This is a genomic window from Streptomyces sp. GLSS-08 (assembly GCF_056387915.1).
This window is the reverse complement of sequence record NZ_JBWJAQ010000009.1, coordinates 1-114,102: the sequence shown is the minus strand read 5'-3', so window position 1 is coordinate 114,102 and position 114,102 is coordinate 1. Positions and strand designations below refer to the sequence as shown.

The following is a 114,102-nucleotide window of genomic DNA, read 5'->3' as shown; positions in this document are numbered from 1 at the left end:
GAACCCGGAAGTCGCGCAGCGTCGCCGTGCGCACCACCTCGGGTCCCTGACCGGCCCCCTGAGTCATCGACCCCTCCACCATCGCGCCGCAGCTGCACCGCATCGGACTGCCTGGTCGCAGCGGCCCGCGGTGTCGTCCGCCCATCATAGGAATGCGGATCGCGCCATGTGATGACCCAGGGGTGGTGAATCGGAGCAACACTTCGGTTCACCGTGGTTTTCGCCCGAATTGGGAGGTGCTCATCGCCCGGCGCCGGCCCCGTCACGCGTGACTCGGCGCCATCGCCCGGTGACTCAGCCCTCCTCCGGCGACCTGGGCGGGCTGACCGTCGTACGGGGCGGACGGCGCTCGGAGGACGTACGCACGATCAGTTCCGTCGGTATCACCTGCTCGACCGGACGGTCCGACTCGAGGCCCTCGATGGCGTCGATGAGGAGCTGGACCACGGCCGTGCCGATCCGGCGCGGCTTCAGGGAGAGCGTGGTGATGGGCGGTTCGGTGCTGGCGTAGACGGTGGACTCGCTGCAGCAGACGAGCAGGAGGTCCTCCGGGACGCGCAGGCCGTAGCGGCGGGCCGCGGCGAGCAGATCGGTGCCGTTCGGGTCGAAGAGGCCGTAGACGGCGTCGGGGCGGTCGGGCCGGGCGAGCAGCCGGTCGGCGGCGACGGCGCCGGCGCACGGGTCGTGTGCCGGGTAGGCCTCGTACACCGGGTCCTGGCCGACCCGCTCGCACCAGCGCAGATACGCGCTCGTGGAGAGGTGGGTGTAGGTGTCCGTGGTGGTGCCGGTGAGGAGGCCGATCCGGCGGGCGCCGGCGTCGGCCAGGTGGTCGAGGATGCCGAGGACGGCCGCCTCGTGGTCGTTGTCGACCCAGGCGGTCACGGGGAGCGAGCCGGCCGGGCGGCCGTCGGAGACGACGGGTAAGCCCTGGCGGACCAGTTCGCTGACCACCGGGTCGTGGTCGGACGGGTCGATGACCACCGTGCCGTCCAGGGCGACGTTCGACCACACGTCGTGGCGGGAGGTGGCGGGCAGGATGACCAGGGCGTAGCCCCGGGCGAGGGCGGCGGAGGTGGCGGCCCTGGCCATCTCCGCGAAGTAGGCGAACTCGGTGAAGGTGAAAGGTTCATCCCCGTACGTCGTGACGGTCAGGCCGATGAGCCCTGACTTGCCGGTACGGAGCGTTCGGGCCGCGGCGGAGGGGCGATAGCCCAACCGGTCCGCGACCTCTCGGACATGGCGCCGGGTGGCGTCCGGCAGCCGGCCCTTGCCGTTGAGGGCGTCGGAGACGGTCGTGATGGAGACTCCGGCGGCGGCGGCCACGTCTCTGATGCCCGCCCGGCCCGGTCGTCCGCCTCGGCGGGGAGTGTCCGCCCGGCTCACCTGGTGCTTCCCTGCTGCTGTCATGGCGAGCCGATAGTAGGGCTCCTGCGGTGGGGTAGTGCGGACGCATATGCACGCGTTGACAGTCACGTTTCTGCATGATCAAAAGACCCCAACTGCCTTGGAAAGAATGGTCTTTGAACGATCCAATGCCAGTACGTGACTTGTCGGCGCGCATGGGCCTGCCAAGTTGGCCAGGTTTCGAAGAGGTCTCAACTCACCTTCACGAGGGATGCGCGCCACGGCGCGAGCCACCGGCGCGTATCGATGCGGACGATGCGCCCCCTGTTTTGCACCGCTCGTACGGCTTCGGGCGGGGATGACCGTCCGGATGCGGGCGGCTGTCCACAGCCCATTCGCAGCGGGCCCGAATCCTCATAAGGTGAGAAGCATTGGATGCCGGTCGAGGGTCATGAGCCGGTGGTGGTCGCGAGGAGGACTGCGGTGAGCGAGACGAGCCCCAAGCTGCGTGCCGAGCTGGAGGGGATCCCCACCTACAAGCCCGGCAAGGCCGCCGCGGCCGACGGACCGGTGGCCTACAAGCTGTCGTCGAACGAGAACCCCTACCCGCCGCTGCCCGGCGTGATGGAGAGTGTGACCGCCGCTGCCGGGTCCTTCAACCGCTACCCGGACATGGCCTGCACGGGCCTGATGAACGAGCTGTCGAACCGCTTCGGGGTGCCCCTCTCGGACCTGGCCACGGGCACCGGCTCGGTCGGGGTCGCCCAGCAGCTCCTGCAGGCGACCAGCGGACCGGGCGACGAGGTCGTCTACGCCTGGCGGTCCTTCGAGGCGTACCCGATCATCACGCAGATCAGCGGGGCGACCTCGGTGCGGGTGCCGCTGACGCCGGGCGACGTGCACGACCTGGACGCGATGGCGGACGCGATCACCGACCGGACCCGGCTGATCTTCGTCTGCAACCCCAACAACCCCACCGGCACCGTGGTGCGCCGGGCCGAGCTGGAACGGTTCCTCGATCGGGTGCCCAGCGATGTGCTGGTGGTCCTCGACGAGGCGTACCGGGAGTTCATCCGCGACCCCGAGGTGCCGGACGGTGTCGAGATCTACCGGCAGCGGCCCAACGTGTGCGTGCTGCGCACCTTCTCCAAGGCGTACGGCCTCGCGGGCCTGCGGGTCGGCTTCGCGATCGCCCACGAGCCCGTCGCCGCCGCGCTGCGCAAGACGGCCGTGCCCTTCGGAGTGAGCCAGCTCGCCCAGGAGGCGGCCATCGCCTCGCTGCGGGCCGAGGACGAGCTGCTCGGCCGGGTCGGCTCCTTGGTGTGCGAGCGTCAGAGGGTGGTCGAGACGCTGCGTGGTCAGGGCTGGACGGTGCCCGAGACGCAGGCGAACTTCGTCTGGCTGCGGCTGGGGGAGCGCACGCTCGACTTCGCCGCCGCCTGTGAGCAGGCCGGTGTCGTCGTGCGGCCGTTCGCCGGCGAGGGCATGCGGGCGACGATCGGCGAGGCGGAGGCGAACGACATCTTCCTGAAGGTGGCGGAGGGGTTCCGCAAGGACTTCTAGCCACCGCCGATTCCGGGAGAGGCGCCTCGGTGCCCCTCCCGAGCGGCCCCGGCCCCGGGCATCTCGTCCGGGGCCGGTCCCGCGGGGCCTTTCTCCAACGGGGCCCTTCCTGAGCGGTCCCCTCTCCGGGCGTCCCCCCGGGCCGGTCTCCACGGAGCTCCTCGTGGGCCGGCGTTCCTCGTCGCCCGGCGGCTACCGGTCGCCCATGAGCTCCACGCGTACGGAATCGCCGTCGCGGACGGCCGCGAGGACGCGCGGGTCGTCTGACCTGCCTCTTTGTGCCCGAGGGTGACCGGTCCCGCTTACGGACCCCCCACCGGTCAAGCTTCGAACGGGTATGCGTCATAATTGCTTGTGAATGTGAACGCGTTCACAAGCGTGCCCCGTTTGCTCCGTGATGTGCGTGACAAAGAGGGCAAGCGGCCGCCGGGAGCACGGCGGTGACGTAAGGAGACTGACGACGTGGAATTGGCTCTTGCGCCGGAGACCCTGGCGCGCTGGCAGTTCGGCATCACCACCGTCTACCACTTCCTCTTCGTCCCCCTGACGATCTCGCTCGCCGCGCTCACCGCCGGCCTGCAGACCGCCTGGGTGCGCACGGAGAACGAGAAGTACCTCAGGGCCACCAAGTTCTGGGGGAAGCTCTTCCTGATCAACATCGCGATGGGGGTCGTCACCGGCATCGTGCAGGAGTTCCAGTTCGGCATGAACTGGTCCGACTACTCGCGCTTCGTCGGTGATGTCTTCGGTGCCCCGCTGGCGTTCGAGGCCCTGATCGCCTTCTTCTTCGAGTCCACCTTCATCGGGCTGTGGATCTTCGGCTGGGACAAGCTGCCGAAGAAGATCCACCTCGCCTGCATCTGGATGGTCTCGATCGGCACGCTGCTGTCGGCGTACTTCATCCTCGCGGCCAACTCGTGGATGCAGCACCCGGTCGGCTACCGGATGAACGAGGAGAAGGGCCGGGCGGAGCTCACCGATTTCTGGCGGGTCCTGACCCAGAACACCGCGCTCAACCAGGTCTTCCACAGCTTCTCGGCCGCGTTCCTGACGGGCGGCGCCTTCATGGTGGGCATCGCCGCCTTCCACCTGATGCGCAAGAAGCACATACCTGTGATGCGTACCTCACTCCGGCTCGGGCTCGTCACCCTGGCGGTCGGCGGCCTGCTCACCGCCGTCAGCGGAGACACCCTCGGCAAGGTCATGTACGAGCAGCAGCCGATGAAGATGGCCGCTGCCGAGGCACTGTGGGACGGCGAGAAGCCGGCGCCCTTCTCCGTGTTCGCGTACGGGGACGTCGACGAGGGGCACAACAAGGTCGCCCTGGAGATACCCGGCCTGCTGTCCTTCCTGGCCCACAGCGACTTCGAGTCGTACGTGCCCGGCATCAACGACACCAACAAGGACCTGCGGGAGAAGTTCGGCCCCGGCGACTACAAGCCCATCGTTCCCGTCGCCTACTGGGGCTTCCGGTGGATGATCGGCTTCGGGATGGCGTCCTTCGCCCTCGGCCTGCTGGGACTGTGGCTAACGCGGAAGAAGTTCCTGCTGCCGACAGCCCACCGGGCCGGCGAGGACGAGGTGCCGCAGCTGGTGCTGTGGAAGCAACCGCTGGGGTCGAGGCTGACCCGCCTGTACTGGCTCGCGGCGCTCTGGACGATGGCCTTCCCGCTGATCGCCAACTCCTGGGGCTGGATCTTCACCGAGATGGGCCGGCAGCCCTGGGTCGTCTACGGCGTGATGCAGACCCGCGACGCCGTCTCCCCCGGCGTCTCCCAGGGCGAGGTGATCACCTCGATGATCGCCTTCACGGCCCTGTACGCGATCCTCGCCGTCATCGAGGTCAGGCTGCTCGTGAAGTACGTGAAGGCCGGACCGCCCGAACTCACCGAGTCCGACCTCAACCCGCCCACCAGGATCGGCGGCGACTCCCGTGACGCCGACAAGCCGATGGCCTTCTCCTACTAGGCCCAGGGAGCTGCTGAGTCATGGAACTTCACGACGTCTGGTTCGTCCTCATCGCCGTCCTGTGGACCGGCTACTTCTTCCTGGAGGGCTTCGATTTCGGAGTCGGGGTGCTCACCAAGCTGCTGGCCCGCGACCGCACCGAGAAGCGGGTGCTGATCAACACGATCGGTCCCGTCTGGGACGGCAACGAGGTGTGGCTGCTCACCGCGGGCGGTGCGACCTTCGCAGCCTTCCCGGAGTGGTACGCGACACTCTTCTCCGGGTTCTATCTGCCACTGCTGGTCATCCTGCTCTGCCTGATCGTGCGCGGAGTCGCCTTCGAGTACCGGGTCAAGCGGGCCGAGGAGAGCTGGCAGCGCAACTGGGAGACCGCGATCTTCTGGACCTCGCTGATTCCCGCGGTCCTGTGGGGTGTGGCCTTCGGCAACATCGTGCGCGGGGTGAAGATCGACTCCGACATGGAGTACGTCGGCACTCTCGGGGACCTGCTCAACCCCTACGCGCTCCTGGGTGGCCTGCTCACGCTGACGCTGTTCACCTTCCACGGGACGGTCTTCGTCGGTCTCAAGACCGTGGGGGACATCCGCGAGCGGGCGCGCAGGCTGGCGCTCCGCGTCGGCTCGGCGAGTGCCGTGCTGGCGGTGCTGTTCCTGCTCTGGACGCAGGTGGAGAACGGGGACGGCAAGTCCCTGGTCGCGATGGCCGTGGCGGTGGCCGCCCTGGTCGCGGCCCTGGCGGCGGTCAGGGTGGGGCGGGAGGGCTGGGGATTCGCGCTCTCGGGGCTCACCATCGTGGCGTCCGTCGCCATGCTCTTCCTGACGCTGTTCCCGAACGTCATGCCCTCCTCGCTGGACCCGGACTGGAGCCTGACGGTCACCAATGCCTCGTCCAGCCCGTACACCCTGAAGATCATGACCTGGTGTGCGGGGATCGCCACGCCGCTGGTCCTGCTCTACCAGTCGTGGACGTACTGGGTGTTCCGCAAGCGGATCGGCACGCAGCACATCGCGGACGCCGCGCACTGAGTCCGCGTATCGAGGGGCATGTTTCACGTGAAACATGCCGTCTGGACCAAAGGGTGCGGTTCCGCCCGGACCGCACCCGTTGAACCGAGGGTGTGTTTCACGTGAAACCGATCGACCCGCGTCTGATTCGGTACGCCCGCGCCACCCGCCTCTTCCTGGCGGCGGTAGTCGGCCTGGGCGCTGCCGGGGCCGCTCTGGTCATCGCCCAGGCGATGCTCATCGCCGAGATCGTGGTCGGTGCCTTTCAGTACGGTGACTCGGCCGGTGCACTGCGCACCCCGCTGCTGCTGCTGGCGCTCGTCGCGATCGGACGCGCGGTCGTCTCCTGGCTGACGGAACTCGCCGCGCACCGGGCGAGTGCGGCGGTGAAGTCGGAGCTGCGGGGCCGGCTGCTGGAGCGTGCCGCTCAGCTCGGCCCCGGCTGGCTGAGCGGGCAGCGCACCGGCTCGCTGGTCGCCCTGGCCACCCGAGGAGTCGACGCTCTCGACGACTACTTCTCCCGCTATCTGCCGCAGCTCGGGCTCGCGGTGGTCGTGCCGGTGGCGGTGCTCGCCCGGATCGTCACGGAGGACTGGGTGTCCGCGGCGATCATCGTCGCCACCCTGCCGCTGATCCCGCTGTTCATGGTGCTGATCGGCTGGGTCACGCGTTCCCAGATGGACCGTCAGTGGCAGTTGCTCTCGCGGCTGTCCGGCCATTTCCTCGACGTCGTCGCTGGGCTGCCGACGCTCAAGGTGTTCGGGCGCGCCAAGGCGCAGGCCGAGTCGATCCGGCGCATCACCGGGGAGTACCGGCAGGCGACCATGCGGACGCTGCGGATCGCCTTCCTCTCGTCCTTCGCACTGGAACTGCTCGCCACGATCTCCGTCGCCCTGGTCGCGGTGACCATCGGCATGCGGCTGGTGCACGGCGAAATGGATCTGTACACGGGACTGGTCATCCTCGTCCTCGCGCCGGAGGCCTACCTGCCGCTGCGCCAGGTCGGTGCGCAGTACCACGCGGCAGCCGAGGGCGTGGCGGCGGCCGAGGAGATCTTCTCGGTGCTGGAGACCCCGGCACCGGTGTCCGGTCCGCTCGTCGCGCCGGAAGGGCGGATCAGCTTCGAGGACGTGACGGTGCGCTATCCCGGGCGGTCGTCCGAAGCAGTGTCCGAGGTGTCGTTCGCGGTCGAGCGGGGCGAGACGGTGGCCCTCGTCGGACCGAGCGGCGCGGGCAAGTCGACGCTGCTGAACGTGCTCCTGGGGTTCGTGCAGCCGACCGTGGGGCGGGTGCTGGCCGGGGGAGTCGACCTCGCCTCGGCGGATCAAGCCGAGTGGCGCTCGCGGATCGCCTGGGTCCCGCAGCGGCCCCATCTCTTCGCCGGGTCCATCGCCGACAACGTACGGCTGGCCCGTACCGACGCGGACGACGGCGCGGTCCGGCGGGCGCTCGCCGACGCGGGTGCGCTGGAGTTCACCGACGCCCTGCCCGACGGTGTCGACACGCTCCTCGGGGAGGACGGCGCGGGACTCTCCGCCGGTCAGCGCCAGCGGGTCGCCCTGGCCCGGGCGTTCCTCGCCGACCGGCCCGTGCTGCTCCTCGACGAGCCGACGGCCGCCCTGGACGGGGCGACGGAGGCGGAGATCGTGGAGGCGGTGCGGCGGCTCGCGGTGGGACGGACGGTGCTTCTCGTCGTCCACCGGCCCGCGCTGCTGGGCGTGGCCGACCGGGTGGTGCGGCTGGAGCCGTCGCCCCAGGTGGCCGCTCCAGTCTCCCGTCCCGCGTGCACGGACGACCGGGAGGTAGAGGGAACCGGCGACTCGGTGACCGCGCCGACGGCAGGCGGCACGGAATCCGGCCCGACAGCGGAGGACGGAAGCACGTCCGCCGGGCTGAAGAGGCGGGGTGTGCGCGTCCGGCAGGGCCGCGAGGACGCCCTCGCGCGCGTGCGGGCCATGGCGGGGGCACGGCGCGGGCGTCTCGCTCTCGCCCTGCTGCTCGGCAGCCTCGCGCTCGGCAGTGCCGTAGGGCTGATGGCGACCTCCGGGTGGCTCATCTCCAGGGCGTCCCAGCAGCCGCCCGTGCTGTATCTGATGATGGCCGTGACGGCCACCCGAACGTTCGGGATCGGGCGGGCGGTGTTCCGGTACTCGGAGCGGCTGGTGTCACACGAAGCGGTGCTGCGGATGCTGGCCGACACCCGGGTCGCCGTCTACCGGCGGCTCGAACGGCTGGCGCCCGCCGGACTGCGCTCGACCCGGCGTGGTGATCTGCTGTCGCGCCTCGTCGCCGACGTGGACGCCCTCCAGGACTACTGGCTGCGGTGGCTGCTCCCCGCCGGGGCCGCCCTCCTGGTGTCCGCCGCCTCCGTCGGCTTCACCGCGTGGCTGCTGCCCGAGGCCGGCGGCGTCCTCGCCGTCGGGCTGCTCACGGCCGGCGTCGGTGTCCCGCTGCTGACCGGTGCCGTGGCGCGCCGAGCGGAACGCAGACTGGCCCCTGCCCGCGGGGTGCTGGCGACCCGGGTGGCCGACCTGCTCACCGGGACGGCCGAGCTGACGGTCGCGGGTGCCCTCCCGGCGCGTACCGCCGAGGCCCGCCGGGCCGACACCGTCCTCACCCGCATCGCCTCCCGTACCGCCACCGCCACCGCGCTCGGTGACGGCCTCACCGCCCTCGTGTCCGGGCTGACGGTGACGGCCGCAGCCCTCGTCGGCGTCCAGGCCGTCGCCGACGGGCGGCTGGGCGGGGTGACGACGGCCGTCGTCGTCCTCACCCCGCTGGCCGCCTTCGAGGCCGTACTGGGGCTGCCGCTCGCCGTCCAGTACCGGCAGCGGGTGCGCAGGAGCGCCGAGCGCGTGTACGAGGTGCTGGACGCTCCCGAGCCCGTACGGGAACCGGAGCGGCCGCAGCCGGCACCCGCGTCGCCGTTCCCGCTACGGATGCGGGGGCTCGCGGCCCGTCACGCCGGGCAGCCCCGGGACGCGCTCACCGGGCTCGACCTGGACCTGGACCGTGGGCGCAGGGTCGCCGTGGTCGGAACCTCCGGTGCCGGCAAGACGACTCTGGCCCAGGCGCTGCTGCGGTTCCTCGACCCGGCGGCGGGCACGTACACGCTGGGCGGCGTGGACGCCCGCACCATGGACGGGGACGACGTACGGCGGTCCGTCGGGCTGTGCGCGCAGGACGCCCACCTCTTCGACAGTTCTCTGCGCGAGAACCTGCTGCTGGCCCGGAAGGACGCCACCGAGGCCGAACTGCGGGACGCGCTCGCACGGACCCGTCTGCTCGACTGGGCGGACGGCCTGCCCGACGGGCTCGACACGCTGGTTGGCGAGCACGGAGCGCGGTTGTCGGGTGGCCAGCGTCAGCGGCTCGCCCTGGCCAGGGCCCTGCTCGCCGACTTCCCCGTCCTCGTCCTCGACGAGCCCGCCGAACATCTCGACCTCCCGACGGCCGACGCGCTGACCATCGACCTCCTGACCGCGACCGAGGGCCGTACCACCCTGTTGATCACGCACCGGCTGGCCGGGCTCGACGCGGTGGACGAGGTGATCGTGCTCGCCGAAGGACGCGTCGTGCAGCGGGGACCGTACGCCGAACTGGCGGCGGCGGAAGGGCCGCTGCGGGAGATGCGGAAGCGGGAGGCGGATGGCGAGGCCCTCGTCGCGGCGGCAGGACGCTGAGGCGCGACCGGACGGCCCTCCCCGGGGCCGCTCCCGCCCACTCGACACATCTCGACTTTCCCTTGCAAATCGGACTAACTACCCTCTAGGCATGTCAGCAGCCACCGCCTCGCCCGACCCGCTCGGTGAACCGGGCGCGGCGGCCCGGACGCCACGTGGACTCCGAGGTCTCTCCGCGGAGCTGACGGCACGCGTGCCACACCTCCTGAAGGCGATGCGGGCCGTCGGCACGGGCCTCGAGCTGCATTCCACGCTGGACCGGATCTGCGAGACCGCGGCCGCGCTGACGGACGCCCGGTACGCGGCCATCGGGGTCGTCGCCGAGGATGGCGGGGGTCTCGCCGACTTCGTCCATCACGGGGTGGACGCGGAGACCGCCCGGCGCATCGGCCGACTGCCCGACGGGCACCGGGGGCTGCTCGGCGCGCTCATCCACGAGCCGGAGTCCGTACGGCTCGCCGACCTGGCGGACGATCCGCGCTGCTGCGGGTTCCCGGAACACCATCCCCCGATGCGCGGCTTCCTCGGCGTTCCGATCCGCGTGCGGGGAGAGATCTTCGGGAATCTGTACGTGACCGAGAAGCACGGCGGCGGTCCGTTCGGCGAGGACGACGTCCATGTGCTGCGGGTGCTGGCCACGGAGGCGGGCATCGCCGTCGGCAACGCCCGCCTGTACGAGGCCGCCAAGCAGCGCGAGCGCTGGATCGACGGTTCGGTGGCCGTCACCACCGCACTGCTGTCCGGCGGCGACGGGGAGGACCCTCTCCAGGTCGTCGCCGAGCAGGCCCGGCGGCTGTCCGGCGCCGCGGCCGGGATCGTGCTGCTGCCCGCGGACGAGGGAGGCCTGCGAATCGTCGCCGTGGCCTCGGACCATCCGTCGCGGGCCCTCGGCGTCGTCGTCCCGCCGGAGAGCGAGATCGTCGCCGACGTCCTCGGAGGCGAGCCCGTGTTCGTCGAGGACGCGGCCACCGATCCGCGCATGCTCACCGGCCTCGCCCGCGAGTACGGGCCGGCCATGATGTTGCCCCTGCAGAGCGGCGGACGGGTCCTCGGAGCCCTCGTCACACCCCGCGGGCCGGGTGCCCGCCCCTTCACGGAGAGCGAGCGCACGCTGGCCGCACAGTTCGCCTCGCAGGCCGCGCTCGCGCTGATGATGGCGGAGGCGCAGCGCGACCGGGAGCGTCTCGCCGTGTACGAGGACCGTGACCGGATCGCCCGCGACCTGCACGATCTCGTCATCCAGCGGTTGTTCGCCACCGGGATGATGCTGGAGAGCGCACAGCGGCGGTCGGCCGTGCCGGAGGTGCGCCAGGGTGTGGGCAAGGCGGTCGAGGAACTCGACGTCACCATCCAGGAGATCCGCACCGCGGTCTTCGCGCTGCAACGGGGACCGGCCGAGGAGCCCTCCGGGCTGCGGACCCGGGTGCTGCGCGAGATCAACATGGCCGCCGTCCCCCTCGGCTTCAGGCCCGCACACCGCTTCGCCGGCCCCGTCGACACGATGGTCGGCGAGCTCACCGGCAAGAACCTCATCGCCGCCCTGCGCGAGGCGCTCTCCAACGCCTTCCGGCACGCCGGTGCCTGCCGCATCGACGTCACCGTCGACGCGGCGGCCGTCCTGCCGGGCGGGGAGCAGGGCGTGCGGCTCTCGGTCGCCGACGACGGCGTCGGCATTCCCGAGAACGGCCGGCGCAGCGGCCTGCGGAACCTCAAACGGCGCGCCGAGTCGCTGGGCGGGGACAGCTGGTACGGGCCGGGCATCGGCGGGAACGGCGGCGGTACGACGGTGGTGTGGCAGGCGCCGTACTGAACCGCACCGCGCACCGAGCTGTGGAACACGGCTTTGTCGCACACCGGCCCGTCGCGTGTGAAGCCGTGGGACGACGGGTGGGCCGTAGCAGGCCGTCCTGCCGCCTGGGCGCAACACGCCCGAGCAGGCCCCTGTTCGGCCGAGCCGGGTGGTCCTTCCGTGGCGCCGGGTCCCCCATGCGTACGAGGTGAACAGGACCGCGGGCACCGGCACGGGACACGATCGCTGCCATGCGCTCACCCCGTCGTCCGCTGCTCCTCGTGCCGGTCCTGTTGTGCACGCTCGCGGTTCTCGCGGCGCGGCCCCCGGCGGCCGACGGCGGACCCGGCGACGAGGCCGGCGTCAGCGCCCAGGTGGCGCGGCTGTACCAGGACGCCGCCGTGGCGGCACGGCGGTACGAGCAGGGGAGGCGGGAAGCGGACGCCCTGCGAGCCAGGGCGCAGCGGGCTGAGGAGCGGCTCCGGCACGAGCGGCAGGGGGTCGCCGTACTGCACGGGGAACTCGGCCGCATCGCGCGTGCCCAGTACCGCCAGGGCGGCGGGCTGCCGTACACGGTGCAGATGTTGCTCGCGGACAGCCCCGAGGCGCTGATGCGCCGTCACCGGGCCCTGCGCCGGGCGGAACTCAGCGTCGGCAACGCCGTGTCCAGGAGTCGGCGTGCGGAGGCCGGGCTCGCCGCGGACGAGGCGAGGTCGTCCGCGGAGTGGCAGGCGCTGGACAGGTTCACCGGTGAGCTCGCCGAGGTGAAGCGGACCATCACGGCGAAACTGGACGAGGCGCGGGCCACGCTGCAGGGACAGGCCGACGCGTCGGTCGCGGCGGGTTCCTGCCGGGGAGCCGTCCGGCTCGACCAGCCGGAGACCGGCTCCACGGCGTCGTGGCTCGCGCCCCTGGAGACGTACGACCTCTCCGCCGGCTTCGGCAGCGGTGGTGAGCGATGGGCGAACCGGCACACCGGGCAGGACTTCGCGGTGCCCATCGGGACGCCGGTGCGGGCGGTAGCCGCCGGGCGGGTCGAGCGGGTGTCGTGCGGCGGCCCCTTCGGCATCGAGGTCGTGGTCGGGCATCCGGACGGTTACTACACCCAGTACGCGCACCTCGCGGCCGTCACCGTCGACCAGGGAGAGCGGGTGGGGCCCGGCCAGTGGGTCGGACAGTCCGGGACGAGCGGCAACTCGACCGGCCCCCACCTGCACTTCGAGGTGCGGGTCACGCCGGACATGGGCTCGGCGGTCGACCCCGTGGCGTGGCTGGCCGGGCACGGGGTGGAACTGTAGGCGCGGGGACGGCGGCCGGTCTCAGAAGCGATCCGCGAGTATCCGCTCGATCACGACCGCCACCCCGTCCTCGTTGTTGGCGGCCGTGCGCCCGGAGGCCGCGGCGATCGCGGCGGGGTGGGCGTTGCCCATCGCGTACGACTGGCCCGCCCAGGTGAGCATCTCGACGTCGTTCGGCATGTCCCCGAAGGCGACGACCTCCTCGTGGGAGATGCCGCGCTCGGCGCAGCACAACGCGAGCGTGCTGGCCTTGGAGACGCCTGGACCGCTGATCTCGAGCAGGGCGCTCGGGCTGGAGCGGGTGACGTTGGCCCGGTCGCCGACGGCCAGGCGGGCGAGCGTGAGGAAGTCGTCCGGAGCGAGGTCCGGATGGTAGGCGAGCACCTTGAGCACCGGCTGGTCGGCGTCGAGGGCGTCCGCCGCGAGCAGCTTCTCCGCGGGCGCGATGGTCTCCGGGGGCTCCATGTGCAGCGCGGGGTAGGACGGTTCGAGGTGCAGCCCGTAGGTGCGCTCGACGGCGCACGCGGTGCCGGGGGCGGCGGAGCGCAGCAATTGGACGACGTCGAGGGCGGCCCGGGGTTCGAGCTCGCGGACTTTGACGAAACGGTGGGCGCCGGGACCGCCGTGCAGATCGACCACGGCGGCGCCGTTGCCGCAGATCGCCAGGCCGTGACCGTGGACGTGGTCACTGACGACGTCCATCCAGCGCGCCGGGCGGCCGGTGACGAAGAAGACCTCGATGCCCGCTTCCTCGGCGGCGGCGAGGGCGGCGATCGTGCGCTCGGACACCGTCTTGTCGTCGCGGAGCAGGGTGCCGTCGAGATCCGTGGCGATCAGCCGGGGCAAAAAGGTGGAGGCCGGGATCTCGGGCCGTCGAGTCGCTGAGGTCACGTCGTCATTCTCCCGCATATGCGTGCACGCCCGTGCGGGGGCCCGCACAGGTGAGTGGTCACCGTACCCACCGGGGGAGTCACCTTCCGCTGTCGTCCGGCCGGGGAACGGGGCCCGCGCCGTACCTTCGCCCGGACGAACCCTCGTGGTGACGGGCGGTCACCGCAGCTGCGCAGGGGCTTCCAGGGCGATCCGCTCGAATACCTTCTCGTCGGCCGCGAAGTCCGAGCCCGGGATGGGCCAGTGGATCACGAGGTCGGTGAATCCCAGCTCCCCGTGGCGGCCGGCGAAGTCGACGAAGGCGTCCAGGGATTCCAGCGGGCGGCCGCGGTCCGGGGTGAAACCGGTGAGGAGGACCTTGTCCAGCCCGGCCACGTCGCGGCCGTCCGCCGCACAGGCTGCGCCCAGCCTCTCGACCTGTCCGCGAATGGCTTGAACCGACTGTTCGGACGTGCCCGTCTCGAACAGCTTGGGGTCGCCGGTCGTCACCCACGCCTGTCCGTACCGGGCGGCGAGCTTCAGTCCGCGCGGTCCGGTGGCGGCCACCGCGAAGGGCAGCCGGGGGCGCTGCACACAGCCCGGGATGTTCCGTGCCTCGTGCGCCGAGTAGAAGGTCCCGTCGTACGTCACCCCTTCGGTGCCGTCCTCGGTCAGCAGGCGGTCGAGCAGCGGCACGAACTCGCCGAAGCGGTCGGCACGCTCACGCGGTGTCCAGGGCTCCTGGCCGAGCGCGGTGGCGTCGAAGCCGGTGCCGCCCGCGCCGATGCCCAGGGTGATCCGGCCGTTCGAGATGTCGTCGAGGGAGATCAGTTCCTTGGCGAGCGTGACCGGGTGCCGGAAGTTCGGCGAGGTCACGAGTGTGCCGAGACGGAGGCGGTCGGTGACGGCGGCCGCGGCGGTCAGGGTGGGCACGGCGCCGAACCAGGGGCCGTCGCGGAAGGTCCGCCAGGACAGGTGGTCGTACGTGAACGCGGTGTGGAAGCCGAGCTGCTCCGCGCGCTGCCAGGCCGCCCGCCCGCCCTCGTGCCAGCGGAGATACGGAAGGATCACGGTGCTCAGACGCAGACTCATGCATCGAGCGTAAGCGGAGCCGTGCGGTGGCGGAGTCCGCCGGGTGGTCCGCGGGGCCCTTGGTCAGTGCGCTGCGGGAAAACGGAGGTAGGACGGGGGCACCGCGGCCGTGAGCCAGACGCCGTTCGCGCTGACGCGAAAGACGTGACCGTCACGGTGCATGGCCCCGGCATCGACGGAGAGGACGACCGGGCGGCCCCGGCGGGCGCCGACGCGCGTGGCGGTCTCGCGGTCGGCCGACAGATGTACGTCGTGCCGGTTCATCGGCCGGAGCCCCTCGGCGCGGATCGCGTCCAGGCTCGGCGCGACGGTGCCGTGGTAGAGGTACGCGGGCGGGGTCGCCGGGGGCAGTCCGAGGTCGACGTCGACGGAGTGGCCCTGGCTGGCGCGGATCCGGGTGCCCTCGACCGCGAAGCGCCGCTTGTCGTTCGTGGCGACGACGTGGTCGAGCTCGGCGCGGCTGAAGCGGAAGCCGTGCTCGGCGGCCGCGGCGATCAGCGTCTCGATCTCGACCCAGCCGCCCTCCCCGAGCGTGAGCCCGATCCGCTCGGGCTGGTGCCGCAGGTGCTTCGAGAGGTACTTCGACACCTTCACGGTGCGTCTGTCATCCATCTGTTCACTCATGCCGCCAGGGTGCCTGGTGAGACGCTGATCACGCGATCGATTTCGGGGTGGAGGTTTGGTCCACAACCAAGTGCGGTTATCCACAGGTAAATTGACGATTCTGTGGACAACTCACGTGCACATCATGGGTGTTCGCCAACCGTGTTGTTCTGTGCACCGTTTGCGGTCAGTGCGTCCAAAGTCCTTTTCTTCACCTCGCGTTCGGCCGCCGCCGCGATGAAGGCAGCGGCGTGCTCCGCGCCAACCAGCCTTTCGACCGACCGCATTGTGTCGCCCGGCAGGAGCACCTCCCGCGTCTCCACCCGGGGTTCCACGGGCTGACCCGAACCGAGGTGCCGGCGCAGATGACGAGTGGCGAACAGGCGCATGGCCCGCGCCAGTTCGGCGTCCACGGACTGCTGGGCGAGGGGCCGCAGCCGACGGACGAGCGAGGCCGCTTCGGTCGCCTCGGCGTCGGTCGGCGGATGCTCGCCGAGATAGCGCGCGAAGACGTGCTCGGTCGTGAACTCCAGGAAACGGGAGGCGATGTGCTCGACCTGTCCCCTCAACTCCCGCAGATGGCCGGCGATGGCCGAGAGCGGAACGCCGGCTCCGAACAACTCGGCTGCCACGGCCAGCTCCTGGGGGCTCGGCACGAGAAAGGTCTCGTCCTCCCCCGGGAGGCGTTCCAGTACGCCCAGTTCGACCGCTTCCGCGACGGCCACGTCGTCCGGGTGGCCACCGAACCGCTCGGCCAGCTCGGCCCGGGTGATCCGCACCGCCTCCTCGTCCGTCCACGGCCCGTCGACCTCCGCGACGAGTCCGAGTACCCCGCCGAGTCCCCGGCCCGCGTCCCAGGCCTCCAGGAGCTCCTTGATGGAGGCCAGCGTGTAGCCGCGGTCCAGCAGGTCGGCGATCTGCCTGAGCCGCGCCAGGTGCGCGTCCGAGTAGACGTTGGCGCGGCCCCGGCGCTCAGGGCGGGGGAGCAGGCCCCGGTCCTGGTAGGCGCGGATCGTACGGACCGTGGCGCCGCTGTGGTGCGCCAGGTCCTCGATCCGGTACGCGATGCCGGCCGGCTCGCCGTACACGCTCACGCTCCCTGCCCTTCCGTGCGGCCGCCGCTCCGTGCCGCCGCGCCGCTCCGTGCGCCCGACTCCCGTTCGCTGTCGCCACGTCGCACCCGACCCGGCCGCGGCCGCCGTGTGCGGCGCGGCCGGGGCTAGGGCCTGTGGTTTGGATCAGGCCGCCAGACCCCGCGACGCCGGCCTGATCCAAACGACAGGCCCTAGGCGAGGGCCGCCCGCCCGATCACCCCGCCGCCGAACGCGCCGCGGGTGAGCGTGCCAGGTACTCCACGGCCGCCCGCAACGAGCCCTCCTTGGAGGGATGGTACGACCGCCGCAGGTAGCGGGGTATGGCCGCGCCGAGCTCACGCCAGCCCGGCAGCAGCCCCTTGCGCACGGCCTTGTTGTGGGCGGCGAGCGAGTAGCGCAGCCGGGCCGGCCAGGTGCGGATCCTGCCGGATGAGGTAGGCGGCACCCCACGCCCACAGGTAGACCATCACCGGCGCGGTGACCGCCATGCCGGCCACTCTGCGCGCGTACCTCGGCAGGCCCTCCCCGCCGCAGTGCTGGTACAAGTCGAAGGCGACCGCGCGGTGTTCGACCTCCTCCGCGCCGTGCCAGCGCAGCAGGTCGAGCATGACCTCGTCACAACCGGCACGGTCGAGTCCGTCCGCCGCCAGCACCCAGGTGCCGAGGACCGCCGTGAACTGCTCGATCGCCGCGATCACCGACAGGCGGAAGCGCAGCCACTCCGCGGCAGGGATCGGCGCCCCCAGCGGCGGGCGCTCGCCGAGCAGCTTCTCGAAGAGGAAGTCGACGTACCTGGTGTAGGCAGCGGTGTCGAGGCGCTGCGCCGCCAGATGATCCAGCACGTACGCGTGCTGCACGCTGTGTGTCGCCTCCTGGCCCATGAACCCCTTGACGTCCTTGAGCAGTTGCGGGTCGCCGACCAGGGGGAGGGCCTCCTTGAAGACCCGCACGAACCACCGCTCCCCCGCCGGCAGCAGCAGGTGCAGCACATTGATGACGTGCGTCGCGGTCGGCTCGCCGGGTATCCAGTGCAGCGGAGTCCGCTCCCAGTCGAAGGAGACCCGGCGCGGCACGATCGCGTGGTGTCCGTCGCTCACGGAGGCGGTCACGGCGTCGCTCACGGCGTCGCTCACGGCGTCGCCCACGGTGTCGGCTGCGGAGTCGCTCGCGGAGTCGTTCGTGAAGTCGTTCACAGCGGCGGCTCCAGCCGGGCGATCGCGCGCAGCGCCCGCGGGGCGAAACGCGACATGAGGTGGGCGCCGCGCGCCTCGGGAGTGACCGGGACGACCGCCTCGTTGCGCACGACCGCGCGCAGGATCGCGTCGGCCACCTTCTCCGGCGGGTAGTTGCGCAGCCCGTAGAGCCGCGCCGACCGCTTCTGGCGCCGCTTCTCCTCGGCCGCGTCGACCCCGGTGAAGCGCGCGGTCGAGGTGATGTTGGTGTTCACGAAACCGGGGCAGATCGCCGAGACGCCGATGTCCCGGCCCGCGAGCTCCGCCCGCAGGCACTCGCTGAGCATCAGCACCGCCGCCTTGGAGGTGCTGTAGGCGGGCAGGGCCTTCGAGGGCTGGTAGGCGGCCGCCGACGCGGTGTTGACGATGTGACCGCCCTGGCCGCGCTCGGCCATCTGCTTCCCGAAGAGCCGGCAGCCGTGGATCACGCCCCACAGATTGACGTCGAGGACCTTCTTCCAGTCGTCGGCGGTCGTGTCGAGGAAGGCGCCGGAGAGGCCGATACCGGCGTTGTTCACCAGGACGTCCACCACGCCGTACTCGGTGGCGACCTTCTCGGCGAGCTTCTCCATGGCCTGCTCGTCGGAGACGTCGACCGTCTCGGCCCAGGCTTCGGGGGCGCCGATCAGCCGGGCCATCTCCGCCGTGCGCGCCGCGGCCTCGGCGTCCCGGTCGACGGCCACCAGACGGGCGCCGGACTCGGCGAACGCGTAGGCGGTGGCCCTGCCGATGCCACTGCCGGCGCCCGTGACCAGCACGAGCTGTCCGCCGAACCGGTCCGCGTACCTGCCGGTGGCGACGGTGTCGCGCGCGGGCACTCCGTCCTCGTGGGCCTGGACGAACTCCGTGATCCAGGCGGCCAGCTGGTCCGGACGGGTGCGCGGGATCCAGTGCCTGGCCGGGAGCGTACGGCGCACGAGCCGCGGGGCCCACTTCTCCAGCCCGTCGTAGAGCCGCTCGGAGAGGAACGCGTCCCCGAGGGGCGTGATGAGCTGCACGGGCGCGTGTGCGTACGCGTCCTCACGCGGCCTGCTCAGCCGTGCCCGTACGTTGTCCCGGTACAGCCAGGCGCCGTGCGCCGCGTCCACCGGGAGCGACGGGGTCGGATAGCCGTCGGCGGGGACCTTCTCGGCGCGCTGGAGGATCTTCGGCCACCGCTTGCCGAGCGGACCGCGCCAGGCGAGCTCGGGCAGGACGGGCGTGTGCAGCAGATACACGTACCAGGACTTGGCGCCCTGGCCGAGCAGCTGGCCGACCCCACGCGGGGTCGGCCGCCTCGTGCGCTGCTTGATCCAGTGCCCGAAGTGATCGAGCGAGGGTCCGGACATCGAGGTGAAGGACGCGATCCTGCCCTCGGTGCGCGCCACCGTGACGAACTCCCACGACTGCACCGAACCCCAGTCGTGGCCGACCAGGTGCACCGGCCTGCCGGGGCTCACCGCGTCCACGACGGCCAGGAAGTCGTCCGTCAGTTTCTCCAGCGTGAAGCCGCCGCGCAGCGGCTGCGGAGCCGTCGACCCGCCGTGTCCGCGCACGTCGTACAGCACCACGTGGAAACGCTCCGCGAGGCGGGCCGCGACCTTCGACCACACCTCCTTGGAGTCGGGATAGCCGTGCACCAGCACCACCGTGGGCCGGTTCTCGTCACCCAGCTCGGCGACGCACAGCTCGATGCCGCCCGTCCGCACCCGGCGCTCGCGCGCGCCCTCCAGCCCCGTCATCGAAAGCTCCCTGTCCGGCGCGGCCATCACGCGCCCTCCGCCCAGCGCCGCACGTGCGGCAGGTCGTCGTCCAGCCAGAACGCGCTCTGCTCGGGATCCCCGGAGTCGGTGACGACCAGGATCTCCTCGAACTTCGCGCCCGTCCCCCGGAAACCGAGATGCGGCTCGACCGCCCACAGCCCCGGTCGCGGCGGGTGGTCGGAGAAGCGGTACGGCGACCACAGCGGCGACCAGCCGTCGCGGTGGCCGCGCAGCGCGTCGCCCGCCAGTCCCTTCAGGGCCTGTGCCCCGAAACCGAACAGCGTCGGTGACCAGGGCCGTTCCTCGACCCGGTCCACCTTGTGCGCGATCACGCCGAAGGGGTAGGCGCGATGCCGGTTCGCATACCCCTGGCGCACCATGAGCCGGTCCACGTCCTCGTAGATCTCGCGCAGCGGGCGGCGCTCGCGCACCTCGCGCAGGATCAGCTCGCGGTGGGCCTCCAGGTCGGCCATCAGCTTGTCCTGCACGGGATTCAGCCCGAGCGAGCCCGAGTAGCCGATGTCCGCCGTGCAGCCCCTGTACACCGGGGCCATGTCGAGGATGAACGGCATGCCCGCTTCCAGCCGCCGGCCGGTGGGGAAGAACTGGAGCGGGATCCGGAAGTTCACGAATGCCGTGCGGTCGCCGAACCAGGCGAAGGGGAGGTGGAACCAGTCCCGCACCCCCCGCTCGTGCAGCCAGTCGCGCTGCATGCGCGCCGCCTCGCGCTCCGTCACGCCGGGCTTCAACTGCGCCGCGACCGCCTCCGCGCAGTCGTACGCGAGGCGCTGCACCTCTTTGAACCCCCGCAACCGCGCGGAGAGTCCGGCCGACCCTGATGGGGCCACTGCAGAGCTCATGCCACCGTCCGTCCCGTGTCCGGCTGTGCGCTGTGCCCGTAACTTGACACTGATGAATGTGACAATTGTTGGAGGCTGCGTCAATAGGCGGGTGCGTGGCCTGTGGACAAGCGCGCCGGTGTGGACCACCCGGTGCCCCGGGCGGCGGCCGTGTTCGACTTCAGGGGGACCCCTACGGGCCCGTACGACTGGAGGCTGACACCGATCCAGCTCCGTGGTCTGACGACCCGTGTGGCGTGCGCCACTACCGTCGAGGACGTGACTGTGATCGTGACCGAAAGCCTGAGCAAGCGGTTCCCCCGGGTGACCGCGCTTGACCGGCTCTCCGTGGACGTCGGGCCCGGTGTGACCGGACTCGTCGGAGCCAATGGAGCCGGCAAGTCCACACTGATCAAGATCCTGCTGGGTCTGTCCCCCGCCACCGAGGGCCGAGCCGAGGTGCTCGGGCTCGACGTCGTCGCCAAGGGCGCCGAGATCCGCGAGCGCGTCGGGTACATGCCCGAGCACGACTGCCTGCCGCCCGACGTCTCGGCCACCGAGTTCGTCGTGCACATGGCCCGCATGTCCGGCCTCCCACCCACCGCCGCCCGTGAGCGCACCGCGGACACGCTGCGCCACGTCGGCCTCTACGAAGAGCGGTACCGCCCCATCGGGGGCTACTCGACCGGCATGAAGCAGCGCGTGAAGCTCGCCCAGGCCCTCGTCCACGACCCGCAGCTCGTCTTCCTGGACGAGCCGACCAACGGGCTCGACCCGGTCGGCCGGGACGAGATGCTCGGCCTGATCCGCCGCATCCACACGGACTTCGGCATCTCCGTCCTGGTCACCTCGCACCTGCTCGGAGAGCTGGAGCGCACCTGCGACCACGTCGTCGTGATCGACGGCGGCGCGCTCCTGCGGTCCAGCTCGACCACCGACTTCACCCAGATCACGACGACCCTCGCCGTCGAGGTCACCGACACCGACGCGCACCCGGACGGCACCCGCACGCTGCGCGACGCGCTCCACGCGCGCGGGGTGGACACCCACGAGGGCGGCGGGCTGCCCGGCGCCGGACACGTCCTGCTGCTCACCGCCGAGGGCGAGGAGACGTACGACCTGGTGCGCGACGTCGTCGCCGACCTGGGCCTCGGTCTGGTCCGCATGGAGCAGCGCAGGCACCACATCGCGGAGGTCTTCCACGACGAGCAGACGCAGGCGCGCGGCGACGCGCACGGAGCGCGGAAGGAGGCGGTCGGCCATGGCGGTTGAGCAGCCCCTCGCCCAGCAGGGCGAGCAGACCCGGATCCACAACATCGGCTACCGGAACTACGACGGTCCGCGCCTGGGCCGCGCCTACGCCCGCCGCTCGCTGTACTCGCAGTCCCTGCGCGGCGCCTACGGACTCGGCCGCTCGGTCAAGTCCAAGGTCCTGCCGATGCTGCTGTTCGTGGTGATGTGCGTGCCCGCGCTCATCATGGTCGCGGTCGCCGTCGCCACGAAGGCGAAGGACCTGCCGCTCGACTACACGCGCTACGCCATCGTGATGCAGGCCGTCATCGGCCTGTACGTGGCCTCCCAGGCACCGCAGTCCGTCTCACGCGACCTGCGCTTCAAGACCGTGCCGCTCTACTTCTCGCGTCCCATCGAGACCGCCGACTACGTACGCGCCAAGTACGCGGCCCTCGCCTCGGCGTTGTTCGTGCTCACGGCCGCGCCGCTGCTGGTGCTCTACGCGGGCGCCCTGCTGGCCAAGCTCGACTTCGCCGACCAGACGAAGGGATTCGCCCAGGGGCTGGTATCCGTGGTCCTGCTCTCCCTGCTCTTCGCCGGCATCGGTCTGGTCGTCTCGGCGGTGACCCCCCGCCGCGGCTTCGGCATCGCGGCCGTCATCGCCGTCCTGACCATCTCCTACGGCGCCGTCTCCACCCTCCAGGCCATCGCGGACTCGCAGTCCAGCACCTCGGCCGTGCCCTGGATCGGCCTCTTCTCACCCATCACGCTCATCGACGGCGTCCAGACCGCCTTCCTCGGCGCGACCTCCTCCTTCCCCGGCGGAGAAGGACCCTCGTCCGGGCAGGGCGTCGTCTTCCTCGTCGTCGTCCTGGGCCTCATCGCCGGCTGCTACGGCCTGCTGATGCGCCGCTACCGAAAGGTCGGACTGTGACCACGCTGAACATCGACCACGTCTCGCGCTGGTTCGGCAACGTGGTGGCGGTCAACGACATCACGATGACGATCGGCCCCGGCGTCACCGGCCTGCTCGGCCCCAACGGCGCCGGAAAGTCCACCCTCATCAACATGATGGGCGGCTTCCTGGCCCCCTCCACCGGAACCGTCACCCTCGACGGCGAGGAGGTCTGGCGCAACGAGGAGATCTACCGGCACATCGGCATCGTCCCCGAGCGCGAGGCGATGTACGACTTCCTCACCGGCCGCGAGTTCGTCGTCGCCAACGCCGAGTTGCACGGCCTCGGCAAGAAGGCCGCCGAACGGGCCCTCGCCACCGTGGAGATGGAGTACGCGCAGGACCGGAAGATCTCCACCTACTCCAAGGGCATGCGGCAACGGGTGAAGATGGCGTCCGCGCTCGTCCACAACCCCTCCCTGCTGCTGCTCGACGAGCCCTTCAACGGCATGGACCCGCGCCAGCGCATGCAGCTCATGGACCTGCTGCGGCGCATGGGGGACGAGGGCCGCACGGTGCTGTTCTCGTCCCACATCCTCGAAGAGGTCGAGCAGCTCGCCGCGCACATCGAGGTGATCGTCGCCGGACGGCACGCGGCGAGCGGCGACTTCCGGCGCATCCGCCGGCTGATGACCGACCGCCCGCACCGCTACCTCGTGCGGTCGAGCGACGACCGCGCCCTGGCCGCCGCGCTGATCGCCGATCCCTCGACGTCCGGCATCGAGGTGGACCTCGCGGAGGGCGCGCTGCGCGTCCAGGCGGTCGACTTCGGCCGGTTCACCGTGCTGCTGCCCAAGGTGGCCCGTGAGCACGGCATCCGGCTGCTGACGGTCTCGCCGTCCGACGAGTCCCTCGAATCCGTCTTCTCGTATCTCGTCGCGGCGTAGGAGGCCAAGATGTACGACCCCACAGTCGCCCGGCTCACGTACCGGGCCCTGCTCGGCCGCCGCCGGGCCCTCATCCTGGCCGCCCTGCCCGTCCTGCTGCTCGTGATCGCCACGGTGGTACGGGCCCTGACCGGCGCCGACGACCAGGTCGCGGCCGACGTCCTCGGCGGGTTCGCCCTCGCCACGATGGTGCCGATCATCGGCGTGATCGCCGGCACGGGCGCGATCGGGCCCGAGATCGACGACGGTTCCGTGGTCTATCTGCTCGCCAAGCCGGTGAAGCGCCCGACGATCATCTTCACCAAGCTGATCGTCGCCGTCGCGGTCACCATGGTGTTCTCCGCGGTCCCGACCTTCGTCGCGGGCCTGATCCTGAACGGCAACGGCCAGCAGATCGCCGTCGCCTACACCGTGGCCGCGCTGGTCGCCTCGATCGCGTACGCGGCGCTGTTCCTGCTCCTGGGAACGGTGACCCGGCACGCGGTGGTGTTCGGACTGGTCTACGCGCTCGTCTGGGAGGCCCTGTTCGGGACGCTCGTCGCCGGCGCGCGCACCCTCAGCGTCCAGCAGTGGTCGCTCGCGGTGGCCCACAAGGTCACCGGCGGGGACCTCGTCACCTCCGACGTGGGACTGCCCACCGCGACGGTGCTGCTGGTCGGCGTCACGGTGCTGGCCACCTGGTACGCGGGACAGAAGCTGCGGACGCTGAAACTGGCCGGGGAAGAGTGAGAGAGGGGGCTCCACGCACGCGTGGAGCCCCCTTTCTGTCTGGCCCCGGTTTCACGCGGGCCGGGGCTCCCTGGGCGAGGACGCTCCGCCGGCAGCGGGCTCCGGCCGGTCCGTTATTCGGTGGCGCCCCGAGTCCCCTCCCGGGCACAGTGGTCCTGTCCACGCCGCCGGACCGTACCGGCGCCAGGTTCTGGGAGAGGAGCGCGACGATGCCCTTCAGGAGCAGTCCGTCGAGTTCCCCGCAGGGCAGCCCGCGGCGGTCTCCGGAGTAGTCACCTCCGTCGAGTCCGCTCCGCACGTGGACTGCCCGGGGCGGCCGCTTCGAGCGCGCGATCTCCGCGCGGGCCGCCCACCCGGAGGATTGGCCGAGAGGCAAGGCACCGGCTTGCTAAGCCGTGGTCGGGGTCAGCCCCGCGCGCGTTCGATCCGCGCATCCTCCGCACCACGCACGACGCACGACGCACGACGCACCACGCCGACATACGACGCATTACCTGCCACTGCCTGCGCACCCGGAGTTCACAACCGGAGTTCACACACCCGGAGGCGGCCAGGCTCTAGCCCAGCAACCGCTCCAGCACGACCGCGATCCCGTCCTCCTCGTTCGAGGACGTCACCTCGTCGGCCACGGCCTTGAGTTCGGCGTGGGCGTTCTCCATGGCCACGCCGTAGGAGGACCAGGCGAACATGGGGACGTCGTTCGGCATGTCGCCGAAGGCGATCGTGTCCGCGGCCTTCATGCCCAGCCGGCGCGCCGCCAGGGACAGCCCCGTCGCCTTGGACAGGCCGAGCGGGAGGAGCTCCACGATGCCCGCGCCCGCCATGGTGACCCCGACCAGACCGCCGGCGACCCGGGCGGCCACCTCGGCGAGCTCGTCGTCGGAGAGGGTCGGGTGCTGGACGTACACCTTGTTCAGCGGCGCCGACCAGAGGTCCCCGGCGTCCTTGATGGGGAGGTAGGGCAGCGGGCCCTCGTGCACCCGGTAGCCGGGGCCGACCAGCACCTCGCCGTCGAGACCGTCGCGGCTCGCCGCCAGCAGCAGCGGCCCGACCTCGGCCTCGATCTTGGCGAGGGCGAGACCGGCCAGCTGCCGGTCCAGGGTCACCGAGGTGAGCAGCCGGTGCTCCCCGGCGTGGTAGACCTGCGCTCCCTGCCCGCACACCGCGAGCCCGTCGTAATCGAGTTCGTCCAGGATGTGGCGCGTCCAGGGCACCGCCCGTCCGGTCACGACGATGTGCGCCGCGCCCGCCGCGGTGACCGCGGCGAGCGCCTCGCGCGTACGCGCCGAGACGGTGTCATCGGGCCGCAGCAGCGTCCCGTCGAGGTCGGTCGCGACGAGCTTGTACGGGAACGGCCCGGCGGCGGCGCTCACTTGGAGATCGGCTCCAGGACCTCACGGCCGCCCAGGTACGGGCGCAGCACCTCGGGCACCCGCACGGAGCCGTCGGCCAGCTGGTGGTTCTCCAGGATCGCCACGATCGTGCGCGGTACGGCGCACAGCGTGCCGTTCAGCGTGGCCAGGGGCTGGACCTTCTTGCCGTCGCGCATCCGCACGGACAGGCGGCGCGCCTGGAAGCCGTCGCAGTTCGACGCCGAGGTCAGCTCGCGGTACTTGCCCTGGGTCGGGATCCACGCCTCGCAGTCGAACTTGCGCGAGGCCGAGGCACCGAGGTCACCGGACGCGACGTCGATCACCTGGAAGGGCAGTTCGAGGCCGGTCAGCCACTGCTTCTCCCAGTCCAGGAGCCGCTGGTGCTCGCTCTGGGCGTCCTCGGGAGCGACGTACGAGAACATCTCGACCTTGTCGAACTGGTGCACCCGGAAGATGCCCCGGGTGTCCTTGCCGTAGGTGCCGGCCTCGCGGCGGAAGCACGGCGAGAAGCCTGCGTACCGCAGGGGCAGCTTGTCGGCGTCGATGATCTCGTCCATGTGGTACGCGGCGAGCGGGACCTCGGAGGTGCCGACCAGGTAGTAGTCGTCCTTCTCCAGGTGGTACACGTTCTCCGCGGCCTGGCCGAGGAAGCCGGTGCCCTCCATGGCGCGCGGGCGGACCAGCGCCGGAGTCAGCATCGGGACGAAGCCGGCCTCGGTGGCCTGCGCGATCGCCGCGTTGACCAGGGCGAGCTCCAGCAGCGCGCCGACACCAGTCAGGTAGTAGAAGCGCGAGCCGGACACCTTGGCGCCCCGCTCGACGTCGATGGCGCCGAGTGCCTCGCCGAGCTCCAGGTGGTCCTTGGGCTCGAAGCCCTCGGCGCCGAAGTCGCGGATCGTGCCGTGCGTCTCCAGGACGACGAAGTCCTCCTCGCCGCCGACCGGGACGTCGGGGTGCACGAGGTTGCCGAGCTGGAGCAGGAGGCGCTTGGTCTCCTCGTCGGCCTCGTGCTGTTCGGCGTCGGCGGTCTTGACGCCCGCGGCCAGCAGGCCGGCCCGCTGCAGCAGCTCGGCCTTCTCGTCGTCGGAGGCCTTGGGGATCAGCTTGCCGAGCGCCTTCTGCTCGGAACGCAGCTCGTCGAAGCGGACGCCGGACGACCTGCGCCGCTCGTCGGCGGAGAGGAGGGCGTCGACGAGCGCGACGTCCTCTCCACGGGCGCGCTGCGACGCACGCACACGGTCGGGGTCCTCACGGAGCAGGCGAAGGTCAATCACCCCTCAAGGCTACCGGTGTGCCGTGACGGCTCACGACTCCATATTCCCGTCAGCCGGTTATGCGGCGATATGGGCGAAATGCCGCATGAAATATACGAGGCAGTCGCATGATCTCCAGGGCGGCCCTCAAGATCGCCCGGCACCGTCAATGAAGGCGGACGTACTCCCCGAAACAGGGCAGTGGGTTGTGGTGGAGTTGACCGGATTTCCGTGCGGGAACGGGGACTTGAGGCCCGCGTTGTCCACAGGAATCCTGGGCGCGAAAAGTTATCCACAGGCTGTGTGGAAGTTCTGTGGACTTTGGGAACGATCTTTCTCCAGGGCTCGCGCCGGACGCCGAATTCCCTGGTGAAACCGTCTTGGCATCCACTTTCGAGTGGAAATGGTTCGCCCTAAGGGATTGATCAATGGAAACGGATGGACGAAGGGTGACCTGCGGGGCTGTGGACACCCTTGCGGGCTGTAGGCCGATTTGTCGACCCTGTCATGTTTCGTTGTCGACTTGTCCCCAGGTCGAGAGGCCAGCCTGTGGATAACTTCTGTGGACGAAGCAAATCTGCTGGTAGGACCAGGCACAGTCGTCCCCGGGAAGCGGCCGACGGGACCCTAGAAGCGGCCGTCCTGGCAGCGCGCCAGCCAGTCGGACGCCGCGGCGAACTCGCCGTCGGACGTACCGGCCCGGGGGGCGCGGACGTCCTGGGGGTCGACCTCCGCGCGCGGGTACGAGCCGAGGAAGCGCACCTGCGGGCAGACACGCTTGAGGCCCATGAGCGCCTCGCCGACCCGGCTGTCGGAGACATGGCCCTCGGCGTCGATGGCGAAGCAGTAGTTGCCGATGCCCTCGCCGGTGGGGCGGGACTGCAGAAGCATCAGGTTGACGCCGCGCACCGCGAACTCCTGGAGCAGCTCAAGCAGGGCGCCGGGATGGTCGTCGCGCTGCCAGATGACCACCGACGTCTTGTCCGCGCCGGTCGGCGCCGCGGGGCGGGCGGGCCTGCCCACCAGGACGAAGCGCGTCTGCGCGTTCTCCGCGTCGTGGATACCGGTCTCCAGTGCTTCGAGGCCGTACGTGGCCGCGGCGAACTCGCCCGCGAAAGCGGCGTCGTACCGGCCTTCCTGCACGAGGCGCGCGCCGTCCGCGTTCGAGGCGGCGGACTCCCAGAGCACGTCCGGGAGGTGTGCCCTCATCCAGTTGCGCACCTGCGGCTGTGCGGCGGGGTGCGCCGTCACCGTCTTGATCTCCGACAGCTTCGTGCCCGGCCTCACCAGCAGCGCGAAGGTGATCGACAGGAGCACCTCGCGGTAGATCATCAGCGGCGTACCCGCGACCAGTTCGTCGAGGGTCGTGGTGATGCCGCCCTCCACCGAGTTCTCGATCGGTACGAACGCGGCTTCCGCCTCGCCGTTGCGGACCGCGTCGAGGGCGGCCGGGACCGAGACCATCGGGACGAGCTCCCGGGTGGCGGCCTCCGGAAGCGTGCGCAGGGCGACTTCGGTGAAGGTGCCTTCGGGACCGAGATACGCGTAACTGGCTGGCATGACCTCACCCTAATGGGCCCGGCCCGGCCCGGCTCGCGCCTGCGGGAAGGGCCGCCCGGCACCCCGGCTCATGGGGTGGGGTGACCGGCGTCGCGCCGGGGACGGCTCACGCCTCCAGCAGCCGCTGCCCCACGTACTCCCCCTCCGCCGCCCCGCCGGGCACCGCGAACAGCCCGCTCGACTCGTGCCGGACGAACGCCGACAGCGCGTCGCCCCGGTCGAGCTTGCGCTGCACCGGGACGAAGCCGCGCAGGGGGTCGGCCTGCCAGCAGACGAAGAGCAGACCCGCGTCGGGCACCCCGTCCGCGTCGAAGCCGTCGTGGAAGGAGAACGGCCTGCGCAGCATCGCCGCGCCGCCGTTCTGGTCGGGCCGGGTGATCCGGGAGTGCGCGTCGAGGGGGATGACCAGCTTGCCGTCCGCGCCGGTGCGCTCCAGGTCCGGCTCCGTCGTCTCGGTGCCGCCGGTCAGCGGCGCCCCGTCCGACTTGCGGCGCCCGATGACGCCCTCCTGGGCCTTGCCCGACAGCTTCTCCCAGTCGTCGAGGAGCATGCGGATACGGCGTACGACGGCGTACGAGCCGTTCGCCATCCACGCCGGTTCGCCGGCGGCGGGCACGAAGACACGCCGGTCGAAGTCGGACTCGGACGGCTTCGGATTGCGGGTGCCGTCGATCTGACCCATCAGGTTGCGCGCGGTCAGCCCCTCCTGGGCGGTGGCGCCCGGGGTGCGGTTGAAGCCGTTCATCTGCCAGCGCACGCGGGCCGCACCGCCCGCGTCCTTCTGAAGCGCGCGCAGGGCGTGGAAGGCGACCAGGGCGTCGTTCGCGCCGACCTGCATCCACAGGTCGCCGTTGCTGCGCGCCTTGTCGAGCCGGTCGGAGGAGAAGTCGGGCAGCGGGTCGAGCGCGACCGGGCGCTGCTTCTCCAGGTCCGTCCGCGCGAAGAAGCTGTGCCCGAAACCGAAGGTGACCGTCAGGGACGAGGGGCCGGAGTCACGGGCGACATCCGTGTCGTCGTGCGCGGCGGCCTCGCCCGCCATCAGTCGGCGTGCCGTCCGCGACCAGCGGCGCAGCAGCGCGGCGGCCTCCCTGCGGCCCGCTCCGGCGGCCAGGTCGAAGGCGACGAGGTGTCCGCGCGCCTGGAGGGGCGTGGTGATGCCGGGCTGATGTTTCCCGTGAAACATCACCACGCCCGCGCCGAGCGAGGTCAGGGGCGTGGCCCTGGCGTCCGTGGACGCCGCCGCGTACCCGGCGGCGCCGCCGGCCGCACCGAGCGTGAGACCGGTGGCACCGGCCGTACCGAGCAGCCGGCGCCGCGAGAGGGACCCCTGGCGGGAGCCGTGCGCCGTGCCCTCCTCGCGGGAAGGTGCCTCGGGATGGGACTGGTCAGCCATGATGGTTCAGCCGATCTTCGCGTTCTTCTTGACGGTCGTCTGGTCGATGTCGGAGGTCCGGACGGACACCGCGATCTCCCAGTCTCCCGCCATGGGGATCTGCACTCCGGTCGCCGTCCAGTGTCCGGTGGCGATCCGGTCGGGGACCACGGGCAGCGGGCCGACGTCCTTCGCGCCGAGCGTGAAGGCGACCTTCACCTCGGGCACGTCGAAGGCCTTGCCGTTCGGGCGCTCCACGAACAGGTGCATGTCGTTGCCGCCGACGCGGGCCGGGTCGAGGGTCAGCCGCACGCTGCCCCTGCCGTCCTCGCCGCCGGTGTCGAACGGAATCGTCACGGTCAGCGGCCCGGAGCGCTGCGCACTGTACGCGGTGGCCGCCCTGGCCCCCTCCTCCGTACGGCCCGGTTCGGTGGAGGTCAGCACGGTGGTGACGGCGAGCAGTACCACGGCGACACCGGCCTCGGCGAGGACCGAGCGGCGCAGCCCCGAGCGGTGCGGGTCGGCGTCGCGGATGCGCTTCTCGCGCACGGCGGCCACGGCGGCGCGCTGGCGGGCCAGCTGGGCGGCGCGCACGGAGTCCGCGGCGCCGGCGCGGGTGCCGGCTGCGGCTGCGGCTGCGGCGGGAAGTGTGACGGGCTCCGTCTCGGCCGGGGGTTCCGCCTCCGCCGCGAGTACCGGGGACGCCTCCGGCAGCCGAGCCGTCCAGCGCCGGGAGAGGAACGCGATGCCGACGAGAACGGCCACCAGGCCGATCTTGACGAGCAGCAGTTGCCCGTACCCCGTGCCGGTGAGCGCCGACCAGGAACCGACCTGGCGCCACGACTGGTAGAGCCCGGTCGCGGTCAGCACGACGACACTGCCGAACGCGACGCGCGAGAACCGGCGGACGGCCGGCGCGTCGATCGGGGTGCTGGAGGGCGCCCGGTGGAGCGCCACGAGCAGCGTCGCCAGGCCGCCCAGCCAGGTGGCGGCGGCGAGCAGGTGCAGGACGTCGACGGGCATCGCGATGCCCGGCTGGACGCCGGTCGAGGCGTGCTCGGCCATCGCCCAGGACGCGGCCAGGCCCGCCGCGACGACACCGCCGCCGATCCCGAGCCCGAAGGTCAGGTCCCGCTTCTCGGCGGCGGCAGCGGCGGCGTCGGCTTCCGCGTCGGCTTCCGCGTCGGCCCGGTCCGCCTCGTCGGCTCCCTGGCCGCCCGCGGACTCCTCGCCCGTCGGGCCGCCGGTCTCCGGGCTCCCGGCGCTCCCCGCGTCGGCCTCGCCGCCGGTCTCCCGGGCTCCTTCGGTCACCGCGTCGGCCTCGCCGGTCTCCGCTGCCGCGTCGCGTGTCACGTACGTCCCGAAGAGCACCGCGAGGAACAGGGCCGCCGCCGCCAGCAGCAGCAGGCGTGAGACGAGCGCCGCACCCGTCTTGGTCTGGAGCACCTGCCCGAGCAGGTTCAGGTCGAAGATGTCGGCGACTTTCCCGGAGCCGGTGTACGAGCCGCGCAGCAGCAGGAGCCCGAGGGTGGCCGCGGTGAGCGCTAGCCACCCGCCGACCACGAGCCGCTGCACCGGCCGCACGCCCGCGCCCCGCTGCCAGCAGGCCAGCACGAAGGCGGCCCCGCCGGCCAGCAGGATGAAGCCCGCGTACGAGACATAGCGTGCGAGTCCGTAGAGCCCGCCGACCACCCCGCCGCCCGCCGACCGGTCGGAGACGGTGACGGAGGTCTGCGAGGGCGCGCCGATGGAGAAGGTGAAGGCACCCGAGACGGGATGGCTGTCCGCCGACACCACCTGGTAGGTGACGGTGAACGTGCCGTCGGGCAAACCCGAGTGCAGCTTGACGGCGTACATGGCACTGCCCAGGTCGACGGGGTCGCCGGTGTCGACGCGCTTGCCCTCGGGGTCGAGGACGCGCACCGAGCCGCCGGACATGGCGACCTTCTCGGAGAAGGTGAGCGTGACCTGGGTGGGTGCCTGCTCGACCACCGCCCCCTGCCTCGGGTCGCTGCCGGTCAGCGCGGCGTGCGCGGAGACCGGCCCGGCGCCCGCCAGCAGCGCGCCGCCGACGGCGAGGAGCAGCAGCAACAGCGTCCGCAGCCGCCCGGCCGCGTGGCGGCCGGCACGGGGAGCGATGGCCTGCGTCAAGGTGGATCCCTCCCTCAGTGTCCGGTCTTCGGGTTGTACGTCGCGGGCTCGACCGGCATGGACACCTTCACCGTGCCGGACTTGGCGAAGTGCAGTTCGACCGCCACCTTCTCGCCCTGCGCGGGCTTGCGGGCGAGCTTTTCGAACATGACGTGGTTGCCGCCGCTGGCGAAGTCGAGCTCGCCGTGCGCGGGCACCGGGAAGGACGTCCGCTCCTCCATCGTGCCGCCGTCGGTGGCGTGCAGGGTGACGTCGTCGGAGAGGTCGCTGGTGACCGAGGTCAGGGTGTCGGTGCCGCCGGAGTTGGTGACGGTGAAGAATCCGGCCGCCATGTCCGCCATGGCGGGGACGGGCATGTAGGCGCCGGTGACCCTCAGTTCGGGCCCGGCGGAGGCGGGATCGCCGGAGCCGCCGCAGCCCGCGAGTGCCAGCGCCGCCGCCAGGGCCGTGACGGACCCCGCGAGGCGTCTCACGGGTTCTCCCCCTTGATGAGCTTCGGGAGGTCCCGGGTGTAGTCGTCCACGGTGGCGTCCTCGCCGTAGAGGACGTAACCGCCGTCGGTCTTCGGCGAGAACGCGATGACCTGGGTGCCGTGCACCGAGACGACCTTGCCGTCCTTGTCCTTCTTCGACGGCTCGACGGAGATGCCGAGGGTGCGGGCGCCGGCCCGGATCGTGTCGAAGTCGCCGGTCAGACCGACGGCGGCGGGGTCGATTCCCTTGAGCCACTTGCCGAGCGCGGCCGGGGTGTCCCGCTCCGGGTCCGTGGTCACGAACACGATGCGGAGCCTGTCCTGGTCGGCCTTCGGCAGCTGCTTCTTGGCGACGGCGAGGTTGTTCATCGTCAGCGGGCAGACGTCGGGGCAGTGGGTGTAGCCGAAGTAGACCAGCGTCGGCCTGCCCTTGGTCTCGGCGCGCAGGTCGTACTTCTCGCCGTGCGTGTCCGTCAGGACGAGGTCCGGCTTCTCGAACGGCTTGTCGAGGACCGTCGCGGCCTTGGCGGAGCCGGCCTCGGCGGACACCTCGGCCACCGGCTTGCCGCCGTCGTCACCGCCGCAGGCGGAGAGGGTCAGAGCGGCCGCGGCGACCAGGGCGGCCGCGGCATACGTCTTCTTGCGCATAGAGAAATGTCCCAGATGTGAGTGCGCCGGCGCGCACCGGGGTCGTACGCCGCCGCGGACGGCGACGGCGTACGGCTCCCCGGCACGCACCGAACGAGGGTGGGCCTCAGGCGTGGGTGCGCCGACGGCCGGCCAGAACGCCGAACGCCACGCCCGCCGCGCCGACGACGATGCCCACGACGCCGAGGACGCGGGCGGTGGTGTCGCTGCTGTCGGAGGACGCGGCGGCCTCGGTCTCTCCGTGCTCCGCCTTCTCGTCGTCGGAGGCCTTCTCGGCACTCGGCGTGCCGTGGTGGCCGTCCTCGGACGCGGCGGACAGCGCGAGCACCGGCGCCGGGTTCTCCGGCTCCTCCGCGCCGTCCTCCTGCGGCTCGATCCAGCGCACGACCTCCTTGTTGGAGTACGTCTGGATCGCCTTGAAGACGAGCTCGTCGGCGTCCTCCGGGAGCTGGCCGACGGACAGCGGGAACTTCTGGAAGAAGCCGGGCCGGACACCCTTGCCGGTGGCCGTCCAGGTGACCTTCGAGACGGCCTCGTCGATCTTCTTGCCGTGCAGCTCCATCGGCTTGTCCAGCTTGGACGTGGTGACCTTCACGTCCCAGCCGTCGAGGGGCTGGGGCATCACCGAGGCGAGCGGGTGGTCGGCCGGGAAGTTCACCTCGAGCTTGGTGGTCGAGGCGTTGTCGCGCTCGTTGGGGACCTTGAAGTCGATCGTCGCGTAACCGCCCTTGGCGGCCACGCCCTCCGGCTGCACGCTGACGTGCGCGAAGGCCGGGGCGGACAGGACGACGACGGCCGAGGCGGCGAGGGCGCCGGAGGCGGCGATACGGGAAACCTTCATGGCAGAGAACACTCCACTGTGCGTGATGTCCGGTGAGGTAAGGGGCGCGCGTACGAAGAGGTGCCCGGGACCGGACCCGTTGCGGAGAACCGGAAAGGCACTCCCGGGGCGGTCCCGGAGGCGGACCTCCGGGTGGTCCCGCCCGTGGGCGGGCACGCGCGCGTGCCGCACGGCGGCAGCCCTCCGGACGGAGTGGTTCTCCGAGGGGAGCGGTGCGCCGTGTCAGGCGGCGAGAACGAGCACGGCGGCCTGGGGCGGCCCGCGCCTGATCACCGAGTGCTGGAGTGCGGTGGTACGGGGGGTGGGTGGTTCGGGCGGCGCGGTGCGCGGCGCCCGGGGTGCCGTGCGTCCGGTGCCGGGGAGCCCCGTCCGCAGGGCGCGGACCAGCGCGAGTGCCGCGCGCAGCGACCGGACGAGGGCCGTTTCCGCGACGCCGTGCGCGGAGAGCCGGATGAGCCGCAGGACCGCCAGGTCACCGCGGCGCAGCAGCCATCCGGTGGCGACCGCGGCGAGCACGTGGACGAGCACCATGGGCAGGGACGGCAGCATGGACATCGACGGTCCGGCCGCGGCCGACACGGCGTCCGCGGAGTGGTGCAGGGACGGTGTCGTGACGGAGTGCGCCGTGTCCGGGGCGAGCCGGGCGTCGGTGAGGATCCGCTGGGCCTGCGCGGGGCTGATCGCCGCCGCGGACGCACCGCACACCACCCGCGCCGCCCGCTCGACGAGCGAGGCGTCGGACAGGGCGTGGCCCGGCATGCCCGACGTCATGGACGCGGACATCCCGGTGCCGCCCGGCGCCGGGGCCATCGAGGTGCCCTGCTGCCCGAGCCCGAAGAGCGTGTGCAGCGCGGTCTGGCCGACCGCGAGCACGGTGGCGATGCCCGGCAGTGCCCGTTCGCGCCCGGCCAGCGGGGCGGCGACGGCGAACACGGCGAGGAAGGCGGTGCCCACGGTCCACAGGGGCACCGCGGTGCAGGAGGCGATGCCATGACCGGCCGCGGCCAGCGCGACGCAGACCGCGGCGAACACCGCGGCCCGCAGGAGCCGGACGTCACGTCCGGAGCGCGCCGTGCGCTGGTGGGGGGCACTCATGGCGGGCTCATCATCGCACTGGCCCGAAACGCGTTTCACGGCAGGTCCACAAGATGACGTACGGCGGCAAAGGACCCGCTTCGGGGGGAGTCGCCGGCGCATATGCGCTTTCCGGTGTCCCCACATACACCGATCTGGGCGTGCTCGCATCCGCCGTATGGGCGGGTTCATACGGTGTGGGCGATTGCACACCGGTCCTGGCGGCAATAGGTAACGGTATGTCGAGCCGCGGCCTGGAGGCTTCAGCATGAGCATCTGGTGGTCACTCCACTTGCGGCGCGAAGCCGCGAGCGTTCCGCTCGCACGGCGCCTGCTGCTCGGCACGATGGAGACGGCGGGGGTCGATCCGGACGTCTCGTACGACGTCTCCCTCGCGCTCAGCGAGGCCTGTGCCAACGCCGTCGAGCACGGCGGGGGCACCGCACCCGACGGCCCCTCGGAGGCGTACCGGGTCACGGCCTACCTCGACGGCGAGAAGTGCCGCATCGAGGTGGCCGACTCGGGGCCCGGTTTCCCGGCGGGTCCGCCGCACGCGCCGCGACCCCTGGTCCGCGCCGCCCGCAGCGACGCCGAGAACGGCCGCGGGCTGTGTCTCATCCAGGAGCTCGCCGACCACGTCCACATCGGCAACAAGCCGGGCCGGGGCGGCGCGGTGGTCAGCTTCGACAAGATCCTCAAGTGGCGTGAGGGCACTCCGCTGCTGGCGGTCTAGCGCGGATCCGGCCTCCGACGCGGCACCCCCGCGGGGCGGATCCGGCCTTCGGCGCAGTGCCCCGCGCGGGGCGGATCCGGCGTCCGAAGCGGTGCACCCCCGGTGCTGAGCCGGCGTCCGGGCGGCCCGCCGCAGAGCCGGCGGGGACCCGGCGCGAGGTCCAACTGCCTTGAAAACAGCGGCCGAACGCGGTCTGGGCGAGGCAGGGGTCCGTCTGCATACTGGCCTGATGCGGGAGTCGGCGCATGCGTCCGGCCACCGGTGAGGGACCGGCAAGGGCCCTCCCCGAACCGCCGGCCGCCCCTGCCGATGCCCCGCACGCGTGTGTGCCGCCCGCCCCGGCCCGTGGTCCGGAACCCCGGGCGCCCAGGAGTCCCCGGGGTTCCGGAGGCACACCGCACGGCCGCGTGTCCTGCCGACCGGACGCGCGGCGCGGGGGCGAGCCGGGGCGGGACCCGTAGGCCGAGAGCGACAGGGGGAGTGCCAGTGCTGCGCATGGTGCGTGCCGGGGACGGCAGGCGACTGTCGGTGGAACAGCGTGGTGACCCCGACGGCAGGCCGGTGTTCCTGCTGCACGGCACGCCCGGCAGCCGGCTGGGCCCCGCGCCGCGTCCCTCCGTGCTCTACCGGATGGGAATCCGCCTGATCACCTTCGACCGTCCGGGGTACGGCGACTCGGACCGCAAACCGGGCCGCACCGTCAGCGCCGTCGCGGCCGACGTGGCGGACATCGCCGACGCCCTCGGGATCGACCGCTTCGCGGTGGTCGGCCGCTCCGGCGGCGCACCCCACGCACTGGCCTGTGCCTCGCTGCTGCCGGACCGCACGACACGGACGGGGGCCCTGGTCAGCCTCGCCCCGCGGGACGCCCCCGACCTGGACTGGTTCGAGGGCATGACGGAGTCGAACGTGCGCGAGTACGTCAACGCCGCGATCAGCCGGGGCCGGGTCACCACGACGCTGGGCCGCCGGTCCCTGTCGATCGTCGCCGACCCCGCGGCCTCCATCGCCGAGATGCGCAGCAAGCTCCCCGAGTCCGACCGCTGGATCGTCGCGGACGCCGGCATCCAGGACATGCTGGAGCGCAACTTCGCCGAGGGCCTGCGGGACTCGGCGGACGGCTGGATCGACGACGTGATGGCGTTCAGCACGAACTGGGGCTTCGACCTGACGCGGATCGCCTCCCCGGTCCTGCTGTGGCACGGGGAGGACGACATCTTCGCGCCGGCCCAGCACACGCGCTGGCTGGCCCGGCACATCCCCGGCGCCCGGGTCGAGGTCGAGCCGGGCGCCGCGCACTTCGGGGCGCTGCGGGTGATGACGCGCATCCTGAGCTGGGCCGTCCGGACGGTCCCGGACGACCGCCCGGGACCGTCCGTCACACCTGCTGCGGTTCCAGATCCCGGTTGATCCGGCGCCAGGAGCGGACCGACTCGACGAGCGGGTGCGGGTCTCCCAGCAGCCGCGCGAGGCCGGTCTCCGCCTTCTCCTGGAGCTGTGCGGCCTCCGAACGCCGCCCCAGGGCGCGCACGGTGACGGCGAGGTTGGCCGTGCTCACCAGGACGTCCGGGTGGCCAGGACCGAACCGCTTGCGCAGACCGTTCACGGCGAGCCGTTCCCAGTGCTCGGCCTCCTCGTAACGGCCCAGTTCGCCGTAGGCGTTGGCGAGGTTCAGCCCGGCGCACAGGGCGGAGGGGTGCTCGTCGCCCAGGGCCCTCGTCAGGGTGGAACGGGCCCGCTCGGCCAGTTCGGCGGCCTGTTCCAGGTTGCCGAGGGCGCGCTCGTAGATGGACAGGTTGTTGATGCACTGCATGGTGAACGGGTGCTCGGCGCCGAAGGAGCTCTCGTAGCCCTGCAGCACCTCGGTGACCAGCTGGACGGCCCGCTGGGCGCCGCTGCCGGGGTCGGCGCCGAAGTAGTCGGCCGCGAGGTTCAGACCGCAGGCCAGAGCCTCGGGAATGGTGCTTCCGTAGCGTTCGCGGTAGCGCGTGTACGTCTCCCAGGTCTGTTCGGTGATGCTCAGGGCCTCGGCCTGGTGGCCCGCCTTGCGCAGGGACACCGCGAGGCTCTTGTCGACCCGCAGCACCTCGGGCACGTCCGGGTTGAGGACCTGCTCGAAGCCCTCGCGCACCTCGCGCAGGATCTGTACCGAGCCCGCGTAGTCGCCGAGTTCGCGCAGGTCGCGGGCGTGGTGGCCCTTGGTGGTCAGGGTGTAGGGGTGCAGCGGGCCGAGCAGCGCGGTACGGCGGCGGACCGTGTCGTCGTCGAGCCGGCGGGCGGCCTCGCTGTCGCCGGTCAGGCGGTAGTCGATGGCGAGGTTGTTGGCGGAGCTCAGGGAGCGCGGGTGGTCCTCGCCGAATATCTCGCGGAACCCACGGTAGATCCGCAGGTCCAGATCGAGCGCCTCCTTGAAGCGGCCCAGCGCCCGCAGGTCGGCGGCCACGCTTCCGGACGTGATCAGAATGCTGGGGTGGCCCTCGGGGAGCAGCTCCCGCTGGCGGGCCAGGGTGTCCTCGTCCATGGTCCGCGCGGCCTGGTACTCGCCCTGCGAGCGCAGCACGTTGGCCAGCTCGAAGCGGAGGTTGAGGATCTGCTCGTCGTCGGCGTCCGGGAACTCGGTGGTCCAGAACTCGTTGAGCTGGGTGCCGAGCGTACGGGCCGCGTGCAGTTCGCCGCGCTTCCACAGGTAGCGGATGCGGTCGACCATCAGCTGCCGCGGTTCCTCCTCCGCGCACTCGCGGACGTTGGAGGGCACCAGATGCGGCCAGATCGCCTCGAAGCCGGGCCATTGCGCGGGGTTGTCGACGGCGCCCTCGGGCGGGCGGGCGGAGGCGAGGATCCGGTGCACCTCGTGGATCGTGTCGTCGAAGTCCTGCTCGCCCAGGCTGTCGCGCACCGCGGCCTGCACCAGCCGGTGCACCTGGATGGAGTTGTCCGTCGAGTCGACCTTGGCCAGCGCGAACCGGTTCAGCGCCTGGGTGACCTTGCCCAGCATGTAGCGGGCCCGCAGGTCCTTGTCGAAGGGCAGCAGCGCCTTGATCATCGCGTCGCTGCCCACCAGGCTCATCGAGATGGGCTCGGCGGCGAAGAAGCTGCACAGTTCGAGCAGGCGGGCGGCGGCGGGGGATTCCTCGCGCAGCCGGTTGATGGAGATGTTCCAGGTGGCGCCCACGGACGAGGGGTACTCGACGGCCTCGACGGCGGCCTTGACCGACAGCACCTTGGTGCTCTGCTCGCGCAGCTGCTCGATGTACTCCTCGACGGGGGTGGCCGTCGCCTCCAGCCAGGCCGCCGCCACCTCGATGGCCAGCGGCAGGTCGCCGACGGCGTCCGCGACGCGTCCCGCGTCCTCCTCGCCGAGTCCCGGCACCCGGCGGCACAGGTGCTCGATGCTCTCGTTGCGGGTGAAGACCTCGACCTCCACGGGCTGGACCCGGGTCGAGGTGGGCTTGGCGCGGCAGGTGACGAGCAGGTGCCCGTAGACGTTGTCCGGGATGGGCGCCGTCTGGTCCGGGAAGACCTCCAGCACCTTGTCCAGGTCCTCGACGTTGTCGAATATCAGCAGCCAGCGCGAGTACGGCACTCCGTCGCGCAGGGCCTGCAGGGCCGCCTCGGCCGCCTCGGCGACGTCGTCACCGACGCCGGGCAGGTCGAGCATCCGGGCGAGCGCCGCCAGCTTGGGCAGGACCAGGTCCGGCTGCTCGGCGTCGACCCACCACACGAGGTCGTAGTCCGCCTTGAACCGGTGGGCGTACTCGCGGGCCAGCTGGGTCTTGCCGACGCCGCCGAGGCCGTGCAGCACCTGGGGCAGCCGCGGTCCGGAGATGCCGCTGCCGAGCTGTTCGCGCAGCCGGTCCAGGATGGAGGCGCGGCCGGTGAACCAGGGATAGCGGGGCTGGATGTTGGACACCCGCGTGCCGGTGTTGGGGAACCGCACACCGCCGCCCCGGGAGACCCCGACGGCGTCCGGGCGGTCCAGGCCGGTCAGCAGCACCGCGGCGGCCGCGCCCTCGTCCAGCCGGGCCAGGTCGATCGCGCCCCGGCCGGCGTAGGGCATGCTGAGCTGCACGTCGCCGACCCGCACCGAGACCGCCTGGTGCCGTTCCTCGGAGCCGGCGCCCGAGTGGACGGCGGCCTCCCACGCGGCTCTGGCCCGCTGGGAGCCGTTGAAGGCCTGCGAGACCACGGCGACCACCCGGTGCCCGCCGCTCGGCACGGCCTCGGCGCCGATCTCCGTGACGGACATCGTCCGCACGTCCTTGGGCAGCACCTCGAAACCGGCGCCGCGCAGCACCGCCTCCAGCCAGTCCACCCACATCCGGTCCTCGGAGACGTAGTACAGCACCAGCTTCGACGGCGGAACGGGCCGCCGCCGGGTGTACGCGGCCGCGTACCGGGTGCGCTTCACCTCGCTGATCGGAGGCAGCGAGGTCACCCGTCCCTCGGTGACGACGGAGGCGAGCCGTTCACAGGCGGTCAGCATGGAGCTGGCGACCTTCGGGGGGTCCCCGAAGGCGGCGAGGATCTCCTCGTACGCGTAGTAGGGGCGGTAGGGCACCTCCACCGAGCCCCAGTACTCGGCCAGTTGCTCGGAGTCCATGCCGCTCGGCAGTCCGGCGAAGCGCTCCCGGGCGAGGGCGCGGCCGGCGTCGACCTTGTCCTTCTCGCCGTCGTCGATGCGCATCGCGACCGGCAGAATGCGGATGTTCTTGTCGCCGTACCGGTCCGCGATGCCCTGGGCGACGGCGGCGGCGCCCTCGATGCTCTGGTCGCTGAGGGTGTAGCAGACCACGAGCGTGCTGGGCATCTGGACGGTGCAGATGTCGGCGAGGTCGGACAGGCCGGTGCGGCTGTCGATCAGGGTGTAGTCGTAGTAGCGCTGCATGTCGGCGCGCATCGCGTCGAAGAACTGGCCGCCGCCGTAACTGGCGTAGAAGCGGTCCCAGTCCATGTTGCCGACGATCGGGTAGTCCCGGTGGCGCATGCCGGCGGACAGGAAGTCCAGGCTGCCGGGCTTGGGGAACGGCCAGTCGAGGGAGATCGCGTGCGGCCGGACCCGGGCGTAGGCGCGGTGCCAGTCCGGCGCGCGCTCCGGCAGGTCGCGCAGGGCCTCCCGGCGGTAGTCGTCGATGAGGTTGATCAGGCCGGGGGTGGCCCGCAGCAGGGAGGGGTTGAGGAAGGGGTGGAAGAAGCGGTGCAGTCCGGGCGCTTCGAGGTCCCAGTCGACGGTGAGCACCCGGTGGCCGTTGGCGGCGAGGATCCAGGCCACGTTCGCGAGCGCCATCGTCCGCCCCGTGCCGCCCTTGTACGAGTAGAAGGTGATCACGGTGCCCTTGCGGTTCTCGGTCATTCAAAACCCTCCGCCTTGTCGGCCCTGCTCTTCCCGCGCTCGGTCCCGGCCGTGCCGGGGGACTCAGGGCGGGGCGCCACGGCCGAGGTCCTCCGGCCCGGTCAGCCGCGGGGGCGGGGCCGACTCCCCCTGCGGTGGATAGGTGCGGGCGTGCGCCTCGAAGAAGGAGACGGCCTGCCTGACGGCCATCTGGAGCTCGGTCCCGAAGGCGTCCAGTGTGCGGATGCCGCCGTTCAGCGACCGGTGCCCCGCGCCCTCGACCAGGCGTGAGGCGAGCGCCTCGTTGGTGAGCTGGTGCAACCTCGCCTCCCACTCGGCGGGGATCGGGTCGTCCTTGTGCTGCGGGATCATCACGCTGATCCAGGGGCGCCGTTCGCGGCACAGCCGCTCCATCAGCGCCTTGCGGCGGGGGGAGTCCAGCGCCCACCGGTCGAGCAGCAGCAGGCCGGGCGAGTCGGGCGGCCACGAGCCGAGCAGCCGGTCCGCCTCGTTCTCGAAGTCCCCCACGTGCACCCGGTAGTCCATGGTGCGGACGAGGTCGGCGGCGTGCTCGCTGAGCGGCCGGGTCGACACCGGGTGGTACGGATTCCAGTCCCCGGGGGTCTCTCCGTAGCAGTCCGGTGCGCGGCCGGGCGGCAGGTCCGACCGGGAGCACGCGAGCACGGATATGTCGAACGTCGGGGGGTGGCCGGCGGAGCCGAACGCGCTGGGCAGCGACTCGTAGTCCTTGTAGACGAGCCCCTCGGCCAGTTCGGTCGCCTCGGCCACCTTCACGATGTGCTTGGCCAGTTGGTAGACGGCCCGCTCGTACTCGTCCTTCAGGTAGTTGAGCTTGGTCAGGCCGTAGAAGCCCTCGTCTGCGTAGTCCTCGCCGAAGGCCGCGTGGTTGAACTGCAGATCCCGTGCCGCCTGCGGCAGTTGCACCGGTTCCACCGGCACCCATAACGCGGGGATGATCGCGTTCTCCGGGGTGTCCCGGTGCCGGGCCCGCTGGTTCACCTCCCGCTGGGAGAACGCCCACCACTCCCGGCCGCACTGCTCACTGAGGAAGTAGCGGCGCGAGTACAGCGGCACGAACACCTGGCAGCGGGCCAGGTTCTGCGCCAGCTCGTCCGTCCACTTCGTGCCCACCGTCATGCCCTGGTCCAGGAAGCCGGCCTTGGCGCCCGGCGGCAGCGAGGTCATCTGCATGATGTGCGCGCACAGTCCGTCGTACAGCTTCTTCACCCAGGCGTTGGGGTCGGCGTCGCCGGAATCGTGCTTCGGCGTGTGGGCATAGCTCAGGAAGAAGTACGGATTCCCGCCTCTGGCGCTACCCGCGTCCCCTCGCACCAATGCCCCCCGGTGTGCTGCGGCCGGCCCCCAGTGTAGGAAGCGCGGTGTCCCGCGCGGAACAGGACGAACAAGGCCGTCTCGCGCCGGAGTCCGGCGTTTCCCCGGCCGGGCGGGCGCCACACGCGGGCATGCGTCGAGTTTCCGTCAACTCGGCGTCCGGGCTGGCCGGTTCGCGCCCGCCCGGCCCGGCCCGGGCGGTTGTGCGTCAGCCCGCCCGCCACCGGGCCCGGTGCGCCGCCGCCGCCCGGCGCGCCGACTCCAGGGCGTCGTCCCGGATCCGGTCGGCCAGCCGTGCCCGCACGGTCTCCCGCATGCCGGCGACGAACCGCTCCCCGAGCGGGGTGAGCGCGCCGGACGAGCCGAGGGTCTCGACCGCCTCGGCCGTCTGGTCGCGCCAGCGGGAGAACCGCGCCTCGGCCTCGCGCGCCCGCTCCCCCGTGGTGCCCCGCCACCGGGCCCGCCAGAAGTCGATCACCGCGATGTGCGCGTACGTCCCCTGCAGCAGGCCCTCCAGCGGGCGGGGATCCGGCCGCCACGGCGCGTAGAACAGCCGCTCACAGGACGGGTCGTGAAGGTCCGTCAGGTCCAGCACGGCGCCGAGCTTCACGTGCTGGAACTCGTGCACGATCAGCTGGGCCAGCAGTTCCGGTTCGGCGGGCCTCGCGATGGCGACGGCGCCGAAGGCGTCCCGGGCCGCCGAGCTGATGTCGGCGCCCTCCGGGGAGGGCAGCAGGGGGGTGATCACCCGTAGTCCGGCGGCGACTCCCGGCGCGTACGCGGGAAGTTCCCGGCGGATCCAGGCCCAGGCGGCGGTGAGGTCGGCGTGCCACGCCTGCGCCTCGGCGTCGCCGAGCCGAGGGTGCGCCGCGTGTCCGTGGCAGTCCCGCCAGGGGTCGGTGTCCTCCAGGGCGACCGTCCAGCCGTCCAGGGCGAACTCGCGCCGCGCCCGCCAGCCGGGAGCCGCGGGTCCGTTCCGGTCCACCGTGTGCGTACGTCCGTCCGCGGCCCGGACGCTGAATCCGCCGGGGTCACCGGTCACCCGTACCTCGAGGGCATCGCCGACGGCCAGGGTGCCCAGCGTCGGCAGCCGCAGCACCCCCTGCGGAGCCGGAACGGTGACGGTGACGGGACTCCCCGCCCGTACGGCGGCCGCCGCGGCGATCTCGGCCACGCCCCGCATCGCCGTGTCGGCCGCGTCGCGTCCGCCCCGCAGGGACCGGACGGCCCACGGGCGCACGTACGGGTGGGCCAGCACCGCGTCCACAGCGTCCGGTGCCCCGGTGTCCAGGGCCGCCAGCACCTCCCAGGCCGCGCCGGCCGGGCCGCCGTCCCGGTCACCGAGCCGGTTCTCGCGCCACACCGCCGCCAGCAGCTCACGGTTGAGACCCAGTTGGTGCCGGGCCAGGAGACCGACGGTCGCGGCGCCGCCGAAGCCGGCGGCCAGTTCCGCCAGGTGCGCCTCGCCGAGCGGCTGCCGGTCGGTCATGTCGCGGTCCTGGATGCCGGTGACGAGGCGCAGCAGGTCGCCGCAGTAGACGGAGGGGTTCATGAATCCGCTGCCGGTGCGGTACCGGTGGGCGTAGAGCCCGCCGCCGCAGGACTCCACGACCGGACACGCGCGGCAGGTCCCGCACAGCCCGTCGAGCCCCTGCTGGCGCGCCACGACTCCGGGATGCGCGGCGACCTCGTCGAGCGAGTTGGCCATCACGTCCATCCCGGTGACGGGCGCTCCGTCGTAGGCCGTCTTCAACGAGTCCGCCTGCTCGAACGTGCCGTCGGTCTCGATCACGGCCAGGTCCGCGGGCCCCAGCCCGAGCGACTCGGTCAGGCTGCTCCCGCCGCGCAGCGTACGCAGCACCGAGTCGAAGATCCGTACGTCCATCGGGCGGCCGTTCGCGTCCCAGCGGTCCCACACCCTCAGCAGCCAGTCCGCGTACGGCGTGGCGGTCGGGTCGCCGGAGGGGCGCAGCGGGGGGTCGTCCCAGGTGGCGTGCGGCAGGAGGAAGTCGACGCGGGGCGGGTCGAGCGCGGCCAGGGCGTCGTAGACGGCGGCCGGGTCGTTGCGCACGTCGATCGTGCAGAGGAGGCCCGCGAAGAGGTGGCGGTAGCGCGGGCGGGCGAGCAGGGCGACGGCGCGCAGGACCTTGTCGTGACTGCTGCGGCCGTCGCGGTAGACGCGGTGCAGGTCGTTGGCGGCCCGGTCGCCGTCGAGGGAGATGCCGACCTTGATGCCGAACTCCGCGAAGAGTTCGCAGAACTGCTCGTCGAGCGTTACGCCGTTGGTGTGGATGCGGAGGTCGAGGGCGCACACGCCACGGAGGGCCGCCCGTAATTCCTCGGCCGCCCGGCGCAGCCGGGCCCGGCCGGCGAGGAGCGGCTCGCCGCCGTGCAGGACGACGTGGACGGTGTCGAGACCGTGGGCCGCGGCGTGCTCGGCGATGCGTTCGGCGCTGATCTCCAGGACCTTGTCGGAGATCACCACGGGCCGACCGCGCCAGCTCTGGTCGGCGTGCTCGAAGACGTAGCAGTGGTCGCAGGCGAGATCGCAGCGAGCGTGCATCTTCAGGACGAACTGGCGTAGGGGTTGTGGCGGCCGGCCCATGAGTGTGCTGTCGGTCCTCGGTCTTGTGGTTCAGGCGTGGATGCGGACCAGGGAGGCGGACCCGGACGTCAGACGGACGACTGGAAGGCCGCGACCGCGACCCTGCCCGGTCCCTGCGGTGCGCCGCCGTTCGACACGACCCGGGTCAGTGCGGCCGACAGTGCGCGGTCGTGCTGCGCGGCGAGGCGCGTCAGCGTCACCCGCTCCGGACCGATCGCGGCCGCCGCTTTCCCCGGTTCTTGGGCCGCTGCGTCGAGGGAGGCGTTCATTCGGAACCTCATCTTCTGTGCGTACGCACTGACGGGAGGCAGGGCGGAGCCTGCTCAGCAAGAAAACCACTGGTCGGAGGGCGCCGCCCGTCGTGTCCCGGCGCCGACCGGGGCACAGACGCGGCCGACGCAGCGGACATACAGGTGCCCCACCGGCCACTGGTCGCGAGCAGCGTAGCCAAGACCGGCGCGCACTTGGCTCGTTCGCTGCTCGGGCCACGCCAGCGCGGAGCAATCGGACCTCTCGCGTCCCACACGTCTGTCATATGCCCTCACGTCCCTCATCGGCCAAAAGCCGAGCCACCGGGGCGGCACCCGGTCGGCCTCCCAGAGCAAGGCAGGAGTCCCTCAACCGCAAGGCCGAGAAAGTTTGACCCAAATTTTACCTCAGATTACCCGGTTCGGCCGCTTTGTCCAGGGCTCTCTTCGGCCAAGTGAGGAGCCTACGGCCCGGCCGGACATGCCGACCGATGCTTTCGCGCCGAACTCGGCCTTCCTCGGCATCCTCAGGCTGCGCACAGCCTCTGCCGATGTCCCTGACGGGCGCCGCTCCTAGCCTTCGGGGATGACCGGAACCCACAGAGACCCCGCCGGGAGCGAGGACGGGCCCACCGCCGACGACAGGACCCGCCTGCGCGGATACCAGGTCTCCGACGCCAACGGGGCCGTGAGGTTCCGGACGGTCTTCCCCGGCCGGTACACCCCGCGCACCACCCACATGCACGTCAAGGTGCCGTACTCCCGGCACACCGGGAGCTGCACCGAGCTCGCCGACGACATGGTCTACGAGGACAACGGCGCGGCCGGCGGCCTGCTCCGGCCAAGGGCTGCAAGGGCTGCAAGGGGTGCATCACGCTGGGCCTCGACGCCCACACACGGGGTCCTTCCTGTGGACCGGCTTCGGGGCGGCGGTGGCGGCACACCGCCGAGCGGTGCACCCGGCGACGCCCCGACCGGTAGGCCGCCGAGCGGTGCCCCGGGCGGGAGCGCCTTCCCGTCGGCCCCGGCGGCCTCGTAGGGTACGCCGATGCGCAGCCGCGAGGACGAGACGCTGGCGCGGGCCGCGGTGGCCGCGCTCATCCGGCAGCTCGAGCTGACCCCCAAGCCCGGCCTGCCCGATCCGCGGGACCTCGGTGCCCGGACCACCCGGCAGGACCTCTGCGCCCTGCGCTGGTCCGCCAAGGCGCTGGAGCCCGGCCTCGCGGCCATGGCGGCAGCCGCCCGCCGCACCGGCGGACCCACGCCCGGGCTCCGGACGGAACTGGGCGCCATCGGCCGGTGCGCCGAGCACACGGTGGCGCGGGCGGGCGGCGGACACCGCGGGGCCCTGTGGACCCTCGGGTTCCTGGTCGCCGCGGCGGCCCTGGATCCCCGCGCCACCGGCGCCGCACTGGCCGCCACCGCCAAGGGGATCGCCGCGCACCCCGACCGGCGGGCGCCGCGCCGCCCCTCCCGCGGATCGACCGTCTCGGCGACCTACGGCGCCGCCGGGGCACGGGGCGAGGCGCGCGCCGGATTCCCGCACGTACGGCGGGCGTTGGAGGCGCTGGCCGCCGCGCGCGCCGCCGGCGCGCCCGAGCCCTGCGCCCGGCTCGACGCCCTGCTCACCGTCATGTCCACCCTCCAGGACACCGAGGTGCTCCACACCGCGGGACCGCTGGGGCTCCGACACGTCCAGGCGGGCGCCCGCGGGGTGCTGGAGGCCGGCGGTACGGCGACGGCGGCCGGACGCGCCGCCCTGTCCGCCTTCGACACGGACCTCCGGTCCCGGGGCTGGAGCCCGCGCGGCAGCGGCGGCCTCCTCGCGGGCGCGCTGTTCGCCGACTCCCTCCCGGTGCCGGTCGGTTCACCGGCCGCGGCTCCCTGACACGTCGTCCCGCGCCTCACCCCCGCGTCCCGCACCCCGCGTCCCGCGCCTCACCCCCGAGCCGCACCCCCGCGTCCCGCGCCTCACCCCCGCGCCGCACCCCCGCGTCCCGCGCCTCACCCCCGCGCCTCACCCCCGCGCCGCACCCCCGCGTCCCGCGCCTCACCCCCGCGTCCCGCACTTCGCCTCCGCACCCGGCGCCGAGGGTGTCCCGCCGCCGGCCGGTGACATCGCGTGCCGGCCCTCCGCCCACCGGGCCGCGGGGCCCATCCCGTACGACGCCGCCAGCGTCACCCCGCCGAGGAGCAGCCAGCCCGGTGTTCCCCATCCCACGAGCAGCGCCGTCAGGACCAGTGGGCCAAGGGTCCGGGCCACGGTCACGCCGGTGCCGAAGAAGCCCTGGTACTCGCCGGTGCGGCCGGCCGGGGCCAGGTCGAAGGCCAGCTGCCAGGAGCCCGCGGACTGCTGCATCTCGGCGGCCACCTGGAGGAGTGCGCCCGCCACCAGGATCCCCGACGCCGGCCACGGCGCCGCCCCGGCGGAGAGGGCGAACACCGCGCACGACGCCAGCATCAAGAACCCGGACCGCCGTATCGCGCGCGCGGCGGACGCGACGCCCCGCACCCCGCGGGCCATCCGCACCTGGAAGACCATCACCGCGGCCGTGTTCAGCACGAACAGCGCCGAGACCAGCCAGGCGGGCGCGTCGGTCCGCTCGGTGATCCACAGCGGGATGCCGAGGCTGAGCAGGGGCATCCGCAGCAGGAGCACGGTGTTGAGCAGCGTGACCACCGCGTAGGGGCGGTCGCGCAGGACGCCGGGTCCGCGCACGTGCCCGACCCCGGCGGGCGCGACGGACGGCAGCCGCAGCAGCAGCGCCGCGCACAGCAGGAAACTCACCGCGTCCAGCGCGAAGACCCCGAGATACGCGGCCCGGGTCCCGGCGTGCAGCGCGAGCCCGCCGAGCCCGGCGCCCACCGCGAGACCGGCGTTGAGCGTCGACTGGAGGTGGGCGAGCAGTCCGGTCCGCTCCCCGGCGGGCACCAGCCCGGCCAGCAGCGCCTGCCGGGCCGCGGCGAGCCCCGACTGCGCGGAGGTGTACACGCACGCCGCGAGCAGGAAGGGCAGGAACCCCCGGACGACGAGGAAGGAGGCCACCGCCGCCGCGGTCACCACGGCCAGCAGCACCGCCGTGCCCCGTGCGCCCCGCCGGTCGGCGAGCCGGCCAAGCGGGACGCCGACCAGCGAACCGATGCCCCATGCGACGGTGAGCCCCAGGCCCACCCGCCCGGCCGGCAGCCCGACGACCTGCGTGAAATACAGGGCCGAGGTCACGTAATAGGCGCCGTCCCCCACGGAGTTGCTCAGCTGCGCGACGGCCAGCACCCGCCGGGGGCCCGCGGGCGGGACGAGACGACCGTCCGTCGCGGGGCCGGGTGCCGGGTGCGCGGGGTGTGCCGCGGAGTTCGTCATGCCCTCGACGCTAGGGGCGGGCCGGACCGTTCGACAGGCCCATTTCCCGGCCGCTTCACTGGTCCAATCCACATGGCGGGCATCCCCGGTTCACCCCGTGGACGCGCGCCCCCGCCGCACCTCCCCGAGCACCCTCCCCAGCACCTCCAGCGCCTCGGGGTACACCCGCTCCCGGGGAGTCCCGTACCCGACGACCAGGCCCTGCGGCCGGCCATCGGCCGCCGCGTGCCAGTGGTCCCCGAGACGGCCGACCGCGAGCCCCTCGGGCGCCGCCCGCTCCAGCACCTCCGCCTCGTCCGGGACCTCCACCAGGGCGTGCAGCCCGACCGCGATCCCGCGCACTCTCCAGCGCGCCCCCAACAGCGAGACGAGCTGGTCCCTGCGCCGCCGGTAGCGCAGCCGGCAGGCACGCACATGACGGTCGTACGCGTGACCGGTCAGCAGCTCGGCGAGCGCCAACTGACCGATGGACTCGGTGTGATGGTCGCTGTGCAGCTTGACGTCGGCCACCGCGTCGACCAGGTCCGGCGGCAGCACCATCCAGCCCAGCCGCAGCGCGGGGCCGAGCGTCTTGGAAGCCGTGCCGAGATACACCACGTGGCCGGGCGCCATTCCCTGGAGCGCGCCGACCGGCTGCCGGTCGTAGCGGAACTCCCCGTCGTAGTCGTCCTCGACGATCAGACGGCCACGCGCGCGTGCCCAGTCGACGAGCGCCCGCCGCCGCCCGGGATGCAGGGTCACACCGGTCGGGTACTGGTGGGCGGGCGTCACGACCACGGCGTCCTCGTCACCCAGATCCCCCGCGCGGACGCCGAGTTCGTCGACCGCCAGCGGCACCACCCGGCCGCCGCCCCGCAGCACCACGTCCCGGTGGAACGGCAGCCCCGGGTCCTCCATGGCGACCACGCCGCCGTCCAGGACCCGGGTGAGGAGCGCGAGCCCCTGCACGTACCCCGAGGTGATCACGATCCGCTCGGGCGGCGCGATGACGCCCCGGGCCCGGCCGAGGTACTCGGAGAGCGCCGTGCGCAGTTCGGCCCGGCCGCGCGGATCCCCGTAGTCGTACGCCGTGGAGGGCGCCGTCGCGATCGCGCGCCGCAGCGCCCGCAGCCAGGCCGCCGCCGGGAACGTGCCGACGTCCGGGCTGCCCGGCCGCAGGTCGAGACGCGGCGCCCGCGCGGCCGCGGCCCCCGCGGCGGCCGGCACACGGCCGGCGGGCGGCGCCGCAACCTCGGTGCCCGATCCCTGCCGGGCCCGCAGATAGCCCTCGGCGACCAACTGGTCGTAGGCGGCCTTCGCCGTGCCCCGGGACATGCCCAGCTCGGCGGCGAGCCGCCGGGTCGCGGGCAGCCGGGTGCCGGGGGCGAGCCGTCCGTCGCGCACGGCGTCCCGCAGCGCCCGTTCGAGTCCCGCCCGGCGTCCCCCCGCCGAGTCGGGATCCAGATGCAGGTCCACTCCGACGCCGGACCAGAAATCCCCCATGGAAGAACCGCCCCCCTGGACACACGTGGACACACGAACGGCCGGGCACCCCCTCGGTACCCGGCCGCCCTCGTACCAGCCCTCGACTCGGACCGGCTCAGCTCGTCAGGGCCGCCATCCAGGCCTCGACCTCGTCCGAGCGGCGCGGCAGCGCGGCCGACAGGTTCCGGTTGCCGTCCTCGGTGACCAGGAGGTCGTCCTCGATGCGCACGCCGATGCCGCGGTACTCCTCCGGCACCGTCAGGTCGTCCGCCTGGAAGTACAGGCCCGGCTCGACGGTCAGGCACATGCCCGGCTCCAGCGTGCCGTCCACGTACGTCTCGGTGCGGGCCGCCGCGCAGTCGTGCACGTCCATGCCGAGCATGTGACCGGTGCCGTGCAGGGTCCAGCGGCGCTGCAGGCCGAGCTCCAGGACGCGCTCGACCGGGCCCTCGACGAGCCCCCACTCGACGAGCTTCTCCGTCAGCACGCGCTGCGCGGCGTCGTGGAAGTCGCGGTACTTGGCACCCGGCCGGACGGCCGCGATACCGGCCTCCTGGGCCTCGTACACCGCGTCGTAGATCTTCTTCTGGATCTCGCTGTAGCGGCCGTTGACCGGCAGCGTGCGCGTCACGTCGGCGGTGTACAGCGTGTGCGTCTCGACGCCCGCGTCCAGCAGCAGCAGGTCACCGGAGCGCACTGGGCCGTCGTTGCGCACCCAGTGCAGCGTGCACGCGTGCGGACCGGCGGCGCAGATGGAGCCGTAGCCGATGTCGTTCCCCTCGACCCGCGCGCGCAGGAAGAAGGTGCCCTCGATGTACCGCTCGCTGGTGGCCTCGGCCTTGTCCAGGACCCGGACGACGTCCTCGAAGCCGCGCACGGTCGAGTCGACGGCCTTCTGCAGCTCGCCGGCCTCGAACTCGTCCTTGACCAGCCGCGCCTCGGAGAGGAAGACCCGCAGCTCCTCGTCCCGCTCGGCGGTGACCTTGTCCGTCAGGGCGGCCTCGATGCCCGCGTCGTAGCCGCGCACGACCCGGACGGGGCCGGTGGCCTCCCGCAGCCGGCCGGCCAGCTCGCGCACGTCCGAGGCGGGGATGCCGTACAGCTGCTCGGCCTCGGTCAGCGAGTGGCGGCGGCCGACCCACAGCTCGCCCTGCCCGGACAGCCAGAACTCACCGTTCTCGCGGTCGGAGCGGGGCAGCAGGTAGATCGTCGCCCGGTGCCCGTCCGTGGTGGGCTCCAGCACCAGGACGCCGTCCTCGGTGAGGTTGCCGGTGAGGTACGCGTACTCGACCGAGGCACGGAAGGCGTACTCCGTGTCGTTCGAGCGGGTCTTCAGGTTGCCCGCGGGGACGACCAGGCGCTCCCCCGGGAAACGCGCGGACAGCGCGGCGCGGCGCGCGGCCGTGTACGCGGCCTGGGCGATCGGCTCGAGATCCCGCAGCTCCGTGTCGGCCCAGCCGGACTGCATGTTCTCGGCGAGCTCGTCGGACACGCCCGGGTACAGGCCGTTCTTCCGCTGCTTGATCGGTTCTTCTTCGCCCGCTTCGTCAGCGGCATCGTCAAGCACGGCTTCCGGGGTCTCCGGTGTGAGCGCCTCCGACACGGTCTGCCTCCTCGTTACGACTCTGGACCGTCCCCCATCGTACGGTCGTACGGAAGGGGGCCCAGGGCCGAAGGACCCGTTACCGGAGGGTCACGTGAGGCGGGCTCCGGCGGCCTTCCCGGACGGGTCCCCGGAGCTCACTCGAACCGGGCGGCCAGCAGGACGACGTCCTCCTCGCTGTCGGCCTCGTCGAGGCCGTCCGGCAGCACGGTCCGCAGGACGTGGTCGGCGATCGCGCCCGGATCGGCGCGCAGTGCCCGCGGCACCCCGGCGGCGGCCGCGTGCAGCCGGGCGAAGGCGCGGTCCATGGAGTCGCCGGTGCGGTGCAGCAGGCCGTCGGTGTAGAGAAGCACCGTTTCGCCGGGCCGGGCGTACAGCTCGACGCTCGGCGCCTCCCAGCAGGCGAGCATCCCCAGCGGCGCCGACAGGGAGGTCTCCACGAACTCCGTGCGCCGCTCGCCGACGACCAGCGGCGGGCTGTGCCCCGCTCCGGCCAGCGTGATCCTGCGCGGCGCGGGCTCGCAGTAGGCGAAGAGGGCGGTGGCGGAGCGGGCGGGCTCGGTGAGCCGCAGCAGCAGTTCGAGGTCGGACAGGACGGCGACGGGGTCCTCGCCCTCCATCACGGCGTACGCCCTGAGCGAGGCTCTCAGCCGGCCCATCGCGGCGACCGCGCTGGGCCCCGAGCCGGTGACCGACCCGACGGCGAGCCCGAGCGCGGCGTCCGGCAGCGGCAGCGCGTCGTACCAGTCGCCGCCGCCGCGCGGCCCGGTGCGGCGGCGGGCGGCGAGCTGGACACCGGCGACCCGGGGCAGCCGCGTCGGGAGCAGCTCCTCGGAGATCGTCGCCATGCACGCGCGCGTGCGCTCCAGTTCCACCAGCCGGGCCAGGTGCTCCGTCGCGTGGCGGGCGTACAGGCCGACGAGGTGGCGCTGCCGCTCGACGGGTTCCGCGGGTTCGTCGTAGAGCCACACCGCGGCGCCCAGCCGGCCGCCGGCCCCGGTGGACAGGGGCAGCGCGTAGCTCGCGGCATAGCCGAGCCGGGCGGCCACCTCGCGGTGGCGGGGGTCGAGGCCGTCCTCGGAGAACAGGTCCGGCTGGGCGATCTCGCCCTCGCCGCCGGGCAGTCCGTCCAGGATCCTGCCGTACGACATGGAGCTGCGCGGGACCGTCTCGATGTGCCCGAGGTCCGCGCGGGCCAGGCCAAGCCCCACCGTCGTGTCCGGACCGAGCCCGTCGCGCGGCTCCAGCACGACCAGGCCGCGGCGGGCGCCGACGAGGGTGGCCCCGGCGTGCAGCAGTTCCTCGAGGGCGTCGTACAGGGAGGCCGTGCGCGAGAGCCGCTCGGTGAGTTCGTGGAGTGTCGTGAGATCGGAGACCCAGCCCGCGAGGCGGTCCTGGAGGACTGCTCCGGGGCCGGTGGGGGAGAGGGCCGAGGGGGCGTCCGTGGCTGCGGGCGCGGGCGCGACAGTGTGTGCGGGCGCGGGAACCGTGGAATCGATTCCGGCCACTTTCGGGAGGTGAGGGGTGGTCATGGCAGTCGGCTTTCCGACCGGTGCGTATTGCTCGATAGCATCGCAAACCCCCATGTCATTCTGCGCCGCTGGCAGTGTCTCCACATGTACACGCACTCGTGAGGGGATGTCCAGCATTGTCCTGCCGGGATTCCTGGTGTCCGTGAGACACTTGCGGAAAAACGAAGTTGGCTTAAAACTGCTTCGGGTAACGGGTTATTGAGGTCGACTGGCCTTGCTCGACGGAGCGTCACAGCGGTCGTGATGGGTACGTACTCGGTGAAGGTCAGGGGTGGAGGAGATCCACCCGGAACCTGGCAGCGGACCCGGGCGTCTTAACCACCGACGACCGTGCCCCATCCTCCCGTGGCGGAGGCGGCTCGATACACGCGTGACGGCAAAACGCCAGGCGCCGCCACCCCACGCCATGCCCATGCTCTTGCCAGACGCAGTATGGACGCGGATGCAGCCAATGATCGGCCCACGGGGGTTCCCCTTGCCCGGTGCCGGGGTGTGATGCGCCAGCAGGTACGCACAGTGAAGTGATCGACACATGGTGTGATGTGATCCACGGTGTTGCCAGGCGTGCAACGGAAAGGAACGAGCGCTCATGCGCGAGATCCTCGGAAGGCGACGCGGGCTCCTGTCCAGGCGGAACAACCGGAGCCCTGAGATGCTCAGCGCGGCCCTGACCTTCGCGACGGGATGGCAGTGGCCTGTGCTCCCGGGTGTGGCGCCGGACCCGCGGGGGCGGGCCGGCTGCGGATGTCCCGACCCGGAATGCACGGTGCCAGGTGCCCACCCCTTCGACCCCGGCCTCCTCGCGGCCACCACCGACGAGCGCATGGTGCGCTGGTGGTGGGGCAACCGGCCGTCGGCACCCATCGTGCTGGCCACCGGAGGCACGGCTCCCTGCGCGGTGAGCCTGCCCGCCCTGGCGGCGGCCCGCGCCCTTGTGGCACTCGACCGCACGGGCATGCGCCTCGGCCCGGTCGTCGCCTCCCCCTCGCGCTGGGCGATCCTCGTCGCGCCGTACTCCCTGGAGCAGCTCGGTGAGCTGCTGTACGCCAAGGACCACGTCCCCGGCTCCCTCCGCTTCCACGGGGACGGCGGCTACATCGCCCTGCCCCCCTCCGAGACCGGGCAGGGCGAGGTCCGCTGGGAGCGGGCTCCGCTGCCGGGTTCGGCCGCGCCCTGGGTCCCCGGTGTGGAGGCCGTCGTGGACGCGGTGGTGGAGGCCCTCACTCGTACGGGTGTGAGCGCACCCGAGTCGTAGGGGTGTCGGGCGCGCGGCGGACCGGGCGCCCCCTCCCGGCCGTTATGTTCCCTCGTATGCTGCGTCACTCCGGCGGACGGCCCGCGGACCCCCGAAGAGTCCGCCTCTTCGCGCTCCTCGGCGCCGTCGCGGCCGTGATCGCCCTTCCGCTCGCCGTGGCGTCCGCGGGACCCGCCGGTGACGGCGCTCCCGCGGGCGTCCCCGCTCCCGGCCCCGACGACGGCCGGGCGGCGGCCCCCGAGCCCGCGCGTTCGCCCCTGCGGCTCGGTGTGGGCCTCGCCACCGCGGCCCGCTGCGGACCGGAGCTCTCCTCCCCCGACGGCATCGAGGCGCAGACCTGTGTCCTGACGCAGGGGCGGGAGACCTGGGCGCGCACCTACTACCGCAATGCGACCGGCGACGAGCTGAGCGCCGCGCTGACGCTCCTCGCGCCCGGTGGCCGCACCGTGCGGATGCACTGCGCGGTGGACGCGGGGGACGAGCCGGGAGTGTGCGAGACACCCAGGGGACGCACGGCGGGCGAGGCGGCGGCTTACACGGCGGTCACGGAGTTCGCGAGGAGTGCCGGGCGCGGACCGCTTCTGTTGCGCTCCGGGAGCAACTCGACGCAGCCGTAGGGCTGTTGGCGTCGAGGCCGGTGCGGTGCCGAGATGCGGACCCGTACGCGCTCATGAAAAGACCCGGTTGCTGGCGACGGGGGATGCACCAGCAACCGGGCTACGGGAACGGTAACAAGAGATCGGCGGTTCGCAAATTCGAACTCGGCTATTCAGACACCGATTTCCCTGCCGGGACCGGGAGTTGTGACAGGAGTCACCCCTCCCGGCGGTCCTGACCAGCTGACCGGCCGGTCAGTCCCCGGCTGTGCGTCAGCTGAGCGTGACCTGTCGGTTCGTGAGGCCGCCGCGGGCCCGGCGCTCGTCCGCGGTCAGCGGCGCGTCCGCTGCCAGGGCCGGCGCGAGCCGTTCTGCGAATTCGGCCGCGGGCTTCTCGATGTCGTCGGCCGTGACCCCGCTCGGCAGGTCCCAGACCGGCACCGTCAGGCCGTGCGCACGGAAGGAGCCCACCAGTCGCGTGCCCTCGCCGAGGCTGGAACCGCCCGCCGCGTGCAGTCGCGCCAGCGCGTCCAGAAGCTGCTCCTCGGGATACGGCATGACCCAGCGCAGGGGGTTCTTGTCCGGCGTCTCGCACCAGTACGCGGCATCGACCCCGGAGAGCTTGACGGTCGGGATGGCGGCCGCGTTTGCCCGCTCGAGGGAGGCGGTCACCTCCGGCGTCGCGTTCTCCGCGTCCGGGACCCAGAACTCGAAGCCCGCGTGCACAACTGGCTCGAAGGCGCCTTCGGGGTCGAGCACGTCCTGAAGCCGCGGACCGTCGGCGGGGGCGCGGCGGCCCTCGACCGGCGTGCCGGGCTGCGCCGTGAGCGCCCGCCGGAGGGTGTCGGCGAGGTCGCGGCTGATGTCTCCGGACGCCGTGTCGTTCTGCAGGCCGAGGAGGACCGAGCCGTCGTCGCGACGCAGCGCGGGCCAGGCCATCGGCAGGACGGTGGCGAGCGTGACCGACGGGACGCCCTCGGGCAGGCCCTCCTTGAGCGTCAGCTCGACGGTCGCCGCGGGCACCAGCTCGCGCAGCGCGACCCAGTCGCCCTCGCCGGGCAGCCCCTCGAAGGGGCGCTGCACCAGCTCGGTCGCCGCGTGCGCGGCCGCCCGGCCGTGACAGGCCTTGTAGCGCCGGCCACTGCCGCAGGGGCAGGGTTCGCGCGCGCCGACCACCGGGACGTCTCCCCCAGCGCCTGCGGCGCGGGCCCCGTCCTTGAGCTGCGGCTGCCTGGCCTTCGTCTGGGGTCGCTTCTTGGCCATTGTGGGTGTCTCCCGGTTACGGCTCGTCTGGTACGGGCGCGAGCCTAGCCGTTCCTGCGACGGGGGAACGGGACCCTGTGGACAACGCACCCGCCCGTCACGGATCCGTTGCCCGGGTCCGCCCGCGTCCCGGCTCCCCCGCGACCTTGCGACCGGTGACCGGGCCGCGGGCTCCCCGGCGCTCAGTCCCGTTCGTCGAACGCGTCCGCGAAGTCCAGCTCCGGGACGCAGGACACAGCCGGTGACGCCACGCGCGTAGCGAAGTCGTCGCGCCGGTGCGCTCCGATGACGTCGTCCTGGACGACGACCCACACCGTGACCTCTCCCCGTGCGTCGTCCCGTACGCCCCAGTCCTTGGCGAGCGCCGTGATGATGTTCAGCCCACGGCCGCCGCGTGCGGTGACCGAGGGTGTGGCCGGGACCGGGCGGGTCGGACCGCCGCCGTCCGTCACCTCGACCGTGAGCCGCCCCGCCGAGTCGACGCGCCAGGCGGCGCGCACGTCGCCTTCGCCCGTCAGCGCGTCACCCAGCGGTCTGCCGTGCCGGCACGCGTTGCTCAGCAGTTCGGAAAGGATCAGAACGGCGTCGTCGACGACCGAATCCGCGACGCCACCGGACCGCAGCTGGTCCCGCATCCGGTGTCTCGCCTGCCCCACGCCCGCAGGGCCATGGGGAACGGCCATGCTCGACGACGTGGGCACCTCCTGTGCCACCACCAACGCCACCCCCGAGACCTCCTTTGCCCCACGCCACGGTGTGGATGCCCTTTTGGACTGGACCGGAAACCGGCCAACACACGTCCGCTGACGCACTCGTAACGATCGAATACGGAACGAACGCGCCGGTGCACTCCCCGTGACGGCGTGGCTGGTTCTCGATGGCGTGTTCTCGGGGTCCCGGCCGCTGCGTCAGCGGCCCAGCCGGTCCAGGACCGCACGCGGCCGGTTGGTGATGATGGCGTCCACGCCCAGGTCGGCGCAGAGATCGACGTCCTCCGGAGTGTTCACGGTCCACACGTGCACCTGGTGCCCGGCCTTCTTGAGGCGCTCGACGTAACCGGGGTTGCCGCGCACGATCCGCAGGGAGGGGCCCGCGATCCGGACACCGGCGGGCAGCCGGCCGTCGCGCAGCCGGGGCGAGACGAACTGCAGCAGATAGACCGTCGGCACATTCGGGGACGCGGCCCGGACGCGCTGGAGCGAGCGCGCGGAGAAACTCATGACGCGCACGGGCGACTCGGCGGGGGACTCCGGGGCGTCCAGGCCGAAACGCTTCAGCAGGAGCAGCAGCCGCTCCTCGACCTGACCGGCCCAGCGGGTGGGATGTTTCGTCTCGATGGCGAGCTCCACCCGGCGGCCCGCGTCGGCGACGAGTTCGAGCAGCCGCTTTAGGGTGAGGACGGAGGTGGCCTCCGGGTCTCCGGGGCCGTGCTCCCAGTCCGGGGCCTCGTCGCCGTTCTTCCAGGAGCCGAAGTCCAGGGCGGCGAGATCGGCCAGCTCCAGCGCGGAGACCGCACCGCGTCCGTTGGACGTACGGTTGACGCGACGGTCGTGAACGCAGACGAGGTGGCCGTCCGCGGTCAGCCGTACATCGCATTCGAGGGCGTCGGCGCCGTCCTCGATCGCCTTCTTGTACGCGGCCAGCGTGTGCTCCGGCGCCTCTTCGGAGGCGCCCCGGTGGGCGACGACCTGGATCGGGTGCTGTCGTGCGTGGGTCACCGCGTCATGGTGCCACCGCGAGAGGGTAGGCGTGCAGACGGAGACGTCAGGAATACATTCGTTTTGTCTTAAGGGTCCGATATAAAGGATGGTCTCGGACCCACAGCCACCGCTTATGGTGCTCTGACGGCCGGTGAGAAAAGCTGACGGCATACAAAAGCACATGCACAGCTGAATCGCGCCGGTTCGCCGGCACGTGTGAGCGAGCGTGACCGAGTGCGACCGAGAACAACAGCCGTGGACCGAGGAGAAGAGCTGTGAGCACCGAGAACGAGGGCACTGCGGTACCCCCGGCCCCGTCTGCGCCTCCCGTGCCGGTGGACACTCCCGCTGCTTTCGCGCAGGGCGCCGCGCCCGGGGGAGGCGCGACGACCGCACCGCTGCCGCCCGTGCCCCACGGCGACCCCGGTGCGCCGGTGCAGCACCCGGCGCCCGCCGCGCCGTACGAGTCCGCGGGTGCCGCGCCGGGTGCCGGTGCGTTCGCCGCGTCCGCGGCCGGGCACGACGGGCAGACGCAGAGCTTCGGTGCCCCCGGCCAGGCGCAGAGCTTTGGTGCCCCCGGTCAGGCGCAGGGTTTCGGTGAGCACGGGCAGGGTGCCCACGGGCAGGCCCCGAGCTCCGGTGAACACGGGCAGGGGGGCGCCGGGCAGCACGGGCCGGAGCAGGGCGCGCCCGGTACCCGGTCCGCCGCCGAGGCCGGCTGGCCGCCCCCGCCCGCCACACCGTCGTACGCCGACGGCGGTGGTTCGGGACCGGGCGGCTGGGGCTCCTCCTATCAGCAGCCCGCGCCCGGGCCGAAGTCCGGACGGGGCGGCCTGGTCGCCGCGATCCTGGCCGCCGCGCTGGTCGCCGGCGGCGTCGGCGGCGGGCTCGGCTACACCCTGGCCAAGGACGACGACGGCGCCACCGACTCGACGACCGTGTCCGCGGCCGACGGCGGCGGCGACTTCAAGCGGGACGCCGGCACGGTCGCGGGCGTGGCCAACGCGGCGCTGCCGAGCACGGTCACCATCGAGGCCGAGAGCAGCAGCGGCGAGGGCGGCACGGGCACCGGCTTCGTCTTCGACAAGCAGGGCCACATCCTGACCAACAACCACGTGGTGGCCGAGGCCGTCGACGGGGGCAAGCTCAGCGCCACCTTCCCGAACGGCAAGAAGTACAACGCCGAGGTGGTCGGGCACGCGCAGGGGTACGACGTCGCGGTCATCAAGCTGAGGAACGCGCCCTCGGACCTGAAGCCGCTGGCCCTCGGCAACTCCGACAAGGTGGCCGTCGGCGACTCGACGATCGCGATCGGCGCGCCCTTCGGCCTGTCGAACACGGTGACCACGGGCATCATCAGCGCCAAGAACCGCCCGGTGGCCTCCAGCGACGGCAGCTCCGGCAGCAAGGCCTCCTACATGAGTGCCCTGCAGACCGACGCCTCCATCAACCCCGGCAACTCCGGCGGCCCGCTCCTGGACGCCAAGGGCGCGGTCATCGGCATCAACTCGGCGATCCAGTCCACGGGCGGCGGCGGCCTCGGCGGCACCAGCCAGTCCGGCTCGATCGGCCTGGGCTTCGCGATCCCGGTCAACCAGGCCAAGTTCGTCGCCCAGCAGCTCATCAGGACCGGCAAGCCGGTGTACGCGAAGATCGGCGCGTCGGTCACCCTGGAGGAGGGGACGGGCGGCGCGAAGATCTCCGAGAAGGGCGCGAGCAACTCCGAGGCGGTCGAGGCGGGCGGTCCCGCGGACAAGGCGGGCCTCAAGCCCGGCGACGTCATCACCAAGCTCGACGACCTGGTGATCGACAGCGGCCCCACCCTCATCGGCGAGATCTGGACCCACAAGCCGGGCGACACCGTCAAGCTCACGTACACCCGCGACGGCAAGACCCGCACGGCGGACGTCACCCTCGGCGAACGCCGGGGCGACAGCTGATCCGAGCCGCGGGGGCGCCGCCCGACCGGTTAGTCTTGTCCCCGCGCGGCCGGTGATCGCCGCCCGCGCGGGGTGGGTTGCCCGAGCGGCCTAAGGGAACGGTCTTGAAAACCGTCGTGGCAGCGATGTCACCGTGGGTTCAAATCCCACACCCACCGCAGCAGGTGAACGGCCCCCGACCAGGAAAACGGTCGGGGGCCGTCGCGCTGCGCGCTGTCCGCGAGTAGCTGCCGTTCCCCTTTGTTTCCCGCTCGATCGGGCACGGCAGGGGCACGTCTGCTTCCAGCCTGGACGCCGTCACAGGTCCACTGCCAGTGCCTCTTGCTAGCTTGCTCGTCGAGACCGGTCAGAGAACCCTTGAGGTCCGCGGTTGAGGGGGGTGGGCACAAAGGTCCCCGGGTTCGCCTCGGGACTGTGAGCTTGAGGCCGTGGCATCCACCCCCCTCCTCAAGCCTCGCGCACAACCTTCACCCACCACTCACCCCAGCTCCCATCCCGTCCGCCGTCGACCCACACACCGTGGAGCGGGCGTGGTTCATGGCGTCCAGGTGGAGCGCGCCACTGTACGAACGACCTGGATGCCATGGGCCGCGTCTGCTCGGCTCTGCGTCGCGGATCAGGCAGGCGTACCGGGACCTGTCGCAGATCATGCGGTCGGCCGTTGACAACGACATGATCCCGCAGACGCCGTGCCGGGGCGTGAAGCTGACTCGGATGCCGCAGACGGAGCCGCACATCCGCACCCCGCGGGATCCGCGAGCCCCATGAGTTCAGCCACGTCGCGCAACAGGACAGGAACGGCATGGACGACGCGCTGTCCGACCTCGTCCTGCACGGGCTGCTCCCGCCCCCGCGCTGACGCGTTCCCGGGCGTGAACGCCCAAGGATCCGGGCGGCTCTACGCCCCCCGGCGACCCGTCATGCGCGCCGCCGAGGCGATCGTCGACCGGGCCTCGCGGTACGTGAGGCCCGTGCGGACCGCCGCGTCGGTGAGGGCGTCCGCGAGGTCGGTGCCGAATCCGTTCTCGTAGGCGCGGCAGGCGGCCCAGAAGAGGCGGGTGTTGCGCTGGCCCGCGTGGGCGGTCAGGACGAACTGGACCAGGCCCTGGCCGTGCTGCTCCGCGGCCCCGGCCGCCGCTCCGGGTGCGGCCCGGCGGGTGCGGGGCGGGGGCGTGAGCAGATGCAGCAGGGCGGGCGGACAGGGCGCGGGCGCCAGGTGGGCGGTGCCCGGGGCCGTGCCGTACACGCCGTGTTCGGTACGTGAGCCGGGGCCGACCAGGTAGCCGCCGGCCCCTCTGATGTCGATGCCGGGGGCGAGCCGGCCGGCCGAGTTGGGGACGACCGCGTCGGCCGGGCCGCGCAGCCAGAGGTGGCGGCCGCCGCTGGGGGTCAGGACGACCACCGTCTCGGGGATCGTGAACAGGTGGCGCAGGGCCAGTTCGCGCAGGGCCGCCGTGGAGTCCGTACCGGACTTGGTGTCGAGGTCCACGCCGATGAGGTGGTGGGGAGGCAGTCCGCAGGCGATGCCGTAACCGCTGGCCCAGGGGGCGGCGGCGAAGAGTGCGCGGATGCGGCGGGGGTCGGTGGAGGCGTCGTACACCCCGTGTCCGAAACGGCCGCATTCGCCGTGGCAGCCGGGCGTCGCGGAGTCCGGGGCGATGCGGTGGGGGGAGCGCAGGGCCGGGAGCTTGTTCCGGGACAGCGGAATGACCGCCAGCCCGCGCTCGGCTGCGGACAGGGCGTGTGCCAGGGCCAGGGTGGTGACCTGCCGGTCGATGGTGGCCATGCCTCCATGTTCGTACAGGCGTTCGAAAAAGGGAAGAGGGCTTCGGTCGGAGGTGGCGCGGGTGTGCACTCAGGGCTGGCTCGGGCGGTGGCCGGGGGGAGTGCCCGGGAATGTGACGAAACACGCTCCCTGCGGCGCCTGCGATCCGAGGCTTTCGTTGCGTCCCGAACCGGGACTTCGTGTGCCGCGGGTGCCGGAAGGGTCCTGAAGCTGCGCGGCGGCACTGGGATGCCGTCGCGCAGACGCGTTCCCGCGGTGCGGAGTCGAGAGGGCCGGGAAGGGGTGGGCCGGGAACGCCGGCGGCCTTGACAGTCCGAGGTACCTGACGGACAGTCAGAAATCCTCGTCCGCACGAGATCCCGGAGGGCCGCGGCCGTGCACCTCGCCCCCATGGAGCGCCGGCGACGCCTGCGCGCCGACCCCCGTACGTACGTAAACGACCGGATGGCTGAGAGCCCGCTGTCCGCCGGAGATACCTACGGGCAGGGGGCGCTGCCGCGCCGCGTCGGCGCCGGGGTGTACCGGGTCGGTGCGCCGGGGGTGTGCGGGGGCGGGGTGAGCGAGGTGCGGCGGGTGATCATGGCGACGACGCGGCTCGGGACGCGCGGGGGGCGGCGGTGAGCGACGCGTTCACGGCGCGCCTCAAGGCGTACGAGGGGCGGGCGGCCGCCGTCGGGGGCGTGGGCAAGGACCCGGTGAACGGGCCGATGATCCGGCACTGGTGCGAGGCGACGGGCGACGAGCACCCGGCCTACGCGGGGCCGGAGGCCGTTGCGCCGCCGACGATGCTCCAGGTGTGGACGATGGGCGGCCTGTCCGGACACGCGGGACGCGCCGGCGCGTACGACGAACTGCTGGGACTGCTCGACGACGCCGGGTGCACGTCGGTCGTCGCCACCGACTGCGAGCAGGAGTATCTGCGCCCGCTTCGGCCGGGCGACGAGATCACCTTCGACGCCGTGATCGAGTCCGTCTCGGAGCGCAAGGACACCAGACTGGGCGCGGGCCACTTCGTCACGACGCGCATGAACGTCCGGACGCGCGGCGAGCTCGCGGGGACGCACCGCTTCCGCATCCTCAAGTACGCGCCCGCGCCGCCAAGGCCCGACGCGCGGCGGCCTCGACCGGTGATCAACCGGGACAACGCCGGCTTCTGGGAGGGCGTCGGACGCCGCCGACTGCTCATCCAGCGGTGCGCGGGCTGCGGAACCCCGCGCTTCCCCTGGCTGCCTGGGTGCAACGCGTGCGGCTCCCCGGAGTGGGACCCGGTGGAGGCGAGCGGCGCCGGGACCGTCTATTCGTACGTCGTCATGCACCACCCGCCCTTCCCCGCCTTCGACCCCCCGTACGCGGTCGCCCTGATCGAACTGGCCGAGGGGGTGCGCATGGTCAGCGACGTCGTGGGGGTGCCGTACGACAAGGTGCGGATCGGGATGCCCGTACGGCTGAGGTTCGAGCGGTACGACGAGGAGCTGGTGCTGCCGGTCTTCGGCGCCGACACCCACCCCGAAGCGCTGGAACCGGGGGAGCTGATCGCACCTGGGGAGGAGCAGGCATGAGGGCCGGTGAACAGGTGCCGCCGCTGGAGATCGCGGTCACCCGCACGCTGATCGTCGCCGGGGCCATCGCCTCCCGTGACTACCAGGACGTGCACCACGACGCCGAGGCGGCCCGGGCCAAGGGTTCGCCGGACGTCTTCATGAACATCCTGACCACCAACGGGCTGGTCGGCAGGTACGTCACCGACCACTTCGGTCCGGGCGCGGTGCTGCGCAGGGTCGCCATCCGGCTCGGCGCGCCCAACCACCCCGGGGACACGATGGTGCTGACCGGCACCATCGAGGCCGTGGACGGCGACGCGGTCACCGTGCGGGTCGTCGGCGCCAACAGTCTCGGCAGACACGTGACCGGCACGGTCACGGTGACGGTCGCGCCCCCGGTCCCGGACCCTGCTCCCGGGGCGGGCGCCGACCGGGCGGCGGGCGGTGCGCCATGAGCGTACGGACGAGGGACCGCCTCGGTGGCCGGGCGGCGATCGTCGGGATCGGGGCCACCGAGTTCTCGAAGGACTCGGGGCGCAGCGAGCTGCGGCTGGCCGTGGAGGCGGTGCGGGCCGCGCTGGACGACGCGGGACTGACACCGGCCGACGTGGACGGTCTCGTCACCTTCAGCATGGACACCAGTCCGGAGATCACCGTCGCCCAGGCGGCCGGGATGGGTGAGCTGTCCTTCTTCTCCCGCGTCCACTACGGGGGTGGCGCGGCCTGCGCGACCGTTCAGCAGGCCGCGCTCGCGGTGGCGGCCGGGGTCGCCGAAGTGGTCGTCTGCTACCGGGCGTTCAACGAACGGTCTGGACGCCGGTTCGGTTCCGGGGTGCAGCACCGGGAGCCCTCCGCGGAAGGCGCGGCGCTCGGCTGGACGCTGCCGTTCGGGCTGCTCACGCCCGCCTCCTGGGTGGCGATGGCGGCCCAGCGGTACCTGCACGCCCACGGGCTGTCCCCGGAGGCGTTCGGCCGGGTGGCCGTGCTCGGCCGGCGGTACGCGGCGACGAACCCGGCGGCGTACTTCCACGGCCGGCCGATCACCCTCGCCGAGCACGCCGCGTCCCGCTGGATCGTGGAGCCGTTGCGGCTGCTGGACTGCTGCCAGGAGACGGACGGCGGCCAGGCGCTGGTGGTGACGTCCGTGGAGAGGTCCCGCGATCTGCCGCGCCGCCCGGCGGTGATCACCGCGGCGGCGCAGGGCGCGGGGCGTGCGCAGGAGCAGATGACCAGCTTCTACCGGGACGAACTGACGGGGCTGCCGGAGATGGGAGTGGTGGCGCGCCAGCTGTGGCGGACCTCCGGGATGAGACCGGCCGACATCGACGTCGGGATCCTGTACGACCACTTCACGCCGTTCGTGCTCATGCAGCTGGAGGAGTTCGGCTTCTGCGGACCGGGGGAGGCCGCGGACCTGGTGGCCGCGGAGCGGCTGCCGCTCAACACCCACGGCGGACAGCTCGGCGAGGGGTACCTGCACGGGATGAACGGCATCGCGGAGGCGGTACGCCAGCTGCGGGGCACGGCGGTGAACCAGGTGCGCGGGGCCGGCCGCGTCCTCGTCACGGCGGGCACCGGAGTCCCCACATCGGGGTTGATTCTGCGGTCGGACGGATGAACGGGGCGTGTGGTTGACGCCCGTGGGCGGGGGTGGGTCGGTTCACTCACCGTATGCATCGTCACGGACGTCATCCGAGTCACAGCGGTCATCAGCGCGGTCCGAGGGCCGCCGTCGCCCTGAGCCTGGCGCTGCTCCTGCTGGCCGGAGCCCCCGCCTTCGCCGCGGAGCCGGCCGGTCCCGGACCGGAACCATCCAGCCAGGGCTCCAGCCTCTCCGGCCCGCGGGCGGAGCCGGCCGACGTCCACTCGTCGCCGCCCGGCCCCGGAACGTACCCCTCCGGCTCCGGACCGTGGGAGGCGGTCCCGTTCGACGCGGCGGTCCGGGCCATTGCGCCGGGAGCTGAGGAGGCCACCTTCCGGGACGACGGCTTCGGGCCGGGCGAGGGACGGGAGCCGGGCCGGGACGATGGCCATGGCTCAGGGCAGGACAAGGGCTCAGGGCGGGGCGAGGGCTCAGCGGAGGACCAGGCCGGTTGGCAGGACCGCGACGAGTGGCGGGACCGGGACGACTTGCAGGAACGCGACGACTGGCAGGACCAGGCCGGCTGGGCAGGCCAGGACGGTTTCGACGGCCGGGGCGAGGGCGAGCGCCGGGGTCAGGAGCCGGCGCGGGAGCCGGTGCCGGAGCCGCGTCAGGAGCGGGAGAACCGGCCGGAGCCGGAGCGGCGGCAGGGCGGGACGCAACCGCAGCGGTCGGCCGCGGCGCCCCGGTTCAAGGGATGGGCCTTCGACACCTGCCACACCCAGTCGACGGACACGATGCGCCGCTGGCGGACCTCCCGCTACCGCGGGGTGGGCGTCTACTTCGGCGGCCGCGGCCGTGCCTGCCCGAACCAGCCCCTGCTCACGCGCGGCTGGCTGAAGACGGTGAAGAAGCAGGGCTGGAAGGTGCTCCCGCTGTACGTGGGATCGCAGTCGCCGTGCGTGTTCGGCAGCTCCAAGCGGCACGTGGCCGTCGGGAGCCGCCCCTGGGAGCAGGGGAAGACCGAGGCCGCCGACGCGGTGCGCCGGGCGGGCGCGCTCGGCATCCGGCAGGGCAGCCCGCTCTACCTGGACGTGGAGGCGTACAACCACCTGAACAAGAAGTGCGCCAAGTCCACGCTGCTCTTCGTGCGCGGCTGGAACCGCGAGGTGCGCAAGCGGGGCTATCTGCCGGGGTTCTACAGCAGTGCCGCTACGGGCGTGCAGCACATGGAGACGGCGCGCCGGGCCGGGGTGAAGGACCTTCCGTCGGTGATGTGGTTCGCGCGCTGGCGGGTGAAGCCGCAACTGGTCAAGGAGCCGGTGCTGGCCCGGGGCGCCTGGCCGAAGGGACGGATCCACCAGTACGCGGGGAACGTGCGGGAACGCCACGGGAGCCGCACCCTGCTCATCGACCGCAACGCGATGGACGCGCCGGTCGCCCGCATCGGCTGACGCCGCGCCGGGAGGGTCCCGCCCTCGCGGCGGGCCCTCCCGGGCTGTTCGCGGTGCTGCCGCGGGAGGCACCCCAGGGGTGAACCCTCAGGGGGCGTGCGCCGCTCGTCCACCTCCAGGAGGTGGAGCTGCCCCCACCTCTACAACCTGAGGCGGACATGCCTTCGGGACCTGCGGCCGATCCGCCGAACCGGGGGTCGCTCCTAGCGTGGAGCCATGACCACACCCGTCTGCACCAGCGCTTCGAAAGCCGTCACGTCGGCGAGGCAGACCCTTCCCTACCCGTCGTTCTCGTCGTACGTGAAGGCCCGTCAGCCGGTGCTGCTGCGCACCGCCCGGTCGCTCACGGCGAACCCGTGCGACGCCGAGGACCTGCTGCAGACAGCGCTGACCAAGACGTATGTGGCCTGGGAGCGGATCGAGGACCACCGGGCGCTCGACGGCTACGTCCGCCGTGCGCTGCTGAACACGCGGACGTCGCAGTGGCGCAAGCGCAAGGTGGACGAGTTCGCGTGCGACGAACTGCCGGAGCCGGCGGGCCTGCCCGCCGGGGACCCCGCCGAGCAGCAGGCGCTGCACGACGCGATGTGGCGGGCGATCACGAAGCTGCCCGCCCGGCAGCGGGCGATGGTCGTCCTGCGGTACTACGAGGACCTGAGCGAGGTGCAGACGGCGGAGGTGCTCGGCGTCTCCGTCGGCACGGTCAAGTCGGCCGTGTCGCGTGCGCTGGGCAAGCTGCGGGAGGACCCCGAGCTGAGCCCGGTCCGGTAGGGACTCGGGCCGGGGCAGCCTCCCGCTCCCGGCCGATGTCCTGGCCGCCGGCGGTGCCGGAGACGGCCGCGGAGAACTGAGGCCTGATCGATCACCCGGAACTAGTGACATACCGAGCGGTATGTGCGCAGAATCGGGCCAGCCTTTTTACCACCGCGTAGGCAATGCCGCCCCGGGAGGACGCCGTGCTGAGCACGATGCAGGACGTACCGCTGCTGATCTCGAGGATCGTGACCCATGGGGCACGTGTCCACGGAACGTCGCAGGTGACCACCTGGACCGGTGAGGGCGCCCCGCAGCGCCGCTCCTACGCGGAGATCGGCGACCGGACCGCACAGCTCGCGCACGCCCTCCGCGAGGACCTGGGGGTCACCGGCGACGAGCGTGTGGCGACCCTGATGTGGAACAACGCGGAGCACGTCGAGGCGTACTTCGCGATCCCGTCCATGGGCGCGGTGCTGCACACGCTGAACCTCCGCCTTCCCGCGGAGCAGCTGGTCTTCATCGTCAACCACGCCGCCGACCGCGTGATCCTCGTCAACGGCTCGCTGCTGCCGCTCCTCGCCCCGCTCCTGTCCCAGCTGCCCACGGTCGAGCACATCGTGGTCTCGGGCCCCGGCGACCGCACGCTGCTGTCGGGTGCGGCGGCCCAGGTGCACGAGTACGAGGACCTGCTCGCGGGCAAGCCGACCGCCTTCGAGTGGCCCGAGCTGGACGAACGCACGGCCGCTGCCATGTGTTACACCTCCGGGACCACCGGAGACCCGAAGGGCGTCGTCTACTCGCACCGCTCGATCTATCTGCACTCGATGCAGGTCTGCATGGCCCAGTCCATGGGGCTCACCGACGAGGACACCTCCCTCGTGGTGGTCCCGCAGTTCCACGTCAACGCCTGGGGCCTGCCGCACGCCACGTTCATGACGGGCGTCAACATGCTGATGCCGGACCGATTCCTCCAGCCGGCCCCCCTCGCCGAGATGATCGAGAGCGAGCGGCCGACACACGCGGCGGCCGTCCCCACCATCTGGCAGGGACTCCTCGCCGAACTGCACGCCAAGCCCCGGGACGTCAGCTCCCTCACCCAGGTCACCATCGGCGGCTCGGCCTGCCCGCCCTCGCTCATGCAGGCGTTCGACGAGCTGGGGATGCGGGTCTGTCACGCCTGGGGCATGACGGAGACCTCCCCGCTCGGCACGGTGGCGCGACCGCCGGCCCATGTAGTGGGCACCGAGGAGGAGTTGGCCTACCGCCTCACGCAGGGCCGTTTCCCGGCCGGTGTCGAGGCGCGGCTGACCGGACCCGGCGGAGAGCGGCTCCCCTGGGACGGGGAGTCCGCGGGCGAGCTGGAGGTGCGCGGTCCGTGGATCGCGGGCGCTTACTACGGCGGCCAGGGCGCCGAGGCGCTGCGTCCCGCCGACAAGTTCAGCGAGGACGGCTGGCTCAAGACCGGTGACGTCGGCACGATCAGCTCCGACGGCTTCCTGACCCTCACGGACCGGGCCAAGGACGTCATCAAGTCGGGCGGCGAATGGATCTCCTCCGTCGACCTGGAGAACGCCCTCATGTCCCACCCGGACGTCACCGAGGCCGCCGTGGTCGCCGTACCGGACGAGAAGTGGGGCGAACGCCCGCTCGCCACCGTCGTGCTGAAGGAGGGCGCCACCGCCGACTTCTCCAGCCTGCGCGCCTTCCTCGCCGACGAGGGCAGGATCGCCAAGTGGCAGCTGCCGGAGCGCTGGACGATCATCGAGTCGGTGCCCAAGACGAGCGTCGGCAAGTTCGACAAGAAGGTGCTCCGCAGGAAGTACGCGGCGGGCGACCTGGACGTCACGCAGCTCTGACGGTCACGAAGGACCCGCCCCGCCGACCGGACACCGGGGCGCGGGCAGACACGGATCGGGGCGCTGTTTCACGTGAAACAGCGCCCCAACCCTGTGGTACGACAACTCAGTTCGTGCCGATGCGCGCCAGCAGGTCGACGATCCGGTCCTGCACCTCGACGCTGGTCGAGCGTTCTGCGAGGAACAGGACCGTCTCCCCCGCCGCCAGGCGCGGAAGCTCCGTCTGATCGACGGCGGCGGTGTAGACGACGAGGGGCGTGCGGTTCAACTGGCCGTTCGCGCGCAGCCAGTCGACGATCCCGGCGCGCCGACGCCGTACCTGCATCAGGTCCATCACCACGAGGTTCGGCCGCAGCTGCGCGGCCAGCGTCACCGCGTCCTCGTCCGACGCCGCCCGGGCGACCTGCATCCCGCGCCGTTCCAGCGAGGCCGTGAGCGCCAGCGCGATCTCCCCGTGCTCCTCGATGAGCAGCACCCGCGGCGGGTGCTGCTCCGAGTCGCGCGGCGCGAGCGCCTTCAGCAGCACGGCGGGGTCAGCTCCGTACGCCGCCTCACGCGTCGCCTGGCCGAGTCCCGCCGTCACGAGGACGGGTACCTCGGCGGCCACCGCGGCCTGGCGCAGCGACTGGAGCGCGGTGCGGGTGATCGGGCCGGTCAGCGGGTCCACGAACAGCGCGGCCGGGAAGGCGGCGATCTGTGCGTCGACCTCCTCGCGCGAGTGCACGACGACGGGCCGGTAGCCGCGGTCGCTGAGCGCCTGCTGGGTCGTCACGTCCGGGGCCGGCCACACGAGCAGGCGCCGCGGGTTGTCGAGCGGCTCCGGGGGAAGCTCGTCGTCCATGGGCCGCGGCTGGGGCTGGTCGGCGACCTCGACGGCGCCGCCGGGACCGTCGAGCGGCTCGGGGCCCTCGTCGGCGTTCCGGTCCGGAGCTCCTATGGCGTACGAGCGTCCGGCGCCCTCCGTGCCGCCTGCGGGACGGGGCTGGCCGCTCTGCGGATGGGGACGGCCCCCGGTCTCCTGGCGCTCGGCGGCGGGCTCGGGACGCGTACCGAGCTTGCGGCGGCGTCCGGAACCGTTGGTCTGGTGCGGGGGAGGCGTGGGGGTCTGCGAACCCGGCAGCGACTGTCCGGGCAGTTGCTGGGGGACCGGCTGCGGCTGGTTCGGCGCGGCGCCGGGGCGGCCGAACGGCACGCCCTGGCCGAGCGTCCGCACGCTGAACGCGCGCCCCTGGGTCGAGTTCGGGTCGACGGGCGCGGCGGCTTCGGCGGGCAGCGGCTGAGCGGCCCGGGGCGGGGCGGGGCGCTCGGGCGGGAGCGGCGTGCCGGAGGCGGGCGTCTGCCCCGCCGGCGCCGGCGCCGGCGCCTGGGCCTGCGCCGGTACCGGGTGACCGGCGCCGGACGTGTCGTCGGCGGCGGGCCAGGGCCCGGTCGGCTCCGGGGCGGCGCCCTGCGCGGGAACACCGCCGGCGGGGGCCGCGGTGCCACCCGGCTGGGCCGGTGGAGTCTCGCCCCGCGCGCCGTCCGGCTCCGCGGAGGCGTTCTCGGCTGCGCCGGGCACACCCTGAGCCGCCGGGGCCCCCTCGGGGGCAGGGGCAGCCGCGGAAGGCGTCTGACCGGGGGCACCACCGTAGGGGGGAACGGGCTGCGCGGGTGCGGCCGGGCCGGGGATGCCTTGTGCGGGTACGGGCCGGCCGGGGTGCGGTGGGTTCGGGGCGCCGTGTCTGGCCACGGTCTGTCCCGGGGCCGGCTGCGCGGGTGCGGCCGGGCTGAGAGCCCTGCGGCCGGCCGGGGCCTGCCCGGCGGCAGCCCGGGACACGGGAGCCTGTCCGCCGGCCGCCTGCTCCGGCCCGACGGGAACGGCCCGACCAGCGGGGGGAGCGGGTACGGGACCGGGCGCGGACTGCGCTGCGGGCTGACCGGCGGCGGGCCGTCCCGTGCCCGGTCCACCCTGCCCGGGCACGGTCTGCGCGGGTACGCCCGGCATCCGGGGCTGCACGCCCTGTCCCGGGACGCCCTGCCCCGGGACGCCCTGCCCCGGGATGCCCGGCATGGGGACGCCCTGCCCGGGTGCGGCGGGTACGGCTGGTGCGGCGGATGCGTCCGCCTCGGCCGGAGCCCGGCGGGCGCGGCGGCGTCCCGTCGGAGCCGGCACCGGATGCGGCTGCGGCGGGGTGTGGTCGTCGGCCTCGTCGTGCGGCATCACGTCGTGCCGGCCGTCGTCCACCGGGACGACGCCGGGAGCGGCACCCGCGTACACCCCGCTCTGTCCGGCCGGGGAGAGCGCCTCGGCACCCGCGTGCCCGGGCGGGCGGTCGGCCTCGGCGGGCGGCAGTGCGAACACCGTACGGGCGCCCGCCTCCTGCGCCGCGGCACGCTCCGCCGCGGCGGCAAGGGCGCGACGCCGGCGGCCGGTCGGCTCCGCGTCGGCGGCCTCGGCACGGGCAGCGGCACCCGGCGTGTTCTGAGCCGCGGGCAGCGCCGGCGGCAGCGCGTGCTGCTCGGTGTCCCGGCGCGCACGCCGGCCCGACGGGGCGGGCACGCCCTGCGGGGGCACGGTGCCGCCGAGCCCCGTACCAGCGGCGGCGGTGGCGGCGGAGTGCTCGCCGGCCATGAGGACCGCGCCCTCGGCGACGCCCCCGGCGTCACCCTCGACGGGGCTCGGCCGTCCGCGCCGCCGTCCGGAACCACCGGGAGCCCCGGTGTTCGTGTCCTCGTCCTCCGACGCCTGCGCGGGGACCGGGGTCCCGGCGGGCGTCGCGGTCTCTCCCGCACGGCGCCTGCGCCGCCCGGTGGGCGCGGCGGCACCCGGGTCCTGGGCGGCCGGTCCGGAATCCGCCGGGATGTCGACACCGGTGTCGGAGTCCGCCGCCGGGCTCTCCAGGAAGGAGTCCACGGAGGACCGCCGGGCCCGCCGCCGTCCGCTCCCCTGCTGCGGCGCGGCCTGCTCGGGGAGCGCCAGCTCGGCGCCGGGCGACTGCCCGGGTACGGGGGCCTCGACCGCGCCCGCGCCGCCGCCGATCGGCACCTCCAGGACGTACGCGCTGCCGCTCATCCCCGGCACCTCGTGCGTCTGCAGCACACCTCCGTGCGCCCGCACGATGCCCCGGACGATCGGCTCGTGCACCGGGTCGCCCCCGGAGTACGGGCCCCGCACCTCGATGCGGACGACCTCGCCGCGCTGCGCCGCCGCCACGACCACCGTGTTGTCCAGATAACCGCCCGCCGACACCGGCGCGTTGCCCGTGGCGTCGACTCCCGCCACGTCGGCGACGAGATGCGCGAGCGCGGTGGCGAGCCGCTCGGGGTCGACCTCGGCCTCGATGGGCGGCGCGTGCACGGCGAACTGCACACGGCCGGGACCGATCAGCTCGACCGCGCCGTCGACCCCGGCCGCGACGACCGCGTCGAGCATGACGTTCGTCCGGGTGATGCCCTCGGTGCCCGCGTCCAGCCGCTGGTAGCTGAGCACGCTGTCGACGAGCGTGGTGATCCGCGAGTAGCCCGCGGCGAGGTGGTGCAGCACCTGGTTGGCCTCGGGCCACAGCTGGCCCGCGTCGTCGGCGGCGAGCTTCGACAGCTCGCCGCGCAGCTGGTCCAGCGGTCCGCGCAGGGAGGTGTCGAGCACGGCGAGCAACTGCTCGTGCCGCGCGGCGAGTGCCTCGAAGCGGTCCTTCTCGCGCTCGGCGAGTGCCGCGTAGCGGTCGTCGCCCGCGCCCAGTTCCTCCGCGTGCTGCTCGCGCAGCGCGGCGAGATCGTCGGTGTGCCGCTCCCGCAGCCGCTCCAGTTCCGCGGTGTGCTCGCCGGTGATCCGGGCGAGCTCCTCCGTGTGGCGGGCGGCCTCGGCCTCCTTCTCCTCGGCCAGCGCGTCGTACGGCCGCCGGTCGGTGAACGTCATCACGGCGCCCACGAGCTGGTCCCCGTCGCGGACCGGCGCGGTCGTGAGGTCGACCGACACCTGGGCACCGGACTTGGACCACACGACCTGCCCGCGCACCCGGTGCTTGCGCCCGGAGCGCAGGGTGTCGGCGAGCGGCGACTCGGCGAACGCGAACGGCTCGCCGTCGGCCCGCGAGTGCAGGATGAGCGCGTGCAGGTTCTGGCCGCCGAGATCGCTGGCGCGGTAGCCGAGTATCTGGGCGGCGGCCGGATTGACGAGGACGACCCGCCCGTCCGTGTCCGTGCCGACGACGCCCTCGGACGCGGCCCGCAGGATCATCTCGGTCTGGCGTTGCGAGCGCGCGAGTTCGGCCTCGGTGTCGACGGTGCCCGACAGATCGCGGACGACGAGCATGAGCAGCTCGTCGCCGGTGTAGCCGTAGCCGTCGTAGGCCTGCTGGCCGTTCTCCAGATTCGCACTGGTGACCTCGACCGGGAACTCGCTGCCGTCGGTCCGCCGGGCGATCATCCGGGTCGGCTTGGTCCGGCCGCTCTGGTCCATGGACTCGGGCCGTCGCATCGAGCCGGGGATCAGCCGGGAGTCGAACTCCGGGAGCAGGTCGAGGAGCCCGCGGCCCACCAGAGCCGTCCCCGGGGCCTCGAAGGCCTCCAGGGCGATGGTGTTGGCGTTGACGACGGTCCCATTGGCGTTGACCAGCACCAACGCATCGGGGAGCGCGTCCAGTATGGCTGCGAGGCGAGCAGCGCCTCGGGATGGCCTGCTGCTCACGAGACGCTTCCTCCCTGTTACCGCACCTTGCTGACCGCGAGGGCCATCTTGCCAACCGTCCCGCAGCGTGTCACGCGGGGAGTCTACGGGCAGAGGTTGCGCTCGCGATGCCGGATGAGAGGGAGGTCGCACGCAGAAGGTACGTAGAAGCTGTGACCGTGCATTTCACCCCCCGGGAGCACGACTTGGACATGTCCGGCCCGGGCCCGGCTGTTGACTCTTTCCCCCCGGAGAGGGTGACTGCTACCGGCCGAGGTCGGGCAGCAGCGGCACGAGCGCGTTCCACCGCCCGATCTCGCAGCCGTCCCCGCGGTCGTACCTCGCGTCGACGGGACGTCCGGCCCACGTGCCGGTGACGTGCGCGGTGGCGGGGCCGCCGTACTGCATGGTGCAGAGCGTGCCCTCCGGGACGGAGGCGAAGGGGTCCTTGCCCCACCGGGTGCCGTTTTCGAGTTTGTCGCAGGCGCCGCGTACGTCGGGGTGGGTGCCGCCGTCCGGGTGGCAGTCCAGCTCGTACCTCCCGTCGGCGGCGCCCGCGTGGTCGACGGTGACGACGAGATGGTCACCGGGGTCCTCACCGCCGGCCGCGGGCGGCGGCATGAGGGGAAGAAGGGACAGGGGATCGGGCACGGGTGCGGCGTGCGCGGCGGGCGCGGCGGACAGGGCGGCGGCGGAGGCGACCGCCGCGAGGGCGAGCCGGCGCAGGGTGACCCGGGACATGACAGGACTCATGACCGGACTAACGCCTCACCGCGCGTGTGGTTGCGCCGCCGGTCGGGGCTTTGCCCTGCGGCCCGCCTGCCTAGTACCGTGGGGGGCGATTGGTGACACCCCGCTCGGCTGTGTCATCATCTGCACGCACCATTCGCGTTCGCGCGGCTGGTTGTGCTGGAGGCGTCGCCTAGTCCGGTCTATGGCGCCGCACTGCTAATGCGGTTTGGGCCTTAAAGCCCATCGAGGGTTCAAATCCCTCCGCCTCCGCGCTCGATCCCGAAGCCCCGGTCGTCACGACCGGGGCTTCGGTCGTTCTCCCGGTCCCGTACGCCTCCGGTCTCGACCCCGGATCACCCCCGATCCGGGTATTTCCGCAGGTCAGGCCGGGTGTGACAAACGGATTTCGCCTCACGGCGCCAGTCATGTAATGTTGTTCCCGCAACGCCGACCAGGCAGAAAAGCCCGGAAGGAAGAGCATCACACAACAGAACACACAGGCACTCGTAGCTTAACGGATAGAGCATCTGACTACGGATCAGAAGGTTGCAGGTTCGAATCCTGCCGAGTGCACACAGGTTGAAGGCCCCCGGAGAGATCCGGGGGCCTTTTGCATGCGTGAGCGCGGGCGGCGGGCGGGCGGATCGGGGGCCGGGGTGTTGTCAGTGGCTCTGGCTACGCTCGGGGGATGGCACGGGTGTGGAGTTGTTCGGGGCTGCGCTGGGGGGCGGACGGGCCCGTGCTGGTGTGGGGCGGGGGGCGGAGCAGCGCGCTGGTCCGGGGGCAGCGCGTCGCCTTCGGCGTGGTGGAGGACGGGGTGCGGACCTGCGTGGGGGCGCGGGGGCACGCCTGTCCTCGGGGCGCCGTCGTGCCGGGGCGCGGCGGCGGGGCGCGCTGCGTGGAGTGCGCTCGGCTGGAGCGGGCCCACTCCGTGGCCGCCGACACCGTCGCCGACGACCCGCGGCCGTACCACGTGTATCTGGCGTGGTTCGGGCCCGGCCTGGTCAAGGTGGGCATCACCGGGGTCGGGCGAGGGCCCGCGCGGCTGCTGGAGCAGGGGGCCGTCACGTTCAGCTGGCTGGGACGCGGGCCGCTGATGGCCGCCCGGCGGGCCGAGGAGTTGCTGCAGGCCGCGCTCGGGGTGCCCGACCGGATTCCGTACGCCGTGAAGCGCGCGGTGCGCAGTGAGCTGCCGGGGACCCGGGCGGGAGCCGGGACACCGGCCGCGGAAACGGTAGGGGCGGACGCCGGGGTCGGGGAGCGGATCGCGGAGATCGCCGAGCTGCACGCCCGGGCCGGCCGGCTCGACGGGTGGCCCGAGTCCCTGGAGCGCGTGGCGTTCCGGCCCGTGGACCACACGGGGGTGTTCGGGCTCGCCGGGCTGCCGCCGGCCGACGGCGTGGTGAGCGAACTGGCCGCCGGGTGTGCCGTGAGTGGTGAGCTGCTCGCCGCCGCGGGTCCCGACCTGCATCTCGCGACCGGGCGCGGGGTCGTCGTCCTCGACACGCGGCTGATGCCCGGCTGGGAGCTGACCGCCGCCGGAGGGGAGGGCCTGCCGCCCTTTCCCGTACGGGAGTCGAGACGGTCCGCGGGAAGCGTGCAGGACGGACTGTTCTGAGGACGCGGCGGACAGGGCTGCGCCGCAGGTCCCCTGCCACGGTGCTGGACGCCGGCGGGCGCCCGGACCGAGAGTGACGGACATGAGCGATCACCGCGCCCCCCGGGAGACGGACGCCATGGCCGACGACACCGGCACCGGCACCGGCACCGGCACCGGCACCGGTATCGACACCGGTACCGGCAGGGTCACCGGCACCGGCACCGGCACCGGCACCGACGAAAACCCCGGCCCCGATGAAGACGCCGGCACCGTAGCCGCCGTAAGCCCTCACGCCCCCGCCCCCGCCCCCGTCCGTCCGGGTACCGACCCCAGCACCGGTAATGGGATGCGCCCCGGTAACGGGACCGACCCCGGCACCGCCGAAGTGCGCAGGTTCTGGGCGCGGCTGGGGCTTCCCGGGCTCGTCGACGTGCACACGCACTTCATGCCCGAGCGCGTCCTGCGCAAGGTCTGGGGCTACTTCGACGCGCTCGGGCCCCTCACGGGCGGCGTCGAATGGCCGATCACCTACCGCGCCGACGAGGAGGAACGCCTCGCAATCCTCCGGGGGTTCGGCGCCCGGGCCTTCACCGCGATGCTCTACCCGCACAAGGCCGGCATGGCCCGGTGGCTCAACGACTGGGCCGTCGGCTTCGCCCGCCGCACCCCCGACTGTCTGCACACGGCGACCCTGTTCCCCGAGCCGGGCGTCGAGACGTACGTGAAGGAGGCCCTCGACGCGGGGGCGCGGGTGTTCAAGGCGCATGTGCAGGTGGGCGCGTACGACCCCGGCGACCCGCTCCTGGACCCCGCGTGGGGACTGCTCGCCGAAGCGGGGGTCCCGGTCGTTGTGCACTGCGGTTCCGGTCCCGCGCCGGGCAGGCACACCGGACCGGGGCCGGTCGCCGGTGTCCTCACCCGGCACCCCCGGCTGCGGCTCGTGGTCGCGCATCTCGGGATGCCGGAGTACGAGGACTTCCTCGGGCTCGCGGAGCGGTACGGCGAGGTGCGGCTGGACACGACCATGGCGCTCACCGACTTCAGCGAGCGACTCGCGCCGTTCCCCCGGGAGGCGCTGCCCCGGCTCGCCGCCCTCGGGGACCGGGTCCTGCTGGGGACGGACTTCCCCAACATCCCGTATCCGTACGTCCATCAGCTGCACGCGCTGGAGCGGCTCGGGCTCGGCGACGACTGGCTGCGGGCGGTCTGCCACGACAACGGCGCCCGCCTCTTCGGGCTCGGCACCGCCTAGGCGCATCGACCCTGCGGGCCGGTACACCTAGGCGCCTCCTGAGAGGCCCCTGTGCGTTTCTCAGGCAAATCACAGGTTCCCGAAAGGACGCTCTCAGCGGCGCCCAGCAGTGTGTCCGCTATGACCACGACCTCGCCCCAGGGGCGCACCGAACTGCTGAGGCCGGACGGGAGCCCCGTCCGAGTGCTGGTGGTGGACGACGAGCTGTCGATCACCGAGCTGCTGTCCATGGCCCTTCGCTACGAAGGGTGGCAGATCCGCAGCGCGGGCGACGGACACGGAGCGGTGCAGGCCGCCCGTGAGTTCAGGCCCGACGCCGTGGTGCTCGACATGATGCTGCCCGACATGGACGGGCTCGCGGTGCTCGGCCGGCTGCGCCGGGACCTGCCCGACGTGCCCGTCCTGTTCCTCACGGCCAAGGACGCCGTGGAGGACCGCATCGCCGGACTCACCGCCGGCGGCGACGACTACGTCACCAAGCCGTTCAGCCTCGAAGAGGTGGTGGCACGGCTGCGCGGGCTGATCCGCCGCTCCGGTGCCGCCGACCGGCGCAGCGACTCCGTCCTCGTCGTCGGGGACCTGACCCTCGACGAGGACAGCCACGAGGTGTCCCGGGGCGGCGACAGCATCCACCTGACGGCCACCGAGTTCGAGCTGCTGCGGTTCCTGATGCGCAATCCGCGCCGGGTGCTCAGCAAGGCGCAGATCCTCGACCGCGTGTGGTCGTACGACTTCGGCGGCCAGGCCAATGTCGTCGAGCTCTACATCTCGTATCTGCGGCGCAAGATCGACGCGGGCCGCGAGCCGATGATCCACACCCGCCGCGGTGCCGGTTACCTGATCAAGCCCGCCGTGTCATGAGCGGACGACGACGGCCGCGCGGGCAGCAGCGAGCATCCCGGCCGCGGACGCTGCGGACGCGGCTCGTCGTCTCGGCGGTCGCCCTCATCGCGGTGGTGTGCGCCGTCATCGGCACGGTGACGACGATCGCGCTGGAAGAGCACCTGTCCGATCAGCTGAACAGCCAGGTCACCGAGGTCGGCATGCGGGCGACGGGTGGCCCGAAGAAGCCCGTCGGGGTCCAGCGGCCGGACACGGGGAACCAGAGCCCGGACGGCCAACTCGATCCGCCCGACGACCCCTTCGGCTTCGCCACGAGGGGCGGGACCCTGCCGGACACCGTCGTCGCCGAGGTCGGCGACGACGGCGGGATCTCGAAGGCGGTCGTCACCAAGGAGAACAAGGCCTCCGCGAGCGAGAGCTTCCGGATGACCACCAAGAAGCTCACCGAGGCGCAGAAGGCGGTGCTCGCCTCCGTTCCGAAGACCGGCCTGCACACCGTGGACCTCCCGGGCCTGGGCCAGTACCGGGTCGCGTACATGCACGGCAATCGCGGCAGCTTCTACGTCGCCCTGCCGACCGAGTCCGTGACGAGCACCATCAACACCCTCATCCTCGTCGAGGTCAGCGTCACCGCGGCCGGCCTCGTGGCCGCCGGTATCGCCGGGTCGGTCCTCGTCGGAGTCGCCCTGCGCCCGCTGCGCCGGGTCGCCTCCACCGCCACCCGCGTCTCCGAACTCACCCTGCACACCGGCGAGGTGACCCTCTACGAGCGGGTCCCGGAGTCCGAGGCGGACCCGCGCACCGAGGTCGGCCAGGTCGGCGCCGCGCTCAACCGCATGCTCGACCACATCCACGGCGCCCTGCACGCCCGCCAGCAGAGCGAGACGCGGGTACGGCAGTTCGTCGCGGACGCCAGCCACGAGCTGCGCACACCGCTGGCCTCGATCCGCGGGTACGCCGAGCTGACCCGGCGCGGCCGGGAGGAGACCGGGCCCGACACCCGGCACGCCCTCGGGCGGATCGAGTCCGAGGCCGGGCGCATGACGCTGCTGGTCGAGGACCTGCTGCTGCTCGCCCGCCTGGACGCGGGGCGGCCGCTCCAGTACGAGCAGACGGACCTGGTGCCGCTCGTCGTGGACGCGGTGAGCGACGCCCGGGCGGCCGGCCGCGACCACAACTGGCGGCTCGAACTGCCCGACGAACCGGCCCTGGTGTCGGCGGACGCCGCGCGGCTCCAGCAGATCCTGGTCAACCTGTTCGCGAACGCGCGCACGCACACCCCGCCGGGGACGACCGTGACCGCGCGCGTGCACCGGCACGGGCCGTGGCTGTGCGTGGACGTCCAGGACGACGGCCCCGGCATCCCGGCGGACCTGCTGCCCCGGGTCTTCGAGCGTTTCGCGCGCGGTGACTCCTCGCGCTCCCGGGTCTCCGGTTCGACCGGTCTGGGGCTGGCCATCGTGCAGGCCGTCGCGTCCGCGCACGGGGGCGCCGTGACCGTCGACAGCATGCCCGGCAGGACCGTGTTCACGGTGCATCTGCCCGCGCTCGCCGTGGAGACGGGCCCGTACCCGTACTCGCACTCACAGGCACAGCACAGCGCCACCACACGGGCGTAACAGGGCGGTTGACGAATGTCGTCGTCATGCGAACCGACTCTTCTCCCGGCAGCCTGCCGGCGCGGGAGCACCTCCCGGCCGGACACGCCGGCACGCCTGTCCTGGACGTAGTGATCCCCGTCTACAACGAGGAGAAGGACCTCCAGCCGTGTGTGCGGCGACTGCACGACCACCTCGCACGCACCTTCCCGTACTCGTTCCGCATCACGATCGCGGACAACGCGTCCACGGACACCACACCGCTGGTGGCCGCGCGGCTGGAGGCGGAGATCGCGGAGGTCAGATCCTTCCGTCTGGAGCAGAAGGGCCGCGGCCGGGCGCTGCGCACCGTCTGGTCCGCCTCGGACGCCCCGGTCCTCGCCTACATGGACGTGGATCTGTCCACCGACCTCAACGCCCTGCTGCCGCTGGTGGCGCCGCTGATCTCCGGTCACTCGGACCTGGCGATCGGCTCGCGGCTCGCCCGCGCGTCGCGCGTGGTGCGCGGCGCGAAGCGGGAGTTCATCAGCCGCACCTACAACCTGATCCTGCGGGGCTCGCTGCAGGCCCGCTTCTCCGACGCGCAGTGCGGATTCAAGGCGATCCGGCGTGATGTCGCCCAGGCGCTGCTGCCGCTGGTGGAGGACACCGGCTGGTTCTTCGACACCGAGATGCTGGTGCTGGCCGAGCGGGCCGGGCTGCGCATCCACGAGGTGCCGGTCGACTGGGTCGACGACCCGGACTCGACCGTGCACATCGTGCGGACGGCGACGGACGACCTGAAGGGCGTGTGGCGCGTGGGCCGGGCCCTCGCGACGGGTTCGCTGCCGCTGGACCGGCTCGCGCGGCCCTTCGGGGACGATCCGCGCGACCGGGACCTGGCCGGGGTGCCCCGCGGCCTCGCGCGTCAGCTGGTCGGCTTCTGCGCGGTGGGCGTCCTGTCGACGCTGTTCTACCTGCTGCTGTACTCCGGCTTCCGGGCCGTCGCGGGGCCGCAGACCGCCAACGCGCTCGCCCTGCTGGTCTCGGCGGTGGCGAACACGGCGGCCAACCGGCGGCTCACGTTCGGCGTCCGCGGCCGGGAGAGCGCCATGCGCCATCAGGCCCAGGGACTGGTGGTGTTCGGCATCGGACTGATCCTCACCAGCGGCTCGCTCGCCGCCCTGGACGCGGCGACGTCCGAGCCCGCGCACTCCACGGAACTCGCGGTCCTCGTCGCCGCCAACCTCGCGGCGACGGTGCTGCGGTTCCTGCTCTTCAGGGCCTGGGTCTTCCCGGACCGCGACGAGCCCGCCTTCACGGCCGTGGCCTCACCCGCCCCGGCCCCGTACGCCACGGCGGCGCACCGGTCCTCGTACGACACCACAGAATTCCGCGCCGGCGACGTCGCGGACCGCACCAGGGGGGACGCGACCGTGCAGCTGCAGACGGTGCGCCCGCACGCTCACGATCCGAGGAACGCACGATGACGACTCAGCCCGGCACGACGTCGCAGGGGGACATCACCCCCTCCTGGGGGCCACCCGCCGCGTCCGCGGCGCACGAACCGGCCGCATCCCACCCGGCGGCACCCGGTTCCGGTGAACCGGAACAGCCCTTCGCGCGCCGGCTGTGGCGCGGCCGGCCCGAGGACCCGCGCTGGGCCCGCCCGGCCCTGCTCGCCCTGCTCCTCGCCACCGGTCTGCTCTACCTGTACGGCCTGAGCGCGTCCGGATACGCCAACTCCTTCTACTCCGCGGCCGTCCAGGCCGGCAGCCAGAGCTGGAAGGCGTTCTTCTTCGGCTCGCTCGACGCCGGCAACGCGATCACCGTCGACAAGCCCCCGGCCGCACTGTGGCCGATGGCGCTGTCGGTACGGATCTTCGGCCTCGGCTCGTGGGCGATCCTCGTCCCCGAGGTGCTGATGGGCGTCGCCACGGTCGGCGTGCTGCACGCGGCCGTGCGGCGCCGCTTCTCCCCGGCGGCCGGCCTGATCGCCGGTGCGGTGCTGGCGCTCACTCCCGTCGCCGCGCTGATGTTCCGGTTCAACAACCCGGACGCGCTGCTCGCGCTGCTGATGACCGTCACGGTGTACTGCGTGATCCGCGCCCTGGAGGACGGGCGCACCAAGTGGCTGGTGTGGGCGGGTGTCGCGGTCGGCCTCGCCTTCCTGACCAAGACCCTTCAGGCCTTCCTGATCCTGCCGCCGCTGGCGATCCTGTACGGGGTCTGCGGGCCGGTGCGGCTGCGGAAGCGTCTCGGGCAGCTCGCCCTCGCCACGGCCGCCCTGGTCGTCTCCGGCGGCTGGTGGGTCGCGATCGTCGAGCTGTGGCCGGCCTCGTCCCGCCCGTACATCGGCGGCTCGCAGAACAACTCCTTCCTGGAGCTGACCTTCGGCTACAACGGTCTGGGCCGGATCAACGGCGAGGAGACCGGCAGCGTCGGCGGCGGGGGCGGCGGCGGTACCGGTCAGTGGGGTGAGACCGGCTGGGACCGGATGTTCAACTCCGAGATCGGCGGGCAGATCTCGTGGCTGCTGCCCACCGCGCTTGTCCTGCTCGTGGCCGGACTCTGGCTGACCAGGAAGGCGCAGCGGACCGACCTGGCCCGCGGCTCGTTCCTCGCGTGGGGCGGCGCGCTGCTGATGACCGTGATCGTCTTCAGCTACATGGCCGGCATCTTCCACCAGTACTACACGGTGGCCCTGGCCCCCTACATCGCGGCCGTGGTCGGCATGGGCGCCACGATGCTGTGGGAGGAGCGGGGCAGGATCTGGGCCGCGCTGACGCTCGCGGCGTCGGTCACCGCGGCGGCGGTCTGGGGCTATGTGCTCCTCAACCGCACCTCCGACTACCTGCCCTGGCTGAAGTGGCTGGTGCTCGTCGGCGGGCTGGTCGGCGCGCTCGGGCTTGTCTTCGTGGCGCGCCTGGGCCGGCACCTGGCCCTCGCGGCGGCCGGGCTGAGCTTCGTGGCGGCGGTCGCGGGTCCGACGGCGTACACGCTGAGCACGGTGGACACCGGTCACACGGGCTCCATCGTCACGGCCGGTCCGGCCGGCGCGAGCATGATGGGCGGCGGTCCCGGTGGTGGTCCCGGCGGCGGGCGGACGGGCGGCAAAATGCCCGGCCGGAACCAGCAGAACGGGGCACCGCAGGGCGGTGGCACGGGTCAGCCCCCGGGCGGCGGCGGCTTCCCCGGCGGCACGAACCCGCAGGGCAACGGCCAGGCCCCGCAGGGCAACGGCCAGGCCCCGCAGAACGGCAACGGCCAGGCCCCGCAGGGCGGCTTGGGCGAGGGCGGCATGGGCGGCGGCGGCGTGGGCGGTCTGCTGAACGGCGCGTCCGTCGGCGCCGAGGCCGAGAAGCTGCTGAAGGCGGACGCCGACCAGTACACCTGGGTGGCCGCGACCATCGGCTCCCAGAACGGCGCCAGCTACCAGCTCGCCACCGGTGACCCGGTGATGGCGATCGGCGGCTTCAACGGCAGCGACCCGTCCCCGACACTCGCCCAGTTCAAGAAGTACGTCGAGGACGGAAAGATCCACTACTTCATCGCGGGCGGCGCCGGCGGCGGGGGCGGCAACTCCGGTTCCGCGTCCTCGATCACCTCGTGGGTCGAGGCCACCTACAAGAAGGTGACGGTCGGTTCCGCCACCTTCTACGACCTGACGAAGCTGAAGAGCGACAGCTGACGGACCTCCTCACCAGGCGGTGGCCCGGGCGCGCATGCCCCGGGCCACCGCTTTCGTGTACCGCCGGAGCGGGCCGGGCCCACCGGGGTCAGTCCTGCTCGGCGAGCCGCGCCGGGAAGCCTCCCGTCGCCACCGGGCCCCACCGCTCGGGCGTGACCCGGATGATCGACTTGCCCTGCTTGCGCATCGCCTCCCGGTACTCGTCCCAGTCCGGGTGCTCCCCCGCGATGGTGCGGTAGTACTCGACGAGCGGCTCGACGGAGTCCGGCGCGTCGATGACCTCGGCGGTCCCGTCGATCTGGACCCAGGGCCCGTTCCACTCGTCGCTCAGCACGATCAGGCTGACCCGCTCGTCCCGCTTGGCGTTCCGCGTCTTGGCGCGCTCCGGGTAGGTGGAGACGACGATGCGGCCCGAGTCGTCGACCCCGCAGGTCAGGGGCGAGCCCTGGGGCCCGCCGCCGGCCCGCCGGGTCAGCAGGACGGCGCGGTGCCGGGGCCGTACGAAGTCCAGCAACTCGTCGAGGGATACGGCGGTGTTCGTCGCGATGTGAGGTGCCATACGGCCAGCCTAGGACCCGATCGCCTCCGCGAGGTCGTCGTACACGGCGACGTCCCGGCGTACTCCGGTCAGCTCCAGGACGCGGCTCACCAGCCCCCCGGGGGCCGCCACCACGCGCACCTCGGTCCGGGGCGGACGGTGTACGAGCGCCCGCACCTCGTTGATGAGGCGTACGCCCTGGGAGTCCATGAAGTCGGTGGTCGTGAGGTCCAGCACGAGCAGGCGCAGGCGGTCCCTGCGCGCGTTCACGACGTCCATGGTCCCGGCGCGCAGGGCGTCGGCGTTGGAGATGTCGATGTCCGCCGGCAGCGCGACGAGCGTGCAGTCCGGCAGGTCACGTGGGGTCGGGGAGAAGATCATGACGGCTCACCTGAGAGACATGTGTCCGGTTCCGATGAGGCCGCTTCCTGACCTGTGATGCCATTCCATCACGCGCGCCGGTCGCGCCGGTAGCCGGGGCACCGAGCCGCAACTCACCCCATCGGAGCAGCTAAAGTGCTGTTCGTCCTGTGCTCGCAGTCGGGAATGTGCTGCGGAGCTCTCCTGCGCATGGCGCCGGGACCTGTCGTCGGACGACGACGGGACCCTGGCCATGCATGCCGAAGAGGTTCGTGGTGGCTGCGTCCGACTTTAGTGAATTGCCCCGTTCTGCTGCGGGTTTCGAGCTGGCCGAAGCGCTGACGGCGGCCGCTCGGCAGCTGCACGAGACATCGACGGCGAACGGCACCCTGCGCACCGCGGCCCAACTCGCCGTCCATCTCCTGCCCGGCGCCGAGCACGCGGGCGTCTCCGTCATCGAGGACACCGCACCGCGGCAGACCCTCGCCTGGACCGACGACGTCGTACGCTCCGCCGACGTGCTCGACGCGGGCCGCGAGCACCGCGCGTACTGGACCGACCTGTGGAGCGCGCCGGTCGCCGGGATCGAGGACAGCGGCGCGGCCGACGACGGCGAACTCACCCTGTCGGGCCTCGGCCTGCGCTCGGTGCTCTCCCTGCGCCTGCGCGCGGACCGCCGTCGGCTCACCGTGCTCACCGTCTACGCGCGAAAGCCGGGCGCCTTCGACGCCTCGGCGAGACGGATCGGCCGGCTGCTGACCGCGCACGTCAGCATCGCGCTGGAGACGGCGACCGTACGGGAGCAGTTGACGGAGGCCATGCGCACCCGCGACCTGATCGGACAGGCCACGGGCATCCTCATGGAGCGCCTGGACATCGACGCGGCGGAGGCCTTCGACAGCCTGGTGCGGACCTCGCAGCGCGAGAACGTGAAGCTGCGCGACCTGGCCGTTCGGATCGTGGACGTGCGGGACCAGGCGTGAGCGGGTGCCGACGGGATACCCGCTCCGTATGAGACCTCCAGCCGATCCGCCCCGGCCGCCACGGGCCGCCGCCGCGCCTGGGGCCCGCACGCTGCACGAGGCACTTGCCCAGAGCGGCGGACTCGACACCCTGCTCAGGGACCTGACGGAGCGGGCGGTGCTCGCCGTGGAAGGGGTGGCGGCGTGCAGCATCACGGTGCGCCGTGACGGGCGGCTGCTCACCCTGGCGGGCACGAGCGGCCTGCCGAGCGGACTCGACCAGCGCCAGTACGAGAACGGTGACGGGCCCTGCGTCCGGGCGGCCGAGGTGGACGCCGAGCAGTACTCCCCTGACCTGGCGCAGGAGACCCGCTGGCCCTCGTACACCCCCTACGCGCTCTCCCAGGGGATCCGCTCGGTGCTGGCCGTCCCGCTCCCGGTCGACGGCGAGACGGACGCGGCGCTGAATCTCTACGCCGTGACGGAGGACGCCTTCCGCGACCGCCGCGAGACCGCCCGCGCGTTCGCGGAGCGCGCCGCGGAGGCGATCAACGCCGCGCTGCGCATCGAGCGTGAGCGGACGTCGGCGGGGGACGTCAGGACCGCCCTGCTCTCGCGCAGTGTGATCGACCAGGCGGTCGGCATCCTCATGGCGAAGGAGCGCTGCGACGCCCGGGTGGCGCTCGACATGCTGCGCCGCGCCTCGCAGGACTCGAACGTCAAGCTCAGGGACCTGTGCGGCGACCTGGTGGCCCGGGTGTCGCGCTCCGCCCCGGCCGCCCGCGACGGCAGGGCCCCGGACGGCTCCCGGGCCGGCGGCTGAAGGACCCCGGCGGCCGAAAGCGTCGGGCGTCCCGCCGTCGGACGGCCGGCAGTGAGCCCCCTGGGCCGTTTGACCTGTCCGACCGTGTCCGTCCGCCCGGGCCGTCAGGCGGCCGGCAGTACGTCCCCCTGGACGGCCTGGATGTCCAGCTCCACCCGCAGGGTCGTGCCGATGGCGGAGATGCCCGCCTGGAGCACCTGGTTGTAGTTCATCGCGAAGTCCTCGCGGCGCAGTTCGGCGCCGGCGCGGAACGCGGCGCGCGTGCCGCCCCAGGGGTCGGCGCCGGTGCCGAGGTAGGCGAGGTCCAGGTCGACGGGGCGTACGACGCCGTGCATGGTCAGCTCGCCGTGCACCGTCCAGCGGTCGGAACCGGCGGGGCTCAGGCCCGTCGAGCGGTAGGTGATCTGCGGGTACGTCTCCACGTCGAGGAAGTCGGACGACTTGAGGTGCCCGTCGCGCATGCCGTTGCCCGTGTCGATGGAGGCCGCGGAGATCACCGCCTCCACCCGGGACCTGGCGACGTCGTCCGGGGCGATCTCGATCAGGCCCGTGAACTCCGTGAACCGGCCGTGCACGCTCGAGATGCCCAGGTGCTGGGCGACCGCGCCCACCGAGGAGTGCGCGGGGTCGATGGTCCACGGGCCCGGCGGGGGCAGCTCGGTGCCGCCCTGACGGGCGAGGAGGACGTTGCCGATCTCGGCCCGTCCGCTCGCCGTGACGATCGCGCTGGACGCGGCGGGCGCGTACCCGACCGCGGTGACGATCACGGTGTACGCGCCTGGTGTCAGGGCGGTCGTGTCCCGTACCGCTCCCTCGTCGTCGGCCTCGGCCCGCAGCACCTGCGTGCCCGTCATGTCGGTCACCGTGACGACGGCGTGCGACACGGCCCATCCGTCCCGCGTGCGAATCCGTGCGGTCAGTCCCATCCCGTTTTCTCCTTGCAGGCCAAGCTGTCCGAAACCGGCGGAGCCGTTCGGACCGGTCGAAAAAGAGACCGGCCCGCGGGACGCACCTCCGCTCGGAGTGCGCCCCGCGGGCCGGAGCCGAACTACTCGCCCGGGTGGGAGAGTTCGATGTCGTGGTGGTCGGCGTCGCGGCCGTTCACGGTCAGCGAGGTGGCCACCGGCGGGTAGCCCGTCGCGATGACGGTGTACTCGCCGCTGTCCAGGTCGGTGAAGGCGTACGCCCCGTCGGCGCCGGTCCTGGCCGTGCCGATCACGTTGCCGGCAGCGTCGACCAGGGTGACCCGGGCGTCGCCGAGCGGGCCGCCCGGTGCCCGGACGACGCCCTGGACCTGGGCGCCGGGGCTGAGCTCGACCTCGACCCGGGTGACCCCGGTACCGCCGACCTCGACGGGCAGGGCCGTCGGCCGGTGCCCGGCCGCGTTCACCGCGACGGTCACGGCACCCGGGACCAGCTCGGCGAAGGTGAACCCGCCCTGCTCACCGGTGACTCCGGTGGCCAGCACGTCACCGCGCACGTCGGTCACGATGACCATGGCGTCCTTGACCGCGGTCCCGGACCCGGCGCCTCGCACCACACCGCTCAGCCCGCTGGTACCGCTCAGCAGGATGTCGTACGCGACCGGTTCGTCGTTGACGACGATCGTCGAGGCCTGTGGCTGGAAGCCGTCGGCGGAGGCGATCAGGACGTACGAGCCGGTGCCGGGGGCGTCCAGCGCGTAGGCGCCGTCGGCCTGCGCGACGGAGCGGCCGAGCTGCCGTCCCGCGAGCGAGATCAGTGTGACCGCGGCCCGCGGCACGGGTGCGCTCTCGTCACCGCGGATGTGTCCGCGTACCGGGATCCCGCCGGAACCCGCGGCGGTTCCGGCCGCCGCCGCGGCGGCGACCGCGCCGAGCCGCTGCGTGCCCTCGGGGCCCGCCTCCGCAGGGCCGGTCTCCTGGAGCGCCCAGCTCGGGGTCTGGTCCTGGACGGCGGCGGGGGCCGCGGGGGCGGCGGGGGCCGTCGCCGCGGTGTCCGCCTTCGCCTCGGCGGCCTGTGCCAGACCGCCCGAGGTGCGCAGCGGGACCTCCTTGATGAAGAGGGTCACGAAGAAGGCGATCAGCGCCGTCGCGGAGGCGATCAGGAAGACGTCCGCGATGCCGTGGCCGTACGCGCTCTCCATCACGGTGCGCAGCGGCGCGGGCAGCGCGTCCATGTCCGGGATGCTGTTGTCGGAGCTCGCACCGGCGGCGGCGGAGGCGTACTTGGGGCCGAGGTCGGTCAGGCCGTCCTTGGCGTAGTCGGTGATCCGGTGGGCCATCACGGCGCCCAGCGCGGAGACGCCGATCGCGCCGCCGAGGGACCGGAAGAACGTCACCGTGGAGCTGGCCGCGCCGAGGTCGGCCGGGGCCACCTGGTTCTGCGTGCACAGCACCAGGTTCTGCATCATCATGCCGATGCCGAGACCCATCAGCGCCATGAAGATCGCGATGTGCCAGTACTCCGTGTCGTACCGGATGGTGCCGAGCAGACCGAGTCCCGCGGTCACCAGGACGCCACCGCTGACCAGCCAGGCCTTCCACTTGCCGGTCTTGGTGATGACCTGGCCGGAGACCGTGGAGGAGACGAACAGGCCGGCGATCATCGGGATGGTCATCACGCCGGACATCGTCGGGGACTTGTCGCGGGCCAGCTGGAAGTACTGGCTGAAGAAGACCGTGCCGGTGAACATGGCGACGCCGACGAACAGCGAGGCGATCGACGACAGCGTGATGGTGCGGTTGCGGAACAGCCGCAGCGGGATGATCGGCTCGCTCGCCCGGGACTCGACGAGCACGAAGAGCAGACCGAGCACGACCGCGCCGGCGAGCATGGTGTAGGTCTGCCAGGAGATCCAGTCGTACTTGTCACCGGCGAAGGTGACCCACAGCAGCAGCAGGGAGACCGCGGCCGAGATGAAGAAGGCGCCGGCCCAGTCGACCTTCACCTCGCGCTTCACGACGGGCAGGTGCAGGGTCTTCTGCAGGACGATCAGCGCGATGACCGCGAAGGGCACACCGACGTAGAAGCACCAGCGCCAGCCGAGCCACGACGTGTCGGTGATGACGCCGCCGAGCAGCGGACCGCCGACGGTCGCGACGGCGAAGGTCGCACCGAGGTAGCCGGAGTAGCGGCCCCGCTCGCGCGGGGAGATCATCGCGGCCATCACGATCTGCGCCAGGGCGGACAGACCACCGACGCCGACGCCCTGGACGACCCGGACGGTGATCAGCATGCCCGCGTTCTGCGAGAGGCCGGCCACCACGGAGCCCAGCACGTAGATGATCAGCGCTATCTGGACGAGCGCCTTCTTGCTGTAGAGGTCGGCGAGCTTGCCCCACAGGGGCGTGGTCGCCGTCATGGCCAGCAGCGAGGCCGTGACGACCCAGGTGTAGGCGGACTGGCCGCCGCCCAGGTCCCCGATGATCTCGGGGAGTGCGTTGGAGACGATCGTCGACGACAGGATCGCGACGAACATGCCGAGCAGCAGCCCGGAGAGCGCCTCCATGATCTGCCGGTGCGTCATCGGAGCGCCGTCGGAGGACCCACCTCCGTGCTTGGCGTGAGCCCGCACACCGGCTGGTGTGGTCGTTGCCATGGGCTTCCTTTTCTTACGTTCTCATGCGGGTGTACGGGTGGTCGGTTCGGTCGCGTACGAGTGCGGGGGCGCCGGCCGGTGCGGTGCGGCGGCACGGCAGTCGCCGAAGCTCTCCCGCAGCCGGGCCATGAGCGCGATGAGCAGGCCGACCTCGTCGTCGGACCAGTGGCTCAGCCGGTCGGCGAGCAGCTGCGACGAGCGCTGGGAGAGTTCGTCGAGCTGCCGCTGTCCCGCGGCGGTGAGGTGCAGGATGCGTGAGCGCTTGTCGGCCGGGTCGGGGGACCTCTCGATCCAGCCCCGGTCCGCGACGTGGGCGACGTGGCGGCTGGTCACCGACATGTCCACGGAGAGCAGCTCGGCGAGCCTGCTCATCCGCATGTCGCCGTGCCGGCCGAGCAGCGTCAGCACGGCGGCGGAACCCGCCGGGCAGTCGTGCGGCAGGATCCGCCCCATGTCCCTCTTCACGGCACCGATGGCGCTGAGCTGACGAGCCAGTTCCTCGTACTGCGCCCGCTCGGCCATCGCACCTCCCGTGTTCGTTGCTTAGGGCAACCATAGAGACAGTTGGTTGCCGCAGGCAAACTAAATGGGGACCAGTCGCCCTAAAAAGTTGGCAAAGGCAAGCATTGACGAATGTAAACCGGCAGGTCAGGGGTTTGCCGGGGGTGTGCCGGTGATCCTTCGGCCCGGCTGGGCAGCCAAGGGCGGGCTCTCCGGCCGGCCGCCGGGAAGCCCGCGAGCAGGGGTGAACCGCCGCGCCCGGGCCGCCCGGCAGGCCTTCAGGCGGAACCCGCGCTTGGGCAGCCCCGGCGCATTCGCTAGGGTCCAGGGCCATGGCACACACCCAGGGCCCCGAGGGCAACTACGACCCCGCGGGTAGCACCCAGATGTTCCGCGCTTTCGTCGACGAGGCCCCCCAGGCCGCGCCCCGGCAGGCGGCCCGCTCCGGCCCCCGCATCGGCCTGATCCTCGGCGTCGTGGCCGCCGTGGTGATCGTCGCCGCCGTGGCCTGGCTGGCACTCGCGTAACCCGTGGCCCGCCTCCAGGGGCGGGCCACCTCCATCGGACCCCCGGCTCCGCCCGATCGGGGCCGCTCGTCGTGCGTGCGGCGGCTCCGGCGCGGGGGACTCGCGCCGGTGCCCCGGTCGCCGTACCGTGCCCCGGAACCGCCGTACGCCGAAACGGAGTTGTCACCCCCATCCGGGGAACCCGGTTTCTGTGCACCACCGTTCCCGCCCGGACGAGGCGACCGTGCCGTCCCCGAGCCCGCTGCGGGTGAGCCAGCCTTCCGCCGGATCTGGACGCACAGTCCTCCTCGTCCAGCGGCATCGGCGTCAACTTGCGTTGGGCCCACCGCGGTCCCGGACGCGCGGGGGTGTCCCGTCGGCCGGACCGTCGGCCACGGCGAATCCCTCGCCCCGCGGCACCCGGACGGACGACGGCCGCCGCGGTGCCCCCTCTCAGGGCACTTCGGCGGCCGCGTGTCGACCTCGACGCGTCGCGTCAGCGGGGCTGACCGACCGTCAATGCGTGGCCATCAGTCGGAGATGAGGCCCTCGCGCAGCTGGGCGAGCGTCCGGGTGAGCAGCCGGGAGACGTGCATCTGCGAGATGCCGACCTCCTCGCCGATCTGCGACTGGGTCATGTTCGCGAAGAAGCGCAGCATGATGATGCGGCGCTCGCGGGGCGGCAGCTTGGCGAGCAGCGGCTTGAGGGACTCGCGGTACTCGACGCCCTCCAGGGACGGGTCCTCGTAGCCGAGGCGGTCGGCGAGGGAGCCCTCGCCACCGTCGTCCTCGGGGGCCGGGGAGTCCAGCGAGGAGGCGGTGTACGCGTTGCCCACGGCGAGGCCGTCGACCACGTCCTCCTCGGACACGCCCAGCACCACGGCGAGTTCGGCGACGGTCGGCGAGCGGTCCAGCTTCTGCGAGAGCTCGTCGCTGGCCTTGGTGAGCGCGAGGCGCAGCTCCTGGAGGCGGCGCGGGACTCTCACCGACCAGGAGGTGTCACGGAAGAACCGTTTGATCTCGCCGACGACCGTCGGCATCGCGAACGTCGGGAACTCGACGCCGCGTTCGCAGTCGAAGCGGTCGATCGCCTTGATCAGGCCGATGGTGCCGACCTGGACGATGTCCTCCATCGGCTCGTTGCGCGAGCGGAAGCGTGCTGCCGCGTACCGGACGAGCGGGAGGTTCAGCTCGATGAGGGTGTCGCGTACGTAGGCGCGCTCGGGGCTGCTCTCGTCGAGTGCGGCCAGCCGCAGGAACAGGGAGCGGGACAGGGTGCGGGTGTCGATGGCTCCCGGGGCGGGAAGCGCCGGGACGGCGGCTTCCTGGTCCGGGAGGGCCGGGACGGCTTCCTGGTCCGGAAGGGCCGGGACGTCGTGAAGCACGTCGGGCGCGGAGTCGCTCTTCGTGAGCGTGAGCACCTTCGAGCTGCCCTGGACTGCGGACATGCCACCCCCTTTGGGTCGCGGACGGTCGCGGCGGACGCTCCCGTCGGAGGAACGCAGCCTCCACCTCAATACCGGCGGCGAGGCCGCGGCAAACGCGCTTCCCGCAGAATGTCACATGTCGGCAACACGCTGTAGTGACATGTCGACATGGGAGGGGTGAATCAGCCCTGGAAAGAAGGGGTCTGACGGTTTATCAGTGGAAAGCTGTCGGAAAAAGTCTCGCCGGGCGATTCGCTCCTGACGGTTACGCCTCGATCCTGTTTGCGGATCGAAGGCGCGCGAAACTGCGTGCGAGAAGCCTTGACACATGCATTTGGGAGACACCCAGTTCGGCGCTGATCTGTGACTGCGTCAGATTGCTGTAATAGCGCAGCAGCAGGATCCGCTGTTCCCGTTCGGGCAGCTGCACGAGAAGGTGGCGCACGAGATCGCGGTGCTCGACCCCGTCGAGCGCCGGGTCCTCGTAGCCGAGCCGGTCGAGCAGCCCGGGGAGTCCGTCGCCCTCCTGGGCGGCCTCGAGCGACGTCGCGTGGTATGAGCGTCCTGCCTCGATGCAGGACAGGACCTCCTCCTCGGAGATCCGCAGCCGCTCGGCGATCTCGGCGGTCGTCGGGGAGCGGCCGAAGGCGGTGGTCAGGTCCTCGGTGGCGCTGTTCACCTGCACCCACAGCTCGTGCAGCCGGCGCGGGACGTGGACCGTGCGCACGTTGTCCCGGAAGTACCGCTTGATCTCCCCGACGACGGTCGGCATGGCGAAGGTCGGGAACTGCACGCCGCGGTCGGGGTCGAAGCGGTCGATGGCGTTGATCAGGCCGATGGTGCCGACCTGGACGACGTCCTCCATCGGCTCGTTGCGGCTGCGGAAGCGGGCGGCGGCGTACCGGACGAGCGGCAGGTTGGCCTCGATGAGCGCGCCGCGCACCCGCCCGTGCTCGGGGCTGCCCGGCTCCAGGTTCTTGAGCTGCCCGAAGAGCACCTGCGTGAGGGCCCGGGTGTCGGCGCCGCGGCGCTTCTCCGGGGCGGGCGCGGGCTGCTCCTCCGCCGTGACCGGCTGGGCCGGGGCGGGCGGCTGGGCAGTGGCGGACTGTCCGGGGGTGGAGGGCTGCGTGGGAGAGGGGGACTGCCCGGGGGCCGCGGGTTGCGCGGGAGCGGCCGGCAGGGTGGGTGCGGTCGGCAGGGTGGGTGCGGTCGGCTGGACGGGGGCGGAGGGCAGGGCCGGGGCGGAGGTCGGGGCCTGGCGGGGCCGCTCCTGGCCCTGGGCCTGGTCGGGGACGTCCTCCTGGGGTGGCGCAGTACTGGCCGACACGGTCAACGCCACCTCTTCGTTCGTCAACGATCCGTCGACGTCTCCGCCAACTCATCCGTCAAAAGCGGTCATAGCATCACAAGACATGTGCACTGTGTGCAAGCACCGCATAACACCGTGTTGATGGTCAGATGAGCCATGCGACGCACAGGGCCCCTCGCCGGTCGCGGCGAGGGGCCCGGGATGAGTGACGCGCACTCAGAACGGATAGTCGGCGATCACCCAGGTGGCGAACTCGCGCCACAGCGCGACGCCGGCCTGGTGCGCGGGGTGCTCCAGGTAGCGCTTCAGCGCGTCCGTGTCCTCCACCGCCGAGTTGATCGCGAAGTCGTACGCGATGGGTCGGTCGGTGATGTTCCAGTCGCACTCCCAGAACGCCAGTTCGGGGATCTGCCCGCCGAGCGCCCGGAAGGCGGCGACGCCCTCGACGACACGGGGGTCGTCGCGCTGGACGCCCTCGTTGAGCTTGAAGAGGACCAGATGGCGGATCACGGGCGCTCCCAGGGATACGGCGGGGGACCGCCCGGCTCCGGCGCCGGGACCCGGCCCGGCGGGACCTAGTCCTTGGCCCCGTTGGCGACCCACGTCATGAAGTCGCCGACGGCCTGGGCGGCATTCGAAATGCCCTCGAACCCTATCTGGACGTAGTCGGCGGCCTTCTCCGGGTCGGTGATGATCACGTAGAGCGCGAAGACCACGAGAACGTAGACGGCGATCTTCTTCGAATGCACCGCCACCGCGGCCTCCCCTGTGCCTGCTGTGCCTGCTGCGCCCCGGTGGGCCCCCTGTTGCCGGCGGTGAGTGTATCCCGGCCAGGTGTTCGGGAAGACGCCGAAGATCACGTATCCGCCGGCTCCTCACCGCACCTCCGGGAAGCCGGGGAAAGCAGGAAGGGCCCCGTCTTTCGACGGGGCCCTTCTCCAGCGGTAGCGGAGGGATTTGAACCCTCGGTGACTTGCGCCACACTCGCTTTCGAGGCGAGCTCCTTCGGCCGCTCGGACACGCTACCGAGGGAGACCCTACCCCAAGGTGGGGCGTGGTCAGAAATCCGATTCGGAGGTCCCCGCGGTCAGCGATCCCGGAAGAACTCGGTGAGCAGACGCGCGCTCTCATCGGCGAGGACGCCCTCGACGACCTCGGGGCGGTGGTTCAGCCGCCGGTCGCGTACGACGTCCCACACGGAGCCCGCCGCACCCGCCTTCTCGTCGCGCGCGCCGTAGACGACCCGGTCCACCCGGGACTGGACCAGCGCGCCCGCGCACATCGTGCAGGGCTCCAGGGTGACGACGAGCGTGCAGCCGGAAAGCCGCCACTCACCGGCCCGCGCCGCGGCCCTGCGAAGCGCGAGGACCTCGGCGTGCGCCGTCGGATCGCCGGTGGCCTCACGCTCGTTGTGCCCGGTCGCGAGCACCGTCGTGCCGTCCGCGGACAGCACGACGGCGCCGACGGGGACGTCCCCGCCCCCGGCGGCTCGCCGGGCCTCGTCCAGGGCGAGCCGCATCGCGGCCCGCCAGGGGTCGCGTACGGGATCGGGCGGTGACGTCTCCTCTGTGCTGCTCACCGGGGGAACCTAACGGACGGTCTCCAGGACCTCCGCGGCCCCCAGCGCCTCGGCGATGGTGTTGAGCGCGTCGCCCGCGTGGAGGGCGAGCAGCTCCTTCTCGCCCACACCCAGGTCGGAGAGGACCTCGCGGTCCCCCACCGGACCGTGCGGCACGGCCTCGCCCGGCGTACCGGGCACTTCGTCGTCGTTGGCGGAGTCCTCTCCCTCACCGTCCTCCGTGCCGTCGAGGTCGAGGGAGTCCAGGTCGGGGACGTCGGGGACCCCGGGCTCCCTTCCGAGAAGTTCGTCCGTGAGCAGGATCTCGCCGTACGAACTGCGGGATGCTGCGGCGGCGTTCGAGACGTAGATACGAGGGTCCTCCTCGCCGTCCACGCGAACGACCCCGAACCATCCGTCCTCCTGCTCGATGAGGAGGAGGACCGTGTCGTCGTCGACCGTGGCCTCGCGGGCCAGGTCGGTGAAATCCGACAGGGTCTCCACATCGTCGAGCTCTGTGTCGCTCGCTTCCCACCCGTCTTCGGTGCGCGCGAGCAGTGCGGCGAAGTACACCGTGACTCTCCCACTGGTCCTAGGCGTGCCGGTTGGGGGTTCCCCCGGCGGAGGCTGTGGGCGGAAGCGCTGCTGTGAGCCCCACCCACTCGGAATCGTGGCAGAAAGAGAGCGTTCAGGGGACGTCTTCGCCCTGCTGTGTCTGCCTCTTTCGATCGCTACCTGCGGGATCGTACGCGGCCGAAGGCCCGCGGGACGCGTGCGCCACCGCCCGTGGCGGCGGGCGGACCGCCGTCGGCCGGGGGCGCGGCCCGTCCGCGACGGGCGCGGCTACCAGCGGAACGTGCGCATGCGCATGGCGTGGCGCAGCCGGGCCGCCTTGGCGCGGCGCGGCTGAACCCGCTCACGCAGCTCGCGCGCCTCGGTCAGTTCCCGCAGGAACTGGGCACGGCGTCTGCGGCGCTCGGCCTCCGTCTCCCGCTGCTCCAGGAAGTCGTCGTCCCGCTCCGGCATAGGCACACCACCCCAGGTCCGTCCCTCCCACTTTCCCTCCGACGGGCGGTTTGATGCCAGTGGGAAGGCGGTGCTTCCGGGTGGTGCTTTCGGCAGGCGTCCGGATCCCGGTCCGGTTCGGGCGGGGTTCGGGTGCGGGTCCGGATTCCGGTTGTGTCTCTGGTGCGGGTTCCGGTTCCGGTTCCGGTTTTCGTCCGGGCGTGGCGGAGGCGGGCGTCGGGGGGAGGCGGGCCGGCGCCCCGGGCCCGCTCACCGGCGGACCAGGGGCGGGCCGGCGCCGTGGGCCGTGTACCGGCGGGCCAGGGGCGGGCCGGCCGTGCGCGGGCGGCTCCCGGGGTGCCGGGCGGGGCGGTGGTGGGCGGGGAAAGCCCGGTTACTGTTGTGGACATGCGTCTCCACGTCGTCGACCACCCCCTGGTCGCCCATAAGCTCACCACGCTGCGCGACCGCCGCACCGACTCCCCGACCTTCCGGCGGCTCGCCGACGAGCTGGTCACCCTGCTCGCCTACGAGGCCACGCGGGACGTGCGCACGGAGCAGGTCGACCTCGAGACCCCGGTCTCCGCCACCACCGGCGTCAAGCTCTCCCACCCGCGTCCGCTGGTCGTGCCGATCCTGCGGGCCGGCCTCGGCATGCTCGACGGCATGGTGCGCCTGCTGCCGACCGCCGAGGTGGGCTTCCTCGGCATGGTGCGCGACGAGCAGACGCTCCAGGCGTCCACGTACGCGACCCGCATGCCGGACGACCTCTCGGGCAGGCAGGTGTACGTCCTCGACCCGATGCTGGCCACCGGCGGCACGCTGGTCGCCGCGATCCAGGAGCTCATCAAGCGGGGCGCCGACGACGTCACGGCCGTGGTCCTGCTCGCCGCCCCCGAGGGTGTCGAGGTCATGGAGCGCGACCTGGCGGGCACGCCGGTCACCGTCGTCACGGCGTCGGTCGACGAGCGGCTCAACGAGCACGGCTACATCGTCCCGGGCCTCGGCGACGCCGGCGACCGGATGTACGGCGCCGCGGAGTAGCTCTTCCTGCTCCCGCCTACCCGTCTCCGCGGAACCGGAGACGGGGCTCCCGCGGGGGTCCGGGCCGGGCTCCCGTGACGGCAGGGGCCGCGCTTCCGCGATGGCCCGGGATCGGGCTCCCCTGACGGCCGGGACCGGACTTCCACGAAAGCCCGGGTCGGCATCAGGTTCCCGCGGGAGCCGCGGGCTTCAGCAGGACTTCTTCGTGGCGGAGGGCGTCGGCTCGGGCCTGGCCAGCACGGCCAGGGCCTTTCCGGCGTCCTCCTTGGCCGTCAGCGACGTGAAGCGGTCGCCAATGACGAGGTCGACCTCGGCGGCCTCGCGGCGGCCGTCCGTCTTCACCTCGGCGCCCGAGAGCTGGGTGTTCAGCACCGGCAGCGCGGCGGTGGTCGCGGCCTGCGCGCCGAGCAGTATCCCGGGACCCTCGACCTTCTTGTCGTACGCCTTCGTCGCGTTGCCCACGTCGCCGATGCGGAAGCCGCGCTTCTTCAGCTCGTCCGCGGTCTCCTTGGCGAGGCCGCTGCGGGACGTGGCGTTGAAGACGTTGACGGTGATCGCGCCCGGCTCGGGCAGGGTGCCCGCCGCGGGCGACGCCTTGGGCGAAGGGTGCTTGCGGGACGCGCACGCCGTCTTGGAACCCACCGCCGAGGCCTTGTCGCCGCCACCCGTGAAGACGTCGATGAGCTGCAGTGTTCCCCAGCCGATCAACCCCAGCGCGGCGACCGAGGCAATGACGAGGAACGCAATCCTGCGGCGGCCCCGTGGTCGGCGCATCCGCGGGTACTTGTCCCCCGTGATGCGGTACTGGCGGCCCATGCCCGGGGGAGTCAGCATGCTCATGGGCGCAGCGTAGTGCGACTTGGCGACGATAACTACTAAATGATCATTGGCTTGGGCGCGGTCCAACCCGAAAGGGTCAACCGGGGGTCCCGCGGAACTCAGTCCAGCTCGAGTACGCGGGCGTGCAGCACCTGGCGCTGCTGGAGCGCGGCGCGGACCGCGCGGTGCAGCCCGTCCTCGAGATACAGGTCGCCCTGCCACTTCACGACATGCGCGAAGAGGTCGCCGTAGAAGGTGGAGTCCTCGGCGAGGAGGGTCTCCAGATCCAGCTGGCCCTTGGTCGTCACGAGCTGATCGAGGCGGACCGGGCGCGGCGCGACGTCCGCCCACTGCCGGGTGCTTTCCCGGCCGTGGTCGGGGTACGGCCGGCCGTTTCCGATGCGCTTGAAGATCACACGGAAAGCCTACCGGTCAAGACCTTCCGGGCGCAGCCATGGTGGCGGAGTACGGTGCTGGAAAAGATCCCGTATAACCGGGCAAACCGGTAACTGTTCGAGCTTCCCCGGAAGGTGCCGGCGACGCCCGGACCGGCGCGGACCGGGGGAGGGCGCCCGGCATGGGCGACCGTGACACCGGGCCGGCGGTCCTTCGGCGGCGACACCCGGGAGGGTGACCGGGGCCCGCACCGGACCCTTGGACGCCGGGCCCGGGCGGCCGCCCGTGGAGAACGGCCGCCCCTCGTTCACCGCCGTCCGTGCTCCTTCGGGGTCGTCCGCTCCCGAGTCCCGTCCGGGCCCGGACGGGACTCGGTCTTCGTCTTGGGCGTGTTGCGTACGGCCTCCGCACGCAGGAGGGCGTGCAGAACCGCGTAGGGATCGTGGGGCATGGCTGTGTCCTTGTTCGTTGGTCTCGTGTGCGCCGGTGAGGGATGCGGAACGGTCCGGGGACCGGGCCTCTCAGCAGCGCAGGACCACACAGCGCAGGACGTGCAGCGCGAGGACGTACGGCGGCGGCGACGGTACGGGGAGAGGGCGGGCGGCGGGGTCCGTGCGCCCGTCCCCGGGGCGGGGTGCGGGCCGCAGCGGGATCACGAGCCGGTGCCCGTGCCGGGCGGGCGGCCGCAGGGCCGTGCCGAGTACGTCCTGTTCGAGGCCGCCGGTCTCGGCGGCGGCGACGGCGGCGGGCGGCGTGACGAGCGACTCGGGGCGGGCGCCGGCCGCGAGCATCGCGACGACGAGGAGGACGAGGATCCGCAGCCAGGTGCGCCGGGCGGCGGCCGCAACTGCCGGCGGGGGAGCGACCGGTACGGCCGTCGTGCCCGCCCGGGCGCCCGTCGTACCCACCCGAGTGCACGACGGGGCGCCCGCGGGAGTTCCGGCGGGAGCCCCCGTACGAGCCCCGCCCCGCGCGCGTGCGCACCGGCGCAGCGGGTGCGGTGGACGCGGGGTGGGGCTCATGAGAGGTGATGTCCCCCGGCTGGACGGTGGTTTCACCGGTCGGGCGGCCGGATACGCCCTTTTGGCGTACGGGAGGCCGTCCACGCCGGCCGCCGGGGTGCTCGTCAGAGGGTGCGGGGGACCAGGCGCGCGCGTCCGCGGATCCGGAACGCCGTGACGATCTCCGTGACGCCGACCGCGATGAGCCGGCAGCCGCCGACGACGGCCAGTACGGCGACCGACTCGAACGGGGAGACGGTCAGCACGATCCCGGCGAGGAAACTGACGATCCCGAGGAAGAGAGGAAGATCTGCCGGCCGCGCGCGGGCACGGCCGGGTCGGACGCGGCGGCCAGGACCTGCCCGGGTGTTTCTCCGGGGCTATGCCCCGGTGCTCTTCGCGGACTTGGCGGCCTTCGCCGCCGCCTTCATCTCCTGCTTGTGCGCCCGCACCTTCGTCAGCGACTCGGGGCCGGTGATGTCGGCGACGGACCGGTAGGCCTTCGGCTCCCCGTACGCACCCGCGGCCTCGCGCCAGCCCTCGGGGCGCACGCCGAGCTGCTTGCCCAGCAGGGCGAGGAAGATCTGGGCCTTCTGGGTCCCGAAGCCCGGGAGTTCCTTCAGCCGCCGCAGGAGTTCACCGCCCGTCCCGACGCCCTCCCACACCGCGCTCGCGTCTCCGTCGTAGTGCTCCACGAGGTACTGGCACAGCTGCTGGATCCGCTGGGCCATGGACCCCGGGTAGCGGTGCACTGCGGGCTTCTCGGAGAGCAGCGCGCCGAACGCCTCGGGGTCGTACGCGGCGATCTCGTGCGCGTCGAGATCGTCCTTCTCCAGCCGCCGGGCGATCGTGTACGGGCCCGCGAACGCCCACTCCATCGGAATCTGCTGGTCCAGCAGCATCCCGACGAGCGCGGCGAGGGCGCTGCGCCCCAGCAGCTCGTCCGCTTCGGGCTGCTGGGCGAGGTGAAGGGTGACGTCCATGCCTCGATGATCGCCCGCACGCGCGCGTGGCGCCTCTCCGGGGCCCAGGGGGAGGGTGCCCCTGCCATGCCCCCGCCCCATGGCGTCCCCGCCCTCGCGCTTCGCGTACGATTCCGCCGCAAATGCAGTTAGGTTAGCCTAACCTCAAGTGACTGGGGATGGACCGTGAGCAGCGAGATCTACCGTGATGCCCTGGGGATCCCCCACCTGCGGGCCGACGGCGCACGCGAACTCGCGCACCTCCAGGGCCGGGTCACCGCCGCTGACCGCGCCTGGCAGCTGGAGGTCGAGCGGCACCGCGCGCAGGGCACCTCGGCCGCGTTCCTCGGTCCCGGCTCCGTCGGCTGGGACCGTTTTGTCCGCCGGGCCCGTGTCGAGGACACCGCCCGGCGCTGCTTCACGGCCCTGGAGGAACAGGACCCGGAGACCGCCGACTGGATCCGGGCGTACGTGGACGGCGTCAACGCCGGCCTGCCGCAAGGCGCCCGCCGGGCCCCGGAGTTCGCGGCCGTGCGCCTCGAACCCGGCCGGTGGGAGCCGTGGACCCCGCTGGGCGTCTGGCTGAGCACCCACATCCTCTTCGTGGGCTTCCCCGCCAAGCTGTGGCGCGAGGAGGTCGTACGCCGGCTCGGCCCCGACGCGGTCGGGCTCTTCGCCACCGACGGCCCGGGCACCGTCGGCAGCAACGGCTGGCTCCTCACCGGCGAGCGCACCGTCACCGGCCGGCCGGTCATCGCGGGCGACCCCCACCGCTTCATCGAGGATCCCGGCGTCTACCAGCAGATCCGCCTCGCCTGCCCGGAGTTCGACGTCGTCGGGCTCGCCGTCCCCGGCATCCCCGGCATCGCGCACTTCGCCCACACCGGCACGGTCGCCTGGGCCATCACCAACGCGATGGCCGACTACCAGGACCTCTACCGCGAACGTCTGCGGCGCACCCCCTCGGGCGTCGAGGCCCTCGACCCGGACGGCGTGTGGCGTCCGGCATCCCGCCACGTCGAGACCGTGGAGGTGGCGGGGGAAGAGCCGGTGGAGGTCGAGGTGGTCGAGACGCGACGGGGGCCGGTGGTCATCGGGGGCCCGGGCGGCCCCGGCCCCGGCCCCGGCCCCGGGACCGGAGAGACGGTCACGGGAGCGGCCTCCGACGCCGACCAGTCGCCCGGCGCCAACGAGGTCTTCGGTGCTGAAGGGTCTCCCGGCGCCCGAGAGTTCGTCGGTGCCGAAGAGCCCCCCGGCGCCGAAGAGTTCGTCGGTGCCGAAGGCGTCGCCGGTTTCGCGGATGCCATCAGCCTCCGTTACCCGCCCCGCGTGACCCACGATCTCGGCTTCGGCGCGCTGCTTCCGCTCCTGCGGGCCCGCCGGGTCGCCGACGTGGACCGCGCCCTCGACCGGTGGGCCGAACCCGTGAACGTCGTGCAGGCCGCCGACACCGAGGGCGGTCTGCTCCACCGGGTCGCCGGAAAGGTGCCGGTGCGCGGCGCGGACAACCGCACACGGGTCGTGCCCGCCTGGGAGCCCGGCCACGAGTGGCGGGGCTGGCACGAGATGCCGCGCGGCACCGTCGACGACGGCCTCGCCGTCATGGCCAACCAGCGCGGCCCGGCGTCCCCGCTGGGCACCGAGTTCGCCGCGCCGCACCGCGCCCGCCGCATCCGCGCCCTGCTGACCGCCCGCAAGGAGTGGTCAGCCCCGGACATGGCGGCCGTCCACACGGACACACACCTCGCCTCCGCGGCCGCGCTGCTGGAGCGCCTCGCCGCGCTCGACGAGGAAGCCCTGAGTCCGCGGGCCGCCGCCGTACGGGCCCGGCTCCTGTGCTGGGACCGGCACATGGACGCCGACAGCACCGGCGCGGCGGCCTACGCGGCGGTGCGCGGTGCGGTCGTACGACGGCTGGCCGCGCACCCCGCCCTCGCGTGCCTGACCGATCCGCCCGCGTACCCGGAGGTCTTCCGCCCCTGGCTCTCCCTCACCGTCCGCGTCGGCTACGCCCTGGAAAGCCTCCTCACCGCAGAAGAGTTGCCCGGCATCGACCGTGCCGCGGTCGTCCGGGAGGCCCTGGAGGAGACCGCCGCCGAAGGAGCCGGCACACCCGGCACCGGCACCGGCACCGGCACCGGCACGGGCACGGGCACCGAAATCGGAGCCGAGATCAAACCCGGACCCGGAGCCGGAGCCGTCACCGGCACCCGGGACACCACCTGGGGTGACACCCACCGCCTGGCCGCGTGGCAGGCGCTCCCCACCGGCCCGAACGACGAACCGGCCTTGTCCGGCGACCACGACTGCGTGCTGTGCACCTCGGCCGTGCCCGGCGTCACGGACCGCGCCGCGCGCGGGCCCGCCGCCCGCTACGTCTGGGACCTCGCGCACCGCGAGGACAGCCTCTGGATCGTCCCACTCGGCGCCTCGGGCGTCCCGGGCACGCCCCACCACCGTGACCAACTCCCCTTGTGGCTCGAGGGAGATCTCGCCCCGGTCGTGACCGACTGGGACCGTCTGACGAAGGAGAACGATGACCACTGAGCCGTACGCGGCCACCCGCGAAGCCGTCCACGAGCAGCGGATCGACGGCTTCGGCACCGTCCGTGTCCTGCCCCTGGACCCGCACGCCGACCTGGACGTCGTGCACGCCTGGGTGACCGAGGAACGGGCCGCGTTCTGGGGCATGACCGGCTTCACCGCGGAGCAGGTCCTGGAGACGTACGTCCATCTGGACTCGCTCGACACCCACCACGCCTTCCTAGCGGTCAAGGACGGCGAACCGGCCGCGCTGCTGCAGACGTACGAGCCGGCCGCCGACCGGGTCGCCGAGTGCTACGACGTCGAACCGGGCGACATCGGCATCCACGTGCTCATCGCCCCCGCAGGCCCGGACGGCGGCCGGGCGGGCTTCTCCGACGGGCTGCTGGCCGTCGTCACCTCGTACGCGCTGACCGGCCTGGACCGCACGCGGATCGTGATCGACCCGGACGAACGCAACGAGAAGGCCATCGGCCGGTTCCTGCGCAACGGCTTCGAGCCCGGACCGCTGGTCGTCCTGCCCGAAATCGACCTCCCCGAGGTCCACTTGCCGCAGAAGCGCGCCCGACTCGCCTTCCTCACCAGGGAGGCGGCCCCCGGCGCGGTCCTGGCTCAGTAGCCTGGCCGCATGACGCCCGAAGACCTCGTCAGGCACTACGGCCTGGAGCCCATTCCCCGCGAGGGCGGTCGCTTCCGGCGGACCTGGGCGGGCCCCGAGCGGCCCGACGGCCGCCCCGAGGGGACCGCGATCGTCGCCCTGTTCACCTCGGCGCCGGACGACTTCTCGGCCCTGCACCGGCTGCCCGCGGACGAGATCTGGCACTTCTACCTCGGCGACCCGCTGGAGATGCTGCTGCTCGCCCCGGACGGCAGCACGCGCACGCCTGTCCTCGGGCCGGACGTGCTCGGCGGCCAGCACCCGCAGTTCACCGTGCCGGCGGGCACCTGGATGGGCGCCCGGGTCGCCGGGAACGGCGCCTCGTCGTTCCTCGGCTGCACGATGGCGCCCGGCTTCACCTACGCGGGCTACGAGCACGGGGACCCGGCCGAACTGACCGCCCGCTATCCCGCCGAGGCGGCGCGGATCACCGCGCTGTGCCGTCCGTGAGCGCGGCGACCGGTGGCGCCGTGCCGCCCGCGCACCCCGCGGCCGACCTGCTCGCGGGCCAGGTGGCCCTCGTGACCGGCGCCGCGGGCGGAATCGGCAGGGGCATCGCGCTGCGGTTCGCCCGGGCCGGGGCGGCGGTCGCGGTGCACCACCTGACGCGGGACGCGGACGAAGTGATTGCCCGCCTGCGGGACTTGGGCGCCGAGGCCATCGCACTGCGGGCCGACCTCACGGACGAGGACGCCTGCCGGCGACTGGTCCGCGCGGCGGCGGAATGGGGCAGGGGCCTGCCGTCCCCCACCGGCACGGCACCCGGCGGACTGACCGCGCTGGTCAACAACGCGGGCGTACAGCCCACCCAGGCACTGCCCGGCATGTCCGCGGCCGACTGGAAGGCCGTCGTCGACACCAACCTGTCCAGCGTCTTCGCGTGCACGCAGGCGGCGGCGGAGCTGATGGGCGCGAGCGGCGGCGGCACGATCACCCACATCGCCTCCATCGAGGCCGCCCGCCCCGCGCCCCTCCACGCCCACTACTCGGCCGCCAAGGCGGCCGTCGTCATGCACGCCCGCTCCGCGGCCCTGGAGTACGGACCGCACGGCATCCGCGTCAACTCGGTCTCGCCCGGCCTCATCGACCGCGACGGTCTGTCCGAGGCCTGGCCCGAGGGAGTACGGCGCTGGCAGCGGGCGGCGCCCACCGGGAGGCTGGGCCGCCCGGAGGACGTCGGCGACGCCTGCGTGTTCCTGGCCTCGCCGCTGGCGTCGTGGATCACGGGCCACGACCTGGTGGTGGACGGCGGGGTGTCCGCCCGCCCCACGTGGTGAACGCGGCCCGCCCCGTTCCCGTACGGGATGAGGGCCCGGATCTCCGTGAACGGTGAGCGCCGGACCGCGCGCGTCCGTATGCAGAGTCGTCGCCGGTGCCCCAGCCAGGAACACCGGCACACCCCGGACACAGGGACATCCGGGCACAGGGGCACGAAAAGGCACAGGGACACAGGGACACACGAAGACATGAACGACCCGGATGCCCGGCCGTCGGACGCCGGACGCCGGACGCCGGATACGGAGACGTGACGTGGGCCTACGGCGAGAAGTGCGGCGAGCGCGAGGACGCGAGGGCGGACGGGACGGAGCGCGGTACGCGGCACGGGGCGACGTGCACGGCGACGAGCGCGGCGGGCGGTCCGCCGCATGGCGGGGACGGGACGGCGGGCGCCGCGGCGGGCGAGTCCTTCGCGGCCTGGTGCTGCTGGGCGCCGTGCTGCTCCTGCTCCTCCTCGGCGGAGCGGGGCCCGCGTCCGCGCACGCCGCCCTCCGCGACGCCGACCCCCGGGACGGAAAGGTCCTCAAAACCGCCCCGCGCCACGTCACCCTGACCTTCACCGAGTCGGTCGGGCTGCTCGACGACTCCTTCCGGGTGCTCGACCCCGACAACCGGCGCGTCCACACCGGCGAGCCGGGGCACGCGGACGGCCGTTCCGACACGGCCCGCGTGAGCCTGCCGCGCGATCTGGGCACCGGCACCTTCACCGTCGCCTGGCGCGTCGTCTCGGCGGACAGTCACCCCGTCTCCGGGGCGTTCACCTTCTCCGTCGGCGCACCCTCGGCGACCAGTGCCGTCCTGCCGTCCGACGGTGCCGGTGACACCGTCGCCGGCACGCTCTACGACGTCTTCCGGTACGTGGCGTACGCCGCGGTCGCCCTGCTCGTCGGGACGGCCGCGTTCACCGCGGTCACCGGCTTCGGGGCGCTGCGGGGGCTGCTCCTGGCCGGCTGGTGGAGCCTCTTCGCCGCCACGGTCGCCCTACTGCTGCTCCGCGGCCCGTACGAGCGCGGGAGCGGCCCGGCGACCGCGTTCGACCCGTCCGTCCTGGCCGCCACGCTGACGAGCCGGCCCGGGGTGGCGCTGCTGGCCCGCCTGGTGCTGCTGGCCGCCGTGGCCCTCCTTCCGCTGCTTCCCCCGCGGACACCCGGCCGGGACGCGCCCGCGGCCGGGCCCGGGAGGGGTCCGCAGGTCGTGGCGGGGCCCGGGAGGGGTCCGCAGGTCGTGGCCGGGCTGCTCGCCGTGGGCCTCGCGTCGACCTGGGCCGCCGCCGAGCACGCCTCCGCGGGCATCCAGGTACCCGTGGCGATGGTCTCGGCCGTCCTGCACCTGCTGGCGATGTCGGTCTGGCTGGGCGGGCTCGCCGCGCTGCTGACCGCCCTCCACCGGTCCCCGGAATCCCTCCCCGCACCGGCCGTGGCCCGCTTCTCCCGCCTGGCCTTCGCGGCGGTGTCCGTCCTGGTCGCCACCGGCGCCTACCAGTCCTGGCGCGGCCTCGGCTCCTGGGACGCCCTCACCACCACGTCGTACGGCAGGATTCTGACGGCCAAGCTGGCGGCGGTCCTGCTGGTGCTGGCGGCGGCGGCCTGGTCGCGCCGCTGGACGGGGCGCCTGGTGACGGCGGGGAGCGGGACCGCGACGGGCGAGTACGCGGCTCCCGCGGGCCGCCGGGCGACGGTGGTCCGGACGCGCGTACCGGAGCCGGTGGGAGCCCGCTCGCACGGCGAAGCCGACGGAGACGGCGGTCCGGGCGATGCGACCGCCCCTGCCAGTGCCGACGCCGGTCCGGGCACTGTCACCGGCGGTACCACTGCCGACTCCGACGGGGACACCGAGCCGAAGTCCGACGAAGGGCCACGTGACCCGGACGACCCCGCTGCCGACCGGGGCCCCACCCCGGACCGGGACCTGAATCCGGGTTCGGACCCCACCCCGGACCCGGCCGGTCCGGCGGCGGCCGGCCGGAGTGCCGCCCCGGCCCAGGCACCGCACCGCCGTGCCCTGCGCCGCTCCGTCCTCGCGGAGGTCACCGTGGGCATCGTGGTCCTGGTGATCACCACGGTGCTCACCGGGACCCAGCCGGGCCGGGCCGAGGCGGAGACGACGCCGTCGGCCGCGGAGACCGCGGCGCAGCCCGCCGACACCAGCACCCTGATCCCGTTCGACGTCGGTACGCCGGGCGGCCACGGCAAGGTCCAGATCGACCTGGGACCGGGCAGAGTGGGCGAGAACACGGTCCAGGCCGTGGTCTTCGGACCCGACGGAGGGATCGCCACCGTCCCCGAACTTCGCCTCAGTTTCACGCTGGCCGAGCAGAAGATCGGCCCACTCGATGCCAAGCTCACCAACCGGGGCGGCTATTGGGGCACGGACAGTGTCAACCTCCCGCTCCCCGGCACCTGGACGATGAAGGTGACGGTCCGCACGACGGACATCGACCAGGTCACGGTGTCGAAAACCGTGCGGATCGGCTAGCGGCCGGAGCCGAGGCCCACCAAGCAGTGTGTGGTGAACCGGGCAGCAAGGAAACCCAGGTTCACCACACACCCACTCACCGCAGGGTGAGCCCCTCCCCGACGAGCAGCTGCCGCATGGCCTCCGCGGCCCGGACGGCGGCGTCGGCACAGCAGTTGTTGAACAGCACGTGGACGTGCTTGGAGTGCTCGGCCATACGGGCCACCCGGGGCGCCCACTCGGCGAGTTCAGCGTCGGTGTACTCGTGGCGGAAGCGGTCCTCCTTGCTGCCGGTTCCCCACGCCTCGTTCCGCCCGTGGAAGCGGACGACGGCCAGCTCGGACGAGGTGACCGGCGTGACGGGCGGGACGGAGGAGCGCAGCGTCTGCACCATGTCCACGGCGACGGCACTCATCCCGAGCCCCGTGAGCAGGTCGGCGGTCCTGCCGTACAGCCCCTCCTGCCACCACCCGGGATGCCGGAACTCCACAGCGAGGGGCCACCCGGCCGTACGCGCCGCGCACTCCCGGAGAAACGCCGCCGACCCTGCCCCGGGCGCGAACCACGGCGGGAACTGGAACAGCACGGTCCCCAACCGGTCCGTACGCCGCAAGGGTTCGAGCGCGGACGCGAACCGCGCCCACACCTCGTCGAGCACCCCGGCGTCCGGCACGCCCCGCCCGATCCGCCCCCGCAGGTCGACGGGGAGCGCGCCGTCCCGCGTCGGATGGCCGGTGAGCAGCGAGAACGCCTTCACATCGAACACGAACCCGTCCGGCGTCCGCTCGCTCCACAGCAGACTGTTCCGCTCACTGGGCAACGCGTAATAGCTGGAGTCGACCTCCACGACGGGAAACTGCCCGGCGTAATGCCGCAGCCGCCCCTCCGCGTCCCGCCACCCCGAGGGATACCAGCCACTGGCCACCAGGGCCCGATCCGTCCACGAACACGCCCCCACCAGAATCTCAGCCATGGAACAGCGGCTACCCACCCGATCCCGCTACGGACACCGAACCGGGCAGCTCACGGCGCGGCAGAATGTGCCTGTCGCCGAGGGAACCGCAGCGGACCGATCCGAACTCCTCCTGACAGGGGTGGAGATGGCCCCGTCTGTGTGAGCGACGGGGCAGGCGGTGCGGATACGCCGCAGGACGACGGGGACGGACGGGGGGGCACATGGCGTGGGAAGAGTGGGAGTGGGTCAAGGCCGCGGCATCGGAGGGCGGGAATGCCCGGATCCAGCTGAACCAGGCTGGGCCGGTGACCGGGGGTGACGAGGATCTCGTCGTGCACCAGGACGACTTGGGTGCAGTCGGCCACGAGGCGTTCATCCTCCACGGCGAACTGAAGAAGAAGGCCGACATCGCGGGTACGGGCGCCGACAAGAGCGGATCAGGTTCCACCATGCAGGCGGCCGTCTCCCTCAAAAACCATCATCTCGCCCTCGGTTCGGAACTGGAGACGACCGTCGAGGTCTGGACCTCGCAGGTGAAACACGTCCTGCAGGCCTGCGCGCACATATCGAACCATCTCGATTACACCAAGAAACTGCATGCACAGGAAGACAGCAGGATCGCGGCCGAAGTCCGGGGCCGTACCGGACCGTTGCCGGTCTCTGCTCTGAACGACTACTTCAAGTAGGAAGCCATGGGATCGCTTTCGTATTCTGACCTCCTGGCCCTGGACCTGACCAAACTGGGCACGGCGGCATCCGACTGGACCACCATGGCCGGTGAACTGGCGAAGCTCGCAACCGACGTACGGGACGGCCTCACCAAAAAGTCCGACGAAGCGCGCTGGAAGGGCGTCAACGCGGGTGTGACCAAGGACTTCGTGCACAAGACGGCCAAGGAGTTCGCGGACCTCCAGGCGGAAGCCCAGAGTGTTGCCTGCGTTCTGTCCGACGCGCATGCGGAGCTGACGCAATACCAGAAGCAGGCCCGGAGCTTGACCGATTCGGCGCGCCGGGGCGACCCGGCCCACACGCCGCCGGACCCCGGGCTCCTGGCTTTCGACGGCCAGGGCGGCACCGTCCGAGTCGCAGAAGCGATGTGCACTCCAGAGGGCCCCGACCAACGGACGAAGGACCGGACCCAGTGGTACGCGGACACCCTTACGGGCATCGTTCAGCACGCTGCCGAGGTGGATGCGGCGGCCGTACGCGCGCTGCGGCAGAGTCACGGAAACGACCCGCAGAACGCGGGCCACGCCAAGTACACGTCCCTCGACGAGGAGCAATTGCCGCGTGCGCAGGAACTGGCCGCCCTCGGCGGGGACGCGGACTCGAAGCAGCGCGCCGAGCTCCGGCGCCTGTGGGAGTCCCTGAGCCCCGGGGCCAGAGCGCAGCTGTGGTCGGCGCAGAAGGACGATCTGATGGCAGCAGGCATTCTGAGCCCCACCATGCCCCAGGTCGCGGCGGACGGCGGTGCGGGCAAACACGGTTCCCAGTCGCCCGGCTTCGACCAATGGGTCACCAAGCAGAAGATGGAACTGCTGACGGAAGGCGCCGACTGGAAGGGCATGACGGACGCGTCCCGGCACATGGCGCACTATCTGGGAAACAGCGGCGGCACCATGACGCTGCCCGTCGACAAGATGATGACGGACGTTCCCGCCTTCAAGTCGTACGTCGACGACACGGTCAGGCTGAACCAGGACGACTGGCGCAGGCAGGCCCTGGAAGAGTTCAAGAAGAACGGCGGGAAACCGGTCGCCCTTCCGGTCGAGGCGAAGCAGCCCGAGGGCTTCTACTTCCGCCAGGAGGACAACGCCAACTGGTTCTACGCCGTGGGCGGTGCCAACACGAACGTGACCGGTGTGGTGACGGCCGTTCCGGATGAGAACGGCAACCCGAAGATCGGTATCGACTATCAGGCCAACGTGTGGGACCGCTACAACTGGGACGAGGGCAAGGGAGTCAACGTGGGCCCTCTGGACATCCCGGACGGGGAGATGGCCAAGCTGCACCGGACGGGACTGGCCCAGGAGTTCGACATGGAGGGCAGCAGCAGTGTCGAGCATCACGATCTGGGCTCCTCGCAGCCCGACGGTGACCCGCTGCCGGGTCCCGACGAGAGCAGGGACGGACGCATGAACCCCGGCCGGGAGCAGCAGCAGGACCGTACGACGGGCAGGTCGCCGGGGAGGGCGAACGCACGATGACCGACCCCTACGCGCACAGGGCGCCGGATGAGGCCCCCGGCAACAAGGGCCGCGGCAGCCGGAGGTGGTGGTTGATCGCTGGAATGAGCGCCGTGCTGACCCTGGCCGCCGCCGTGACCGCGGCGGGGTTGCTCCTCACCGGCCCGGAAGAGGGGCAGGACGACGACCGCGTCATGGAGCGGGCGGCGGACGCGAGGTGGGCCGAGGGGATCACGCCGGAGTGGATGAGCGAGCGGATGGGGCTCGACGTCCCGGACGCGGCCCGGTCCCCGCGAGCGGCGTACGAGGTCACCTCGCGCTTCGACACCGGCCTCCTCACCTTCACCCTGACGAGGTCACAGGCGGAGCAGTACCTGGAGGAGCATCCTCCGCGGGGCACATGGCTGGAGCCCACGTCCGCACAGACCGGCGCCGCTCCCCACGACTTCACCCACCTGGGCCTCCCGGAACCGGAGACCCTCGGGAAGGGCATGCGCTACGGCTACGTCTGCCCCGGGGACCCGGAAGGTCCGCCGAGTCCCTCGGACCCCACGTCCGACGAGCATTGCGTCCGCCTCTACGCGCACGACTACGCCCCGAAGCGCACCCGCATCCACCTCCGAGCCCACTTCCGACCGGGCTCCGGCCCGCACTGAGACGGACGGGAACGTTCTGTGCCAGAACTGAGCGGAACGCCAAGGCGGCCCGTGCTGAATGGCACGGGCCGCCCCTTGTCCCCGTACTGCCTACGGCTTGAGGATCCGGTCCAAGGTCGCGACCGCCATCAACAACTGGCCGTAACTGTTGGGATGGGCCGCCATGGAGCCCGCGCCCGGAGTCAGGGACTCGATGTAGCGGCGCTGGCGAGGCTGGCACATGTCGTACCCGATGGTGGCCTTCTAGGTGTCCGCGTAGGAGACGCCGGTGCCGCCGCCGGCGGCCCTACGGGCCAGAGCGCGGTTGAGCTTCAGTGTCGTGTCCCGCAGGAAGGCGAAGTCCTGCTGGGCAAACGGGACCTCGGCGCAGCCCACGCCGTCGTCGGGGAAGAGGGCCGGGTACCCGACCACGACGATCTTCGCGTCCGGGCTGCGCCGCCTGATGTCGGTGATCACATCGCGGACGCGGCCCTCCATCGTGTTGATGCGCTCACCGAGCACGTCCTGGCCGGTGGTGAAGTACTTCTTGCATGGACTGCCGTTCGGATCCGAGGACTTCACCAGCGCACAGGTGGTGAGCACGCTGGTGAAGCCGACGTCGTTGCCTCCGATGGTCAGGGTGACCAGCTTGGTGTTCGGCGTCAGCGCGTTGATCTGCGGCGGCTTGGACCCCTGGGCGTTCCAGATGCTGCGCGTCGTGGCGCCGCTGCACGTGACGTCCTTGAATGCCCGGTTCTCGCCCGCGGACGAACCAGCGACGATGGAGGGGTAGCTGCTCGTGGTGCGGTCGCACTCGGCGTCCTTCACCACCCGGAGGCCGGCTCCCGAGGCGTATGAATCGCCCATGGCCACGTAGTTCGGTTCGTCAGTGGCCGCCTGGGTCGGCGCCGCGAGTGAGAAGAGGCTCGCTCCTGCCACGGCGGTCACCGCGGCTGCCCGGCACATGCCGGAAAGCCGCCTTGAGTTCTGCGTCATCACGCCCCTGAAAGAATTGGTGGTTGGACGGGCCGGGTGTCGCGGCCGCGGTTACGGCGCAGACGGAAACCGTCAGGGCTCCCGCCTCCGGAGTCCTCGGATCGTCCGGGTGCGTTGCACCGGGCTGTGTGCCCCGGCATCAAAGGTTCCTTCGATGGACCACAACGTGGGTTCCGGTACGCCGGTTCACCCCGACGCGGGTCGGCTCTGCCTGCCACAGAAGGCGACATCGACCAGGGACCAGGTGCGCTTGGCCGACGCGTCGCCCGCGTCGGCCATGCTGGCGGTGCCGTGTTCCGGCCCGTGACGTACTTGCCGAACTGATTGCTCGTGAAGGTCACGGCACGGACACTCACTGAAAGTGCCTCTGGCGTCGCCGTCTGCGACGGAAGCAACTTTCCCCAAGAAGGCTGTGATCTCGTGTCTTCGTAAAATCCTGGCGCCCCCACGGCGTGAGGCTGGCTGAAGGCCCACTCCGCCGCGCGTCCGGCCACTCCACAGCTGCCATGCCCTGGCTGCCGCAGGGGCGGCAGTTGGCTTGGCGGAGCGGATGGGGCCGACGTGTCACGAGCCCCACCGGTACCTCAGGGGCTCCTGCGCCAACTGCAACCACTGACGTCGAAGGGCCCCGCTGCGAGCAGCGGGGCCCTTCGACGTTAGTGCCCGGTGAGGCACTGGCGGAGGATACGAGATTCGAACTCGTGAGGGGTTGCCCCCAACACGCTTTCCAAGCGTGCGCCCTAGGCCTCTAGGCGAATCCTCCGCGGCAAACAATACAAGACGTTGAGGAGTGCTCGCGAACTCGTTCTCCCCGCCAGGATCAGGTAACCTGTGCGGAGCCCCTCACGTGGCGCTATCTGACTGAACTCCCCCAGGGCCGGAAGGCAGCAAGGGTAGGTCGGCTCTGGCGGGTGCGTGGGGGGCGTCTGCGTTCCCGGGGCGGTCGGTCCGGCCGTCGGTGTGGTCGCTGGTCCGGCGGTCGGCCGGGGCGCCGGCCCGGGCGGTGCCGAAGGGGCGGGCGGGTCCGGAGCGAGGCGGCTTCCGGGCGGTCCTCGTTGTCGGTGGGCGCCTATAACCTCGTAGGTGTGTCGTCTCTCGCGCTGTACCGCCGCTATCGCCCGGAGTCGTTCGCCGAGGTCATCGGGCAGGAGCATGTCACCGACCCGTTGCAGCAGGCGCTGCGGAACAACCGGGTCAATCACGCGTACCTGTTCAGCGGTCCGCGCGGGTGCGGGAAGACCACGAGCGCGCGCATCCTCGCCCGCTGCCTGAACTGCGAGCAGGGACCCACGCCGACGCCGTGCGGCGAGTGCCAGTCCTGCCGCGACCTGGCCAGGAACGGGCCGGGTTCCATCGACGTCATCGAGATCGACGCCGCCTCCCACGGAGGCGTCGACGACGCCCGTGACCTGCGCGAGAAGGCATTCTTCGGTCCCGCGAGCAGCCGGTACAAGATCTACATCATCGACGAGGCCCACATGGTCACGCCGGCCGGCTTCAACGCGCTTCTGAAGGTCGTCGAGGAGCCCCCGGAGCACCTCAAGTTCATCTTCGCCACGACCGAGCCCGAGAAGGTCATCGGGACGATCCGGTCGCGGACGCATCACTACCCCTTCCGGCTGGTGCCGCCGGGCACGCTGCGGACGTATCTGGGCGAGGTCTGCGGCAGCGAGGGCATCCCCGTGGAGGACGGAGTGCTGCCGCTGGTCGTGCGGGCGGGGGCCGGTTCCGTGCGTGACTCCATGTCCGTCATGGACCAGCTGCTCGCGGGAGCGGGCGACGCCGGTGTGACATACGCCATGGCGACCTCGCTCCTCGGTTACACGGACGGCTCGCTGCTGGACTCCGTGGTCGAGGCCTTCGCCTCCGGTGACGGGGCCGCGGCCTTCGAGATCGTCGACCGCGTCATCGAGGGGGGCAACGACCCCCGCCGGTTCGTCGCCGACCTGCTGGAGCGGCTGCGGGACCTCGTGATCCTGGCGGCCGTGCCGGACGCCGCGGAGAAGGGACTCATCGACGCCCCCGCCGACGTCGTGGAGCGGATGCAGGCCCAGGCCAGTGTCTTCGGCGCCGCGGAGCTGAGCCGCGCCGCCGACCTGGTCAACGAAGGACTGACGGAGATGCGCGGCGCCACCTCGCCGCGGCTCCAGCTCGAGCTCATCTGCGCGCGCGTGCTGCTTCCCGCCGCCTACCGGGACGAGCGGTCCGTCATGGCCCGGCTCGACCGGATCGAGCGCGGCGTGAACGTGAGCGGGGGCGGCGCGGGACCCGCCATGGGCTACGTGCCGGCACCCGGCCCGGACGCGCACGGCACCGGCGCGCCGCTTCCGCAGGGAGCCGGGTCTCCTCCGGCACCGCCCAGCGGCGCCGCCGTGCCGCCCGGCGGCGGGGCAGCGGCGGTCCGGGCCGCTGTGCGCTCGGCCGGCGCGGCTTCCGCAACCGGCGGACCCGCGGCGGACTCCGGCGCACCGGTACGGCCCCCGGCCCCGGCGGCGCCCGCACCTGCCCCGGCGCCGGCCCAGGCGGACCCCACACCTCCGCCCGCTCCCGCTCCGGCGGCCCCGCAGCCGTCCCCGGCCGCGCCCGCCCAGCCCGCCGCCGGCCCCGCGCCCGGCGCCTGGCCGACCGCGACCGCCGTC

General features: G+C 72.4%; 95 protein-coding genes, 6 tRNA genes, 1 other RNA gene and 2 pseudogenes (1 of these 104 only partly in view). 49 read left to right on the top strand and 55 right to left on the bottom strand.

Annotated elements, in window-relative coordinates; all coding sequences use genetic code 11:
- Together AC0ZLC_RS18000 and AC0ZLC_RS17995 are read right to left on the bottom strand one after the other, a co-directional pair.
- Positions 1–82, bottom strand: the 5' end (the start) of a protein-coding gene (locus AC0ZLC_RS18000; protein ID WP_476753137.1) for a metallophosphoesterase. 1,004 nt of this gene lie to the left of the window's left edge; 82 of the gene's 1,086 nt are visible here — the first part of the coding sequence; the start codon lies at positions 80–82; the stop codon falls past the left edge of the window.
- A 212-nt stretch (positions 83–294) separates the two neighbouring features.
- Positions 295–1,407: a LacI family DNA-binding transcriptional regulator gene (locus AC0ZLC_RS17995; RefSeq protein ID WP_358852280.1), complete on the bottom strand. Its 1,113-nt coding sequence runs from the start codon at positions 1,405–1,407 to the stop codon at positions 295–297.
- Positions 1,408–1,827: 420 nt separating this feature from the next.
- On the opposite strand from AC0ZLC_RS17995, the gene hisC reads away from it, so the two are divergent.
- The 6 genes from hisC to AC0ZLC_RS17965 all read left to right on the top strand — a co-directional run bounded on the left by hisC (position 1,828) and on the right by AC0ZLC_RS17965 (position 12,649).
- The gene (hisC, locus tag AC0ZLC_RS17990; protein WP_476752977.1) at positions 1,828–2,907 is read left to right on the top strand and encodes a histidinol-phosphate transaminase; all 1,080 of its coding nucleotides are present in this window, start codon (positions 1,828–1,830) and stop codon (positions 2,905–2,907) included.
- Between the two features lie 462 nt (positions 2,908–3,369).
- Positions 3,370–4,875 (top strand): cytochrome ubiquinol oxidase subunit I, encoded by a 1,506-nt coding sequence (locus tag AC0ZLC_RS17985; RefSeq protein WP_476752976.1) that lies wholly within the window; start codon positions 3,370–3,372, stop codon positions 4,873–4,875.
- A 20-nt stretch (positions 4,876–4,895) separates the two neighbouring features.
- A complete protein-coding gene (gene cydB / locus AC0ZLC_RS17980; protein ID WP_476752975.1) occupies positions 4,896–5,900 on the top strand; it encodes a cytochrome d ubiquinol oxidase subunit II in 1,005 nt (334 codons plus the stop codon).
- A 101-nt stretch (positions 5,901–6,001) separates the two neighbouring features.
- Complete coding sequence (gene cydD, locus AC0ZLC_RS17975; protein ID WP_476752974.1) at positions 6,002–9,562, top strand: thiol reductant ABC exporter subunit CydD; 3,561 nt, start codon at positions 6,002–6,004, stop codon at positions 9,560–9,562.
- Between the two features lie 91 nt (positions 9,563–9,653).
- The gene (locus AC0ZLC_RS17970; RefSeq protein ID WP_476752973.1) at positions 9,654–11,372 is read left to right on the top strand and encodes a sensor histidine kinase; all 1,719 of its coding nucleotides are present in this window, start codon (positions 9,654–9,656) and stop codon (positions 11,370–11,372) included.
- Positions 11,373–11,602: 230 nt separating this feature from the next.
- Entirely contained in the window at positions 11,603–12,649 is a 1,047-nt protein-coding gene (locus AC0ZLC_RS17965) for a M23 family metallopeptidase (protein WP_476752972.1), read from the top strand.
- A 21-nt stretch (positions 12,650–12,670) separates the two neighbouring features.
- Here the strand turns inward: AC0ZLC_RS17965 and AC0ZLC_RS17960 are convergent, their stop codons facing one another.
- From AC0ZLC_RS17960 to AC0ZLC_RS17930, 7 genes and pseudogenes are all read right to left on the bottom strand, one after another.
- On the bottom strand, positions 12,671–13,558 hold the full coding sequence (locus AC0ZLC_RS17960) for a Cof-type HAD-IIB family hydrolase (RefSeq protein ID WP_476752971.1): 888 nt from the start codon (positions 13,556–13,558) through the stop codon (positions 12,671–12,673).
- Positions 13,559–13,699: 141 nt separating this feature from the next.
- Positions 13,700–14,611: an LLM class flavin-dependent oxidoreductase gene (locus AC0ZLC_RS17955; protein ID WP_476752970.1), complete on the bottom strand. Its 912-nt coding sequence runs from the start codon at positions 14,609–14,611 to the stop codon at positions 13,700–13,702.
- 63 nt (positions 14,612–14,674) lie between these two features.
- A complete protein-coding gene (locus AC0ZLC_RS17950) occupies positions 14,675–15,223 on the bottom strand; it encodes an RNA 2'-phosphotransferase (RefSeq protein WP_476753136.1) in 549 nt (182 codons plus the stop codon).
- A 134-nt stretch (positions 15,224–15,357) separates the two neighbouring features.
- Positions 15,358–16,302 (bottom strand): MerR family transcriptional regulator, encoded by a 945-nt coding sequence (locus AC0ZLC_RS17945; protein ID WP_476752969.1) that lies wholly within the window; start codon positions 16,300–16,302, stop codon positions 15,358–15,360.
- Positions 16,303–16,499: 197 nt separating this feature from the next.
- Positions 16,500–17,417: pseudogene (locus AC0ZLC_RS17940) on the bottom strand (metal-dependent hydrolase).
- An 80-nt stretch (positions 17,418–17,497) separates the two neighbouring features.
- Entirely contained in the window at positions 17,498–19,261 is a 1,764-nt protein-coding gene (locus AC0ZLC_RS17935; RefSeq protein WP_476752968.1) for an SDR family oxidoreductase, read from the bottom strand.
- A 26-nt stretch (positions 19,262–19,287) separates the two neighbouring features.
- Positions 19,288–20,142 (bottom strand): M24 family metallopeptidase, encoded by an 855-nt coding sequence (locus AC0ZLC_RS17930; RefSeq protein ID WP_476752967.1) that lies wholly within the window; start codon positions 20,140–20,142, stop codon positions 19,288–19,290.
- A 264-nt stretch (positions 20,143–20,406) separates the two neighbouring features.
- On the opposite strand from AC0ZLC_RS17930, the gene AC0ZLC_RS17925 reads away from it, so the two are divergent.
- The 5 genes from AC0ZLC_RS17925 to AC0ZLC_RS17905 all read left to right on the top strand — a co-directional run bounded on the left by AC0ZLC_RS17925 (position 20,407) and on the right by AC0ZLC_RS17905 (position 24,365).
- A complete protein-coding gene (locus tag AC0ZLC_RS17925) occupies positions 20,407–21,393 on the top strand; it encodes an ABC transporter ATP-binding protein (RefSeq protein ID WP_476753135.1) in 987 nt (328 codons plus the stop codon).
- Positions 21,383–22,288 (top strand): ABC transporter permease subunit, encoded by a 906-nt coding sequence (locus AC0ZLC_RS17920; RefSeq protein WP_476752966.1) that lies wholly within the window; start codon positions 21,383–21,385, stop codon positions 22,286–22,288. Before AC0ZLC_RS17925 ends, AC0ZLC_RS17920 begins: the two co-directional genes overlap by 11 nt.
- A complete protein-coding gene (locus tag AC0ZLC_RS17915; protein WP_476752965.1) occupies positions 22,285–23,196 on the top strand; it encodes an ABC transporter ATP-binding protein in 912 nt (303 codons plus the stop codon). The genes AC0ZLC_RS17920 and AC0ZLC_RS17915 overlap by 4 nt, the downstream gene beginning before the upstream one ends.
- Before the next feature lie 9 nt (positions 23,197–23,205).
- Positions 23,206–23,925, top strand: coding sequence for an ABC transporter permease (locus tag AC0ZLC_RS17910; protein WP_358852292.1), 720 nt, complete (start codon positions 23,206–23,208; stop codon positions 23,923–23,925).
- A gap of 355 nt (positions 23,926–24,280) precedes the next feature.
- A tRNA-Ser gene (locus tag AC0ZLC_RS17905) sits at positions 24,281–24,365 on the top strand.
- A gap of 117 nt (positions 24,366–24,482) precedes the next feature.
- On the opposite strand, the gene AC0ZLC_RS17900 is transcribed toward AC0ZLC_RS17905, so the two are convergent.
- The 9 genes from AC0ZLC_RS17900 to AC0ZLC_RS17860 form a co-directional block, all read right to left on the bottom strand.
- Positions 24,483–25,298, bottom strand: coding sequence for an HAD family hydrolase (locus tag AC0ZLC_RS17900; RefSeq protein WP_476752964.1), 816 nt, complete (start codon positions 25,296–25,298; stop codon positions 24,483–24,485).
- Positions 25,295–26,572 carry a serine--tRNA ligase gene (gene serS / locus AC0ZLC_RS17895; RefSeq protein WP_476752963.1) on the bottom strand — a complete coding sequence of 426 codons (1,278 nt, stop codon included), beginning with the start codon at positions 26,570–26,572 and terminating at the stop codon, positions 25,295–25,297. Before serS ends, AC0ZLC_RS17900 begins: the two co-directional genes overlap by 4 nt.
- 606 nt (positions 26,573–27,178) lie before the next feature.
- Complete coding sequence (gene pheA, locus AC0ZLC_RS17890; protein WP_476752962.1) at positions 27,179–28,111, bottom strand: prephenate dehydratase; 933 nt, start codon at positions 28,109–28,111, stop codon at positions 27,179–27,181.
- 106 nt (positions 28,112–28,217) lie between these two features.
- Positions 28,218–29,504, bottom strand: a complete 1,287-nt coding sequence (efeB, locus tag AC0ZLC_RS17885; protein ID WP_476752961.1) for an iron uptake transporter deferrochelatase/peroxidase subunit — start codon at positions 29,502–29,504, stop codon at positions 28,218–28,220.
- Between the two features lie 6 nt (positions 29,505–29,510).
- Positions 29,511–31,634, bottom strand: a complete 2,124-nt coding sequence (locus tag AC0ZLC_RS17880) for a copper resistance CopC/CopD family protein (protein WP_476752960.1) — start codon at positions 31,632–31,634, stop codon at positions 29,511–29,513.
- A 14-nt stretch (positions 31,635–31,648) separates the two neighbouring features.
- Positions 31,649–32,107 (bottom strand): copper chaperone PCu(A)C, encoded by a 459-nt coding sequence (locus tag AC0ZLC_RS17875; protein WP_476752959.1) that lies wholly within the window; start codon positions 32,105–32,107, stop codon positions 31,649–31,651.
- Entirely contained in the window at positions 32,104–32,754 is a 651-nt protein-coding gene (locus AC0ZLC_RS17870; RefSeq protein WP_476752958.1) for an SCO family protein, read from the bottom strand. The genes AC0ZLC_RS17875 and AC0ZLC_RS17870 overlap by 4 nt, the downstream gene beginning before the upstream one ends.
- A 106-nt stretch (positions 32,755–32,860) precedes the next feature.
- Positions 32,861–33,595, bottom strand: coding sequence for a YcnI family copper-binding membrane protein (locus AC0ZLC_RS17865; protein ID WP_476752957.1), 735 nt, complete (start codon positions 33,593–33,595; stop codon positions 32,861–32,863).
- 222 nt (positions 33,596–33,817) lie between these two features.
- The gene (locus tag AC0ZLC_RS17860; protein ID WP_476752956.1) at positions 33,818–34,690 is read right to left on the bottom strand and encodes a hypothetical protein; all 873 of its coding nucleotides are present in this window, start codon (positions 34,688–34,690) and stop codon (positions 33,818–33,820) included.
- A gap of 247 nt (positions 34,691–34,937) precedes the next feature.
- Here AC0ZLC_RS17860 and AC0ZLC_RS17855 point away from each other — a divergent pair, with 247 nt between their 5' ends.
- Both AC0ZLC_RS17855 and AC0ZLC_RS17850 read left to right on the top strand, forming a co-directional pair.
- On the top strand, positions 34,938–35,402 hold the full coding sequence (locus AC0ZLC_RS17855; protein ID WP_476752955.1) for an ATP-binding protein: 465 nt from the start codon (positions 34,938–34,940) through the stop codon (positions 35,400–35,402).
- 495 nt (positions 35,403–35,897) lie between these two features.
- The gene (locus AC0ZLC_RS17850; RefSeq protein WP_388785680.1) at positions 35,898–36,812 is read left to right on the top strand and encodes an alpha/beta fold hydrolase; all 915 of its coding nucleotides are present in this window, start codon (positions 35,898–35,900) and stop codon (positions 36,810–36,812) included.
- Here the strand turns inward: AC0ZLC_RS17850 and fxsT are convergent.
- The 4 genes from fxsT to AC0ZLC_RS17830 form a co-directional block, all read right to left on the bottom strand.
- Entirely contained in the window at positions 36,781–40,752 is a 3,972-nt protein-coding gene (fxsT, locus tag AC0ZLC_RS17845; RefSeq protein WP_476752954.1) for an FxSxx-COOH system tetratricopeptide repeat protein, read from the bottom strand. The genes AC0ZLC_RS17850 and fxsT overlap by 32 nt on opposite strands.
- Positions 40,753–40,815: 63 nt before the next feature.
- Positions 40,816–42,084 carry a TIR-like protein FxsC gene (locus AC0ZLC_RS17840; protein ID WP_476752953.1) on the bottom strand — a complete coding sequence of 423 codons (1,269 nt, stop codon included), beginning with the start codon at positions 42,082–42,084 and terminating at the stop codon, positions 40,816–40,818.
- Between the two features lie 208 nt (positions 42,085–42,292).
- Complete coding sequence (locus AC0ZLC_RS17835) at positions 42,293–44,689, bottom strand: FxsB family cyclophane-forming radical SAM/SPASM peptide maturase (protein WP_476752952.1); 2,397 nt, start codon at positions 44,687–44,689, stop codon at positions 42,293–42,295.
- A gap of 68 nt (positions 44,690–44,757) precedes the next feature.
- A complete protein-coding gene (locus AC0ZLC_RS17830) occupies positions 44,758–44,970 on the bottom strand; it encodes an FxSxx-COOH cyclophane-containing RiPP peptide (protein WP_476752951.1) in 213 nt (70 codons plus the stop codon).
- A 553-nt stretch (positions 44,971–45,523) separates the two neighbouring features.
- Between AC0ZLC_RS17830 and AC0ZLC_RS17825 the strand changes: the two genes are divergently transcribed.
- Both AC0ZLC_RS17825 and AC0ZLC_RS17820 read left to right on the top strand, forming a co-directional pair.
- Positions 45,524–45,976 (top strand): peptidase associated/transthyretin-like domain-containing protein, encoded by a 453-nt coding sequence (locus tag AC0ZLC_RS17825; protein ID WP_476752950.1) that lies wholly within the window; start codon positions 45,524–45,526, stop codon positions 45,974–45,976.
- 9 nt (positions 45,977–45,985) lie between these two features.
- Complete coding sequence (locus AC0ZLC_RS17820) at positions 45,986–46,825, top strand: triphosphoribosyl-dephospho-CoA synthase (RefSeq protein WP_476752949.1); 840 nt, start codon at positions 45,986–45,988, stop codon at positions 46,823–46,825.
- 162 nt (positions 46,826–46,987) lie between these two features.
- On the opposite strand, the gene AC0ZLC_RS17815 is transcribed toward AC0ZLC_RS17820, so the two are convergent.
- The 4 genes from AC0ZLC_RS17815 to AC0ZLC_RS17800 form a co-directional block, all read right to left on the bottom strand.
- On the bottom strand, positions 46,988–48,298 hold the full coding sequence (locus AC0ZLC_RS17815) for an MFS transporter (RefSeq protein ID WP_476752948.1): 1,311 nt from the start codon (positions 48,296–48,298) through the stop codon (positions 46,988–46,990).
- 90 nt (positions 48,299–48,388) lie between these two features.
- Positions 48,389–49,780, bottom strand: coding sequence for a MocR-like pyridoxine biosynthesis transcription factor PdxR (gene pdxR / locus AC0ZLC_RS17810; protein WP_476752947.1), 1,392 nt, complete (start codon positions 49,778–49,780; stop codon positions 48,389–48,391).
- A 97-nt stretch (positions 49,781–49,877) separates the two neighbouring features.
- Complete coding sequence (locus AC0ZLC_RS17805; protein ID WP_476752946.1) at positions 49,878–51,365, bottom strand: aminopeptidase P family protein; 1,488 nt, start codon at positions 51,363–51,365, stop codon at positions 49,878–49,880.
- Positions 51,366–51,502: 137 nt separating this feature from the next.
- On the bottom strand, positions 51,503–53,014 hold the full coding sequence (locus tag AC0ZLC_RS17800) for a SpoIIE family protein phosphatase (RefSeq protein ID WP_476752945.1): 1,512 nt from the start codon (positions 53,012–53,014) through the stop codon (positions 51,503–51,505).
- A gap of 472 nt (positions 53,015–53,486) precedes the next feature.
- On the opposite strand from AC0ZLC_RS17800, the gene AC0ZLC_RS17795 reads away from it, so the two are divergent.
- Both AC0ZLC_RS17795 and AC0ZLC_RS17790 read left to right on the top strand, forming a co-directional pair.
- Positions 53,487–54,152 carry a bifunctional DNA primase/polymerase gene (locus tag AC0ZLC_RS17795; protein ID WP_476752944.1) on the top strand — a complete coding sequence of 222 codons (666 nt, stop codon included), beginning with the start codon at positions 53,487–53,489 and terminating at the stop codon, positions 54,150–54,152.
- A 56-nt stretch (positions 54,153–54,208) separates the two neighbouring features.
- Positions 54,209–54,769, top strand: a complete 561-nt coding sequence (locus AC0ZLC_RS17790; protein ID WP_476752943.1) for a hypothetical protein — start codon at positions 54,209–54,211, stop codon at positions 54,767–54,769.
- A gap of 252 nt (positions 54,770–55,021) precedes the next feature.
- On the opposite strand, the gene AC0ZLC_RS17785 is transcribed toward AC0ZLC_RS17790, so the two are convergent.
- From AC0ZLC_RS17785 to AC0ZLC_RS17775, 3 genes are all read right to left on the bottom strand, one after another.
- Positions 55,022–56,011 (bottom strand): DUF5926 family protein, encoded by a 990-nt coding sequence (locus AC0ZLC_RS17785; RefSeq protein WP_476752942.1) that lies wholly within the window; start codon positions 56,009–56,011, stop codon positions 55,022–55,024.
- 182 nt (positions 56,012–56,193) lie between these two features.
- On the bottom strand, positions 56,194–56,823 hold the full coding sequence (locus AC0ZLC_RS17780) for an ATP-binding protein (RefSeq protein ID WP_476752941.1): 630 nt from the start codon (positions 56,821–56,823) through the stop codon (positions 56,194–56,196).
- Positions 56,824–56,919: 96 nt separating this feature from the next.
- On the bottom strand, positions 56,920–57,729 hold the full coding sequence (locus tag AC0ZLC_RS17775; RefSeq protein WP_476752940.1) for a glycerophosphodiester phosphodiesterase: 810 nt from the start codon (positions 57,727–57,729) through the stop codon (positions 56,920–56,922).
- 257 nt (positions 57,730–57,986) lie between these two features.
- On the opposite strand from AC0ZLC_RS17775, the gene AC0ZLC_RS17770 reads away from it, so the two are divergent.
- From AC0ZLC_RS17770 to AC0ZLC_RS17760, 3 genes and pseudogenes are all read left to right on the top strand, one after another.
- Positions 57,987–59,651, top strand: a complete 1,665-nt coding sequence (locus tag AC0ZLC_RS17770; RefSeq protein ID WP_476752939.1) for a S1C family serine protease — start codon at positions 57,987–57,989, stop codon at positions 59,649–59,651.
- A gap of 71 nt (positions 59,652–59,722) precedes the next feature.
- Positions 59,723–59,809, top strand: a tRNA-Ser gene (locus tag AC0ZLC_RS17765).
- A 445-nt stretch (positions 59,810–60,254) separates the two neighbouring features.
- Positions 60,255–60,398: pseudogene (locus AC0ZLC_RS17760) on the top strand (tyrosine-type recombinase/integrase); the annotation flags it as partial.
- Between the two features lie 151 nt (positions 60,399–60,549).
- On the opposite strand, the gene AC0ZLC_RS17755 reads toward AC0ZLC_RS17760, so the two are convergent.
- The gene (locus AC0ZLC_RS17755; protein WP_476752938.1) at positions 60,550–61,437 is read right to left on the bottom strand and encodes a bifunctional DNA primase/polymerase; all 888 of its coding nucleotides are present in this window, start codon (positions 61,435–61,437) and stop codon (positions 60,550–60,552) included.
- 375 nt (positions 61,438–61,812) lie between these two features.
- On the opposite strand from AC0ZLC_RS17755, the gene AC0ZLC_RS17750 reads away from it, so the two are divergent.
- The 7 genes from AC0ZLC_RS17750 to AC0ZLC_RS17720 all read left to right on the top strand — a co-directional run bounded on the left by AC0ZLC_RS17750 (position 61,813) and on the right by AC0ZLC_RS17720 (position 68,626).
- On the top strand, positions 61,813–62,058 hold the full coding sequence (locus tag AC0ZLC_RS17750) for a hypothetical protein (protein WP_476752937.1): 246 nt from the start codon (positions 61,813–61,815) through the stop codon (positions 62,056–62,058).
- Positions 62,055–62,996, top strand: coding sequence for a bifunctional MaoC family dehydratase N-terminal/OB-fold nucleic acid binding domain-containing protein (locus AC0ZLC_RS17745; RefSeq protein ID WP_476752936.1), 942 nt, complete (start codon positions 62,055–62,057; stop codon positions 62,994–62,996). Before AC0ZLC_RS17750 ends, AC0ZLC_RS17745 begins: the two co-directional genes overlap by 4 nt.
- Complete coding sequence (locus AC0ZLC_RS17740) at positions 62,993–63,433, top strand: hotdog family protein (protein ID WP_476752935.1); 441 nt, start codon at positions 62,993–62,995, stop codon at positions 63,431–63,433. Before AC0ZLC_RS17745 ends, AC0ZLC_RS17740 begins: the two co-directional genes overlap by 4 nt.
- Entirely contained in the window at positions 63,430–64,596 is a 1,167-nt protein-coding gene (locus tag AC0ZLC_RS17735) for a lipid-transfer protein (RefSeq protein ID WP_476752934.1), read from the top strand. The genes AC0ZLC_RS17740 and AC0ZLC_RS17735 overlap by 4 nt, the downstream gene beginning before the upstream one ends.
- Before the next feature lie 53 nt (positions 64,597–64,649).
- Positions 64,650–66,014 (top strand): DUF1906 domain-containing protein, encoded by a 1,365-nt coding sequence (locus tag AC0ZLC_RS17730; RefSeq protein ID WP_476752933.1) that lies wholly within the window; start codon positions 64,650–64,652, stop codon positions 66,012–66,014.
- Between the two features lie 216 nt (positions 66,015–66,230).
- Positions 66,231–66,785 carry a SigE family RNA polymerase sigma factor gene (locus AC0ZLC_RS17725; RefSeq protein WP_476752932.1) on the top strand — a complete coding sequence of 185 codons (555 nt, stop codon included), beginning with the start codon at positions 66,231–66,233 and terminating at the stop codon, positions 66,783–66,785.
- 164 nt (positions 66,786–66,949) lie between these two features.
- Positions 66,950–68,626, top strand: a complete 1,677-nt coding sequence (locus AC0ZLC_RS17720) for a long-chain fatty acid--CoA ligase (RefSeq protein ID WP_476752931.1) — start codon at positions 66,950–66,952, stop codon at positions 68,624–68,626.
- Positions 68,627–68,732: 106 nt separating this feature from the next.
- Here AC0ZLC_RS17720 and AC0ZLC_RS17715 read toward each other — a convergent pair whose 3' ends face one another.
- Both AC0ZLC_RS17715 and AC0ZLC_RS17710 read right to left on the bottom strand, forming a co-directional pair.
- Positions 68,733–73,292 carry a hybrid sensor histidine kinase/response regulator gene (locus AC0ZLC_RS17715; protein ID WP_476752930.1) on the bottom strand — a complete coding sequence of 1,520 codons (4,560 nt, stop codon included), beginning with the start codon at positions 73,290–73,292 and terminating at the stop codon, positions 68,733–68,735.
- Between the two features lie 243 nt (positions 73,293–73,535).
- Positions 73,536–74,024 carry an SSI family serine proteinase inhibitor gene (locus AC0ZLC_RS17710; RefSeq protein ID WP_476752929.1) on the bottom strand — a complete coding sequence of 163 codons (489 nt, stop codon included), beginning with the start codon at positions 74,022–74,024 and terminating at the stop codon, positions 73,536–73,538.
- A 158-nt stretch (positions 74,025–74,182) separates the two neighbouring features.
- Between AC0ZLC_RS17710 and AC0ZLC_RS17705 the strand changes: the two genes are divergently transcribed.
- The 8 genes from AC0ZLC_RS17705 (at position 74,183) to AC0ZLC_RS17670 (ending at position 82,966) form a co-directional block, all read left to right on the top strand.
- Positions 74,183–74,273: transfer RNA gene (locus AC0ZLC_RS17705), tRNA-Ser, on the top strand.
- Between the two features lie 230 nt (positions 74,274–74,503).
- Positions 74,504–74,576: transfer RNA gene (locus tag AC0ZLC_RS17700), tRNA-Arg, on the top strand.
- Positions 74,577–74,691: 115 nt separating this feature from the next.
- The gene (locus AC0ZLC_RS17695) at positions 74,692–75,621 is read left to right on the top strand and encodes a DUF2797 domain-containing protein (RefSeq protein WP_476752928.1); all 930 of its coding nucleotides are present in this window, start codon (positions 74,692–74,694) and stop codon (positions 75,619–75,621) included.
- A 328-nt stretch (positions 75,622–75,949) separates the two neighbouring features.
- Positions 75,950–76,855 (top strand): amidohydrolase family protein, encoded by a 906-nt coding sequence (locus tag AC0ZLC_RS17690; protein ID WP_476753134.1) that lies wholly within the window; start codon positions 75,950–75,952, stop codon positions 76,853–76,855.
- 120 nt (positions 76,856–76,975) lie between these two features.
- Entirely contained in the window at positions 76,976–77,716 is a 741-nt protein-coding gene (locus tag AC0ZLC_RS17685; protein ID WP_476752927.1) for a response regulator transcription factor, read from the top strand.
- Positions 77,713–79,317 carry a sensor histidine kinase gene (locus tag AC0ZLC_RS17680; protein ID WP_476752926.1) on the top strand — a complete coding sequence of 535 codons (1,605 nt, stop codon included), beginning with the start codon at positions 77,713–77,715 and terminating at the stop codon, positions 79,315–79,317. The genes AC0ZLC_RS17685 and AC0ZLC_RS17680 overlap by 4 nt, the downstream gene beginning before the upstream one ends.
- A 26-nt stretch (positions 79,318–79,343) precedes the next feature.
- Positions 79,344–80,765 (top strand): bifunctional glycosyltransferase family 2/GtrA family protein, encoded by a 1,422-nt coding sequence (locus AC0ZLC_RS17675; RefSeq protein WP_476752925.1) that lies wholly within the window; start codon positions 79,344–79,346, stop codon positions 80,763–80,765.
- Positions 80,762–82,966 carry a mannosyltransferase YkcB-related protein gene (locus tag AC0ZLC_RS17670; protein WP_476752924.1) on the top strand — a complete coding sequence of 735 codons (2,205 nt, stop codon included), beginning with the start codon at positions 80,762–80,764 and terminating at the stop codon, positions 82,964–82,966. The genes AC0ZLC_RS17675 and AC0ZLC_RS17670 overlap by 4 nt, the downstream gene beginning before the upstream one ends.
- An 88-nt stretch (positions 82,967–83,054) precedes the next feature.
- Here the strand turns inward: AC0ZLC_RS17670 and AC0ZLC_RS17665 are convergent, their stop codons facing one another.
- Both AC0ZLC_RS17665 and AC0ZLC_RS17660 read right to left on the bottom strand, forming a co-directional pair.
- Positions 83,055–83,525, bottom strand: a complete 471-nt coding sequence (locus AC0ZLC_RS17665; protein WP_476752923.1) for a PPOX class F420-dependent oxidoreductase — start codon at positions 83,523–83,525, stop codon at positions 83,055–83,057.
- Positions 83,526–83,534: 9 nt separating this feature from the next.
- Positions 83,535–83,885: an STAS domain-containing protein gene (locus AC0ZLC_RS17660; RefSeq protein WP_476752922.1), complete on the bottom strand. Its 351-nt coding sequence runs from the start codon at positions 83,883–83,885 to the stop codon at positions 83,535–83,537.
- A 236-nt stretch (positions 83,886–84,121) separates the two neighbouring features.
- Here AC0ZLC_RS17660 and AC0ZLC_RS17655 point away from each other — a divergent pair, with 236 nt between their 5' ends.
- Both AC0ZLC_RS17655 and AC0ZLC_RS17650 read left to right on the top strand, forming a co-directional pair.
- A complete protein-coding gene (locus AC0ZLC_RS17655) occupies positions 84,122–84,847 on the top strand; it encodes an ANTAR domain-containing protein (protein WP_476752921.1) in 726 nt (241 codons plus the stop codon).
- Positions 84,848–84,875: 28 nt separating this feature from the next.
- Positions 84,876–85,649, top strand: coding sequence for an ANTAR domain-containing protein (locus AC0ZLC_RS17650; protein WP_476752920.1), 774 nt, complete (start codon positions 84,876–84,878; stop codon positions 85,647–85,649).
- 104 nt (positions 85,650–85,753) lie between these two features.
- On the opposite strand, the gene AC0ZLC_RS17645 is transcribed toward AC0ZLC_RS17650, so the two are convergent.
- From AC0ZLC_RS17645 to AC0ZLC_RS17635, 3 genes are all read right to left on the bottom strand, one after another.
- Positions 85,754–86,575, bottom strand: coding sequence for a YceI family protein (locus AC0ZLC_RS17645; protein WP_476752919.1), 822 nt, complete (start codon positions 86,573–86,575; stop codon positions 85,754–85,756).
- 122 nt (positions 86,576–86,697) lie between these two features.
- Positions 86,698–89,157: an MFS transporter gene (locus AC0ZLC_RS17640; RefSeq protein ID WP_476753133.1), complete on the bottom strand. Its 2,460-nt coding sequence runs from the start codon at positions 89,155–89,157 to the stop codon at positions 86,698–86,700.
- Positions 89,158–89,250: 93 nt separating this feature from the next.
- Positions 89,251–89,751 carry a MarR family winged helix-turn-helix transcriptional regulator gene (locus AC0ZLC_RS17635; RefSeq protein WP_476752918.1) on the bottom strand — a complete coding sequence of 167 codons (501 nt, stop codon included), beginning with the start codon at positions 89,749–89,751 and terminating at the stop codon, positions 89,251–89,253.
- A 311-nt stretch (positions 89,752–90,062) separates the two neighbouring features.
- Between AC0ZLC_RS17635 and AC0ZLC_RS17630 the strand changes: the two genes are divergently transcribed.
- On the top strand, positions 90,063–90,257 hold the full coding sequence (locus AC0ZLC_RS17630; protein WP_358852582.1) for a hypothetical protein: 195 nt from the start codon (positions 90,063–90,065) through the stop codon (positions 90,255–90,257).
- A gap of 509 nt (positions 90,258–90,766) precedes the next feature.
- Here the strand turns inward: AC0ZLC_RS17630 and AC0ZLC_RS17625 are convergent.
- From AC0ZLC_RS17625 to AC0ZLC_RS17590, 8 genes are all read right to left on the bottom strand, one after another.
- On the bottom strand, positions 90,767–91,684 hold the full coding sequence (locus tag AC0ZLC_RS17625; protein ID WP_358852583.1) for an RNA polymerase sigma factor SigF: 918 nt from the start codon (positions 91,682–91,684) through the stop codon (positions 90,767–90,769).
- A 244-nt stretch (positions 91,685–91,928) separates the two neighbouring features.
- Positions 91,929–92,843, bottom strand: coding sequence for an RNA polymerase sigma factor SigF (locus tag AC0ZLC_RS17620; protein WP_476753132.1), 915 nt, complete (start codon positions 92,841–92,843; stop codon positions 91,929–91,931).
- Between the two features lie 345 nt (positions 92,844–93,188).
- Positions 93,189–93,482, bottom strand: a complete 294-nt coding sequence (locus tag AC0ZLC_RS17615) for a Dabb family protein (protein ID WP_476752917.1) — start codon at positions 93,480–93,482, stop codon at positions 93,189–93,191.
- 65 nt (positions 93,483–93,547) lie between these two features.
- On the bottom strand, positions 93,548–93,727 hold the full coding sequence (locus tag AC0ZLC_RS17610) for a hypothetical protein (RefSeq protein WP_358852586.1): 180 nt from the start codon (positions 93,725–93,727) through the stop codon (positions 93,548–93,550).
- A gap of 187 nt (positions 93,728–93,914) precedes the next feature.
- Positions 93,915–93,999: transfer RNA gene (locus AC0ZLC_RS17605), tRNA-Ser, on the bottom strand.
- Positions 94,000–94,059: 60 nt separating this feature from the next.
- The gene (gene tadA, locus AC0ZLC_RS17600) at positions 94,060–94,491 is read right to left on the bottom strand and encodes a tRNA adenosine(34) deaminase TadA (protein WP_476753131.1); all 432 of its coding nucleotides are present in this window, start codon (positions 94,489–94,491) and stop codon (positions 94,060–94,062) included.
- A 69-nt stretch (positions 94,492–94,560) separates the two neighbouring features.
- A complete protein-coding gene (locus tag AC0ZLC_RS17595) occupies positions 94,561–95,103 on the bottom strand; it encodes a tRNA adenosine deaminase-associated protein (protein WP_476752916.1) in 543 nt (180 codons plus the stop codon).
- Positions 95,104–95,373: 270 nt separating this feature from the next.
- Positions 95,374–95,556, bottom strand: a complete 183-nt coding sequence (locus AC0ZLC_RS17590) for a hypothetical protein (protein ID WP_358852588.1) — start codon at positions 95,554–95,556, stop codon at positions 95,374–95,376.
- Positions 95,557–95,943: 387 nt separating this feature from the next.
- Here AC0ZLC_RS17590 and upp point away from each other — a divergent pair, with 387 nt between their 5' ends.
- A complete protein-coding gene (upp, locus tag AC0ZLC_RS17585) occupies positions 95,944–96,579 on the top strand; it encodes a uracil phosphoribosyltransferase (protein ID WP_476752915.1) in 636 nt (211 codons plus the stop codon).
- A gap of 189 nt (positions 96,580–96,768) precedes the next feature.
- On the opposite strand, the gene AC0ZLC_RS17580 is transcribed toward upp, so the two are convergent.
- The 6 genes from AC0ZLC_RS17580 to AC0ZLC_RS17555 all read right to left on the bottom strand — a co-directional run bounded on the left by AC0ZLC_RS17580 (position 96,769) and on the right by AC0ZLC_RS17555 (position 99,778).
- Complete coding sequence (locus AC0ZLC_RS17580; RefSeq protein WP_476752914.1) at positions 96,769–97,419, bottom strand: LytR C-terminal domain-containing protein; 651 nt, start codon at positions 97,417–97,419, stop codon at positions 96,769–96,771.
- 98 nt (positions 97,420–97,517) lie between these two features.
- Complete coding sequence (locus tag AC0ZLC_RS17575) at positions 97,518–97,814, bottom strand: type II toxin-antitoxin system VapB family antitoxin (RefSeq protein WP_003999914.1); 297 nt, start codon at positions 97,812–97,814, stop codon at positions 97,518–97,520.
- A 287-nt stretch (positions 97,815–98,101) separates the two neighbouring features.
- Positions 98,102–98,245 carry a hypothetical protein gene (locus AC0ZLC_RS17570; RefSeq protein WP_476752913.1) on the bottom strand — a complete coding sequence of 48 codons (144 nt, stop codon included), beginning with the start codon at positions 98,243–98,245 and terminating at the stop codon, positions 98,102–98,104.
- A 70-nt stretch (positions 98,246–98,315) separates the two neighbouring features.
- Positions 98,316–98,702, bottom strand: coding sequence for a hypothetical protein (locus AC0ZLC_RS17565; RefSeq protein WP_476752912.1), 387 nt, complete (start codon positions 98,700–98,702; stop codon positions 98,316–98,318).
- Between the two features lie 218 nt (positions 98,703–98,920).
- Complete coding sequence (locus tag AC0ZLC_RS17560) at positions 98,921–99,061, bottom strand: hypothetical protein (RefSeq protein ID WP_476752911.1); 141 nt, start codon at positions 99,059–99,061, stop codon at positions 98,921–98,923.
- Positions 99,062–99,175: 114 nt separating this feature from the next.
- Positions 99,176–99,778 (bottom strand): HhH-GPD-type base excision DNA repair protein, encoded by a 603-nt coding sequence (locus tag AC0ZLC_RS17555; protein WP_476752910.1) that lies wholly within the window; start codon positions 99,776–99,778, stop codon positions 99,176–99,178.
- A 165-nt stretch (positions 99,779–99,943) separates the two neighbouring features.
- On the opposite strand from AC0ZLC_RS17555, the gene AC0ZLC_RS17550 reads away from it, so the two are divergent.
- From AC0ZLC_RS17550 to AC0ZLC_RS17530, 5 genes are all read left to right on the top strand, one after another.
- The gene (locus AC0ZLC_RS17550; protein ID WP_476752909.1) at positions 99,944–102,304 is read left to right on the top strand and encodes a penicillin acylase family protein; all 2,361 of its coding nucleotides are present in this window, start codon (positions 99,944–99,946) and stop codon (positions 102,302–102,304) included.
- A complete protein-coding gene (locus AC0ZLC_RS17545) occupies positions 102,294–102,920 on the top strand; it encodes a GNAT family N-acetyltransferase (RefSeq protein ID WP_476752908.1) in 627 nt (208 codons plus the stop codon). Before AC0ZLC_RS17550 ends, AC0ZLC_RS17545 begins: the two co-directional genes overlap by 11 nt.
- A gap of 9 nt (positions 102,921–102,929) precedes the next feature.
- Positions 102,930–103,409 carry a cupin domain-containing protein gene (locus AC0ZLC_RS17540; protein WP_476752907.1) on the top strand — a complete coding sequence of 160 codons (480 nt, stop codon included), beginning with the start codon at positions 102,930–102,932 and terminating at the stop codon, positions 103,407–103,409.
- Positions 103,406–104,236 (top strand): SDR family NAD(P)-dependent oxidoreductase, encoded by an 831-nt coding sequence (locus AC0ZLC_RS17535; protein WP_476752906.1) that lies wholly within the window; start codon positions 103,406–103,408, stop codon positions 104,234–104,236. Before AC0ZLC_RS17540 ends, AC0ZLC_RS17535 begins: the two co-directional genes overlap by 4 nt.
- Before the next feature lie 421 nt (positions 104,237–104,657).
- Complete coding sequence (locus tag AC0ZLC_RS17530; RefSeq protein ID WP_476753130.1) at positions 104,658–106,712, top strand: copper resistance CopC/CopD family protein; 2,055 nt, start codon at positions 104,658–104,660, stop codon at positions 106,710–106,712.
- A 76-nt stretch (positions 106,713–106,788) separates the two neighbouring features.
- Here the strand turns inward: AC0ZLC_RS17530 and AC0ZLC_RS17525 are convergent, their stop codons facing one another.
- The gene (locus AC0ZLC_RS17525) at positions 106,789–107,664 is read right to left on the bottom strand and encodes a DUF72 domain-containing protein (RefSeq protein ID WP_476752905.1); all 876 of its coding nucleotides are present in this window, start codon (positions 107,662–107,664) and stop codon (positions 106,789–106,791) included.
- A gap of 203 nt (positions 107,665–107,867) precedes the next feature.
- Between AC0ZLC_RS17525 and AC0ZLC_RS17520 the strand changes: the two genes are divergently transcribed.
- The 3 genes from AC0ZLC_RS17520 to AC0ZLC_RS17510 all read left to right on the top strand — a co-directional run bounded on the left by AC0ZLC_RS17520 (position 107,868) and on the right by AC0ZLC_RS17510 (position 110,488).
- Entirely contained in the window at positions 107,868–108,332 is a 465-nt protein-coding gene (locus AC0ZLC_RS17520; RefSeq protein ID WP_476752904.1) for a hypothetical protein, read from the top strand.
- A gap of 6 nt (positions 108,333–108,338) precedes the next feature.
- Positions 108,339–109,853 (top strand): hypothetical protein, encoded by a 1,515-nt coding sequence (locus tag AC0ZLC_RS17515; protein WP_476752903.1) that lies wholly within the window; start codon positions 108,339–108,341, stop codon positions 109,851–109,853.
- Between the two features lie 83 nt (positions 109,854–109,936).
- Positions 109,937–110,488 carry a hypothetical protein gene (locus AC0ZLC_RS17510; RefSeq protein WP_476752902.1) on the top strand — a complete coding sequence of 184 codons (552 nt, stop codon included), beginning with the start codon at positions 109,937–109,939 and terminating at the stop codon, positions 110,486–110,488.
- A 90-nt stretch (positions 110,489–110,578) separates the two neighbouring features.
- On the opposite strand, the gene AC0ZLC_RS17505 is transcribed toward AC0ZLC_RS17510, so the two are convergent.
- From AC0ZLC_RS17505 to AC0ZLC_RS17495, 3 genes are all read right to left on the bottom strand, one after another.
- Positions 110,579–110,710 (bottom strand): hypothetical protein, encoded by a 132-nt coding sequence (locus AC0ZLC_RS17505; RefSeq protein WP_476752901.1) that lies wholly within the window; start codon positions 110,708–110,710, stop codon positions 110,579–110,581.
- 21 nt (positions 110,711–110,731) lie between these two features.
- On the bottom strand, positions 110,732–111,406 hold the full coding sequence (locus tag AC0ZLC_RS17500) for an SGNH/GDSL hydrolase family protein (protein WP_476752900.1): 675 nt from the start codon (positions 111,404–111,406) through the stop codon (positions 110,732–110,734).
- Between the two features lie 732 nt (positions 111,407–112,138).
- Positions 112,139–112,226, bottom strand: a tRNA-Ser gene (locus tag AC0ZLC_RS17495).
- A gap of 72 nt (positions 112,227–112,298) precedes the next feature.
- Here AC0ZLC_RS17495 and ffs point away from each other — a divergent pair.
- Both ffs and AC0ZLC_RS17485 read left to right on the top strand, forming a co-directional pair.
- Positions 112,299–112,393: signal recognition particle sRNA small type (gene ffs, locus AC0ZLC_RS17490), an RNA gene on the top strand.
- A 155-nt stretch (positions 112,394–112,548) separates the two neighbouring features.
- The coding region (locus tag AC0ZLC_RS17485) for a DNA polymerase III subunit gamma and tau (protein WP_476752899.1) at positions 112,549–114,102 on the top strand (1,554 nt) is incomplete at its 3' end.

Excerpts from the sequence above, each read along its gene's own strand:
- AC0ZLC_RS17825 (WP_476752950.1), top strand. The coding sequence starts at position 45,524 with ATGACCGGAACCCACAGAGACCCCGCCGGGAGCGAGGACGGGCCCACC.
- AC0ZLC_RS17995 (WP_358852280.1), bottom strand. The coding sequence starts at position 1,407 with ATGACAGCAGCAGGGAAGCACCAGGTGAGCCGGGCGGACACTCCCCGC.
- tadA (WP_476753131.1), bottom strand. The coding sequence starts at position 94,491 with ATGCGGCTCGCCCTGGACGAGGCCCGGCGAGCCGCCGGGGGCGGGGAC.
- AC0ZLC_RS17800 (WP_476752945.1), bottom strand. The coding sequence starts at position 53,014 with ATGCTGGACATCCCCTCACGAGTGCGTGTACATGTGGAGACACTGCCA.
- AC0ZLC_RS17515 (WP_476752903.1), top strand. The coding sequence starts at position 108,339 with ATGGGATCGCTTTCGTATTCTGACCTCCTGGCCCTGGACCTGACCAAA.
- AC0ZLC_RS17685 (WP_476752927.1), top strand. The coding sequence starts at position 76,976 with ATGACCACGACCTCGCCCCAGGGGCGCACCGAACTGCTGAGGCCGGAC.
- AC0ZLC_RS17545 (WP_476752908.1), top strand. The coding sequence starts at position 102,294 with ATGACCACTGAGCCGTACGCGGCCACCCGCGAAGCCGTCCACGAGCAG.
- AC0ZLC_RS17725 (WP_476752932.1), top strand. The coding sequence starts at position 66,231 with ATGACCACACCCGTCTGCACCAGCGCTTCGAAAGCCGTCACGTCGGCG.
- AC0ZLC_RS17910 (WP_358852292.1), top strand. The coding sequence starts at position 23,206 with ATGTACGACCCCACAGTCGCCCGGCTCACGTACCGGGCCCTGCTCGGC.
- AC0ZLC_RS17640 (WP_476753133.1), bottom strand. The coding sequence starts at position 89,157 with ATGACGCACCGGCAGATCATGGAGGCGCTCTCCGGGCTGCTGCTCGGC.
- AC0ZLC_RS17505 (WP_476752901.1), bottom strand. The coding sequence starts at position 110,710 with ATGTGCCAGCCTCGCCAGCGCCGCTACATCGAGTCCCTGACTCCGGGC.
- AC0ZLC_RS17955 (WP_476752970.1), bottom strand. The coding sequence starts at position 14,611 with ATGAGTCTGCGTCTGAGCACCGTGATCCTTCCGTATCTCCGCTGGCAC.
- AC0ZLC_RS17965 (WP_476752972.1), top strand. The coding sequence starts at position 11,603 with ATGCGCTCACCCCGTCGTCCGCTGCTCCTCGTGCCGGTCCTGTTGTGC.
- AC0ZLC_RS17520 (WP_476752904.1), top strand. The coding sequence starts at position 107,868 with ATGGCGTGGGAAGAGTGGGAGTGGGTCAAGGCCGCGGCATCGGAGGGC.
- AC0ZLC_RS17510 (WP_476752902.1), top strand. The coding sequence starts at position 109,937 with ATGAGCGCCGTGCTGACCCTGGCCGCCGCCGTGACCGCGGCGGGGTTG.
- AC0ZLC_RS17855 (WP_476752955.1), top strand. The coding sequence starts at position 34,938 with ATGAGCATCTGGTGGTCACTCCACTTGCGGCGCGAAGCCGCGAGCGTT.
- AC0ZLC_RS17935 (WP_476752968.1), bottom strand. The coding sequence starts at position 19,261 with ATGACGGGGCTGGAGGGCGCGCGCGAGCGCCGGGTGCGGACGGGCGGC.
- AC0ZLC_RS17735 (WP_476752934.1), top strand. The coding sequence starts at position 63,430 with ATGAGCGTACGGACGAGGGACCGCCTCGGTGGCCGGGCGGCGATCGTC.
- AC0ZLC_RS17665 (WP_476752923.1), bottom strand. The coding sequence starts at position 83,525 with ATGGCACCTCACATCGCGACGAACACCGCCGTATCCCTCGACGAGTTG.
- upp (WP_476752915.1), top strand. The coding sequence starts at position 95,944 with ATGCGTCTCCACGTCGTCGACCACCCCCTGGTCGCCCATAAGCTCACC.
- AC0ZLC_RS17790 (WP_476752943.1), top strand. The coding sequence starts at position 54,209 with ATGCTGCGTCACTCCGGCGGACGGCCCGCGGACCCCCGAAGAGTCCGC.
- AC0ZLC_RS17850 (WP_388785680.1), top strand. The coding sequence starts at position 35,898 with ATGGTGCGTGCCGGGGACGGCAGGCGACTGTCGGTGGAACAGCGTGGT.
- AC0ZLC_RS17740 (WP_476752935.1), top strand. The coding sequence starts at position 62,993 with ATGAGGGCCGGTGAACAGGTGCCGCCGCTGGAGATCGCGGTCACCCGC.
- AC0ZLC_RS17720 (WP_476752931.1), top strand. The coding sequence starts at position 66,950 with ATGCCGCCCCGGGAGGACGCCGTGCTGAGCACGATGCAGGACGTACCG.
- AC0ZLC_RS17650 (WP_476752920.1), top strand. The coding sequence starts at position 84,876 with ATGAGACCTCCAGCCGATCCGCCCCGGCCGCCACGGGCCGCCGCCGCG.
- AC0ZLC_RS17870 (WP_476752958.1), bottom strand. The coding sequence starts at position 32,754 with ATGCGCAAGAAGACGTATGCCGCGGCCGCCCTGGTCGCCGCGGCCGCT.
- AC0ZLC_RS17930 (WP_476752967.1), bottom strand. The coding sequence starts at position 20,142 with ATGAGCTCTGCAGTGGCCCCATCAGGGTCGGCCGGACTCTCCGCGCGG.
- AC0ZLC_RS17830 (WP_476752951.1), bottom strand. The coding sequence starts at position 44,970 with ATGAGGTTCCGAATGAACGCCTCCCTCGACGCAGCGGCCCAAGAACCG.
- AC0ZLC_RS17795 (WP_476752944.1), top strand. The coding sequence starts at position 53,487 with ATGCGCGAGATCCTCGGAAGGCGACGCGGGCTCCTGTCCAGGCGGAAC.
- AC0ZLC_RS17865 (WP_476752957.1), bottom strand. The coding sequence starts at position 33,595 with ATGAAGGTTTCCCGTATCGCCGCCTCCGGCGCCCTCGCCGCCTCGGCC.
- AC0ZLC_RS17590 (WP_358852588.1), bottom strand. The coding sequence starts at position 95,556 with ATGCCGGAGCGGGACGACGACTTCCTGGAGCAGCGGGAGACGGAGGCC.
- AC0ZLC_RS17755 (WP_476752938.1), bottom strand. The coding sequence starts at position 61,437 with ATGGCCACCATCGACCGGCAGGTCACCACCCTGGCCCTGGCACACGCC.
- AC0ZLC_RS17970 (WP_476752973.1), top strand. The coding sequence starts at position 9,654 with ATGTCAGCAGCCACCGCCTCGCCCGACCCGCTCGGTGAACCGGGCGCG.
- AC0ZLC_RS17690 (WP_476753134.1), top strand. The coding sequence starts at position 75,950 with ATGCGCCCCGGTAACGGGACCGACCCCGGCACCGCCGAAGTGCGCAGG.
- AC0ZLC_RS17820 (WP_476752949.1), top strand. The coding sequence starts at position 45,986 with ATGCGCAGCCGCGAGGACGAGACGCTGGCGCGGGCCGCGGTGGCCGCG.
- AC0ZLC_RS17555 (WP_476752910.1), bottom strand. The coding sequence starts at position 99,778 with ATGGACGTCACCCTTCACCTCGCCCAGCAGCCCGAAGCGGACGAGCTG.
- AC0ZLC_RS17570 (WP_476752913.1), bottom strand. The coding sequence starts at position 98,245 with ATGCCCCACGATCCCTACGCGGTTCTGCACGCCCTCCTGCGTGCGGAG.
- efeB (WP_476752961.1), bottom strand. The coding sequence starts at position 29,504 with ATGGCTGACCAGTCCCATCCCGAGGCACCTTCCCGCGAGGAGGGCACG.
- AC0ZLC_RS17815 (WP_476752948.1), bottom strand. The coding sequence starts at position 48,298 with ATGACGAACTCCGCGGCACACCCCGCGCACCCGGCACCCGGCCCCGCG.
- AC0ZLC_RS17540 (WP_476752907.1), top strand. The coding sequence starts at position 102,930 with ATGACGCCCGAAGACCTCGTCAGGCACTACGGCCTGGAGCCCATTCCC.
- AC0ZLC_RS17645 (WP_476752919.1), bottom strand. The coding sequence starts at position 86,575 with ATGGGACTGACCGCACGGATTCGCACGCGGGACGGATGGGCCGTGTCG.
- cydB (WP_476752975.1), top strand. The coding sequence starts at position 4,896 with ATGGAACTTCACGACGTCTGGTTCGTCCTCATCGCCGTCCTGTGGACC.
- AC0ZLC_RS17625 (WP_358852583.1), bottom strand. The coding sequence starts at position 91,684 with ATGTCCGCAGTCCAGGGCAGCTCGAAGGTGCTCACGCTCACGAAGAGC.
- AC0ZLC_RS17710 (WP_476752929.1), bottom strand. The coding sequence starts at position 74,024 with ATGAGTCCTGTCATGTCCCGGGTCACCCTGCGCCGGCTCGCCCTCGCG.
- AC0ZLC_RS17835 (WP_476752952.1), bottom strand. The coding sequence starts at position 44,689 with ATGGGCCGGCCGCCACAACCCCTACGCCAGTTCGTCCTGAAGATGCAC.
- AC0ZLC_RS17630 (WP_358852582.1), top strand. The coding sequence starts at position 90,063 with ATGGCACACACCCAGGGCCCCGAGGGCAACTACGACCCCGCGGGTAGC.
- AC0ZLC_RS17680 (WP_476752926.1), top strand. The coding sequence starts at position 77,713 with ATGAGCGGACGACGACGGCCGCGCGGGCAGCAGCGAGCATCCCGGCCG.
- AC0ZLC_RS17860 (WP_476752956.1), bottom strand. The coding sequence starts at position 34,690 with ATGAGTGCCCCCCACCAGCGCACGGCGCGCTCCGGACGTGACGTCCGG.
- AC0ZLC_RS17525 (WP_476752905.1), bottom strand. The coding sequence starts at position 107,664 with ATGGCTGAGATTCTGGTGGGGGCGTGTTCGTGGACGGATCGGGCCCTG.
- AC0ZLC_RS17670 (WP_476752924.1), top strand. The coding sequence starts at position 80,762 with ATGACGACTCAGCCCGGCACGACGTCGCAGGGGGACATCACCCCCTCC.
- AC0ZLC_RS17950 (WP_476753136.1), bottom strand. The coding sequence starts at position 15,223 with ATGGATGACAGACGCACCGTGAAGGTGTCGAAGTACCTCTCGAAGCAC.
- AC0ZLC_RS17920 (WP_476752966.1), top strand. The coding sequence starts at position 21,383 with ATGGCGGTTGAGCAGCCCCTCGCCCAGCAGGGCGAGCAGACCCGGATC.
- AC0ZLC_RS17675 (WP_476752925.1), top strand. The coding sequence starts at position 79,344 with ATGCGAACCGACTCTTCTCCCGGCAGCCTGCCGGCGCGGGAGCACCTC.
- fxsT (WP_476752954.1), bottom strand. The coding sequence starts at position 40,752 with ATGACCGAGAACCGCAAGGGCACCGTGATCACCTTCTACTCGTACAAG.
- AC0ZLC_RS17635 (WP_476752918.1), bottom strand. The coding sequence starts at position 89,751 with ATGGCCGAGCGGGCGCAGTACGAGGAACTGGCTCGTCAGCTCAGCGCC.
- AC0ZLC_RS17660 (WP_476752922.1), bottom strand. The coding sequence starts at position 83,885 with ATGATCTTCTCCCCGACCCCACGTGACCTGCCGGACTGCACGCTCGTC.
- pheA (WP_476752962.1), bottom strand. The coding sequence starts at position 28,111 with ATGCCAGCCAGTTACGCGTATCTCGGTCCCGAAGGCACCTTCACCGAA.
- AC0ZLC_RS17655 (WP_476752921.1), top strand. The coding sequence starts at position 84,122 with ATGCCGAAGAGGTTCGTGGTGGCTGCGTCCGACTTTAGTGAATTGCCC.
- AC0ZLC_RS17580 (WP_476752914.1), bottom strand. The coding sequence starts at position 97,419 with ATGAGCATGCTGACTCCCCCGGGCATGGGCCGCCAGTACCGCATCACG.
- AC0ZLC_RS17695 (WP_476752928.1), top strand. The coding sequence starts at position 74,692 with ATGGCACGGGTGTGGAGTTGTTCGGGGCTGCGCTGGGGGGCGGACGGG.
- pdxR (WP_476752947.1), bottom strand. The coding sequence starts at position 49,780 with ATGGGGGATTTCTGGTCCGGCGTCGGAGTGGACCTGCATCTGGATCCC.
- AC0ZLC_RS17730 (WP_476752933.1), top strand. The coding sequence starts at position 64,650 with ATGCATCGTCACGGACGTCATCCGAGTCACAGCGGTCATCAGCGCGGT.
- AC0ZLC_RS17785 (WP_476752942.1), bottom strand. The coding sequence starts at position 56,011 with ATGGCCAAGAAGCGACCCCAGACGAAGGCCAGGCAGCCGCAGCTCAAG.
- AC0ZLC_RS17960 (WP_476752971.1), bottom strand. The coding sequence starts at position 13,558 with ATGCGGGAGAATGACGACGTGACCTCAGCGACTCGACGGCCCGAGATC.